Genomic DNA, 114,420 nt, shown 5'->3' with positions numbered 1-114,420 from the left:
CACTACCGCGACGCCCGCGTCCTCGGCATCGGCGGCGGCGCCACCGAGGTCCTGACCGACCTCGCGGCCCGCCTGCTCGGGTACCGGTAGCCGGCTGCGCGTGCGGGCCGCGGCCCGGCCGTTTGGTGAGATGGGGCCATGAGCGAGGGCCGCACCTACGGCGGGGTCGCCGCCGCCGACCGGGTCGCGCAGCGGCGGGCCCGCCTCCTCGACGCCGGTCTGGCGCTGTTCGGCACCGAGGGCTACCGGCGGGTGACCGTCCGCCGGATCTGCACCACCGCGCACGTCGCGCAGCGCAACTTCTACGAGGAGTTCGGCACCACCGAGGACCTGCTCGTCGCCGTGTACACCCGGGCCGTGGACCACCTGGAGTCGGTGGTGTGGAGCGCGGTCCCCGAGTTCGACGGGGACCTGGGCGTCCTCGCCCGCCACGCGCTCGACGCGCTCTTCCGGGTCCTGCAGGAGCAGCCGGCGCTCGCCCGCGTGGTGTGGTTCGAGGTGCTGGGTGTCAGCGAGCGCGTCGAGGCCGTGCACACCGACCGCACCGAGACGTTCGTGACGCTGCTCGGGCGCATCGCCGACACCCTCGGGGTGCCCGGCGACGGGCGCGACCCGCAGCGGCGCCTCGTGCTGCGCGCCCTGGTCGGCGGGGTCAGCGAGGTCGCCCGGCGGTGGATCCGCGACGGCTTCGACACCGCCCGTGCCGACCTGGTCGAGGCGCTGACCGCGCTGATGCTGGCGGGCGCGCGCCTGCCCGGCGCCGACCGCTGACCCGCCGGGGGCGCCGGTCGCCCGGGGCCGGGCGTGGTCAGCGCAGCGGGCGCGCCGCCGACTCCCCCGCGGCGGCGGTCCGCCGCCGTCCCAGCGGCGGGGTCACCACCACGACCGGGCCGTCGGCCCGCCGGGTGCACCCGGTGCTGACCGACCCGAGCGCGAGCCGGCCCAGCACCCGGTGTCCGTGGCTGCCGACCACCAGCATCGCCGCCCCGCGCGACGCCGTGACCAGCGTGTCGACCACGGGGCCCTCCAGCAGCTCGCCCTCCAGCCGCACGCCCTGCGGGACGGTCACCGAGGCGAGGTCGTCCTCCAGCACGGCCTGCTCGTCGCCGCGCACCGTGGCCCGCACCTCGAACACCGGCGCGGGCGGCGCGAACAGCGGCGCCGGGTCCCACACCCGCACCGCGCGGACCCGCCGGCCGCTGTGCGCCGCCTCGTCGAGGGCCCACAGCAGCGCGGCACGCCCGCTGACCGATCCGTCGACCCCGGCGACGATCACCTCCGGGGTACCCGCGACGTCCATGCCCCACCTCCGTGTCCCGGCACCGCTGACGACCCCAGGGTCGCCGCGGGACCGGTCGCGGACCGCGGGCGAACGGCCCGCGGCGGCGGGGACCCTGGTCACCTCAGAACGCGACGGCTCCGGCGTCCGCACGGGGGGCGCGCTCGCCCGCGCGGGCGGCGATGTCGCGCCCGACGCGGTAGCCGGACACCATCGCGGGTCCGATGTTGGCCCCGTAGCCGGGGTATCCCCCGCCGAACACCGACACGGCGGCGGTACCGACGGCGTAGAGCCCGGGGACGGGCCGCGCGTCGTCGTCGAGCACCTCGTGGCCGGGGCCGACCGCCAGACCGGCGTAGGTCCCGAGGTCCCCCATCTCGATGCGGACCGCGTGGAACGGGCCCTTCTCGATCGGGGCGAGGTTGGGGTTCGGGCGGTGCTCCAGGTCGCCCTTGAAGTGGTGGAACCAGTTCGAGCCGCGTCCGAAGCGGGGGTCCTCGCCCCGCGCGGCGCCCGCGTTGAACTCGTCGAGGGTGCGCTGCAGCGCCGCCGCGGGCACACCGATCCTCCCGGCGAGCGCGGCCACCGTCGGGGCGCTGTGCAGGTAGCCCGCCCGGCGGAACAGCGCCTGCGGGAACGGCCAGGGCTTGGCCCAGCCGATCCCGTAGCGGCGCATCGCGGTGTCGTCGGCGACGATCCAGCCGTAGGTGCCGTCGCGGCCCGCGTCGTTGCGGATCATCTCGACCCCGAAGTCGTGGTAGGAGCTCGACTCGTTCGCGAAGCGCACACCGTCGCGGTCGACGGCGATCAGGCCGGGCAGCCCGAACGCCCGCAGGTGCGGGAACCAGCGCCTGTTCCCGCGCAGCCCGCGGAACACGGTGACCGGCCCCCAGGACGCCGGCTGGTGGGGCCGGTCGTCGACGTGCCCGCCGAGCGGGGCGGTCAGCCGGACCGCGTCGCCGTCGTGGCCGACCGTGGGTGTGGTGTGGTCGTCCCCGTCGGGGTCGTGCGGGAAGTACCGGCGGCGCAGGTCGGCGTCGCCGGAGAACCCGCCGGACGCGACCACGACGCCGAGCCGCGCGTGCACCGTCCCGGCGTGCGCGCCGGAGAGCCGGGCCCCGGTCACCGTGCCGTCGGGGCCGTGGAGGATCTCCGTCACCGGGCTCGAGGTCCACATCCGGATGCCCGCCTCCCGGGCGGCGGCCACCATCCGCGTCATCAGGGCGTTGCCGTTGGTCCGCACGAGCGCGCGGCGGTGCAGCAGGGTCTGCACCCAGGTCGTGGCGATCTTCCGGGCGGCGTGCCGGAACGCGGCCGGGTCCCGGTTCGCCCGGAGGAACTGCGCGATGTCGGGCCCGACCTCGGGCATGTACCCGAACACCGTGTAGGACTGCAGGTAGGGCTGCATCCGCAGCCGGTCCTCCCCGAGCATCCGGGCGTCGGTCGCGCCGACCGTCACCGCCCGGCCGGAGACCTTCGCCCCCGGCGCGTCCATCTGGTAGTCGGGTGCCTTCTCCGGGTAGTGGAACGCGATCCCGGCCTCGTCGGTGAAGAAGCGCATCGCCTCCGGGACGGTGTCGAGGAACGCCCCGACGGCGGCGGCGTCGTAGGAGTCGCCGGCCAGGTGCCGGATGTAGGCCTCGGCCTCCTCGCGGGTGTCCCCCTCGCGGACACCCTGCTCGTTGCCGGGCACCCACAGCCAGCCGCCCGAGATGGCGGTCGTGCCGCCCAGGTAGCGGTCCTTCTCCGCGACGATCACGCTGTTGCCGTCGTGCGCGGCGCGCAGGGCGGCCGCGATCCCGGCGGCGCCGGAGCCGATCACCAGTACGTCGCAGGTCCAGGTCTTCATCGGTGTCTCCTTCTCGGGTGGGCGGTCAGACCGCGGTGTAGCCGCCGTCGACGACGAGCTCGGCTCCGGTGGTGAAGCCCGAGTCGTCGGAGGCGAGGTAGAGGACGGCGTGCGCGATCTCCTCGGGCCGTCCCTGGCGGGGCAGCGGGTTTCCCGCGACGAGCTGGCGGTAGTAGGCCTCCGGCCCGACCGCGGAGCGCTCCGCGGCGGCCCGGCTCATGGCCGTGTCCATCGACCCCGGGTGCAGCGAGTTGACCCGCACCCCGTGCGGCCCGTACGTCGCGGCGTCGGCCTTGCTCAGCAGCCGTACCGCGCCCTTGGTGGCGTGGTAGAGCGGCACGTTGCGCCCGCCGGTGAGGCCGTGGATCGAGGAGAAGTTGACGATGCTCCCCCGGCCGGCGGCGACCATGTGCGGCACCACGGCGCGGGTGGTGAGCCAGACGCCCTTGACGTTGACGTCGAAGATCCGGTCGAACTCCTCGACCGTCGACTCGTGCGACGGCGCCGGACGGCCGATGATCCCCGCCGCGTTGACCAGCACGTGCGGTGCGCCGTGCTCGGCGACGATCCCGGCGACGGCGTCGCCGACCTCGGACTCGGAGGTGACGTCGCAGACGACGTCGGTGACGGGCAGGCCGTCCCAGCCGTCGTCGTTGCGGCGGCCGTCCAGGTTCACGACGACGGCGCCGTGCCGGGCGAGCAGCCGCGCGGTCGCCCGGCCCAGGTCCCCGCTCCCGCCGGTGAGGACGACGGTCCTGTCGGTCATGCGGGCATCGCTCACGGCTGGTCCTCCGGGTGGTCGGGGATCTCGAAGTCGACCGAGGCGATCTGCTCGGCGCCGGCGCCGGAGATCGCGATCAGCGGCCGGTGGGCGGGGTGGTCGGTGTAGGCCGCGACGTCGTCGAGCCGGTCGAAGTCGGCGACGACCGCGGCGTCCCACGACCGGTCGGCGCCCAGTACGTCGGGGCCGGCGTCCAGGCTGCGCAGCTGTGGGATCCGCTCCGGGAGCGCCCGGACCCGCTCCAGCCAGTCGCCGGGGTCGAACCCGGCGCGCCAGCGGAACAGCACGACGTGGCGGATCACCGGCGCGTCCCCGGCCGTACCGGTCCCGATCCCGCGGCTCCGGCGACGACGCCGGCCCGGGTTCTCTCCTGCCTCATGAACAGCTCCGTCCCTGCGCTCCTCCGCCGGGACCGGCCCGGTGCGCCGGTCGCCGTGCGGGCCGCGGCGGCCGTCCCCGCCCGGACCGGGCCGGGGCTGCCGCGACGGGGACGAGGTTCACCGCCGGGAGCGGCCCGCGGGAACGACGACTCCGTTGAATGGGAGGACGCGCCCGCGGGCCGGCGCCGGACCGGCGCGGCTCAGTGCGAGGTCAGGTCGGCGTCGAGCCGGGGGTGCGCGCCCAGTGCGCGGGAGATGGCGCGGGCCGCCGCGAGCAGGGCGGAGATCTGGGCGGGCGCGTTGCCCGAGCCCGACGGGACGACGATGCTGAGCGCGGCCACCACGTCGTCGCCGGGGCCCCGGATGGGCACGGCCACGCCGGTGGCGCCGTCGGTGATGAACGCGTCGGCCAGCACGAACCCGTTGCGACGGGTGTCGGCGAGCAGCCGGCGCAGCGCGGTCGCGGTGGTCGGGGTGTGCGCGGTGTAGCGGGCCATCGCGCCGGCGAGGACCTGCTCCTGCTCCGCCACCGGGGCGTGTGCGAGCAGCACGATCCCCGACGAGCAGGCGTGCACGGGCAGCCGCCCGGCCACCCGGACGATGTTGCGGGAGCCCCCGCGGGTGGAGAGCCGCTCCAGGTAGAGCACCTCGGCGCCGTCGCGGACGGCGAGCTGGGTGTGGTGGCCGATGACGGCGTGCACGTCCTCCATCACCGGCATCGCCGCCTCGCGCAGGCCGAGCGCGCGCGAGCCGCGGGAGGCCAGCTCCCACAGCCGCACGCCCAGGCGCACCCGCCGCGTCGCGGTGCGTTCGAGGTAGCCGAGCTCGACGAGCTCGTTCACCAGGCGGTGCGCGGTCGCGACGGGCAGCTCCGCGGTCCGGGCGATCCCGGCGACGGTGCGGACCGGGTTGTCGGGTCCGAAGCTCGCGAGGATGCGGTCGACGCGGGTCAGCAGCGACTCGCCGGAGGGTGACCGGGCCATCGGGACATGCTGGCCCGGGGCCCGCCCCCGCTCAACCCGCCCCTCCCATTCAACGGAGTCGGCGTTCAGTGCGGGACACCCGTGCCCGCACCCTCCTCGCAGCCGTCACCCGGACCAGGCCGGACGGCGGACGATCGAGGGAGATCGCATGTCCACAACGGAATCGGGGCGGGCGCTGCCGCCGGCCGGGGCGGGGACCGCACCCGAGGGGGCCGTGAACGCGGCCGGGTCACGACCGCGGGACGCCCGCCGGGCCTCGGTCGCGGCCTTCCTCGGGTGCCTCCTGGAGTACTACGACTTCTTCATCTACGGCTCGGCGGCCGCGCTGGTGTTCGGCGTGGTGTTCTTCCCGGCCGGGGACCCGGCCACCGCGACCGTGCTGTCGCTGGCGACGTTCGGGGTGGCCTACGTGGCGCGCCCGCTCGGCGCGGTCGTGTTCGGGCACTTCGGGGACCGTGTGGGACGGCGGGGCGTCCTGATCGCGACGCTGCTGCTGATGGGGTTCAGCAGCGTCGCGATCGGGCTGCTCCCGTCCTACGGGACCGCGGGGATGCTCGCACCGGTGCTGCTGGTGGTCTGCCGGCTGTGCCAGGGCCTGTCCGCGGGCGGTGAGGCCGCCGGGGCGAGCACGCTGACCATGGAGTACGCCCCGGAGGGACGCCGGGCGTTCTTCACCAGCTTCACCATGTCCGGGTTCGCGGCCGGGATGGTGCTCGCGACCCTGGTGTTCGTGCCGGTCGCGGCGCTGCCGCGCGAGCAGATGCTGTCCTGGGGCTGGCGGATCCCGTTCCTGCTCAGCGCGGTCGTCGTCGTGGTGACGTACCTGATCCGGCGCCGGCTCGACGAGTCGCCGGTCTTCACCGGGACCGTCGCCGGGGACGGCGCCGTCGCCGACGGCGCCACCGGCGGCGGGCACCCCGAGCAGATGCCGCTGCTCGGGCTGGTCCGCAGCCGGGGCCGGGACCTGCTGCGGGTGGTCGGCTGCTCGCTGTTCGCGGTGTTCCAGACGTTGTTCGCGGTGTTCGGGCTCGCCTACGCCACCTCCGACGCCGTCGGGATGGACCGCGCCGCCGTGCTGTGGGTGACCGTCGCCGCCAACGTGGTCGCGATCGTCGCGATCCCGGCGTGGGCGCTGCTGTCGGACCGGATCGGGCGCAGGCCGGTCTGGGTGTTCGGCGCGCTCGGCTCCGCGCTCGCCACCGCCTTCTACCTGTGGGCGGTCTCGACCGGGGACCTGTCGCTGGTGCTGGTGGCCGGCGTCCTGCAGGGCGGGGTCGTCTACAGCGCGGTCAACGGCCTGTGGCCGGCGTTCTTCACCGAGATGTTCGACGCGCGGGTCCGCTTCACCGGGTTCGCCGTCGGCACGCAGATCGGGTTCCTCATCGCCGGGTTCGCCCCGTCGATCGCGTTCGCGATCATGGGCGAGGGCCCCACCGCGTGGGTCCCGGTCGCGCTGTTCGCGCTCGGGTGCGGGGTCGTCTCGGCGGTCGCGGCGCTCACCGCGCGGGAGACCCACCGCACGCCGGTGCTGGAGCTGGGGCGGCGCTGAACCGGCCGGGGGCCGGGGCCGGGTGCGGGGACCCGGGCCCGGCACCCGTCACACCGGCGTCACCACCCCGGCCCCCGCCGCATGCCGCGCCGCGAGGTAGCCGAAGGTCAGCCCGGCTCCGACCTGGCAGCCCGCACCCGGGTACTCCGACGCCGTCGGCGAGTGCGCGTCCCCGCCGCAGGCGTAGAGGCCCGGGACCGGGGTTCCGCCGGCATCGAGTGCACGGCCGGTCGCATCGGTCCGGACCCCGAGTGTCGTCGCGAGGGGTGTCGGCACCAGCGCGACGGCGTGGAACGGTGCCGTGTCGATCGGGCCGAGGTTCGGGTTGGGGGTGTTGCGGGGATCGCCGTACTGGTGGCCGAACGGGCTCGTCCCCTTGCCGAACTCCTCGTCGACGCCGGTGGCAGCGGACCGGCAGGCCGCCGCCACGGTGTGCTCGAGGCCGCAGGCGTCGACCCCGATCACGTCGGCGAGCGCCGCGACGGTCGGTGCGGTGTGCAGGTATCCCGATGCCTCGTAGCGACGGCGCAGCATCGCCGGCAGGTGGGGGCGGATCATCCCGATGCCGTAGCGGTGCAGGGTGCGGGAGTCCAGCACGAGCCAGGCCGGGACTCTCGGCACGCCGGAGCCCGCGTCGTACATCGCGCGGGTGAAGCGGTGGTAGGAGACCGACTCGTCGACGAAACGGCGGCCGGCGGCGTCGACCGCGACGATGCCCGGCCTCGCCCGGTCCCAGATGTGCGGGAACACCGCGGTGGAGCCGTCCCGGCGGCGTCCGATCGAGCTGGGGAACCACATCGCGTTGTCCTCGGCCGGGTCCCCGACCGCGGCCCCGGCGGCGCGGGCGAGCGCGAGGGTGTCGCCGGTCGCGCCGTCGGCGGCGCGGGTGAACTGCGGAGTCGGCCGGGGCAGGTGCTCGGCCCGCAGCACGGGATCCGCCGGGAACCCACCGGCCGCCAGGACCACGCCCCGCCGGGCGCCGATCCGCACCGGCCGGCCCTCCCGCGTGGCGACGACGCCGGTCACCCGGCCGCCGTCGCCGGTCACCAGCGCGGTGGCCGGGCTGAGGAACCACACCTCGCCCGACCGGCGGCGCAGCTGGTGCCACAGGCTCGCCACCAGGGCGTTGCCCATCGCGAGCCGGGTGCCGCGCGGATACCCGGCGATCCGGTCCCGCGCCCAGCGGGCCCCGAGACGCAGCGCTGTCGGAACCGCCCGCGGGGAGCCGTCGAGCAGGGTGAGCAGCTCGTTCACCTCCGGGCGGCGGACCATCATCGTGCCGCCGAACAGTGCGAACTCGGGAACCGGCCGGCGCACGCGGGCGAAGCCGTCGCGGCCGAGCAGGCGGCCGTCGAAGGTGTGCGGCTCCAGCGCGCGGCCGACGCCGGCCCCGGGAACCTCCGGGTGGTAGTCGACGACGGTCGCGGAGTGGCGGAACCCGATGCCGAGCCGGTCGTAGTGCTCGACAGCGGGCGCCGCGTGGTCGAGGTAGGCGTGGCGCAACGCGGGCTCCGCCCGGTCCCCGACGAGCGTGTCGAGGTAGCCGCGGGCGGCCTCCCGGTCGGCGCACGGGTCGGTCTGCCCGCGGTGCCCCGGGGCCCAGCAGGTCCCGGCCGAGTAGGCGGTGGTCCCGCCGAGCCACCCCGTCTTCTCCAGGACCAGGACCGACAGGCCCTCGGCGGCGGCGACCACGGCGGCGCCGAGCCCGGCGGCTCCGGTACCGACCACGACGAGGTCGGCCTCGTGGTCCCAGGTGGTGGGCTCGGTCATCGGTGTCCCTCCCGGGGGTCCACGAGCGCGGCCAGGTGACGCCGCATCCGGTCCGGGTCCGGTGTGGCCCCGGTCAGCAGTGCCATGGAGTCGGCGGCCTGGGCGACGAGCATCGCCCCGCCGTCGAGGACCCGGCAGCCACGGTCGCGCGCCGCGGCGAGCAGCGCGGTCTCCAGGGGCCGGTACACGACGTCGGCGACCCAGTGCCGGGCGTCGAGCAGCGCCGGGTCGACCGGCACGCCGGGGTGACCGTCCATGCCGATCGGGGTGGCGTTCACGACTCCGTCCGCGACCGCGGCGAGGACGCCGACGGCCGCGGCCGGGCCGCCCTCGACGCGTGCGCCGGGCAGAGCCGCACGCAACCGTTCTGCGAGGTCGGCGGCCCGTCCCGGGGCGGCGTCGACGACGTCGACCCGGGCGCCCACTGTGGCCAGCGCGTAGGCGACGGCGGAGCCCGCGCCCCCGGCGCCCACCACGAGTACCCGGTCCAGGCACGCGCCGGGCAGCCCGTGACGCAGCCCGGCGAGGAAGCCGGAGTGGTCGGTGTTGTGGCCGGTCAGCCGCCCGTCGGTGACGGTGACGGTGTTGACCGCACCGAGGTCGCGAGCCTGTGACGACAGGGCGTCGAGCTGGCCGAGGACGGTCTGCTTGGCCGGGTGGGTGACGTTGAACCCGGTCCACCCGACGCCGTCGCGCAGGGTCCAGCCGGCCGGCAGCCGGTCCAGGTCGAGCAGCTCGTAGCGGTAGTCCAGGCCGAGCGCGGCCGCCTCCTGCTCGTGCAGCAGCGGGGACAGCGACCGGGCGATCGCGGCTCCGACGAGCGCGACCCGGTGCGCGGTGCGGGTGGCGGCGCCGGCGGTCACCGTGCGACCCCGGCGAGCAGCGTCCGGGTCGCCGCGAGCTGGTGACGGGCGATGTCGAGGTCCGTGCAGCGCGCGGCGCGCAGCGCGTCGGGGACCTCGACGCTGAGCGGGGTCCCGGCCGGGGCGGCGGCGACGAGCGCAGCCAGCGGCAGCTCGCCCTCCCCCACCGCGCGGCGTCGTGCCCGGGCCTCGATCTGACGCACCGAACCGTCGGCGGTCATGCCGAGCGGAAGGTCGGCCGGCAGCTCCAGGTGCGCGGGCACCTCCAGCGGCGCGTCGCACAGCTGCAGGACCGGCACCAGCGCCGGGTCCAGGGCACGGACGTCGTCGACGGTGCTGCCACCACGCTGCACGTGCAGGGCGTCGACGAGCAGTGCGATCCCGGCCGCGCCGGCGATCCGCGCGGCCTCGGTGACGGTGGCGACGGGCTGGTAGCTGATGGGCTCCAGCGTCGGCCGGATGCCGAGCGGGTGGGCATCCGCGGCCAGCGCGGCGAGGGTGTCGATCAGCCGGGAGCGGTCGGTGTCGGTGCCGACGACGGACAGGGTGCGGGCGCCGAGGGCGGCACCCGCGTCGAGGGCGGGCTTCCAGTCCGCCGGACCGGTCGTCGCGCCGACGGTGAGGAACTCGATGTCGCGGACCTCGAGTCCGGTGTCGTCGAGCCGTCGCAGCGTCTCCTTCGACATCGGCGACCCGGGCTCCATCGGGTACTGCTGCTCGCCGGTGGTCACGGCCTTCACCCGGACGCCGACGAAGTCGTACCCGGCCTGGGCGGCGACCGCGACCAGCTCGGGCGGACTGAGCCGGAGCAGGGTCAGGTGGGCGAGTCCGATCGGGGTCATGCGGGGATCTCCTCGTGCACGGTCGGGACCGGTTCGGGTCGTCCGGACGCGGCGGAGGCGTGGAGCGCGGTGAGCAGCGCCAGCGACCGCGTCGCCTCGCGTCCCGTGACGGCCGGGTCGCGGTCGTCACGGACGGCGGTGACGAACTCGGCGATCTGGAGGGCGTGGAAGGGTGCGAGGTCTCCGTTGATGCGGGCCAGACCCACGTCGGCGACGAGCCCCTGTCCGTAGGGCGTCCCGGCCCGCGCGGCGCCGGGCACGGCCCAGACGTCGAGCCCGGCCTCGGATCCCTCCGGGTACTCGGAGAGACCGACGGTGGCCCCGGTCGACCCGGTGACCCGGATCCGGCAGCCGAGCCCGGGCGTCAGCGCGGTCGACGCGGACAGGGTGGCGAGCCCACCCCCGGCGAAACGGACGGTGGCGACCGAGGTGTCCTCGGCCTCGGTCGCGTCGCCGTGGGCGAACGTGGCGTGCGTGCAGCTCACCTCCACCGGGACGCCCATGTACCACTGCAGCAGGTCCAGGTAGTGCACGGCCTGCGTCGACAGGACACCACCGCCGCCGCCCGCACGGGTGCTGCGCCAGGGGTCGGCGCGGTAGTAGTCCGTGTCGCGGTGCAGGAGGACGGCGACGTCGGCGAGGAGGGGGCGGCCCAGGGTGCCGTCGTCGAGCGCGGTCCGTATCCGCCGTGCGGCAGGCCAGAACCGGCGCTGGAAGAGCACGCCCAGACGCACCCCGGCGTCGTCGCAGGCCCTGACCATCCGCCGGGCCGCGTCGAGCTCGTTCGCGATCGGCTTCTCGCAGAGCACGTGCACGCCGTGCGCGGCGGCCCGGAGGACCGCGGCCTCGTGCGCAGGGTGCGGGGTGCAGACGCTGACGAGGTCCGGGGCGTGGTCGTAGAGGTCGTCGGCGGCGACGGCGCGGCCGCCGAAGCGGTCGGCGAGCGCCGATGCGCGGGCCGGGTCGAGGTCGGCGCAGGCGACCAGTTCGACGCCGGGCAGCTCGTGGTAGGCCGCGGCGTGGTTGGCGGCGACGGCGCCGCACCCGATCACCGCGGCGCGCAGCGGCCGCGTCACCGGGCGTCCGCGGTGTGCCGGCGGCCGAGCTCGGCGGTCGGGACGCGATGGGTCTCCGGTCCGGTGAGCGCCGCCAGTGCCGCGGCGACCACGAACGCACCGCAGAGCCAGGCGACCGGGGTCCAGTCGGCGGGGTCGGACCGGGTCAGCAGCGACGCGAGTGCCGGGGTGAATCCGGCGGCGAGCAGCCCGACCATGAGCCCGATGGCCATGCCGCTGTAGCGGACCTGTGCGGGGAACTGCTCGGGGAACCACGCCGGGTACACGCCGTTGGGCGCGGCGTAGCAGACGCCGATGAGCACGACCGCGGAGACCGCGATCCAGCCGACCCGGCCCGTGGCGACGGCGTGGAAGAACACGGGCACCATCACGGCCACACCGACCAGTCCGCCGGCGAACACCGGCTTGCGACCGATCCGGTCGGCGAGCAGGCCGTAGAGCGGCTGGCTGCAGACCGCGACGGCGTTGGCGAGAGTGATCACCGCGAGCATCGTCGGCCGTGCGACACCCGCGACCGTCGTCGCGTACGCCAGGGCGAAGACGTTGACGATCGTGTTGACCATCGCGAAGGAGGCGCAGACCGCGATCCGCAGGACGGTGCCCGGGTGCTCGCGGAACAGCTGCACGATCGGAGCCTTGGCGGTCTCGTCGGAATCCTGGATCTCGGCGAACACCTCGGGCTCCTGCAGCGAGCGGCGCAGGACGTAGGCGACGGCGGTGACGACGATGCTCAGCCAGAACGGGACACGCCAGCCCCACGCCAGCAGCTGGTCCTCCGGCAGCATCGCGATCGGGATGAACACCAGGCTGGACAGCACGATCCCGAACATGATCCCGCTCATCACGAAGCTGGAGTAGAACGAACGCCGGTGCTCCGGCGCGTGCTCCATCGTCAGCGAGCTGGCGCCGGGCGACTCCCCGCCCGCCGACAGGCCCTGCAGCAGCCGCAGCACGACCAGCAGGACCGGCGCTGCGACACCGATGCTGTCGTAGCTCGGCAGGCAGCCGATCAGGAAGGTCGCGACGCCCATGAGCAGCAGCGTCGCCATCAGCGCGTTGCGCCGCCCGAACCGGTCGCCGAAGTGTCCGAAGAGGACGGCACCCAGCGGGCGGGCGACGTAGGCGACTCCCAGGGTGCCGATGGACAGCAGCACCCCGGTGGCGCCGGCGTCGGGGAAGAAGACCGTCCCGAACACCAGCGCCGCGGCGGCGCCGTAGATGAAGAAGTCGTAGTACTCGAGGGCACTGCCGAGGAACCCGGACAGCGCGGCCTTGCGCGGTGCGTTCCGGGAGACCTCCCCGGTGCTCCCGACCTGCGGGGCCGATGCCATGGCGGACATGGCGCTCCTTTCGAACCGGCGTCGTCGACGGTGTTCCGCCGCGTGCCGGGACGGCAGGGCGGATCCGATGCCGAGGAGCGTGACAGCGCAGACTCTACACCGTCCAATACTTGGTTCGACTCGGACCAAGTGTCTGCGGAGCTTAATCGACAGGGGTGGGCAGCACCTCCTCCGCGACGTCCAGCACCGCCCGCAGCACCGGCGACGGGTCGTCGGCACGCCAGGCGATCGCGTGCTGCATCCAGGTCGGCTCACCCCGCAGCGGCACGTACACCGCTCCCGGGGGGACGATCGGGCCGATCCCGGAGGCCATCACCGTCACCCCGACCCCGGCCGCGACCAGGGTCAGCACGAGGAACGGGTCGGTACTCTCCTGCACGACCTCCGGCCGGAAACCGGCCCGCGCACAGGCCTCGGCGGTGAGCCGCTGCAGGGCCGACCCGGCCGACGCCGGCATCCCGACGAACGGCTCACCGGCCAGCTCCGCGAGATCGACCACCGGCTCGCCGGCGAGCCGGTGGTCGATGGGCAGCACCACCCCGAGCGGTTCGCGCGCGACCAGTCGGGTCGCCAGCGGCGACGGCTCGATCGGTAGCCCGACGAAGGCGATGTCGAGTGCGCCGCGCTCCACGAGCGCGACGCCGTCCCCGGTCACCACGCGCCCGGTCAGCGCGAGGACGACGCCGGGATGGCGATGACGCACCGCGCGGGTCAGCGGGGAGAGCGTGTGGTGGTTCAACGCCCCGGAGAAACCGATGGCGACCGTGCCGTGGACCAGTCCGTCGACGGCCCGGGTCGCCTCCCGGCCCAGCTCCAACTCGTCGAGCGCCCGCCGGACGTGCGGCAGCAGGGCCCGGCCCGCCGGCGTCAGCGCGACGCTGCGGGTGCTCCGCTCGAACAGCGTCGTGCCGAGTTCACGCTCCAGACGCCGCACGGTCTGGCTCAGCGGCGACTGCGCCATGCCGAGACGCTCGGCCGCACGCCCGAAGTGCAGTTCCTCAGCGACGGCGACGAACGCCTCGAGCCGTCGGATCTCCACGGCACCCTCCGACCGGCACCGGGTCTTGCGCGACCCCGCACCGTCATATAGTCCTTGAACAGCTCAGTAGCAGCGACATTATCACCTCGAATGCACACAGTCTCAGCGCGTGCGGCACACAGTCCCGCCGCGCGCCGCCGTCCAGGGAGGACCGACGACGTGACCGTCCCGAACACCGATACCGACGTGGTGGTGGTGGGCGCCGGAGCCGGGGGCCTCTCGGCCGCCGTCACCGCCGCGCACCGCGGACTGCGGGTCACCGTCCTGGAGCGCGCCGACGTCTGCGGCGGTGCGAGTGCCTGGTCCGGCGGCTGGATGTGGGCACCGGGCAACCCGCTGGCCCGCGCCGACGGCGTGCAGGACGACCCGGCGGAGATCCGGAGGTACCTGGACGCTGTGCTGGGCGAGCACCGGGACACCGAACGGGTCGACGCGTTCCTCGACGCCGCCCCGCGGATGGTGCGGTTCTTCCACGAGAACACCTCGCTCACCTTCACCCCGGGCGTGCACATCTGCGACGTCTACGGCGGGTTGCCCGGCGCCGGAACCGGCCACCGGTCCGTCGCCCCGGACCCGGCCGACCTGCGTCGGCTCGGGCCCGAGGTCGCATCCCTGCTCCGCGACCAGCTCCACGAGACCTCGTTCCTCGGGATGGGGATCATGGCCGGGCCCGACCTGACCCGGTTCCTCGCCGCGTCGCGGGGAGACCTCCGCGGGCTGACGCACGCGACCCGCCGGGTCGCCCGCCACGTCGCCGACCTCGTGCGGCACCGTCGCGGGCAGCAGCTGGTCAACGGCACGGCGCTCGTCGGACGGCTGCTGCGCTCGGCGCTCGACCTGGGGGTCGTGATCCGCACCGGTACCGCCGTGACCGGGCTGGTGCGCGACGGCGATCGGGTCACCGGCGTCACGACGGCGGACGGCCCGGTGACCGCCGCGCGCGGCGTCGTCCTCGCCGCGGGTGGCTTTCCGCACGACCGCACCCGACGCGCCGCCCACTTCCCCACCGGCGCCGCTCACCACTCCCTGGCTCCCGCCACCGCCGACGGCGCCGGCATCACCCTGGGCGAGAGCGCGGGCGGGCAGCTGCGGACCGACCTGGCCTCGCCCGCCGCCTGGTGCCCGGTGTCGCTCGTGCCCTACCGCGACGGACGGACCGGGGTCTTCCCCCACATCATGGACCGCGCGAAGCCGGGCTCGATCGGGGTCCTGCGCAGCGGGCGGCGGTTCGTCAACGAGGCGAACGGCTACCACGACTACGTCACCGCACTGATAGCCGCGACGCCACCGGGTGCCGAGCCCGAGTCCTGGCAGATCGCCGACGCCCGGTTCGTCCGCCGCTACCCGCTGGGCATGGCGAAACCGCGCCCGGTCCCGCTGTGGCCCCACCTGCGCAGCGGCTACCTGAAGCGCGGCCGCACGCTCACCGAGCTGGCCCGGGCCTGCGGCATCGACCCGGCCGGGCTGGAGGCGACCGTAGCCGAGTTCAACGACGGCGCCCGCCGGGGCGTCGACCCCGGGTTCGGCCGCGGCGCGACACCGTTCAACCGGTCCGGCGGCGACCCGTCCACCGGCCACCCGAACCCGTCGCTCGCCCCGCTGGAGCAGGGACCGTTCTACGCCGTGCGGGTCGTCCCCGGCAGTTTCGGTACGTTCGCGGGACTCGCCACCGACCCCCGGGCCCGGGTCCTCGACGCGGACGGCGCCCCCGTTCGGGGTCTCTACGCGGCCGGCAGCGACCAGGCGAGCGTGTTCGGCGGCCACTACCCGGCCGGCGGCATCAACCTCGGCCCGGCGATGACATTCGGCTGGATCGCCGCGCGCGACCTCGCCGGTGTCGATGCGGCGGTCGTGGCATGAGCGGCCCGGGGTCCGACAGCGGCACCCGCGACGTACCCGCGGCGACGGGCCCCCGGGTCGCACTGGTCACCGGCGGGGCGAGCGGCATCGGCGCGGCCACCGCCGCCAGGCTGCGCACCGACGGCCTCGACGTCGTCACCGCGGATCTCGGGCCCGGTGCCGACGCGACGCTCGACGTGACCGATCACGACGCGGTCGCCGGTCTGGTCGCCGACCGCGGACCGTTCGCCGTGCTGGTCCATTCGGCCGGGGTCGTCGGACCGGCCGCGCCGCTGACCGAGCTGGACCTCGAGGACTGGCGTGAGGTGCACCGGATCAACGTCGACGGCACCTTCGTCGTCTGCCGCGCCGTCGTGCCCGGGATGGTCGCCGCCGGCTGGGGCCGGATCGTGACACTGGCCAGCATCGCCGCGAAGGAGGGAAATCCCGGACAGAGCGCGTACTCGTCGTCCAAGGCGGCGGTGATCGGGCTGACCAAGTCCCTCGGCAAGGAGCTGGCCACCACCGGGGTCCTGGTCAACGCGGTCGCCCCGGCCGCCGTCGCCACCCCGATGAACGCCGCGACCGATCCGGCGGTGCTGGCCCGTTCGCGTGCACTGACCCCGATGGGCAGGATGGGCCGACCGGAGGAGATCGCCGAGCTGATCGCGTGGCTGTGCTCGGAGCGGCTCGGGTTCTCTACCGGCGCCGTCTACGACGCGAGCGGCGGCCGGGCCAGCTACTGAGGGGACGCCGGGTGGAGATCAGGTGGATCGAGGCCTTCCTGGCCGTCGCCGAGGAACTGCACTTCGGACGTGCCGCGCAGCGACTGCACATGGCCCAGTCCCCGCTGAGCCAGACGATCAAGAAGCTGGAGAAGGACGTCGGCACACCGCTGTTCGAGCGGACGACACGGGCTGTGACGCTGACCTCCGCCGGGCACGCGTTCCTGCCGCACGCGCGCCGGATCGTCGGCGAGGTCGACCTCGCGATGCGGGCGACGGGAGCCGGGACCGACAAGGTGTACGGACGGGTCCGGCTCGGGTTCTCCGGTGCGCTGAACCACCTCACGCTGCCCCCGCTGACCCGGGCCCTGCGGACCCGGCATCCCCACGTGGCGCTGCACCTGGTGGATCGGGTGACCACCGAGGACGCGGTGGGCCTGATCGAGCGGGGGGCGCTGGACGTGGCGTTCGTGGGTCTGCCCGCGCCCGGCGACCTGCCGACCCGCGTGATCACGGTCGAGGAGCTCGGCGCGGCCGTCCCCGTCGACCACCCGCTCGCGGGGCACGACCACATCGACATGGCCGATCTCGCCGAGGAGGACTGGGTCCTGATGCCCGGCCAGTCCGCGCTGCGCTCGGTGATCCTCACCGCCTGTCACGGCGCGGGGTTCCGGCCGCGGATCGCGCAGGAGGTCAAGGACCCCTACGTCGTGCTCTCGCTCGTCGCGGCCGGTCTCGGGGTGTCGCTCGCCCCGACCTGTGTACGCCCGATCATGCCGGCCGACGCCGTGTGGGTGCCGCTGGCGGCACCGCCGCCCGAGCTGCACAGCGCCTTGCTCTGGGATCCGGCCCGGTCGACCGCGGCGGTACGGGCGCTCCTCGACGTCGCGGGAGCGGTGCTGCCCGACCCCCGATAATGCTGGATTCGCACTCGATCCCTGCCGAACCATGTATTGGACACGCCTGATCCCGTAGCCGCAGCCTGGTCCCGGTGGCGATACCGCCACCGGCCCGCCCGGCGGGCCGTCGACGAGGACGGGATGCGAGATGGCGACCTTCGCCGTGACCTACACCTATGCGGAGAACTCCGGAGCCGATCGGGACAACCACCGGCCGGCCCACAAGGACTTCCTCGCCGGGCTCCACGAGAGCGGCCGGCTGCGGGTGTCCGGCCCGGTGGACGGCGGCTCCGGGGCACTGCTGGTGATCGAGGGCGGCTCCGCGCAGGAGATCGCCGCGGTGCTGGACGCAGACCCGTTCCGCACCGCGGGGCTGATCGGAGCCCGCACGATCCACGAGTGGTCGATCGTCTTCGGGGGGCTGGCGTGAGGGTCGCACGCACGCTGGCGCGTGAGCGCGTCGAGCTCGCCGAGGTCGCGTCGCCGGTACCGGGACCGGGCGAGGCGCTCGTCCGCGTCCACACGGTCACCCTCTGCGGGACGGACCTGCACATCTGGGAGGACGACTACGCGACCGAGCTCCCGATCGTGCAGGGCCACGAGATCGCCGGGGTGGTCGAGACCGCGCCGCCGGGCGCCGACGTCGCTGCGGGCGACCGGGTCGTGGTGTCACCCATGCGCTGGTGCGGGGACTGCCACGCCTGCCGGATCGGCCGGATGAACGCCTGCCGGTCCTCGTCGTGCCTGGGCTGCTACGAGGACGGAGGTCTCGCCGAGCTGATCGCGGTCCCGGCGACCGACCTGCACCGGGTGCCCGACGAGCTGCCCATCGGCCTGGCGCCCCTCGCCGAGCCTGCGAGCATCGCGATGCAGGCCGTTCTGCGGGGACGCCCCGAGCCCGGTGAGCAGGCGCTGGTCCTGGGCTGCGGTCCGATCGGACTGCTGGCGACGCTGCACCTCACCTCCCTCGGGGTCGCGGTGACCTGCGTGGACGTCGATGCCGGCCGTCTCGCGTTCGCGGACCGGTTCGGCGCCGTGCGCACCGTCGTCGCCGGGGAGCCCGTGGGCACCGAGCCGACCCTGGTGATCGAGGCGAGCGGCTCCCCCGCCGCCTTCGGCGCCGCGCTCGACGAGGTCGCCACCGCGGGTCGGGTGGTGCTCGTCGGCATCTCCGACCGGCCGGTCACGCTGTCGATGCGGACGCTGCCGGTGAAGGACGTCGACGTGCTCGGGAGCCGCAACAGCCAGCGGCGCATGGACGAGGCACTGCGGCTGCTCACCGCGCACCCGGCCGAGACCGCCGCACTCGTGACCCATCGGTTGCCGATCGAACGGATCGGCGAGGCGTTCGCCCTGCTGCGCGATGGCGAAGGGCTCGTCGCCAAGGTGGCGGTGGACCTGACCGGGCACGCCCCGGGTGGTCCCGCCGCGCGCTCCGGTCGCGTGGAGGTGCCGGCATGAGCGTGCTCGCCGGGCATCCGCGGGACCACTACGACGTGGTCGTCGCCGGGAGCGGGGCGGCCGGGCTGACGGCGGCGCTCGGCGCCGCCGGGGCAGGCCTGTCCGTGCTGGTCGCGGAGAAGGCCGAGCGCCTCGGCGGCACCTCGGCCGTCGGAGGCGGGGTCATCTGGGCCCCGGGCAACCACCTCATGGCAGCAGCCGGGTTCCCGGACTCCGACGAGGACGCCCGCGCCTACCTCGCCGCCGGCACCGGGGGCCGGATGAGCGACGACGAGATCGCCTCCTACGTGCGCACCGCGCCCGAAGCGGTCCGCGCGCTGTGCGACCACGGCGTCCGGATGCGGTCGCTGGCGCGACCGGACTATCACCCGGAATGGGCGGGCGCGGCACGCGGGCGGGGCCTCGACCAGGAGCCGTTCGACCCGAGGCCGTGGCCGGGACTCGCGGAGCTGCTGCGCCCGCCGACGTACCTCCCGCTCCTCACCATGTCCGAACGCGACCGTCTCGCCGGCGCCGCGCCGGATCCCGGGCTGCTCGCCGACCGCCGGGCGGCGGGTGTACGGACGATGGGCGGTGCGCTGGTCGGGCGGCTCGTCGTGGCCGCCGTCGCACGTGGTGTGGATCTCGTGGTCGGGAGCCCGGTCACCGGCCTGGAGCGCTCTCCCGGAGGCTGGGAGCTCGTGGTCGGATCGGCGCGCGTGACCGCGAGCGCCGTGGTGCTGGCCTCGGGCGGGTTCGAGTGGTCGCAGGAGCTGCGCGAGGAGCACCTCGCGTACCCGGTCACCCCCATCAGCGCACCGTCCAACACGGGAGACGGGCTGCGCCTGGGTCTGGCCGCCGGGGCCGCCGTCGCCGGGATGACGAGCGTGTGGGGGGTACCGGTGATCACCCCGCCGGACGCCGTCTACGACGGGATGCCGTCCGGCCGGATGGGCAACGTCGAGATGACGATGCCCGGCTCGGTCACCGTGAACGCCGGGGGGCACCGGTTCGTCAACGAGGCTACCAACTACCACGACCTCAACCGGGCCTTCGGAGCCGTCGACCCCGGCACCGGCCGGTACACCAACGTGCCCGCGTTCCTGGTCTTCGACCGGTCCTACGCCGAGCGCTACCCGGTCGCCGGGGCGTCGCCGACGGCTCCGGGGTCCTGGATCGAGCGGGCGGACGACCTGGCGGCGCTGGCCCGTCTCACCGGGATCGACGCCGCCGGGCTCGTCGCGACCGTGGCCGCGTTCAACCGGCACGCGCGCGACGGCCGGGACCCCGAGTTCGGGCGGGGCGCGAGCCCGCAGGACCGCCATCTCGGCGACCCCGCGATCGTCCCGAACCCGTGTCTGGCGCCCCTGGAGACGCCGCCGTTCTACGCCGTGCCGGTGCACGCGGGTGTGCTGGGCACGGCCGGAGGCCTGCACACCGACCCGGACGGACGTGTCCTCGCCCGCAAGGACCACGGTGGCGTCCTGCACGGTCTGTTCGCCGCCGGGAACTGCGCGGCCACGTTGTTCGCCGACGCCTACCCGGGCGGCGGCGCGACACTCGGCTCGGCCGTGGTCCGCGCACACCGGGTCGGGCGACGGCTGGCCCGTGACCTGACCGCGGCGACGGGACCCGCCGGGGAGTTGGCAGCGTCGTGACCGGTGGACCGGGCCGCTGCGCCCGGCCCACCGGTGAGCCCGTCCGCGCCGCCCACGCCGTCCACCGCGTCGCGGTGCACGGCCGGGGCCGGTCGGTCATCGTGGACCCGCCACGACGGGCGAGGGACGGGACGACGATGCCGTACACGCTGACCGACGACGGGGTACGGCTGCACTGGGAGGAGACCGGGCAGGGCCCGCCGGTCCTGTTCGTGCACGAGTTCGGCGGCGACCACAGGTCGTGGGCGCCGCAGGTCGCACGGCTGCGCGACCGGTTCCGCTGCCTGGTGTTCGACGCGCGCGGCTACCCGCCGTCGGACGTCCCGCGCGACCCGGGCGCCTACTCCCAGCAGCGCGCGGTCGCCGACGTGCTCGCCGTCCTCGACGCCGCGGGTGAGGACGACGCGCACGTCGTCGGCAACTCCATGGGCGGCTTCGCGACGCTCCACACCGGACTGCGCCGGCCGGACCGGGTGCGGTCGCTGACCGTCGCCGGGTGCGGGTACGGCGCGCACCCCGACGACGCGGCCGCCTTCCGCACCGATGCCCTCGACCTGGCCGACCGGTACGAGCGCGACGGGGCCGCCGCCGTCGCCCGGGACTACGGCGTGCGACCCGCCCGGCTGCAGCTGCGGCACAAGGACCCGGCCGCCTTCGACGAGCACCTGCGCGTCCTGGCCGAGCACGACGCCGCCGGTGCCGCCGCGACGATGCGCGGCGTGCAGGCGGCGCGCCCGTCGCTCTACGACCTGACCGGCGAGCTGGCCGGGCTGAGGGTGCCCACCCTGTTCGTCGTCGGCGACGAGGACGAGCACGCGCTGCGCGCCACCCTGATGCTGCGCCGCACGGTGCCCGGGTCCGGCCTCGCGGTGCTGCCGCGTTCCGGGCACCTGACGAACCTCGAGGAGCCGGAGCTGTTCACCGCGCTGCTGGCGGCGCACCTCACGGAGGCGTCCGGGTAACGGCACCGTCCGCCACCCCGATGCCGCGGGCGCGCCCGTCAGCCGTACGGCGTGGCCTCCGGCGCCCGGCGCGGCAGGGCGTCGACCAGCAGGAACAGCAGCAGCGACACGCCCAGCACCGGGAAGAAGACGCCGAGACCGACCGCCACCACCCCGACGACGGCCAGCGACGCCACCCCCGGTCGCTGCGATCCGCCGAGGGCCGCGGCACCGGGACGCGTCGGCCGCCGCAGCCACCACATCCGGTAGCCCCAGACCACGACGACCACGATCCCGAGCGCCAGCGCGACGAGCAGGAGCTGGTTGCCGACCCCGAACAGGATGCCCATGTGCGCCGAGATGCCGACCTCGGCCGCCTGTGCCATGAACGGCCAGTCCGTCCAGCGGACGGTGTCGAGTACCGCGCCCGACCCGGGGTCGACCGACACCGCGTCCTGCGCGAGCGGCCAGGACCGCTTCACCTGACCGACCTGCCACGCCTGGCCCGCCTCCGACGGCGGGGTGATCGCGACCGGGTCGGAGATGCCGGCGTCGCGGGCCGCGGCGAGCACCCGGTCCGCGGTGGTCCCGACGGCGGCCGGTGCCGTCGGCGGCGCCGCGGCGACGCCGCCCGCGGGCAGCTCGTCCGAGACCGACGGCGTCGTCCAGCTCAGCGCCGAGCGCAGCGCACCGACGTTGTCACCGGCGAAGTTCGACCAGGTCAGCCCCGTCGCGGACAGGACGAGCATGCCGACCGAGGCCCACAGCCCGACCGAGCCGTGCCAGGACCGGATCCGGGCGCGGCCGCGCGCCGAGCCCTCGGGCAGCAGCGTGCGGCGCACCCGGGCCCGCCGACGCCGGCGCACCACCCACAGGGCGAGCCCGGACACCGCGAGCACCCACAGCCAGCTGGCGGCCAGCTCGGAGTACAGCCGGCCGACGTCGCCCAGGTGCAGGTTGCGGTGCAGTGTGTCGATCCACGCCCGCACCGGCAGCCATTCGCCGTAGGTGTCGAGGACCGCGCGGACCTGCCCGGTGTACGGGTCGACGAACGCGGTGCGCGCGTAGTCCTCGGCGACCCCCGGGACGTCGAAGATGACCCGGGTGGTCGAGTCCGGCGCGATCGGCGGCCGGATCTCGGTGACCGTGCCGCCCGGGACGGCGGCCGCGGCGGCCCCCACCTGGTCGCGCAGGTCGAGCTGCGTCGCGCCGACCGGCACGTGCAGCGCGTCGCGGTAGAGGATCTGGTCGAGCTGCGGGGTGATCGTGTAGAGCAGCCCCGTCACCGCCGCGACCAGGATGAACGGCCCGACGAACAGGCCGACGTAGAAGTGCAGCCGCAGCACCAGGGGCCGCAGGTCCGACCACCACCAGCCGCTGCGCGTACCGGGCGACGGCTCCGCCGCGGCCGGGCGCTCGGCGGTGTCGTCGACGGGTGGGTCGAGGGTGTCGGACAACGGATCTCCCTGGTGGCGTGACGAGGAGGCGGAGCGACGCGGCGGTCCGCCGGATGTACCGGGGAGAAGGTCGTCCGCGGACGGCGGACGGTTCCCGTGAACTCCGTCGGAACCGGGCCGCCGGCCCGGCTCACCGGCGCGCGCGGCGCGGACGGATCGCCGCGTCCCGGCCGGCCAGCAGGAACGCGGTGAGCGCGGCGACGTCGGGCAGGTCCGCGGCCGGGCGCAGCGCCCCGAACGGCGCGTTCCAGAACGGCCCGGACCGCGGGGCCCAGGGCCCGACGTAGGCGTAGGGCTCCGGGTGCCCGGCGTCGCCGGGCGAGACGCCGTAGTTCACCTCGTCGCGCACCAGGCCCAGGTCGAAGTGCTCCGGCCAGAGCACCCGGTCGGCGTACGGGGCGAACGCGTCCAGCGCCGCGTCGCCCCGGGCGAACCACCCGGCGAGCGTGGCCGCGGCGGCCGGGTCGATCTCCAGCGGGCGTCCGGCCGGCCAGTCCGCGTGCGTGTCGTAGCCGCCCGGCACCGCGGGGCCTGCGATGCCGGCGGCGGCCGCGACGTCGGCGAGCGTGCCGGTCAGCGGGACGCGGCCGCCCCCGCCCACCAGCTCCGCCCCCTCGACCCGCCACGGCCCGTGGACGGGGGCGAACCCGCCGTCGGAGACCCGCAGGTGGATCGTGCCGTGCGCACGCTCCTGCGGGCCCGCGAGCAGGTGCTCGGCGACGGCGTGCAGGCCGCGGCGGGTGGTGACGAGCGTGTGCGTGTCCATCGGGACCTCCCGTGTAACGGCCGCCGGGCCCGGCGGCACTGCTGCCCCGACCCCGTGTCGCCGCACCCCGGGAGCGTTGCATGGCCGCCCTGCACCCGATCGCCGCGCTGGACACCCTCGACGAGGGTGTGCCCGCCCACGCCGAGGCCGACGGCATCGACCTCGTCCTGGTCCGCAGCGGACCGGCCGTCCACGTCTTCGAGGGCCGCTGCCCGCACCGCGGGGCGCTGCTCGCCGACGGCCGGGTGGAGGGCCCGAACCTGGTGTGCGGCCTGCACGGCTGGGACTACCGGCTCGACACCGGGGTCTCGGCGTACAACCCGGCCGAGCGGCTGTACAAGTTCACCTGCCACGTGTCCGGCGGCCAGGTGCTGCTCGACACCGAGGAGCTCGCGGGCTACCGGGTCCGGCGGCCGGAGCGGCGGGTGGTGTCCACCTACGACCGGTTCTTCGACGACCCGCACCAGGACACCCCGGAGGAGCCGTTCGTCTCCGAGATCCACCGGCTGGCCCGGCACGGGGCGGATGGCCCGCACGGCGCCGTCGCCGCCATGGGCGTCCCCCGCACCGACCTCCCGTCGTGGGATGACCTGCAGCTGCTGACCGCGCAGCTGCACCGGTTCCCTCTGCTCGACGACGAGCCCGTCGACACCGCGGTGACGATCGGCCCGGCCGCGGCCCGCCCGCTGCGCCTGGACATCCCGGTGTTCGTGTCCGACATGAGCTTCGGGGCGCTGTCGGCGGAGGCGAAGGTCGCGCTGGCCCGGGGCGCCGAGGGAGCGGGGACCGCGATCTGCTCCGGCGAGGGCGGGATGCTCCCCGAGGAGCGGGCGGAGTCCTCCCGCTACCTCTACGAGCTGGCGTCGGGCCGCTTCGGCTGGGACGAGGCCCACCTCGACCGGGTGCAGGCGCTGCACCTGAAGCTCGGGCAGGGCGCGAAGACCGGGACCGGCGGGCACCTGCCCGGGCCCAAGGTGACCGGGCGGATCGCCGAGGTGCGGGGCCTGCCCCCGGGCACCCCGGCCGTCTCACCGGCCCGGTTCCCGGACTGGTCGTCGCTGCACGACGCCCGCGCGCTGGTGGACCGGGTCCGGGCGCGGTCCGGTGGCATCCCCGTCGGGGTGAAGATGTCGGCCCAGCACGTCGAGCGGGACCTGGACGCCGCGCTCGACCTGGGCGTCGACTACATCGTGCTGGACGGCCGCGGCGGCGGGACCGGCGCCGCGCCGACGCTGTTCCGCGACACCATCGGCGTGCCGACGACGGCGGCGCTGGCCCGCGCGCGGCGCCACCTCGACCTCGCCGGGGCCCGCGACGTCACGCTCGTCGCGACCGGTGGCCTGCGCCGCGCCCAGGACATGGTGAAGGCGCTCGCGCTGGGGGCCGACGCCGTCGCGGTGTCGAACGTCGCGCTGCAGGCGATCGGCTGCGTCGGGATGCGCGCCTGCCACACCGACAACTGCCCGGTCGGGATCGCGACGCAGCAGCCGCACCTCCGGTCCCGGCTGCCGGTCGACCGGGCCGCCGCCCAGCTCACCCGGTATCTCGGGGCGGTGACCGGGCTGATGGTCGCGCTGGCCCGGGCCTGCGGGCACGACGCGCTGTCCCACTTCACCCCGCACGACCTGGTCAGCTGGCGGCGCGAGACCGCCGACCTGGTCGGGGTCGCCTACGCGGGGGTGACCCGATGACCCGGCACCGGATCGACGACCCGCCCGACGAGGGCCGGGTGCGCACCGCCGTGGTCGACGGGCGGTCGCTCGCGCTCACCCGGTGCGGCGGCCGGGTCGGCGCACTGGACAACCGTTGCCCGCACCAGGGCGGCCCGCTCGGGGAGGGGTCGATCGAGAACGGGCTGCTGCGCTGCCCGTGGCACGGCTACGACTACGACCCGCTGACCGGCCGCCCGCCGGAAGGCTTCTCCGACGCCCCGGCCGCCTACCCGGTGACCGAGCGCGACGACGGCACCTGGGTGGAGCTGCCGGATGTCCCCGCTGTGTCGCGCACCGTGTCCGACGTGCTGGTCGAGACGCTGGTCGGGTGGGGCGTGGACACGGTGTTCGGCATGGTCGGACATTCCAACCTCGGGTTCGCCGACGCCCTGCGACGAGCCGAGGAACGCGGCGAGCTGCGCTACGTGGGGATCCGGCACGAGGGCGCGGCGGCGTTCGCCGCATCGGCGTACGGGAAGCTCACCGGCCGCCCCGCGGTCTGCCTGGCAATCGCCGGGCCGGGCTCGTCGAACCTGCTGACCGGGCTCTACGACGCCAAGCTCGACGGCGCGCCGGTCGTCGCCGTGTCCGGGCAGGTGCCGTCCCCGGCGCTGGGGCGGGGCGCCTTCCAGGACGTCGACCTGTCGGCGGTGTTCCGCGACGTCGCGGTGAGCACGGTGACCGCGCACGCCGGGTCCTCGCACGCCGAGCTGGCCGCGACGGCGGTCAAGCACGCCGTCGACGGGCGCGGCGTCGCCCACCTCGTCCTGCCCGACGAGGTGCAGGACCTGCCCTCCGAGGAGGCCGCAGGCGGGCCGGACGGCCGGCGGGCCGACCCCGCGGTCGCACCGTCGCGGGCCGCGCTGGACCGGGCGCTGCAGCTGCTGCGCGCGGCGCGGCGGCCGGTGCTCGTCGCCGGGCACGGGGCCCGCGGCGCCGCGGCGGAGGTCCGGGAGCTGGCCGAGCGGCTCGGCGCACCGGTCCTGACCACCTTCCGGGCGAAGGGCCTGGTCCCCGACACCCACCCGCTCGGCGCGGGGGTGCTCGGGCGGTCCGGCACCCCGGTCGCGTCGTGGCTGATGAACGAGGCCGACCTGCTGGTCGTGGTCGGTGCGTCCTTCTCCCACCACACCGGGATCGCGCCGTACAAGCCGGTCGTGCAGGTCGACGACCGGCCGTCGGCGATCGGGCGGTTCCAGCCGGTCACCGCCGGGGTGCTGGGCGACGCCCGCACGACGCTGCGCGCGCTGCTCGACGACCCGGGGCCGAACGCCGCGGTCGACCAGCGCCCCGACGTCGCCGCCCGGTGCGCGATCTGGCGCGCCGAGAAGGCCCGCCGCGCCGCCGACGACCGCGGCCACGGGGTCGCGAGCGCGGCGGTCTTCGCCGCGCTGTCCGCGCACTGCCCGCCCGACGCGGTGATCACCGTCGACGTCGGCAACCACGCCTACTCCTTCGGGCGCTACTTCGAGAGCGCGGGCCAGCCGGTCCTCATGTCGGGCTACCTCGGCTCGATCGGGTTCGGTACCCGGCCGCGCTGGGCGCGTGGGCGGCGCGGCCGGACGCGCCGGTCGTCGCGGTCACCGGGGACGGCGGGTTCGGCCAGTACCTCGCCGAGCTGACCACCGCCGTCGCCCACGGCATCCCGGTCCGGCACGTGCTGATCGACAACGGCGCGCTCGGGAAGATCAGCAAGGAGCAGCACGCCGCGGGTCACCCGGTCTGGCACACCGCGCTGGTCAACCCGGACTTCGCGGAGTACGCGCGCCTCTGCGGGGCCACCGGCATCCCGGTGCACCGCAACGCGGAGCTGGACGACGCGACGGCCGCCCTGTTCGCCGCCGACGGCCCCGCCCTGCTGCACGTCCACGCCGACGGCGAGCTGGTGTGAGCCGGGGAGTCCTTCGGCCGTGGTCGCCCGGCCCGAGGGCACCTAGCGTGCCCCGGTGCTCGCCGAGTCCAGCGACCTCCTCGACCGGCTGCGAGCCCGGGACGACGCCGCGTTCGCCGAGATCGTGCGGGACTGGTCCCCGGCGATGCTGCGGGTCGCGCGCGGCCACGTCCACAGCCGCGCGACGGCCGAGGAGGTCGTGCAGGAGACCTGGCTCGGTGTCGTCCGCGCGCTCGACGGGTTCGAGGCCCGGTCGAGCCTGCGCACCTGGGTGTTCCGCATCCTGGTCAACACGGCCCGCCGGCACGGCAGGCGGGAGGCCCGCACCGCCGCCGAGCTGCTCGGCCCGGCGGCCGATCCGGAGTATGTCCGCGGCGCCGACGACCCGCGGCCGGGGCACCGGCGCGACGACGCCGTCCCCGCACCGTGGTCGCCCGAGCCCGCGCTGCTGGCCGCGGAGGTCCGCGACGCGCTGGTGTCGGCGCTCGGCGAGCTGCCCGCCCGGCAGCGCGCGGTGGTCGCACTGCGCGACGTGCTCGGCCTGGACCCGGCGGAGGTGTGCGTGCTGCTGGAGCTGACCCCCACCAACCAGCGGGTGCTCCTGCACCGGGGCCGAGCCCGTCTGCGCGGCGTGCTCGGGGCGCTGCCGACATGACCGGGCCGGCGCGCGCCGTGACCGCCGCCGTGGCCCGGTACCGGCGGCGCACCGTGCCGCGGGCCGCGCGTAACGGCGGCGCGGTCCGCGGGCTCTGCACGGGGTGAGCGGCCGGGCGGCCGGAGCCCGCGCCGCACGGCGGAGGGGGATCCGTGCAGTTCACCGACCTGCTCGTCGTGTGCGCGGTCGCGTTCGCCGCGCCGCTGCTGGCCCGGGCCGGGCGACGGCTGCGCGTGCCGTCGCCGGTGCTGGAGATCGCCGCCGGGGTGGTACTCGGACCGTCGGTGCTGGGGTGGGTCCGGGTCACCCCGCCGGTCGAGGTGCTGGCGCTGATCGGCCTGGCCTTCCTGCTGTTCCTCGCCGGCCTGGAGATCGACGTCCACCGGTTGGGCGGGCCGTCGCTGCGGCTGGCGCTGGCGGGCTTCGCCGCATCGCTCGCGCTCGCGCTCGCGCTCGGGACGGGGCTGGCGCTGGCCGCGCTGGGGCTCACACGCGCCCCGCTGCTCGTGGCGGTCACGCTGTGCGCGACCTCGCTGGGCCTCGTGGTGCCGGTCCTCAAGGACGCCGGCGAGATCGACGGGAGCACCGGCACGCTGGTGGTCGTCGCCTCCTCGGTCGCGGACTTCGGCGCGGTGCTGCTGCTGTCGCTGTTCTTCTCCGAGGCCGCCACCGGGCTCGGCACGAAGCTGGTGCTGCTGTCGGGTCTCGCCGTCGTCGCGGTGCTGGTGGTGCTCGCCCTGGCGCGGATCGCGATGCGTGCGGAACGGGTGTTCGCCGGTCTGGCCGGCACGACCGCGCACATCCGGATCCGCTTCGCGGTCCTGCTGCTCGTGGTGTTCGTCGCGCTCGCCCAGGGACTCGGGTTCGAGGCGATCCTCGGCGCGTTCCTCGCCGGTGCGGTGCTGCGCCTGGTCGACACCGACGCCGCCACCGTGCACCCGCAGACCGGGCTGCAGCTGGACGCGATCGGCTACGGGTTCGTCGTGCCCGTGTTCTTCGTGACCAGCGGCATCCGCTTCGACGCGGGGGCACTGGCCACATCCGGTGCGGCGCAGGCCCAGGTACCGCTGTTCGTGGTCGCGCTGCTCCTGGTGCGTGGGCTGCCCGCGCTGCTCTACCGGCCGCGGCTCGGCACCCGCCGGGCGGTCGCGGCCGGCCTGCTGCAGGCGACGACGCTGCCGTTCGTGGTGGCGGCGGTGGAGATCGGGCTGCGGCTGCGGGTGCTGTCCCCCACCACCGGCGCGGCGCTCGTCGCGGCCGGCATGGTGTCGGTCCTGGTGTTCCCGGCGGTGGCGTCCGGCCTGCTCCGGGCCGCTCCGCCGCCGGCGGCGCCGCGGGCCGCCGGCCGGGCCCGCGACGCGGACGGGGCCGTGTGACGGCGGTCCGCTCCGGCGCGCCGTCGTCTCCGGGGACAGGAAGTCCGTGGATTCGGTCTCGGCGACGTAGATCTTCTCCGCGCCGTGCTCGGTCAGCCCGTCGGCCGGCTTGTCCGCCGTACCCGCCGCACCGACCCCGACCGCCGGCGGCTCACCCGGCGCACGGGCAACGGTCAGCAGATCGACGGTGGTCGTCCTGATGTCACCGTGGACGAGAAGCTCTGCCCCACCCGGCACTCCGACGTGAGCTGGGCGAGGAGCAGTGCAGCCAGGCCAGGGCGCCGCCGGTCGTCCTGCTCGCCGGCCGCACCGGTTCGGCGACCGTGGCCCCGCGCGAGCTCACCTGCTGCCCGCCGTCGCCACGGTGATCGTCGGCGGCACCCGCGAGCATCGCCTGCGTCGCTGCACTTCTGTGCGGCGGGCCGGGTTCGAACCGGCAACCTGACGGGTCCTTGGTCCACTGACGGGCCCTGATCAGCGGCGATCGAGCAAACATGATCGTGCTGGTCAGCAACCGGGTCGATCAACTCGGACAGTCACCGGCATGCACTGGCGATCGAACGTAAGCGTGGGGGAAAGCGTGGGCTCAGATCCTCCAGCCCATCGTAACGAATCGACTCTCCGTGACCTCGGGTCCGATCGCGATCTTGTCGAGATCGACAAGCGTCTCGCCGACGATTGGCCCGGCTGGGCACTCATGTCCGCGCTCCGTGAACTTCCAGCCGTCGGACCAACACTCGCGAGCAAGCTCGTCGCCCGCAAGCGCCCGAAGGGACGTCCCATCTGGGACTCAGTCGTCGTACAGGTCACCAACACACGAGTCGCCCAGTGGGAGCCTGTACGGTAAGCACTCCGCGCCCAGGACAACGCCCTTCACCACCGTCTACCCACTCTGTGCGACAGGGCGTCCCTCGACTCCTCTGTGTCCGCTCTTCGGGTCCTTGACGTCATCACCTGGCGAGAAGGAAAGGACCGCGGGGTCGAACCACTAGTCACCGGTCCCAAAGGTGGCCTATGAGGGGCAGTTTTGAAGGAAGTTCGCGGCTCTCGTCTGCCTCAACGACCTGCAACAATAATCGCTGATCGGTATTCACGAGCTGCTGTGGCAACTCCTTTTGTCGACAGCTCGCGTCACGCGGCGTGTCACACCCCCAGTCCGGAATCGAGATCATGGCCTTCAGTCGGTTAGGTGGGGCCAGGCGGACCTGAAATCTCGAAGCTGCGGCCGGAATTCCTACCCCGCCGCTCGTGAAGTCGTGAGCCGCCCTGGGTGCTGTAGAGACTCTTGACCTTGGAAACGAGGATGGAGTCATGCCGTCAGAACGCACTGCGGGCAAGCCGACGACGCGGCGGTACTCGCAGGAGGAGAAGGCCGCGGCGGTGCGGATGGTCCGCACCCTGCGCACCGAGCTGGGACACGATCACGGTGTGGTGAAGCGGGTGGCCGATCAGCTCGGTTACGGCGCGGAGTCGGTGCGGTTGTGGGTGCGCCAAGCCGACGTCGACGACGGCCACCAGCCCGGTGTCACCACCGACGAGGCAGCCCGGGTACGCGAGCTCGAGCAAGAGGTCCGCGAACTGCGCCGGGCCAATGAGGTGCTCAGGCGGGCTGCGAGTTTCTTCGGGGCGGAGCTCGACCGCCAGTACCGCAGGTAGTGGCATTCTTCGACGCCCACCGCGACGACGTCGTGGAGGGGCGCCGGCTCGGGGTCGAGCTCATCTGCCGTGTGCTGCAGGTGGCCCCGAGCAGCTACTACGCCGCCAAGACGCGACCGCCCTCGGCTCGCTCGTTGCGTGACATCGACCTGACCCCGCGGCTGGTCACGTTGGGGGAGAACAACTACCGCGTCTACGGAGCACGCAAGCTGTGGAAGGCCGCCCGCCGCGACGGCGTGGACGTCGGCCGTGACCAGGTCGCCCGCTTGATGCGCGCGACGGGTATCGAGGGCGCCCGACGGACCAAGCGCCTGCGCACCACTCGGGCGGATCCGGTCGCGGCGCGCCATCCGGACCTGGTGCAGCGCCAGTTCCGGGCCGACGCGCCGAATCAGCTGTGGGTTACCGACCTGACCTGCGTGCCGGCCTGGTCCGGGGTCGCCTACGTGTGTTTCATCGTCGACGCCTTCTCGCGGATGATCGTGGGCTGGCGGGTCGCCGGGCACATGCGCACCAGCATGGTGCTCGATGCGCTGGAGATGGCGCGCTGGTCGCGCGGCGACGGCCCGGTCGTGGCCGCGCTGCTCGGTCCACTCCCGCCCAGCGGGTCGGAGCCTCGCCCGCCCGCCAGGTCACCGCCCTGCGCACCCGCTACTCCACAGCCAGGAACAAGGACGACCGCTTCGACGCCTACCTGCTCGCCGACGTCCTGCGCACCGACCGCCGCCGCCTCACCCCGCTCACCCTCGACACCGACGCCACCATCGGCCTGCGCATGCTCATCCGCACCCGCGCCGACCTGGTCAAGGCCCGCGTCGCCGCGCACAACCAGCTCCGCGCTCACCTGCAACTCGCCCACCCCGGCGCGGTCGGGCTGTTCCACGACCTGGCCGGGACGGTCTCGCTCGCCTTCCTCGACCGGTTCCCCACCCCGCGCCACACCGCCTGGCTCTCGGAGAAACGCCTCGCGACCTGGCTGCGCAGCGCCCGCTACACCCGCTCCGACACCCGCACCCCGGCCCAACTGTTCGACCACCTGCGCCAGGCCCCGGCCGGGCACCCCGACGGGCCCGCCGCCGACGCCGCGCAGGTCATCACCGGCGAATTGGTCGCGCTGCTGCGCAACCTCAAGGAGCGGCTCGCCGAGATCGGCGACTCCCGCGGCCGCTACCCCACCGACGACGCCCTCGCCGCCGCTGCCGGGATCTCCCCCTCGACCCGGGCATCGGGCCGGTCGCACTACGTCGCCTTCCGCCGCGGCTGCAACTGCCGCCTGCGCCAAGCACTCGTCGACTTCGCCGACGGCAGCCGCGCCGCCCACCCCTGGGCCCAGGACACCTACGCCCGAGCCCGAGCACGCGGACACAACCACGCCCACGCCATCCGGATCCTGGCCCGGGCCTGGCTGCGGATCATCTGGCGCTGCTGGACCGAGAACACCCCTACGACCCCGACCGCCACGCCGCCGCCATCACCGCCCGCGACCAGCGCACGACACCCGCCGGCGACAACGCGATGGCGTCCTGACCAGGCCCGGCGTCGCTTTCCCATAGCGGCCGGCACCAGCCGCCCGAAGGCGGTGTCCAGGCTGGCCGAAGGCCACCCGAAGGGCACCGGCCTGGACACCGACGAGGACGGCGGGACACTTCCGGCGATGGGAACGACCCACCCCGAGATTGACATGGGGTTGACAAGGGCCGGCCGCAGGCGACGCGGAGCGCCAGCGCAGCGCCCTTGACCGGGGGACCGGTCGTGCTGAGCCACCGGGCCGACAGGCCACGCCGAAGGCGTTCCACCGAGGTTTCATCCTTCCCCTTCAGCAGGCTTGGATGACCGATCCCCGAAGAGCACACTGCGATGGACTCGCCTTGATCAATGCGTGCTCACCGAGGAATCGCAGGTCCGCTCCGACGGTGCGCGACAGTTGGAACCGAGTAGCCCAGCGCAGATCCACCGACTGGAGGCCTCGTCCTGGCATCGCTCGCAACCCCCGGCGACTGTCACCCCAGCTGGATTCGGCCCACCTTGTTCGCGACGAGCAGTCCGACCCACACCTCGTCGTCCTTCTGCGTGTTCAAGTCGCACGGCGTCGATGCCGGAGACGGGGTGGTGATCTCCTCGAGCTGCCCCGTCCTGATGTCGTAGACACCGATCTTGTTCCCGAAGCTGGGGAACAGCAGGCCACCCTGGGTGAAATAGAGCTTGCCGTCGCCGGCGGTCTTCATGGTCGTCGGTACCGGCAGAGGATTCCCCGGGGTGATCGGCAGCGGTTGGTCCCCGCGCTTCGCGATCAGGTCGACCTCGGTGATCTCGCCGGTCTCGACGTCGAGCCGCCCGAGTCGCTGCCCCAGCGCCTCCGTGAACCACACCGCGCCGTCGATACCGGTGGTGATGCCCTGCGGGCCGGACAGCGGCTGAGGAAGTGGGAACTCGCGCACCGTGAGGGTGTGCAGGTCGAGGACGACGATCTGATTGCGCACGGTCTCAGCCGCGACGATCGTGTCCCCCGGTCCGGGCTGGATGATGGCGATGACCGCACCCGTAGCGATCGGGATCTTCGAGAACTCACCGGTCTTGATGTCCAACCGGCCGATCGCGCTGAGACCGATCAGAGTGAAGTAGGCGGCTCCGTCGGTCCCGAAGGTGAGGTCATCGGACGCGCTCGCGCCGTACCGGCCGCCTCCTCCGTTGCCGAGTGCGCCGGCCCAGGGCAGCGGGAACTCGCGCATCCCGCCCGTCGCCGGGTCCAGGCGGACAATCTGGTTCCCGATGACCTCCGGGAACCAGATGCCGCCGTCCGGGCCGAGTTCCATGCCGCCGGGGATGGCGCCCGGTGTGGGCAGCGGGTACTCGCGGAACTCGCCGCTTTCGACGTCGAACCGGCCCATTGAGTTCGCCGCGATCTGTTCGATCCACAGGTACCCGTCACGATCGAACTCGATCTCACACGGGGTGCCGAGCGGGTTCGGGATCGGACCGAACTCTTCGATACGTCGGTCGCTGTCGGCCATGGCGGCTCCAGCACCGGCGAGCAGCACCGAGGTCACTGCCGCGCATACGAGCAGTGTGCGGCCCCACGCCGGACGACGTCGTCGCCGGGCGGCGGAGGGAGCGACTCTGATGTCCACGATTGCTCTCCTCAGACCGCGTAGGCGGCGTAGGTCTGGGCGATGGCCGCTGATCCGGCCCGGGCCTGGTCCGGTGTGAGCCCGTTCGTGGCCGCGAGTGTCCCGGCGATGCGGAAGGAATCGGTGGCCACGGCGAGCGGCGCTCCACCGTCGGTGAACATCGTCGCGACGGCCGGTGCGTAGGTGTCGCCTCGTCCCTCATCAACCGCGACGACACCCGCCCGGAAGATCACGTCAGCCAACCGGTCCGACTGCTCGCTCATGCCGGCGCCGCGGACGATGCTGGCAGCGCGCGCACCGTCGCCGGCCGCGACGGCCGCGATCGCGTCGTCGACGGCGCAGTCGATCGATTCCGCTCCTGTCGAACAGGGTGTGCCGGGCTGGGGGACGATCGTCACCGCCCACGCTGCGGCCGGAGCCCCCAGCAACGTCCCGGCCACAACCGAACCGGCCACCACCAGCGTCGTTGCTCGGCGTGTGAACCTCGCACCCATGATCGTCGTTCCTCTCTCGATGCCCGAGGCCTGCCGCTCGGACCGCTACAGGCCAGAACGAACGTTCCGGTCTGAAGTCACGCACTTTCGAGACGAAGAAGCCATAAAACCCGTTCGAGTGACTTTCGACGGTCTACCCGACGCCCCGACCGCGCCTCAGCCTTCGAGTCGACGCGTCCCTGGACCCGCGCGTCGGAGCAGGGCTACGTTCGCCACCGCCCACACCACCGCGGAGCCTCCGAACGCGAGGAAGATCGGGGAGCGGAAGAAGGCGTCGAGCAACGCCCACGCCGTGAACAGACCGACCTGCACGGCGACCAACGACCAGGCCATCGTCATCGTCTGTCCGGCCGACGACCTGCGTCGGGTCAGTAGCACGGACTCGAACACCGGCCCCATCCAAGCGGTCACCGCGAAAGAGATGAGGAACAGCGGATCGTGCAGAGCACTCTTCACGACCACCCACGCCACGGCGATACCGCCGATACCCGCGAGAAGGAGTGCGCCGAAGAGCCGCTGAGACGCCCAGGGCATGAGCTCCGAGCGACCGAAGCGAAACACCTGGGCCACCAGGGCAAACTCAATGACGGTGGTGACCGCCAGACCCGCCAACCAGAGGATCGTCCACGGGTGTGAGAGCGGCCCGGACAGCCACGCAGGCCAGTTCAGTACGTAGGTCAGGTCATGCACGCCGAAGAAGCCCACCGCGGTGAAGGCCGCCGGATACAGCCGGGTGCGCGACGCAGCCCGGAACGCCGAGATCAGGTAGGTCAGCGTCGCGACGCCACATACCGCCACCAACAGCACGACGGCGACGACATTGCGCTCGACGGCGCCGAACACCGACAAGGGGTCATAGGTCTGCACGGACGACTTCCTTTCCGGACGGGTACCGATCGCACCCACGCCCCAGGATCGTTTGGGAAGTCGAGCAAGGCAAGCACCGTCGAACGATCGTTTGCATCGTGGATCGACCTGGTCACGTCCGTACCTCTGCCTTGAGCACATGCGCTGTGTCATACTCAAGACCTGACAGGAACGATCGTTCTCAGTCGGCGGAGCTGCCGCCGGGATTGGACACGTCGATGACGCCCCAGCCGTCGGTCACCCCTTCACTCCCCCTCGTGCCCAGCGACGAGGAGGTCCTCCTCCGCAAGTCCGTGGCCTCCATCTCCTCGCGGTACGGCGCTCCGTACTTCCAGCGTGTGGTGGACGAGCGAAAGCCGGCTACCGAGCTGTGGAACGAGCTCGCCGGGGGCGGCTTCTTCGGGGTGCACCTCCCGGAGGAGTACGACGGCGGCGGCGGCGGCCTCTACGACGTCGCCGCCGTACTCGAGGAGACCGCGGCCGCCGGGGTACCGGCGCTGGCCGCGGTGTTCTCCCCCGGGGTGAACGGCACGATCCTCGCCCAGCACGGGACCCCGGAGCAGAAGGACCGCTGGCTGCGCGGCCTGGCAACCGGGCAGATCATGAGCTCGTTCGCGATCACCGAGCCGGACGCAGGGCACAACTCGTTCAACATCTCGACCTCGGCACGTCGCGACGGCGACGACTGGATCCTGAACGGTCAGAAGTACTACATCTCGGGCTTCGACGAGGCGGAGTTCGCGATCGTCGTCGCCCGGACCGGGCAGGACGAGCGGTCCGGGCGCGGACTGCTGACGCTGTTCATCGTCGACACCGACGCGCCGGGGGTCAGCCACCAGCCGCTGCCCACGGCTCTGCAGGTGCCGGAGAAGCAGTCCACGGTCTACTTCGACGACGTGCGCATCACGCCGGACCGGGTGATCGGCGCGGAGCACCACGGTATCCGCGCCGCGTTCGCGGGGATCAACGCCGAACGGCTACTGGTCAGCGCGATCTGCACCGGAGTCGGCCGTTACGCACTCGAGAAGGCGGTGGCCTACGCGAGCGAGCGCACCGTGTGGAAGGCGCCGATCGGATCCCACCAGGCCATCGCCCACCCGTTGGCCGAGTCCAAGATCGCACTCGAGACCTCGCGGCTCATGACGGCGAAGGCGTGCATGCTCTACGACCTCGGCCTCGACGGCGGCGAGGCCGCGAACATGGCGAAGCTGACCGGTGTGGACGCCGGCCTGCACTGCCTGGACGCGGCCATTCAGACCCACGGGGGCAACGGCGTGGCTCTGGAGTACCAGCTCAGCAACTACTGGTTCCTGCTGCGCATGCTGAAGATCGGACCGGTGTCCAAGGAGATGATCCTCAACTTCATCGCCGAGCACACCCTCGGGCTGCCGAGGTCCTACTAGGCGCGGCGTCCGGCCCCGGATCGGACGTTCTCCTAGGATCGGTGCACGTGGGCCGTGAAAAGCAGATCCTCGACGCCGCCGAGCAGCTCTTCTTCGAGCGTGGTTTCGACGGCGTCGGTGTCGATGCGATCGGCGAGCTCGCCGGCATGTCGGGATCGGCGATCTACCGACACTTCGACGGCAAGAACGAGATCCTGGGCGTGCTGTTCGACCAGGCCATCGATGCCCTGCTGCTGAGTATCCAGGCCCCCGGCCCGGATCCGGCAGCCGACCTCGAGGGCCTGGTCGAGGCGCACGTTCGGTTTTCCGCCCAGCACCCGAAGCTCGCGGCCATCTGGCTGCGCGAGGAACGTTCGCTCGCCGACCCGTACCGCAAGTCGTACCGGCGGCGCCAGCAGCGCTACATCGACCGGTGGCGCGTGTGCCTCGAGACCCGGTATCCCGGAGCCCCACCAGAACGCATCACCACAGCGATGCGGGCGGTGCACGCGCTCATGCTGTCCGACGCCACCCGACCCGCCCGTAGCAAACAGTCCGAAGACGCGGTTCCGCTGCTGCGGGACATGGCGCTGCGGGCACTCAGCACCCTCGACGGGTGATCGCCGCACGCCCACCCGACCGCAACGACGGCCGCCCACCGGCGGGGAGCACCGGTGGGCGGCCGTCGTGTCGTGGTGCCGGCGTGGGGTCGCTCAGTGCTGGTGGCGCACCACACCGCGGATGTTGCGACCCGCCAGCATGTCGTCGTAGGCCCCGTTGATGTCCGTGAGCTTGTACTCCTGGGTCACGGTCTCGTCGAGCTTGAGCTTGCCCGCCCGGTACAGCCGGAGCAGCTTGGGGATGTCCGCCCGGGGGTTTGCCTCACCGAAGAGGCTTCCGAGCAGCCGCTTCTGGAACAGGGTGAACATGACCAACGACATCTGCGCGGCAGTGTCGGTGACCGACGCCAGACCGGTGACGACCGTGGCGCCGCCCTTGCGCGTCAGCTCTAGCGCCTCGGCGATCATGCTTCCCTCGACCAGCCCGGGCGTGAGGATGACCGAGTCGGCCATCACGCCCCGGGTCAGGTCGCGCACCAGCTCGACGGCGTCGGCCATGCTCGGTGCGAAGTGGGTGGCCCCGAAACCTTCGGCGTGCTCCTTCTTCGACGCGACCGGGTCGATCGCAACGATCTGCTCGGCGCCGCCCAGCCGGGCGCCCTGCACCGCACCGGCGCCGATGCCCCCGATCCCGACTACGACCACCGTGTCGCCCTGCCGGACGCCGGCGGTGTTCACCGCCGAACCCCACCCGGTCGTCACACCGCACCCGACCAGGCACGCCTTGTCGAGCGGGATGTCCTCGTCGATCGCGACGAGCGACTGCTCCGGGACCGTGCCGTAGGGGGCGAAGGTTCCCAGCATCGACATCGAGCCGACGTCCCTTCCCCGAGCCCGGCGGCGGAACGTCCCGTCCAGGTTGTGCCCGGCCATGATCAGCGCGCCGAAATCGCACAGGTTCTGCTGCCCGGTGGAACACCACCGGCACTTCCCGCACGCTGGAAGGAACGACCCGACGACGTGGTCGCCCTCCTTGAAGCCCGACACACCGTCGCCGACCTCCAGGACGACGCCGGCGCCCTCGTGCCCCCCGACAGCGGGCAGCGACGCCGGAATGTCACCGGCCCTCGGGTGGTGGTCGGAGTGGCACAGCCCGCTGGCCTCCCACCGGACGAGTACCTCGCCGTGCTTGGGACCGTCGAGCTCGACCTCCTCGACACTCCAGTCCGTCCCGGGCTCCCACAGCACCGCGGCGTCCATCTTCATCGGGTTCCTCCACTTCGTCGGGGGGTTCGGGGGTGTGGTCGTGACCGGACTCAGCCGGAGTACCAGGTCACGGTGTCCTCGACCGGACGCCGATGGGTCCGGAAGTTGTTGGCCGCCGCCTCGCGATCCGGGCGGCCGAAGGAGATTCCGCAGACGACGCGGCGGGTCTCGGGCAGCCCGAAGTACGAGCGGATGAACGGGGCGTACGCCGCCAGCGCGGCCTGCGGGATCGCACCGAGGCCGAGGCTCTCGGCCGCGAGCAGGAAGCTCTGCACGTAGAGACCGCAGTCGACGGCGCCGTAGGTGCCCAGGGCCGCCTCGGTGGTCACGAGCGCGACATGAGGGGCACCGAAGAACTCGAAGTTGCGAGCGGTCTGCCGGCCGGATGCGGCCCGGTCACCGCGAGCGATGCCCACCGCTTCGTAGAGCTGCCAGGCGCACTCCTTCCGCCGCAGGTCGTACTCGCCCTCGTAGCGCTCCGGGAACGGGAAGTCCGGGGCCATCCCGGCCGTGGACAGGTGCTCCAGCAGCGCGGTGCGGAATCGGTCGGTGCCGTCCCCGTCGGTGACCACAATGTGCCAGGGCTGCGTGTTGCACCACGACGGCGTGCGGCGTGCGAGATCGAGGACCGTCTCCACCGTGCTGCGCTCCAGCGGCTCGGCCAGGTACTGGCGGCAGCTGCGACGGCCGTCGAGCAGCCGGGCCAGCGCCGCCGTGTCCTCACCCGGTGTCGTGCCGCTGCCGGTCCCGGAAGCGCTGTCGGCGGTAGTCGTCACGGGTGCTGGACCTCCATGGTCGTGCGGCTCGGGGACCGTGCGGAGTCGCCGGCCGGGCGGCCGGGACGAGCCTGGCCCTATTTTGAGGCATCTGATATCAATAATGCCCCCGAGGTTTCGTGGAGTCAACGATCGTTCCGACGATCGGTTGCGGCATCCTTCGGGAGCAGGTGCAGCGCAGCAGCCAGCCGCCGTCCGACCGACGGCGGGGATCGGAGCGGACCGATGTCGTCGGCCATTCGCGAGTCCTCGGACACCACCCGGAACGAGACCGGGGTCGAAGTACGGTCACCGGCCGACGGGCGGGTGGTGGGCAGTGTCCCCGACATGAACGCAGGCCAGGTTGCGCAGGTAGCGGCCCGATTGCGGGCGGCACAGCCCGAATGGGAGGCGATCGGGTTCGCCGGCCGCCGGATGTGGCTCGGCCGGTTCCGGGACTGGCTGCTCGACAACGAGCAGCGACTGCTCCGGATGGTGCAGGAGGAGACCGGCAAGTCGTGGGGCGACCTCGCGCTCGGCGAGATCACCCCAGCGGTCGACACGCTGAACTACTACCTCAAGCACGGAGAACGATTCCTCCGCCCGGAGCGCCAGCGGCCGCACAGTCCGGCCATGATGACCAAGAAGCTCAGCATCACCTACTCACCGCACCAGCTCGTCGGCATCATCACTCCCTGGAACGCCCAGCTCTCCATGCAGATGCTCGACGCGCCTGCGGCCCTGATGGCGGGCTGTGCGGTCCTGAGCAAGGCGTCCGAGGAGACACCGCTGACCTGGGCCGAGGCCGTCCGCGGATGGAACGAGGAGATCGGCGCACCGCCGGTGCTCGGTTGCGTGACCGGCCGCGGGGCGACCGGCGCCGCAGTCGTCGACGAGGTCGACATGGTGCAGTTCACCGGGTCCGTGGAGACCGGGCGCGCGATCGGCATCCGCGCAGCCGAACGTCTCGTGCCGTGCAGTCTCGAGCTCGGCGGCAAGGACGCCCTCATCGTCCTCGCGGACGCCGACCTCGACCGTGCCGTCTCAGCCGCGGTCTGGGGTGCCTTCTACAACGCGGGCCAGATCTGCGTGTCGGTCGAGCGCGTCTACGTCGAGGCGGCCGTCTACGACGAGTTCGTCCGCCGGGTCGTCGAGCTCACTCGGACTCTGCGGGTCGGCTCCGACGAGCCGCAGTCCTATTCCTCCGACGTCGGCGCGATCGCCACCGAGCGCCAGCTCGAGATCATCACCTCGCACGTCGACAACGCGCTCGGCCGTGGCGCACGGGCTCTGACCGGTGGGCGGCGGATCCCTGGACCCGGCCTGTTCTTCGAACCGACGGTCCTGGTCGATGTCGACCACACCATGCGGTGCATGCAAGAGGAGACCTTCGGTCCAACCCTCCCGATCATGAAGGTGGCCGACGAGAACGAGGCCGTCCGGCTGGCCAACGACTCCCGCTACGGCCTCGCGGCCAGTGTCTTCAGCCGCGACCACCGGCACGGCCGCCGGGTCGCCGAACGCATCGACTCGGGCACCGTGAACGTCAACAACGCGATGACCAACGTCTTCCAGCTACCCGTCCCCATGGGCGGGAGGCGACAGTCGGGCATCGGTGCCCGGCTCGGCGGTGCGACGGGCATCCGCAAGTACTGCCGCACCAAGCCGATCATCGAGGAGCGGTTCAACCTCAAGTCCGAACTGTACTGGTACCCCACCATGGCCGAGCGCAGCCAGCTGATGGGCAAGCTCGCGCGGTTCGTCGGCGCGAAGGACCTCCGTCGCCGGCTGGGCCGCTGAACGGCGGTTCCGCGGCGGTCCCCGGCGTGCTGCTGCTCGCCGGGGACCTCGCGGTCGGGACCGTGTTCGACATCGGCTCCCACAGGCTCTCGGAGCGCGAGATAGTCGACTTCGGACGGGCGTGGGACCCGTTGCCGCACCACACCGAACCCGGTTCGGCCCCGGCCCTCCGGTTCGGTGGTGTCATCGCCAGCGGGGTGCATGTGCTCGCGGTCTTCCAGCGGCTGCAAGTGGACGCCTTCCTCCGCCGGGTCGCCGTCGTCGCCGGGATGGGCACCGACGGCATGCACCTCCTGGCTCCCAGCAGGCCCGGTGACGTCCTCTCCGGCCGCGTGGAGATCGTGGCGGTGACCCCGCGCCCCGGCCGCGACGACGCGATCGTCCGGACCCTCGGCAGGCTCTCCACCGGCACCGGCACCGTGGTGTTCGAGGTGGACGCCCGCATCCTCGTCCGCAACGCGTGATGCCCGGCCCCGCCACGGGGCCGGGCATCATGCGCCCGAGGGATCAGGCCTGGTGCGCGACACCTCCGGCGATCAGCTCGTCGACCGCGGTGACGCCCCAGTCCTCCAGCGCCTGCCGGGTATGGGTACCCGCCGCGGCGGGGGGCGCGGGAAGGTCGGGGACCGACCTGCTGAACCGCGGTGCCGGAGCGGGCTGCCGCACCCCGCCGATCTCCACGAACGTGCCCCGAGCGGCGAGGTGCGGGTGGTCCGGGGCCTCGGTCAGCCCCAGCACCGGCGCGACGCAGGCGTCGGTCCCCTCGAACACGGCCGCCCAGTCGTCACGGTCGCGGGTGGAGAACGCCTTCGCGATTCGCTCGCGCAGAGCAGGCCAACGCATCGGGTCGCGCCGGTCGCCCTCGTCGGCCTCGATCCCGAGGATGCGCACGAACTCGGCGAAGAACGCCGGCTCCAGCGCCCCGACCGCGAGGTGGCCGCCGTCGCGCGCCGGGTAGACGTCGTACCAGGGCATACCGGAATCCAGCATGTTCGACGCCGGCCGGTCGCGCCAGAGCCCCGCGGCGAGCATGCCGTGCAGCAGACCGGTCAGCGAGGCGGCACCGTCCACGATGGCTGCATCGACCACTTGACCGCGGCCGGACGACCGGGCCTCCCACAGCGCGGCGAGGACCCCGATGATGAGGAAGGTCGACCCACCGCCGAAGTCACCCACGAGGTTCAGCGGTGGCGTCGGCGGCTGACCTCGTCGGCCGATGGCGTGCAACGCACCGGTGAGAGCGATGTAGCCCAGATCGTGCCCGGCGGTCGAGGCGAGCGGACCGGTCTGCCCCCAGCCGGTCATCCGGCCGAAGACCAGAGCCGGATTGACCGCCCAACAGTGCTCCGGCCCGAGTCCCATCCGTTCGGCGACGCCGGGACGGTAGCCCTCGAGGAGGACGTCCGCCGAGGCCACCGCCTCCAACACCGCACGGACGCCCTCGGGGCGCCGCAGGTCCAGCACGACGCTGCGCCGCCCGCGGCGGAGCACGTCGTGCTCGGCGGGTACCGCACTGCCGCCCCCCGCAGGACGGTCGACGCGCAGCACGTCCGCCCCCAGGTCGGCGAGCAGCATGGCGGCGTACGGGCCCGGTCCGATGCCGGCGAGTTCCACCACCTTGAGTCCCTGCAGCGGCCCCCCGCTCACGCCGAGGCCCGCTGCTGCGTCCGGGCCGGCTCGACGTGGTACTCGTCGAGGTCGACCTCCAGCGTCCGGCCCCAGTAGTCCAGGTAGGTCCACGGACTGCTGATCACGACGCGTCCGGCTTCGTTGCGGTAGTAGGTGCTCATCCCCCGATGCACCCAGATCGAGTGCGCGAGCGCCTCGTCCAGCTCACGGTTGTAGGCCTCGAACACCTCGGGGCGGACCTCGGTCGTGGACAGGTCGCGACGCACCATGGCGTCGAGGACCTGCAGCACGTAGCGGACCTGGAACTCGGTGGCGATGATGGCACTCCCGCCGTGGCCCGCGTTGGTGTTGGGTCCGTTGAGGATGAAGAAGTTCGGGAAGTCGGGGACGGTCACACCGAGGTAGGCGCGCGCGTCCTGCCTGCCCCACATGTCGCGCAGCGTGCGGCCGGACCGCCCGCGGATCTCCATCGGCCACAGGAACTGCAGCGTCCGGAACCCGGTGGCAAGCACCAGCACGTCGGCAGGGTACTCGGCACCCGATTCGGTGACGATCGAGTCGGGCCGGACCTCGGTCACCCCCTCAGCGACGAGGTCGACGTCGTCCCGACAGATCGTGCGGTACCAACCGTTGTCCAGCAGCGGGCGCTTGCCGTAGGGCGGGTAGTCCGGCAGGCAGTCGTCCATCAGCTCCTCGGCCTGGTCCCCGAGCTCCGAGCGGATGTAGTCGGTGAGGAAGACACGGTGCCGGTCGTTGATGGCGTTGATGGACCGCTCGGGGTGCGGCCAGTCCGGGTCGATCTGCAACGACGGGTGCAGCCGGTCGGAGAAGTTCCAGAAGGCACGCAGCCGGTACCACTCGGTGTAGTACGGAACGACCTCCATGAGGTACTTGACGCTGTCGGAGACCTCGCGCAGGTAGTTCGGGTGCGGCAGCGCCCACTGCTTGGACCGCTGGAACACCGTGACCTGTTCGGCCCGGCCCGCGATCGTCGGCACGAGCTGCATCGCGCTCGCCCCGGTGCCGACGACGGCCACCCGCTTCCCGGTCAGATCCACGTCGGGCAGCCACTCGGCGGTGTGCATCCGGGGGCCGGCGAAGGACTCCAGACCAGGCAGCGCCGGAACCGAGGGGCGGTTGACCATGCCGACCGCGGAGACCAGCACGCGTGCGGAGCGTTCGGTCCGGACGCCGTCCGCACCGCGTGCCACGACCGTCCACGACGCCGTGCCCGCGTCGTAGTCCGCTCGCTCGACCTCGACCCCGAACTCGATGTTGCCTCGGACCCCGTAGGTGTCGGTGAGCCGCTCGAGGTATTCCGACACCTGCGGCCGCTTGGCGAAGTAGCGGTCCCAGCGAGAGTTCGGGAAGAAGGAGAACGAGTACAGATGACTCGGCGTGTCGACGCCGCAGCCCGGGTAGGTGTTCTCCAGCCAGGTCCCACCGACCCCGGGGTTCTTCTCCAGGATCGTGTAGGGAACCCCGGCTGCCTCCAGCTTCACGGCCAGGCAGAGACCGGACAGGCCGGATCCGATGATCAGGACATCCAGGTCGCCGATGCGGTCCGGCAGATCGACGTCGCGGCTCCGCAGGCCGAGCTCCTCGCTCAGCAGGGGTCCGTACTCCGCGGGCACCGGCTCGTCCATGGCGACCTCGAGCATCGCCGCCACCCGTTCCGGCTCCGGGGACGACGCCGGGCGGGCCCCGGACGTGACCAGGTCGAGGACCGCCTTCCGGACCTCGTCCTGCCGTTCGGGCGGCAGGCCACCGGAGTCGTTGTCGTCGAGGCCCTTCGGCCGTCGGGGCCGATAGGGGTCCCGGAGCCACTTCTCGTCCCCCGTTGTGTGCGCGAGCACCATCAGCAGGGTGGGGATGTTCCCGTCGGCGAGTGCTGCGCGGAGCCGGCCCGGGTCGATGGCCGGACCCGGGCCGTCCGCCCTGGGACTCTCCTTCCGAACGTGGTTCACCACTGCCCCTTTCGTAGGGACCTGAGGCGGGGCTGCATACCCCGCCTCCAAGGTCACGGGCGCCGCCGCCCGCATGTTATTGAGCCAGAACGTCTCAAATATAGAACTCCGCACCGACTCGGGTCAACCGACGCCCACCGACGCGGCAGCGAGCCCGTTCACCTCTGGTCCGCTCACGTCCGGAAGCCCACAGGACCCTCAGAGGCCGATCTACGTGCACTGAAATCGGTTGCACGACGATGCGCTGGCATGATCACAGAACGATCGTTTACAGTGTTCGAGGTATATGCGGGATCCGTGCGGTCGGCATCGTCACACCTCGATCGGACGGATCGTTCGCCTGACGGACCGGAGGACTGTTCCATGGGGTATCCACTGCCGGAAGAGGCCCGACTGAAGGGGCCGTTCCAGCCGATGCGTTTCGAGGCGACGGTCGAGGAGTGCATCGTCACCCACGGGGAGATCCCGAAGGATCTCGCGGGCGGCTTCTACCGGGTCGGGCCGACCTGGAAGCGACCGACCAGCCAGGGCACCAACGGCCTACTCGGCATGGACGGCATGGTGCAGGGCCTGGTGCTCCGCGACGGACGCGCGGACTTCCGCAACCGGTGGGTGCGTACCCCGAAGTACCTGCTCGAGGAACAGCACGAGCGGGGCATGTTCGAGTGGACCGACGGCGACTGGCACGACTGGCGCACGTACGGCTACGGCGACGTCAAGCGCGACCGGTGGACGACCGGTGTCCCCCAGGGCACCAACAACATCAACGTCTTCCCCTTCGCGGGCGAGATGGTCGCGTCCTCGGAGCAGGGCGGCGCCCCCATTGCGCTGGACCCGATTACGTTGGAGACCAAGGGGATCGTCAACTGGTCCCCCAAGCTCTCCCCCGGGATCCACGAGCCCGCCGCCTACGGTGACGCCACGTTCACCGCACACCCCAAGTGGGATCACGAGACGGGCGTACTCTACGGCTGGGCCTACCGCGACACTGCGCCGTACGTGACGGTCCACGTCGTCCATCCCGACGGCGGGGTCGAGAGCCGCGAGCTGTGGGACGCGCCGTACAACTCGGTCGCCCACGACATCTGGCTCACCCAGGACTGGATGGTGATGCCGTTCCAGCCGTTCCTGATCGACAAGCAGCGGATCACGAAGCAGGAGACCAGCGTGTTCGGCTGGGACCCCGACCTGCCCATCGTCCTGGCACTGATCCCCCGTCACGACATGACCGCCCCGGTGCGCTACATCACCACCGACCTCGAGCCGCAGTACATCATGCACACGCTGTCGGCGAACGTGACCGGGAACCTGCTCACTCTCGACGGGCCCATCTTCAACCGGCCACCGTTCCCGTTGGAGCAGGACTTCGCCGCGGGTGACGACGTGGCGCTGTTCTTCTCCATCGCCCGCAGCCACCTGGGACGGTGGACGGTGGACCTCACCACCGGCAAGGCCACCGCCGAGCAGCTCTCCGACCGTCCGTCGGAGCTGCCCAAGGTCGACGAGCGCTTCTACGGCAGGGGCTACACCTTCGGCTACCAGGTGGGCGGCGAGATCAAGCGCGGCGGCATGCGCATGAACAGCCTGGTCGTCACCGACATGACGACGCTGGCCGACCAGGAGTTCGTCATCCGTACCGACCAGCCCGCTGCGGTCCTGGAGGCAACCTTCGCCCCGCGCCACAAGGACTCGCCGGAGGGCGATGGATACATCATCGTGCCCGTGTCGTGGTGGGCGGAGAAGCGTGGCGAGTATCAGATCTTCGACACCCACGACATCACGAAGGGGCCGATCTGCCGGATTGAGCTGCCCTTCATGATGGGCTGGACCCCGCACGGGCACTGGATGGACTTCCGGTGATCCCCCGGACCGTGTTCGACGAGGACCACGAGAAGTTCCGCCGGATCGTGCGTGAGTTCCTGACCGAGGAGGTCGTCCCCGCCTACCCGGGCTGGGAGGGGACGGGCAGGCCGTCGCGCGAGTTCTGGCTGCGGGCCGGCGAGCTGGGCATACTCGGAATCGGAGTTCCGGAGGAGTACGGCGGGCTACCCGGATCCGACTTCAGGCACAGCGCAGTGGTGACCGAGGAGGCCCAGCGCCTGTTCCTCGCGCTGGGCGGGCTGAGGGTGCACACGGACATCTGCATGCCGTATTTCTTGGAGTACGCGTCGGAGGAGCAGAAGGCGCGCTGGCTGCCCCGCCTCGTGTCGGGGCGGGCCGTCGTAGCGCTCGGCATGTCCGAACCCGCAGCGGGTTCGGACATGAAGGCCATGGCCACCCGTGCGGTTCGCGACGGCGACCACTACGTCGTAGACGGCGCGAAGACCTTCATCTCCAACGGGGCGGCCGCCGACCTGGTCGTGCTCGCGGTCAAGACCGCGCCGGAGGCGGGTCGGGACGGGATCAGCCTCCTGGTCGTCGAGACCGACACCGCCGGGTTCGGCCGCGGACGCAAGCTCGACAAGCTCGGCCTTCGGGCGCAGGACCTCGCCGAGCTGTCGTTCACGGACATGCGGGTCCCGGTGGAGAACCTCCTCGGTGAGGAGAACGCCGGATTCCGGTACCTGACCGCGAACCTCGCCCAGGAACGACTGTCCATCGCGATCAACTCGCAGGCGGCAGCCGAGGCCGTCCTCGACGCCACGGTCGCATTGCTCTCCGGACACCGCACCGAACAGAACACGAAGTTCGAGGTGGCCGCCTGCACCACCGACGTGCGTGCGGGCCGGGCCCTGATCGACGCCTCGCTCGCGGCGCTCGTGGCAGGCGACCTCGACGGTGCCGACGCCGCGGTGGCCAAGCTCTACTGCACAGAGCTGCAGGGCCGGGTCGCCGACCGTTGCCTCCAGCTCGCCGGCACCGACGGCTACCGCTGGGGCTCGCCCCTGGGGCGCGCCTACCTCGACGGCAGGGTCAGCCGGGTCTACGGCGGATCGAGCGAGATCATGAAGGTGATCGTGGCTAAGGCCGCCGGACTGTGACACCGCGGGCCGCCCGGACGGACCGGGCGGCCCGCGAAGCGAGCCCCGTCACCACTCGAGGAAGTCGCCCAACGCCGCGTCGAACGCATCAGCGGCCTCGAACATCGGGTAATGACCGCACCCGGGCAGCTCCACCAGGCGGGAGTCGGCGAGACGGTCGCGCAGCCAGAGCGCCCCGTCGGTCCTGTGGACAGGGTCCGCGCTGCCCATCACCTGCAGGACCGGCACCGTGACCCGGGGGACGTCCTCGACGAGGTCGCTGTGGAACATCGTGCGGGCGCAGGCCAGCGCCGCCCACGACGGCATCCGCAGCGACAGACCGACCAGATGGTCCAGGACGTCCTGGCGCGGTTCGCGGGCGAAGGACGCTGCGATGAACATCCGGCGAGCAGCGATCCGGTCCCGTTGCTCGACCTCGGCCATCGCGCGCTCGGCCCGATCGGGGTCGCGCCCGAACGGGAACTCCGCCGACCGGGACGCGCGGACGGCGTTCGAACCGACCAGGACCAGCCGTCCGACGCGGTCGGGCCGGGTGGCGGCGAACCGGAAGGCCACCTGGCCACCGAAGGACCAGCCGAGGACGTCGGCCTGCTCGACCCCGCAGGAGTCGAGCACGACCTCCAGGTCGAGCGACAGCCGGTCCAGGTCGTAGCCGCCGGCCGGCGCATCGGAGCGTCCGTGCCCACGCTGGTCGACCGCGAGCACCCGGCGGGAGGCTCCTGCCAGGCGTACCTGCCGGTCCCAGACCTCGTGGGTCAGCCCGAAACCGGGCACCAGCAGCAACGGGTCCGCGTCGCGGTCCTCGCCGTGGGTCGAGACGTACACCCGCACGCCCGGCTCGACCTCGACGACCGTCATGACGCGCCATCCGTGGGCAGCGGCCCGGGCAGGTGCCGGGACGACCCGTCGACCGCCATCGTCCCGCGGAACCGCGCCACCGTCCGGCCGTCCCTCCCCGTCACCTCGACCGAGACGAACACCAGCGTGCGGCCGACCCGGTCCACCGAGCAGTCGAACACCAGTGGCGGATGGGCCGCACGCAGGAACTCCCCGGTCAGCGTCGCCGTCGCGGGCAGCTGCCCCTCCTGGACCGCGGTCATCGCCACGATTCCGAAGCACTGGTCGGCCCAGCCGGTGACCAGCCCGCCGTGCACGGCTCCGTTGGGGTTGAGCGGCCAGTCCGAGCGGGTCAGGCGCAGTCGGGCGCGACCGGGCCCGATGTCCAGGCACTCGAAGCCGAGCTGCGGAGAGACTCCGGTCGACTCCGCCCACCGGACCCAGTCCTCAGAGGTGCCTCCGTGGGGGACCGGGACCCACGGCACGGTGTGGTTCACACTATTTTCGAGACTCATCGTCTTACAACTATTCTCCGCGTCCGGGCGTGCGTCAAGCGGGATGCACCACCCGCGGGACGGTTATGATTCACACCGTCTCTAATTCACAGATCATCCGGGGGTGCGCGTGCCGAAGGGTTCCGGGACGGGGCGGACGATCTCGGGTCGCCCCCGAGGCCGGCCGCGTCGCGACATCGATCCGGCCGCCGTCGCCGACGCGGTCGCCGAGCTGTACGCCGAGGGCGGGTTCGACAACGTGTCGATCGGCGGCACCGCGGAGAAGCTGTCGGTCTCGCGGGCGACGCTCTACCGCACCGTCCCGACCAAGGACGACCTGCTCGGCATCCTCTTCGAGCGCAGCACCCGCGACCTGTTCGAGCAGGCATCCGCCGTGACCTCGACCGGGACGGGACCGCGCGAGAATCTCCACGCCCTGATCCGCGTACACGTGGACGCCGCCGTGCGCATGCGCAGGTACATGACCGTCTTCTACGGCGGTGCAGGCCTCCCACCCGACGTCTACCAGCGGTGGCAGGATTTCAGTCGTCGGTACGAAGAGATCTGGGTCGGAGCCGTGTCCGCCGCCATGGACGCCGGCGTGCTGGGTCGCGACGACCCGCAGGTCGTCACGCGTCTCCTGCTCGGCATGTGCATCTGGATCTCCCGCTGGTACCGCACCGATGACGGCCGCACCCCGGACGACATCGCCGACTCGGTCATCCGCCTGGTGAGCGGACCCGGCCCCACCTGACCCGCAGGGCCGGCGCACGCTGCGCCTCAACAACCTCGGAACGATCGTTCTCACGACCGTTGACACGCATCCCGCCCGTTCCTACTATTGAGACGATCCGACTCAATAAGAGGGTCCGGGCCCACCAACCGTGTCCCGCGGACGACGCCGCGCCCAGGGCGCGGCACGCGACCCCCACGATGATGTGAGGAGCATGCGCCGTGAGCGCAGGACGATTCACCGACGAGCAGCGGGCGTTCACCGCCGCGGTGACGGACTTCTGCCGCAGGGAAGCGGGCACCCGCGAACAGCGGTCCGCCCTCACCGGCGGCGGACGTGAGTCCCACAGCCCGGAGCTCTACGCCCGGTTCGCCGCGGCGGGCCTGCTCGGCGTCGGCATCCCGGAGGAGTACGGAGGGTCCGGGGGCGGGCTGATGGACCAGTGCCTGCTCTTCGAGCATCTGTTCCACGGACTCGCCCCGCTGCACGGCGCAGGTCCTTCGCACACCGTGGCCGGGATCTACAAACACTACGGCGACGAGCAGCAGAAGAAGTCGGCGCTCGCCGCCATCGCCGGCGGCACCGTCATGTCGATCAGCATCTCCGAACCGCAGGCCGGTTCCGACGCTGCCGCCGTCACCTGCCGCGCGGACCGCACCGCGGGCGGCTACCGGATCACCGGGCAGAAGACCTGGTGCTCGGACGCCCAGTACGCGGGCTCGATCCTGCTGGTCGCCCGGACCGACCGCGCCGAGAGGCGCCACGACGGCCTCACCATGTTCGAGGTCCCCACCGACAGCCTCGGCCTGCAGATCAGCCCGATCGAGACGATGGGCGGTCGCGAGGTCAACGATCTGTACCTGACCGACGTCGAAGTACCGGAGTCCGCGGTCGTCGGGACGGTCGGCGCCGCCTGGAAGCAGATCATGGCCGGGCTCAACGGCGAGCGGCTCGTCGCCGCCGCCCAGGGCATCGGCATGGCCCAGCGCACCTTCGACGACCTCCTCGGCTACCTGCGCGAGCGCGAGCAGTTCGGCCGGCCGATCGGCACCTTCCAGGTGGTCCGGCACCGCATCGCCGACCTCGCCATCGAGATCGAAGCGGCCCGCGCGCTCACCTACGACACCGTGGAGCGCGTCGAGGCCGGGACCGATCGACCCGAGGAGCTCGTCCGCCGCACCTCGATGGCGAAGGTGAAGGTCACCGAGACGGCCAAGCAGGTCGCACTCGAGGGCGTGCAGCTCATGGGCGGCTACGGCTACGCCACCGAGTACGGCATGGAGGAGCACCTCCGCGCCAGTATCCCCGCCACGATCTACGCGGGCACCAACGAGATCCAGCGCGAGATCATCTCGTCCACCTACGGGCTGCGCTGATCCTCCCCGCGGCCGTCCGCGCCGTCGCTCTCACCCGGCTCACCGGGCCCAGACCCATTCCCACGACGCCCTGAGGGAGTCCACAGTGACCAGTGCCCCCGAGACGACCGCTCCCGGAACCGACCGGACCCGCGATGCGGTCGCCGCCGCCCCCGCGACCACCGTTCCGGAGGCCTTCCACGCCACCGTCGCACGGGTCGGCGACCGCACTGCGCTGCGGACTCTCGGCGGAGAGGAGGAGTACACCTGGTCGGAGTACGCGCAGAAGGTCCGGGAGTACGCGGGTGGCCTGGCCGCCCTCGGTCTCGGGCGGGGGGACACCGTCGCCGTCATGACCGTCAACGGCCCGGCCTTTCACTTCGCCGACACCGCCGCAGTCCACATCGGGGCGGTGCCGATCTCCATCTACGCCACGCTCCCCCCGCACGACATCGCCTGGATCCTGCAGAACGCCGGGGTCACGGTCGTCCTCGCGGAACCGGACTTCCTGCCCGTGTTGGAACGGACCCGTGAGGTCGGCGACCGCCCGCTGCGACTGATCTCGCTCGGGGACTCCGGTGGCGACGGCACCATCGCCGAGGCGATCGCCTCGACCCCCGGTGACTTCGACTTCGGCGCCGCGTGGCGGTCCGTCTCCCCCGAAGACCCCGTCACCGTCAGCTACACGTCCGGCACCACCGGGAATCCCAAGGGTGTGGTGCTCAGCCACCGCGCGGTCCTCGGAAGCCTCGACGCGCTCGACCAGGTCACCGGTACCGTCGACGGCGGACGCGTTGTCTCGTTCCTCCCCATGGCGCACGTCGCGGAACGGATGTTCTCGCACTACCGCGGCATCCGCTACGGCCTGACGCTGACCAGCTGCCCGCACCCGTCGCTCGTCCCGCAGTACCTGCTCGACGTCCGGCCGCACTACGTCTTCTCACCGCCCCGGCTGTTCGAGAAGCTGCGCGCCGCGATCGAGGCCCGCTCGGCCGGAGACGCTCCTGCGGCCGTGGCCGCCCGTGCCGCGATCGCGACCGGGCTGGAGGTCGTCGAGTTGCAGCAACGCGGCGCGCCGGTCCCCGTGGAACTGGCCGACAGGTACCGGACCGCCCAGGCGGAGGTCCTGACCCCGATCCTGGCCGGACTGGGGCTCGACCAGGTCGAGGTGGCTCTCACCGGTTCCGCTCCCGTGGCGCCGGGTCTGGTGCGCTTCTTCCTCGCACTCGGGCTGCCCGCTCTCGAGGCGTGGGGCATGTCGGAGTGCGCCGCCTTCGGCGCCATCAACCGGCTCGATGATGTGCGCACCGGGACGGTCGGCTACCCGCTGCCGGGACTCGAACTGCGTCTGCAGGAGGACGGCGAGATCCTCCTGCGCAGCCCGTTCCTGATGAGCGGCTACCTCAACCAGCCCGAGCTCACCGCACAGACCCTCGATTCCGACGGCTGGCTGCACACCGGCGACATCGGCGCATTCGACGAGGACGGTCGAGTGAAGATCGTCGACCGCAAGAAGGAGCTGATCATCAGCGCCTTCGGCAAGAACATGTCGCCGTCGAACATCGAGGCGAAGCTGAAGGAGGCCAGTCCGCTGATCGGCCAGGCCGCGGTCATCGGCGACGCCCGGCCCTACAACGTCGCCCTGCTCGTGCTCGACGTCGAGGTCGCGAGCTCGCTCGCCGGCGGACCTGCCCCGGCAGCGGAGCTGGTCACCCGGCCCGAGATCGTCACCGCGGTCGAGCGGGCCGTCGACGCCGCCAACGAGCGGCTGGCGCGGGTGGAGCAGATCAAGCGCTACCGGCTGCTGCCCGACGAGTGGCTCCCCGGCGGGGACGAGCTCAGCCCGACCATGAAGCTCAAGCGCCGCCCCATCTCGACGAAGTACGCGGACACGATCGAGGACCTCTACCAGGACTGACCGATCCGCCCAGGGGAGGAACGATGCCTACGCTCGGCTCCACACTGATCCAGAACGCCCGGCGGGTGCCGGACCGCGAGGCGCTCGTGCACGACGGTCGGCGGTGGAGCTGGGCCGGGCTGGCCGACGCCGCCCGTCGGACGGCTGGTGCGCTCGATGCACTCGGGCTGGGCCCCGGAGACCGGTTCGCCGTGCTCTCCGGCAACCGGGCCGAGTACGTCGTCGCGGAGTACGCCGCCCTGCTGCTCGGCGCGATCGTCGTCCCGGTGAACGCCCGGTCCGCCCCTCCTGAGATCGCGACGGTCCTGGCGGACTCGGGCGCCACCGTCGTCGCAGTCGGGCCCGACTGCGACGTCCCGGACGGCGGACGGGCCCGCGTCGTCGCACTCGTCGACCTCGTCGGGACCGACGCCCCACCGATCGAGGGCGATCGTGCCGAGGAAACCACGGACGCCTTCCTGACCTACACCTCGGGGACGACCGGCCGTCCCAAGGGCGTGCTCGTGGACCACCACCGGGCGATCTGGGCCGCGCTGTCCCAGATCACCTCGCTGGGAATGCGCGACGGCGAGCGCTACCTGCACCTGTCGCCGTTCCACCACTCCGGTGGTGTCGTCTTCACCTCCGCCGTGACCCTGCTCGGCGGTACCCACGTGGTCGGTCCGCCTTTCGAGCCGGGCGCGGTCCTGCAGATGCTCGAGGAGGAACGGATCGAGTCCTTCCTCGGCGTGCCCACGATGTACCAACAGCTGCTGCGCCACCCGGATCTGGATCACCGCGACCTGTCGCGCCTGCGTACCGGTGTGTTCGGGGCGGCCGCGATGCCCGAGACCGCGCTACGGGAGCTCCTGACGCGCCTACCCGGCATCGAGCTCCGACAGCTCTGCGGCCAGACGGAGTCCGGCCCGACGGGCCTGTTCTCCACGACCGCCCAGCTGCGCGAGCGGCCGGATGCGACCGGGCACCAACCGCAGCCCTTCCTCGAACACCGGATCCGCACCCGTGAGGGGCGCGATGCCGGCCCCAGCGAGATCGGCGAGCTCCTGTTCCGCGGCCCTGCGGTGATGAAGCGGTACTGGAACGCCCCCGAGGCGACCGCGGAGACCCTCCGAGACGGCTGGCTGCACACCGGGGACCTGTTCCGGGTCGATCCGGACGGCGCACTCGTGCTGGTGGACCGCCTGAAGGACATGATCATCACCGGTGGCCGGAACGTCTACTCGGCCGAGGTCGAGCAGGTGGTCGCGACCCATCCCGCGGTCGCCGACTGTGCCGTGCTCGGACGTCTGCACCCGGAGTACGGCGAGACTGTCGTCGCCGTGGTCACCGTACATCCCGGCTCGGGGATCGCCATCGCCGAGCTGCGCGAACACTGCGCGTCCCGACTCGCACCGTACAAGATCCCGCGCGACCTCCTCGTGGCCCCGGTGCCACGCAATGCCTCCGGGAAGGTGCAGAAGCACCTGCTCCGGGACCTGATCGCCGTTCCCCCCGAAGGAGCTCCCGCATGACAGACGCCCTCCGCACCAGCGACGATGCCAACGGGGTGCGCGAGATCGTCCTCGACCGCCCGCGTCTCCTGAACCGGTTCGACGAGCAGCTCCACCACGAGCTGACCGCGGTACTGCTCGACACCGCCCGGGCGCCGGGGATCCGGGCGGTCACGCTCCTGTCCACCGGGACGGCGTTCTCCGCAGGCGGGGACTTCGACCTGATGGAGGCCGCGCGCCAGGATCCGCAGGTGCGGGCACGGATCGTCGGCGACGCCCGCCGTCTGCTCGACGCCTTCCTGGAACTCCCCCAGCCGGTCGTCGTCGCTGTGCAGGGAGCGGCGATGGGATTGGGCGCGACGGTGGCCCTGGCCTGCGACGTCGTCGTAGCCACGCACGGAGCGACGTTCGCCGACACTCACGTCAACATCGGCCTGGTCGCGGGCGATGGTGGCTGTCTGGTGTGGCCGCAGGCGGTGGGCATGGTCCGGGCCCGTCGGCACCTGCTGACCGGTTCCCCGCTCGACGCGGAGACCGCGTTCGCCCTCGGAGCCGTCAGCGATCTGGCGTCGGACGCGGAGGACGCGCACCGCATCGCGCGTGTCGTCGCCGGGCAGATCGCAGGTCTGGCCCCGCTCGCGGTCCAGGGCACGAAGCGGGCGCTGAACACCGTCACATCCCGGCGCGCGGCCGAGGTCGTCGACCTTTCCCTCGCGTTCGAGGAACGGACCCTGGCCTCTGAGGACCTGGCCGAGGGGATCGCGGCGTTCCGGGAGCGCCGCCCCGCAACGTTCCGCGGTCGCTGATCCGGCAGACGTCCCGGGCACGGAGAGCGACCTCCGGGCCCGGGACGTGTGACGGTGTCCGGCGGTCAGGAACCCGCGAGGTACAGCACGACGACCATTACGCACACCACGACGCACCAGGTCTCGAAGACGAGCCGCAGCGCAAGGGGCGCCCCGCGAAGCTCCATGAACTCCAGCCCGACGTAACGGACCTTGACGAACCCGATGATCAGGGCCAGCACCACCCCGGCGCTCCCCACGACCCCGTGATCGGCGCCGGCACCGAAAGAGATCAGCGTCGCCGCCACCAGGGCAGCCCAGACCACGGTCGGACGGCTCCGTACCAGTGTTCGGACGGTCATCGGGTGTCCTCCTCCGACGCCGGTCATGACGCCAGGTAGAGCAGCGGGAACAGGATGATCCACAGCAGGTCCACCATGTGCCAGACAATCCCGCCGAGCTCGACGACACGGACGTGCCCTTGGCGCGGCCGGCGGGTCCGGGACAAGGCACGGAGCCCGAGCAGGAAGCCGATACCGAGCACGACGTGCACCGCGTGGATGCCGGTGAGGACGAAGAAGTAGAGGAAGAACTCCCCCGACATCGGGGTGATGCCGGCGGAGAACTTCCCGACCCACTCGAGAGCCTTGATGACGAGGAAGACCCCGCCCAGCGCCGCCCCGGCGGCGAACAGCCGCCCGGCGAGCTCCCGGCTCCCGGTCCGGAAGGCGTGCACCCCGTGAACCACCACCAGCGAACTGGTCAGCAGAACCAGGGTGTTGACCATGCCAGTGGCGAGGTCGAGCTCGGTGCGGTCACTCGCGAAACCGGCAGGATCGGCCGCCCGCTGCACGAGGAAAACTGCGAACAGCACGGCGAACACGGACATGTCCGCCAGGACCACGGCCCAGCCGCCGAGCTCGCCGGGCACCGTGCCCCGAGTCCATCGACCCTGCACCGCGCCTGCTGCGGCGGGCGCGGCCCCGTCGCCGTGTGCGGCAGCCACCGTCACCCGCTCACCCCGCCGAGACCGTGCGCGCATCGTCCGCGCCGACCTCGCGGTCAGCCTGCCGATCGGTGTCGTGGTCGTGGTCGTCGTAGGGTCGGCCAGCGTCCTCCGCGGCCTCCGCGTCGAGGCGCTGGCGCTTGATGTTGCGCAGCAACAGTGTCGCGGCACAGATGATCCAGACCCCGAACAGGAGCAGCGGTGACCAGAACACGAAGAGGCCGTTCCAGGCGAATACCCCGCTCTTCGGCAAGAAAGCGATCGCACCCGCCTCGAACATGACCGCGATCCAAGCAGTCAGGTAGCCGAACCACCGCGGGAACGGCGAGTGCGGCACCGGCCGGCCGACGAAGCAGACGATGGCGATCGGGACCCACATGAACAGGAAATACTGGTCGGTCGTGACCAGGGTGAGCAGCGCGAGCTCGTGGAGCATCGCGGTGATCTCCGGGGCCCGCTCCGGGCTGAACGCCGCCGTCCCCCACATCACGGGGGGCAGGACCAGAAAGATCGACATGATCGTCCCGCCGCAGGCGGTCAGGATCGACAGGATCCGCCCGCGCTCGACCCGCCGCATCTGCACCGCGCACACGATCCCGAGCGGCATGATGAACGCACTGGTCCAGCCGGCGATCACTGCACCAACCCGGATAGGGACGGAGTTCTCCTGGTAGAAGGCCGCGACCTGCTCTGCCGTCCACGTCGCCGAGGGCGGCGGGACCATCTTGAGCAGGAAGATCAGACACGCGCCGTAGATCGCGGTGGTGGCGAGGGCGAACCACACCACCGCGCTCTGGATCCGTTGGGACATCTCGTCATCCTTCTCGTGCGTCGTTGCGCCGGTGGACCGCCGGACCGGTCTCACCGTGAGTCGTGGGTCAGGCGGACCGGGGCGGCCGCTGGTCGAAGCGCCGACCGAGGTACTCCGACGCGATGCGGATGCGTTGCATCGCGGGTGTCCCCCCGGCGAGGGCCCAGCCGTGCGCGTCCCGATGCAGCCGCTCGATCTCGTACTCCTCGGAGTAGCCGTAGCCCCCGTGGAGCTGCATCGCGAGATCGGACACACGCTTGGCCATCTCGTTGGCGAAGCACTTCGCGACCGAGGCCGACAACGGGTCGGGGTGGCCCGTCCCGGCCTCCTCGGCGGCCCGGCGGATCAGCAGACGGGCGGCGTCGACCTGGACGACCATCTCGGCCAGACCGGACTGGACCATCTGGAACTCGGAGATCTCGCGGCCGAACTGATGGCGCTCGCGGACGTAACGGGCGGTCCGGTCGAGCGCGGTCTGGCCGACGGCAAGCGACATCGTCGCGTTGCCGAGGCGTTCGATCGAGAACGCAGTGAAGAGCTTCCCGAACCCGCCCTCGGGCACGATGACGTCCTCGATCGGCACGCGGACGTCGGTCAGGAACATGTCGGCGGAGCCGATCCCGCGGAACCCCATCAGGCTCTCCTGCGGTCCGAAGGTCAGACCGGGTGAGTCCTTGTCGACGAGGACTGCCCCCATACCCTTCGCTCCGGGCGTGCGCCCGAAGCGGACGTAGATCAGGTATTTCTCGGAGAAGCCTGCGCCCGAGCACCAGCGCTTGGTGCCGTTGAGGACGACCTCGTCGCCTTCGACCCGGGCCGAGGTCGTCGCATCCGTCGCCGCGGAACCCGCGTCCGGTTCGGAGATCGAGACCGCGATCGTCGTCGCGCCCGACGCGACGGCAGGCAGGATCCGCTTGCGTTGCTCGTCCGAACCGAACAGGTCGATGACCCGGGCGGGACCGGTCGATGCCTCGAACACCGGCCATGCCGCGACCGGACTGGCCTTCGCAAGTTCCTCCAGCACGATCAGCGCATCGATCAGCGGGCGGCCACCACCCCCGTGCTCCTCGGGCAGGGTCAGCGCGAGGAGGCCCAGCTCGCCGAGCCGGCGGCGTTCCTCGTCGGGCAGATGGGTCCGGCCCGCGTCCCACTCCCGGGCGCGCGGTGCGTAGAGCTCGGCACCCAGCCGGGCGGCGAGCTCCTTGAGCTCGCGCTGCTCGGTGGTCAGATCGGACATGGTGTGTCGCCTCCCGGCGTACTCAGCGTCCGCTCCACACGGGAGGGCGCTTCTCGACGAAGGCCCGCGCACCCTCGGCCGCGTCGGCCGAGGTGCGGACCAGGTTGGTGTGCGGGGCCTGGCGTGCGAACGCCTCTTCTGCCGGCCAGTCCGCCGATGCGTCGACCAGGGTCTTCGCCGCGCGCAGCGCCAGAGGCGCGTTCGCGGCGATGTCGCCGGCCAGTTCCCGCGCCGCCCCGAGCGCCTGCCCGGCGGGCACCACGCGGTTCACCAGGCCGAGGTCCCGGCCCTGCTGCGCGGTGATCGGTGTCCCGGTCAGCACCATCTCCATTGCGACGTTGCGCGGGATGCGGCGGGGAAGACGGAGTACTCCGCCCGCGGCGGCGACCAGTCCGCGCCGGACCTCGGGCAGGCCGAACCAGGCGTCCTCGGAGGCAACGACGAGGTCGCAGGCCAGCGCGATCTCGAACCCGCCGCCGAGGGCCTTGCCCTCGACTGCGGCGATGAGCGGGGTGGCCGGCGGACGCTCGACGATGCCGAAGCCGCCCCGCCGGGGGCAGACCGGACGTTCCTTGGTGGCATTGAACGCCTTCAAATCCATTCCCGCGGAGAAGATCCCGCCGGCTCCGGTGAGGACTGCGACGGTGATGTCGGACCGGGCGTCGATCTCGTCGAACGCGGCGGAGATCGCCTCCGCCGTGGGCCGGTCCACGGCGTTGCGCACTTCCGGCCGGTCGAGCACGACCGTGGCGACGGCGCCGTCGACCTCGAGGCGGACGCTCATCGCGGCGTCATCCGGATCGCGCCGTCGAGCCGGATCGTCTCACCGTTCAGCATGCCGTTGTCCACGATGGACAGGGCAAGGCGGGCGTACTCGTCGGGGTCGCCCAACCGGCTGGGGTGGGGCACGCTTGCGGCGAGCGAGCCACGCACGTCCTCGGACAACCGTGCGAGCAGCGGGGTGTCGAACGTCCCGGGCGCGATCGTGTTGACCCGAATCCCCTTGCCCGCGAGGTCACGCGCGGCCACAATCGTCATCCCGACCACGCCCGCCTTCGCGGAGGCGTAGGGGATCTGCCCGATCTGCCCCTCATAGGCTGCGACCGATGCGGTCAGCACACACACCCCGCGATCGCCGTCCGCAAGCGGTTCATTGCGGTTCATTGCGGCAGCCGCGAGCCGGAGCACATTGAACGTCCCGATCAGGTTGATCGTCACGACGTCGGAGTAGGTCTCCAGCGAGCCCGGGTCGCCGTTGCGGTCGACGAGTCGCACGGCACCGCCCCGACCCGCACAGTGCACCAGGACCCGCAGCGGACCGCGGTCCCCGGCCACAGCGACGGCGGCCGAGACCTGCTCGGGGTCCCGCACATCGGCTTCGGCGAATGCGACCCGCTCGCCGAGCTCCTTCGCGACCACCGCGCCGTCCGACGACGGCAGGTCGGCGATGACGACCGACGCAGCGCCCGCACCGAGAAGACGGCGTACGGTCGCGAGTCCGAGACCGGATGCTCCTCCGGTCACGAGTGCGGAGATGCCGTTGACGTCCATGAGTGTGTCCTCTTCCGTGGTGTCGTGGGTGCGGGTCAGAGCCGCTCGACGACGGTCGCGTTGGCCATCCCGCCCGCCTCGCACATCGTCTGCAGGCCGTACCGGCCGCCGGTCTCCTCGAGACCGTTGATCATCGAGGTCATGAGCCGGGCTCCCGAAGCCCCGAGCGGGTGGCCGAGAGCGATCGCGCCGCCGCGTGGGTTGACGCGGGCGGCGTCGGCGCCGAAATGCTTCGTCCAAGCCAGGGGCACCGGCGCAAACGCCTCGTTGACCTCGACGTGGTCGAACGCGCCGATGTCCAACCCGGTGCGCTTCAGTACCTTCTCCGTCGCGGGAATCGGGCCGGTCAGCATGGTGATCGGATCGTCCGAGGCGAGCCCGAAGGAATGGATTCGTACCCGGGGGCGCAGCCCCAGATCGGCTGCGCGCTTCTCACTCATCACGAGCACCGCAGCCGCGCCGTCGGTCAGCTGCGAGGAGTTTCCGGGGGTGATGTGCCAGCCGATCTCGGGAAACCTCTCGCTCATCTCGTCGCTACGGAACGACGGCTGGAGTTCGCCCAGCCCCTCGACCGTGGTGCTCGGGCGGACGGTCTCGTCGGTATCGACGACCGAGCCGTCGGGCAGGGTGATCGGGACGATCTCCCGCGAGAAATCGGCGGCCGCGGCACGCTCGTGCGACCGGGCCGAGTAGTCATCGAGCTCGGTGCGCCCGAGACCGAACCGGGCGGCGATCAGCTCCGCGGACACGCCCTGCGGGACCAGACCGGGCGCGTAGCGCCGAGACGTCGATGGTCCGAAGGGGTCGGCGTCCATCCGGGAGGTGAACATCGGGACCCTGCTCATCGACTCGACTCCACACGCCACGACGACGTCGTGCGCGCCGGCGATCACAGCCTGAGCGGCGAAGTCGACCGCCTGCTGCGAGGACCCGCAGGCCCGGTGCACCGTCACCGACGGCACGTGCTCGGGTAGCCCCGCCCCGAGCCAAGCCCAGCGACCGATCGGTCCGGACTGCTCGGACACCTGGCTCACGCATCCCGTGACGACGTCCTCGACCAGACCCGGATTGATACCGGTTCGGTTCACGAGCGCGGAGAGGACTTGTCCGAGGAGTTCGGCCGGGTGCAGCGAGGACAACGCACCACCGGGACGTCCGTCCCGCGGCGCACGGCCCTTGCCCATCGGGGACCGCACGGCATCGACGATCACGGCGGTTCTGGTCATGTCGGAGTCTCCGTCCGGCGTGCCTGGAACGGCGACGCCTCAGTGGGAAGGGGGACCACCCGTCGGCCGGTCCAACGCGGTGGACGCGCCGCAGGCGGGTGAGGGGGTCGGGCCGGTGGGGCGGGGCGCACCTCACGCCGGTGCGTGGAGCCCGGATGGACCGCGGCGGCGGGCCGGTTCCGGGGCGGTGGCCGCGGGCCGGCCACCGCCGGTCACGGTCTGCTACTGACCAGCGCGACCGTGTCTCGGTAATAGGCCCGGACGGCGGTGACCCGCCCGTCCACGTCGAAGAGCCAGACCTCGCAGGCCCCCGACGCAACCGGTGCACCGCCGCTCGGCGGGTACCAGTCGAACGCCAGCTCGGCGACGACGACCTGCCCGTCGCCGACCAGGGAAACGAGGCGCACGGCGGCCGGGCCGACCGGCTCCGGAGCCGTCGCGGCTCCGACGAACATCCGCCGTAGCCGGTGTGCACCGACGATTTCGCCGCCGTAGGGCAGCGACGGCGGGAGCGACAGCACGACCTCGGAGTGGAACGACCGGTCGATCAACGCCCCGATCTCGTCGCCGTCACCGGCTGCGAGGCCACGATAGAAGGACTCGACGACCTCGGTCGTGCTCATGCGGGGGTCACCGTGACCGGGAGGGTGTAGACGCCACGGGCGAACACGTCGCGCACGTAGGCGATCTCACCCGCCGGCCGGATGTCCTTCGTACGCTGGAGCAGCTCCTCGAGGAGAATCTTCATCTCGAGCGCCGCGACGTGCTTTCCCAGACAGGTGTGCGCGCCGCGTCCGAAGGCCACGTGCATGTTGGGGTTGCGGCTCAGGTCGAACGTGTCCGGGTCCGGGATGACCTCGGGGTCGAAGTTCCCGGCACCGAGCAGCATCGCGACCCTCTCGCCCTCGCGGATGACAGTGCCGTGCATCTCCACATCGCGGGTGGCGGTCCGCACGAAATGCAGGAAGGGGGTAGAGATGCGGCAGATCTCCTGGATCGCAGTGGCAGGCACGTCGTCGGCCCGCTCACGCAGCCAGGCGTTCTGCTCGGGGTTGCGCATCAGCTCGTGCATCCCGTGGGCCAGCGCCGACCGGGTGCTCTCCGCCGCCCCGCTGGCGAGGAGGACGACGTTGCCCATCATCTCCTCCTCGGACAGGGTCTCGTCCCGCCCGGCGGTGACGATCTTGGAGACCACGTCGTCCATCGGACACCTCGACTTCTGCTCGGCGAGGTCGGTGGCGTAGACCATCAGCTGGCCGATCGCCTCCATGACCATGTCGAACGACGGCGTGATCCGGGTGTCGAACGGCGCCGCGAACTTGTCGACCCACGCGAAGAACTGTCCGCGGTCGGCGGGCGGGACGCCGAGTACGTCACCGAGCGCCTCCATCGGCATGGCGTGCGCGACCTCGGTGACGAAGTCGAAGGTGCCCTTCTCCAGTGCCGTGTCGACGATCGTGCGGGCGTAGTCCCGGAACTTCTCCTCCAGCCGCGTCACGACCTTGGGGGTGAATCCGCGGCTGATGACGGTGCGGTGCCTGCGGTGGTCGGCTCCGTCCTTGCTCAGCATGGCCGGGACCCCGCCGAACTGGGGGTCGATCGGGTTGACCTTCCAGATGTTGACGAACCCACGGTCGGCGGCGAAGGTCTCCGCGTCGCGGTCCACCCGGACGATGTCCTCGTTGCGCGTGACGACGTGGACCTCGTCGATCAGCAACGGGTCGTCGAACCGCTGGAGGTAGACCGGTTCCTCCTCGCGGAGGTAGCGGTACTGCTCCAGCGGGAGCCCGTAGGTGGTGGGGTCGCCGTTCGCGTAGGTGTCGCCGTCGAGAACGCTGATGGCGGGGCGGGTGCGGGTCATGGTTCCTCTTCCTCGTCGTCCGTGACGGGGCGGCTGCGACGGTGACGTCGTCAGACGGCGACCGGAGCCGCGGCGAGCGTGCGCTGGTAGCCGATCATGGAGCGGTTGCGGTTGAAGACGACGGCACCGACCAGCTCGCCGTCGCGTCGTGCCTCGACGACCAATGCCGGTCGCTCCGGGTCCTCCTCGATCACGACGAACTCGGTCGCGCCCCGGAGGTCGCCCGCAGTCTTGATCTTCGTGTCGTACTGGTCGGACCAAACCGACGGCACGGATGTCACCGGGACGGCTGGACGGTCGGGCGCAGCGAGCAGGTTGCGGGCGGCGTCACCGGTGTCACGGGCGTTGCTCCAGTGCTCCACGCAGGCCGGTGCACCGTGGGCCCGGGGACGAGCGGCGACGTCGCCGGCGACCACGATGTCGGTCCGCACCGCGCCGTCATCCCCGACGGCGAAGCAGTGTTCGTCGCACAGCACGGCGCCGTCCGCCGCCGACGCCAGCCCGGAACCGGCCAGCCACTCCGAGTTGGGGAGTGAACCGGTGGCCACGAGGACCAGGTCGGCCGGGAGCAGGTCGTCGTCGGACAGGCGTACGCCGGAGACGTGGTCGGCCCCCTCGAACCCGGACACACCGGTACCGAGCCGGAAGTCCACTCCGTTGCGCCGGTGCAGGTCCAGGGCCAGCCGGCTCGCGTCGGGGCCGAGGACGGCCATCGGCCGGTCGGCCACGTCGACGACCGTGACCGCGACGCCGTGGCCCCGCAGGGTGGCGGCCACCTCGCAACCGACGAACCCCGCCCCGACGATCACCGCGCGACGACACGACGAGATCGCCCGAGCGACCGTCGAAGCGTCGTCGAGCGTACGCAGGACATGGACCCCGGCGGGCGTAGATGCCCCCCAGGGGCGTGCACGGCGACCGGTCGCGACGACCAGGCCGTCGTAGGGGAGCTCGCGGCCGTCGCCGAGTGTGACTGTCCGGGCTGCGACGTCCAGACCAACGGCCGGCACACCGAGGAGCCATCGGACATCGAGGTCGTCGGTCGGGAAGAACAGGCGTCCGGACTCCATCGAGCCGGCGAGCACCTGTTTGGACAACGGAGGCCGATCGTAGGGAGGGTGGACCTCGTCCCCGACAACGGTGAGGGTGCCGTCGAACCCGGCCGAGCGAAGCGCGGTCGCCGCCCGGTGACCGGCCAGCCCCGCGCCGACCACGACGATGTCACGCACTCGTCAGTCCTCGATCCGGATCGCCGCGAGCGGGCACATGCGGGCCGCGTGCTCGACGGCCGCCCGGTGCTCCTCCCCCGGGTTCTCGTCCAGGACCCGGACGACGTCGTCCTCCTCCCCCAGGTCGAAGACCTGGGGTGCGGCGACGACACAGTCGCCGTGGGACTCACACAGCGGGAAGTCGACGGTGATCTTCACGGTGGTCTCCTCCAGTGCGGGGGGGTCGTGGCTCAGAGCAGATCGCCGTGGCCGGTGTCGTCGAGGTGGTCGCGGTACATCGCGAACGCGGGCTGCAGGGCGGGGAGGATCCCGAGCAGCTTCGCGATCGGCCCGGTGACGACGACCTTCTTCCGAGCCAGCGCCAGCGGCATGTTCACCTTGCCGAGCCAGAAGCGGTGTCCCTCGTCTGCCGACATGGCGAGCTCGACCTCCACGTCGTGCGCTGCGGCCTCGTCACCCGAGAAGACCGCGACGGTCGCCTGCCGGGCGTCGAGCGCGAAGCAGGCCGCAGGGTCCGAGTAGTTGACCCGGAATGCGGTGTTCGCAGCGACGAACTTGGGGCTGATCGCGGGATCGGCGGCGAGCTTCTCGAAGTACGGCGTGAAGACCTTGTAGAGGTCGTCGGACGTGGCGAAGACAGCCATCGTTGACCATTCCTTCCTGGCGCTCGGTGCGGTCTCAGCAGACCTGCACCCGGCCGCGGCGGCGGCTCCACTGCCGCCGGCCCTCTCCCGGCCCAACGATATTCTAGCCTTGCCGTCTCATAAACATCAAGAGTCGCCGGAACGATCGTTCCCGGACCTCGTCAGAGCGGCGTCAGCTCGGAGATCCGCCAGCCGCCGTCGGACCGTTCGAGCACGACACGGACCCTGCTGCCGGAGAGTCGAGGGTTCGGGTCCGCGACGGTGGTGGTCGTCTGGTTGAGGAACATCAGGACCGTGACCCGGTCCGGCTCGGCCGACACCACTCCCGCCCGGCTCACCGACGTCGACGTCGTGGTCTGCTGCTGCTTCGCAGCCGGGATCACGACATCTCGGGCGAGCTGGGTGTACTGGTCCCGGAACGGGCCGGTCAACCGGTCGGCAGCCGCAGGCAGGGACTGCTCGACGCTGCGGAAGTCGTAGGAGAGCAGCGAGACCACGTCAGCCTGGGCCGCAGCGACCCCCTCCGCCCGAGCCGTGGCCGCGGCGGAGGCACGCCCATCGGCCCACCACATCCCACAGGCTGCGACCGCCAGGATGACCAGGAGCACCCCGGCCGCGACGATCCGCCTCCGGCGGGTCCGCAGCAGGTGCCGGGCCCGGGACCGGACCGCAGCCGCAGCGTGAGCGATCGTTCTCCGGATACGCGTGACACGAAAGGGCCCTGCCTGCTCCCCGGTCGCACGCGGCACACGGCCCCGGCGACGTCGCCGCGTCGTAGCGGCCGGAGTCTGCACCGGAGCGGAGTCCAGGTCGGCAACTGGCTCGTCGTCGCGGTCAACCGCGGGGATCCGGGTGGGGTGCACGGAGGTCTCCTTCTCGATCGGCGTCGGTCGGCCCGGGCCCGTCACGGGACGAACTCCACGCCCGAGGCGAGCCATCGGCCGTCCGGCTGGCGCTGCAGGTCCACCGCCATTCGGTAGTCCCGGTTCTGGGGTTCTGCGGTCGCCGCGTTGGTGACCTGGGAGCGCACCGCGACCAGGACCGATGCAGAGGACTCGTCGACCCGGTCGACCGCGGCCTCGACCACCTCACCGGTCGTGTCGACCTTCGCCTTCGTCACGATGTCGACGAACGACTGCTGGTTCTGGCCGAACTGGGTCCCGAAGTCCCCCGTGGCGTTCGCCATCAGCCGAGCGACGTCCGCCTCGGCTGTCTCGTGGTGGATGGTCGTGAGGTTGACCGCGGCCTGACGTCCTGCCTGGAGCACCTCCTCGTGGAGAGCATCGCGGGACAGCTCGCCCGCCCACCGGACGCCGAACACGACGGCCGCCGCCAGGAGAGCCAGTGCGACCGCACCGACCGCGATCGCGGGCAGCAGTCTGGGCAGTCGTCCGCCAGCTGCCGTCGGGCTGTCCGACCGCTCCGCGGCGGCGTCGACCGCCTGCTCCTCGGTCACTGGGTCGGACGTGTTCACCGCGTCACCGGAGCCCGCATCAGGTCTTCCCATGTCGGTTCCTCTCCATTCGTCGGGGTGCCGGACCCGCCCACGACGAACAGCGGCTCGTCAGCACCGAGGACCTGGCCGGAGACCGGGTCGTAGGGAGCGGTGACGACCGCACCGCCGGGAACTCCCACCGTCGGCGGGGCCGTCCCGGTGGGCACGAAGCCGTCGTCGCCCCGGCACTCGGCCGGGCTCGCTGCCCGGCGTCCGGGAACACCTTCGAGACAGGGCAGGTTGCGGGCGCCGCGGACGACGCTGGGGTCGTCCTGCGGCAGCTTGCAGTAGCTGTCCGTCGCCGTAGGCGCCTCGGAGAGGTCGAACGGCTGCCGCGGCCCGTCAGGGCTACCGTACGGCTGGTAGCCGGTCGTGCACTGCGGTGGGTTGTTGACGTTCAGCTTGAGGTTCAGCCCGATGAGCCCGTCGAGCCGCGGGTCGGTGACCGCCTGCTCCATGGCCGTGACCTTCGGATAGATCACGAGGATCTGTTCCAGGCTCGGGTTGTAGGTCGCCAGCACCTGGTTCACCGTCGTGAGGTTGGCCAGCAGGATCGGCAGGGTCGGCCGGAGGTCGCGGAAGAGGCCGGTCAGTTCCGCCGCGGCCCCGGGCACCCGGTCGACGACGCCGCGTAGCTGCGGGTCGCTCTCTCGGAGGGTGTCGCTGAAGAGGGCGAGATCCCGGGTCCACGCGCGGATCTCGTCGCTGGTCGCGGTCTGGGTCTCCAGCAGCGGGCCCACCTCGTTGAGCAGCCGCTGGGTCGGCTCGTAGTTGGCGTCTGCCTCCTCGACCAGCGAGTTCACCCCGTCCAACAGTCGGCGCAGCTCCGGACCGGTGCCCGCGAACCCCCGGTGGAACTCGTCGACGACGGTGCGCAGGCTCTCCTGCGGGACCGAGTCGAGCAGGCGGTCGGTCGCGTCGAGGACCGGTCCGATCTGCTGGGGGACGCTGGTGCGGTCCAACGTGATCGTCGAACCCGCGGCGAGTACCGGTCCTCTCGCCGTGGCGGGGACGAGGTCGACGTACTGCTCGCCGATGGCCGACACGCTGTGGATCTCGGCGGTCGTGTCGGCGGGGACGGCGGCGTCCTGGTCGATGGACAGCGTCGCGGTGACGCCGCCGTGTTCGCCGAGAGTGAGAGCGGTGACCCGGCCGACCGTCGCACCGCGGTAGGTGACGTTGGCGTTCGGGTAGAGGCCGGCCCCGTCGCGGAACTCGGCCGAGACCGTCATCCGGCCCCAGCCGAGCAGGGTCGGCACCTTGGCGTAGACGAATGCCACCGTGCCGATCGCCAGCAGGGAGATGACGGTGAACACGGCGAGCTGGATCTTGACGAACCGGGGAATCATGAGTTTCCTCCGCCGAGCAGGGAACCGACCAGTCCGGGGTCGGACGGCGCCTCTGGATCGGGGTCGGGTGTGGCGGGGGGCGCGACCGGCGAGGGGGGCGTCGCTCCGGGCCCGGTCTCCGACGGGGGTGCGGCCGGGGCCGGAGCGGGGGTGGGGTCGTCCGGTGCCAGGACGACCCCACCGAGACCGAGGGGGCCGGCGAGCGGATCGGTCACCTGACCACTGACCCCGCGGCCCGCCTTCAGGTTGTTCTCGAGGGCGACGAGGGAACCCTCGGCCGGCGTCCCTGCCAGCCAGGTCCGGTCGAGTGTGCCCAGGGTGAGGTCGATGGTCGCGTAGAGGCTGACGTAGTCGCCGCGGAAGGTGTTGTGCACGGTGTCCAGCGGGAACACCAGAGTCGGCAGCAGACGCAGCGAGTCCGTCAGGGAGGTCCCGGAATCCGCGAGCGCCCTCAGGGACGGCTGCAGGTCGTTCAGGTTCCCGACCAGGTCGTCCTTGCTGCGATTCAGCACGTCGGATGCGACGTCGCCGAAACGGCCCAGGCTCTCCAGGGTCCGTACGAGCTGGGCTCGTTCCTGCTCCAGCGTGGTCAGCGCCGGCGGGAGCGCGTCGAGCGCCCCGGTGAGGGTGTCCCGTTCGCGGGCGACCGTTCCGGAGAACCGGTTGAGCCCCTCGATGGCCGCGATGATGTCGCCCTTCTGGCGGTCGAGGCCCTGGGTGAAGGTCGCCAGGTTCTCCAGCGCGGCGCGGGCCGACTCCTCCCGGCCGCCGAGAGCCCGGTTGACCTCCGCGGTGATCGTCTTGATCTGTTCGAGGCCGCCGCCGTTGAGCAACAGGGCGGTGGACGCCAGCACGTCCTCGGTCGAGGGGAACGCTGCGGTCCGTTCGACCGGGACGACGGCGCCGTCAGCGAGTCTTCCCTCGGGGGGCACGTCGGACGGCGCGGACAGTTCGATGTGCTTGGCACCGAGCAGGCTGGTCTGACCGGCTCGGGCGACTGCGTTCGCCGGGAGGACGACGTCGTCGCGCAGGTTCACCCTCACCACCGCGTCCCAGCCGTCGACAGCGACGCCGGCGACGCTGCCGACCGCCATGTCCCCGACCCGGACCGGGGCGTTCTCAACGATGTTGGTGACGTCGCGCATCCGGATCGTGACCGTATAGGCGCCGTCACCCGCACCGACCGTGCCCGGGAGCCGGATCGAGTTGATACCTCGATAGTCGCATGCCGAGATCGCCAGGAGCCCGACGGCGAGTACCGCGCCGACGAGGGCGCGCCGCCCCGACCGCCCGATCACCGGCCACCGCCAGGGGTGAGCAGCCCGCCGAGGTCGGGGACCGCACCGTTGCCGCCCTGGCCAGGAATCGGCGAGACGTTCTGCTCCGGCGATGGGGCGGGGCTGCCGGTGGTGTCGTCCGGGAGAGTGGAGGGCGCGACGCCACCGCCCCGGCGGGTGAGGGGGTTGATCCCGATCGGGGGCTGCTGGACCGCCAGCATCTGCGCGAGCGGGCCAAGGTAGGTCTGGCATGCGTTCGTCGCCTCCTCCGGGTTGGACGCGGCCGCCGCTGCGATCCCGGAACACACGAACTGTCCGGGGTTGCGGAGGTTGGGAACGTTCAGGTAGCCCGTCACGGCGTTACCGCCCACGGCGTAGGTGTTGTAGAAGTTCTGGATGGCGGGGCCCGCGACCTGCAGGGCGAGTGCGATGTCGTCGCGCTGCTCGGCGAGTGCCCGGGAGACCTGACCTGCCTGGTCGACGGTCTGCCCGATCCGTCCGCGGTTGTCGCCGACGAAGGTCTGCACCTCGCCGGCGAGCGCGTCGAACTCGGACAGTGCGGTGGCGAGCTGGGTGCGGTTGGACGCGAGGATGTCCGACACCGACGCGAGCCTCTGGTTGAACTCGACGATCTGGTCCTGGCTCGTGCTCAACGCCGACACGAACACCTGCAGGTTGCGAACGGTGCCGAACAGGTCGCCCCGCCCCTGCGAGAGGGTGTCGACTGCACGGGAGAGCTCCGAGATCGTCGTGCGGAACCGGTCGCCCTGCCCCTGCGCGTTCTGCGCCGTGACGTCCAGTGCGCGAGAGAGCGAACCGTCCCGGTTTGCACCGTCCGGACCGAGCTCGGTGGAGAGCCGCCCCAGTTGCTTCTTGAGGTCGTCGAACTCCATCGGCGACGCCGTCTTCTCGATCGGGATCGTCGCTCCGTCCGCGAACTCCGGTCCCCCCGTGTACGCAGGCGCCAGTTGGAGGAAGCGGGTGCTGACCAGCGTCGGCGAGATGATCGCGGCCCCGGTGTCGGCCGGGACCTTGTGGTCGGCGTCGTAGGTGAAGTCGACGCGGACGCGGTCGCCCTCGGGGACCACCGCGTCGATCGTGCCCACGCGGACCCCGAGGATGCGGACGGTGTCGCCGGCGTAGAGGTTCTTGACCGATGCGAAGTACGCGCTGCCGGACCGGGTGCCACCGGACAGCAGGACGACGGCGACGGCTGCGACCATCGCTGCCACCAACAACATCGCGAGCAGCGAGACCATCCGCTTCCGGGTGGCGTTCTCAGTGCTGGACATCAGTTTCCTCCCTGTCCCAGTAGGGACGACAGGGGCGATCCCTCGCTCTGCGGCGGCGGTTCGGCAGCCCCGGGGCCGAGCGGCGGGACGTTCTCGGTGAGCGAGCCGAGGTACGACTCCAGCGGAACGACGTTGCCGAGGGTGAGGTTCTCGATGTGCGCGCCGAAGAACGGCCCGGACGCGATGATCTCGCCCAACGACCGGGCGAACGGGCCCAGCCGTTCGATCGCCGACGTCAGGTTCCCTTCGTTCTCCCGCAGCAGCGCCAGCACCCTGTTCGTCCGGTCGAGTACGGGCCCGATCTGCTCTCGGTTGTCCGCGATCAGCCCGCGGACCTGCGTGAACACCGTCTCGGCGTTCGCGAGCAGGCGCCGGATGACCTCGCGGCGGGCCTCCAGCTCGGACAGCAGGGCGTTGCCGTCACGCAGCAGGGTGGTGAGCTCCCCGGAGCGGTCGCGCAGGATGGCCGTGGTGCCCTCGGCGTTGTTGAGCAGGTCGAGCAGCGCCCGGTCGCGGGAGTTGATCGTCTCTGAGATCCGGGTGAGACCGTCCAGGGTGGCGGTGACATCGTCCGGGGTGTCGCGGAAGGTGGTCGCGACGGTGTCGAGTGCCTCGGAGACCTTGGGGGTGTCGATCTGCCCGACCGTGCGGGTGACGTCCTCCAGACCCTGGCTGACGCTGTAGGGCGCCGAGGTGCGGTCGACGGGAATCACGTCCCCGGGAGCCATCGCCTGTCGGCCCGCGGGCTGGATATCGAGGTACCGCTGGCCGAGGAGAGTCTGCGTCTTGATCGCGGCCCGGCTGACGTCGCCCGGTGCGTCGCCCTTGAGCGCGAAGGAGACGACGACCTTCGCCCCGTCGAGCGTGACGTCGCGGACCTCGCCGGTCTCGACCCCGGCGATGCGCACCTTGTCTCCGGAGTCGAGCCCGCCGGCCTCGGTGAACTCGGCCTCGTACACGTCGCCGCCGACCCACGGCAACGCCGTCAGCGACAGCGACCCGAGGACGAGGCCGACGATCACGAGGACCCCGACCACCCCGATGACCACGGGGTTCTTCTCACTGAATCGGAGGTTCATGGGTTGTCCTTGCACCGGTCGATCTGGGAGTTCGGCCCGAAGTAGGGGGTGAAGAAGGGATCGCCGTCCGGACCGGTCAGCTTCACCCGCACGGTGCACAGGTAGAAGTTGAAGTAGCTGCCGTGCGATCCGGCCCGGTGCATCGCGTAGTACGCACCGGGCAGGGTCCTCAGGACCTCGTCGACGGTGTCCCGGCCCTCATCGAGCTGTGTCGCCGTACGTCCGAGCTGCTCGAGGGTCCCCTTCAGCGGAGGCCGAGCGTCGACCAGGAGGCCCGCGACGCTGGTGGTCAGTGCGTCGATGTGCTCGAGTGAGCCGCCGATGCGCTCCCGGTCGGCCGAGAGCCCCGACACGAGCTGCTGCAGCCGCACGACCGTCTCGGAGACCTGGTCGCCCCTGTCGTTGAGGGTGCCGAGGACGGTGTTGAGGTTGGTGACGACCTCGCCGATCACCTGGTCACGGTCCGCGAGCGAGTTCGTGAGAGCCGATGTACTGGTGAACAGCGACTCGATGGTGCCGCCCTGTCCCTGCAGGACGGTCACCACCTCACCGGCGAACTGGTTCACCTGCTCCGGGGACAGTCCCTGAAGCAGCGGGGTGAAGCCCTGCAGCAGGACGTCGATGTCGAGCGCCGGCTGGGTGCGTTCCAGGGGGATCGTGCCGCCCTCGGCGAGTCGGTCCGCCGGGCCGGGTCCGTCGGCGAGCTCGAGGAACCTGTCCCCGGTGAGGTTCGCGTAGCGGACGACAGCCCGGGTGCCGCCGGTCAGCGGCTTGTCCGCGTCGACGTCGAATCCGACCCGCGCGCGGTCGCCCTCCCAGACCTCGACCGACCGGACCTTCCCGACCTCCACCCCCGCGATCCGGACGGACTCGCCGTCCTTGATGCCCGAGGAGCTGGCGAGCACCGCGTAGTAGTCCTTCGTCGGGGTCAGCCGCACCGCGCCGAACTGCATGAACAGCAGGACGAGCACCATCAACGTGGCACCGAAGAAGATGATGATGTTCATCAGTGGCCGGCGGATGCTGAGTGCCTTGGACGTGCTGCTCACCGGTCGCCTCCCTCTGCCGGGGCGAGTCCGCCGAGCGGGCCGAAGAGCTGTGTGATCAGGGTCTGATCACCGGTACGCAGGCGGTTGTCGGTCGCGTCCAGGTCTGCCGTCGGATCGTTCTTGTCGGCGGGGCGCGGGATCTGGTCCGCGCCGATGTAGGGAAGGCCGTGACAGTCGGGGCCGGAGTTCGCGGTGACCAGGTTCGGCTCGTCGACCGTGTAGGGGTCGTCGCCCGGTTGGACGGTCGTGTAGGTCGCTGCCCCACCGACCGATCCGCCGACCGGTCCGCGCAGTCGCTTGTAGGCCTCGTCGACGCCCTGCAACCAGCAGGTCAGCATCGGCGAGTACCGCGCGACCAGCGAGGTCGTGGGCCGGAGGGTGTCCAGCATCGTGACGATGCCGTTGCCGTTCACGGCGAGCGTGTCCCCCGCGGTGTCCCCCAGCGTGGTCAGCTGCACCAGCGTCTGGTTCAGCTGCTGCTGCTTCTCGACGAGCGTGTTCCCGGTGACCGTGACGTTGCGCAGGATCGTCATGAGATCCGGAGCGACGTCGCCGTAGAGGTTCGCCACCTCGCCGGTGAGCTGCAGGTCCCGCTGCAGGGTCGGTAGGTCGGAGTTGATCTTCTCCAGGTAGCCGGCCGACAGGTCGAGCGTCCGGCCGAGCCGGTCGCCCTGACCGCGCAGTGCCTCGGCGACCGCGCCCAAGGTCGCGGCGAGCTTGGCCGGCTGCACGGTCGTGACCACCCGCTGCAGACTCGCGAGGACGGTGTTCGCCTCGACGCTCACATGGTCGGACCGCAGGACCTGGCCTGCGGACAGCGACCCGGTCGGCTGGTCGGGATCGGACATGCTGACGTACTTGTTGCCGAAGGCGGTGAGCTGGAACAGGTCGATCCGCGGGTTCGCAGGGATCCGGTCGACCAGCTCGGGTTCCATCGCGAGCGTGAGGACGGCGGTGGTGCCGTCCGGTGCGAGGTCGACGGACGAGACTCGACCGACGTCGACGTTGCGCATCTTGACGAGGTTCCCGGCCTGCATCTGCAGTCCGCTGCGGTCTGCCTCGAGCGTGACGTCCACGGTGGACCGGAATGCCTGCTGGTACATCGCGATCGTGAGCCAGAACAGCAGCCCGATCACGACCAGGAGCGCGAGACCGCGGATCCGCAGATCCGCTCTGCGCGTGGTCGATTCACTCATTCCTCACCCCGAGATCCGGAAGGTGTCGGCGCCGCCGTAGACCGCCATCGCGACGGCCAGGGCAGCAGTCATGACGGCGATCAGGGACAGCCGGACCGCGCGACCGACCGCCTCCCCGACGCCCACGGGCCCGCCCGTGGCGTTGAAGCCGTAGTACGTGTGGATCAGTACGACCACCACGACCTGGGCCAGGCCCTGCAACATCGCGTAGACGATGTCGATGGGCTGCAGAAACGTGTCGAAGTAGTGGTCGAAGGTGCCCGAGGACAGTCCGAAGGCGACGACCTGCGTGAACTTCCACCCGGCGTAGGCCATGACGAGGCCGACCGCATAGAGCGGCACGACGACGATCAGTCCAGCGATGATCCGGGTCGTGACAAGGTAGGGCATCGACGGGATACCCATGACCTCGATCGCGTCGATCTCCTCGTTGATCCTCATCGCGCCCAGCTGCGCGGTGAACCCGGTCCCGATCGTCGCCGCGAGCGCGGCGCCCATGATGATCGGCACGAGCAGACGCGTTCCGACGTTCGCAGAGGTGAATCCAGCCAGCGCCTCCAGGTCGATGTTGTTCAAGGCCTGGTAGGCCTGGACGCCCGCGGTGGTACCGCCGAAGAAGAGGATGAACCCGCTGATGACCGCGGACCCTCCGATGAGTGCGAGCGCGCCGTTGCCCATGCCCACCTCGGCGATCAGCCGCACCTCCTCCTTCTTGTACCGGCCCAGCGCGCGGTACACCCAGGCAAGGGCCTTGGTGTAGAAGGTGGCCTGCTTGCCGAGTTCCTCAAGAGCGGACAGGGGGCCGCCGTAGACCCGGCGCAGCACTGCCAGGTTCTCCCTGTTCAGGGTGGTCATGTCGCTTCCTAATCCAGGAGTCCGAGTGCGTAGGGCAGCTGGCTGAGCACGACGTTCACCGGGAACAGCAGAACGAACGTGTAGACGACCGTCTCGTTGACCGCGTTCCCTACGCCCTTGGCCCCGCCGGCGACGTTCAGCCCGCGGTAACAGGCGACGAAGCCGCCGAGCATGCCGAAGATCGTCGCCTTGATCTGGCTGTGGATCAGCTCGCCGGACCCGGTGATCAGCGTGAGGCTGTCGATGAATTGCCCAGGGTTGGCGCCCTGGAGGTACACCGAGAACAGGAAGCCACCCGTGATGCCGATGGCAATGAGCAGACCGTTGATGAAGAACGTGACGAACATCGTCGCGAGCACGCGCGGCACCACCAGGCGGTGGATCGGATCGATCCCGAGAACCTGCATCGCGTCGAGCTCCTCCCGGATCTTCCGGGAGCCGATGTCCGCGCAGATCGCAGTGGCGCTCGCTCCCGCCACGACGAACGTCGTCCCGATCGGACCGATCTGAGTCACAGTCGCGTAGGCCGACCCCGCACCGGCGAGGTCGATGGCCCCGACCTCTGTGAGGATGTTGTTGAACTGGAACGTCACCAGCACTGTGAACGGGATGGAGACCAGGATGGTCGGCCCGAACGTCACGCTGGCGATGAACCAGGCCTGCTGGATGAACTCGCGCCACTGGAACGGGGGCTTGAAGGTCGCCACCACAGTGTCGAGCACCATCGCGAAGAAGCTGCCGATGGGCTTCGCGACCGCCCCGATCGGACCGGCGCTCATCGAGGGATCGCCTCACTGCGATCCGAAGTAAGTGACTGCATCTCAACCTCCACCGAGCCCAACGAGGAGGTCCGATCGGAGTTACGCCGGTCACCAATGTTTTTTAGACGAACCGTCCAACAACTCCGCGAACGGGTGGCTTCGAGCGTCGGGCACGACCTGCAGCCGCGCCGGAGCGGCTGTTATCCCTGTCGATGGGTGAAGCCGTGCAACACGATCGTCGAGAGCTCCTCGATGACGACCGCGTTCTCGGGCCGGTGGAGCTGCGCGTCGAACAACCAGTCGTCGAAGACCGCGCAGCCCAGCAGGGCAGCGAGGACGACGGCCGGGGTGTCGACGTCGTCCACCCCCTCCAGGAACGTGCCCTCGGTGTCGCACAGCAGCACGTCGCGGACGACACCGAGCAGGGCGGCGAAGACGTCGACCACTCCGCGGGACAGTTCCTGGGAGTCCGCCTCGTAGGCGTAGACCCCGACCATCGCTACGACGGCCTCGCGGTTCTCCGCGAGGACGTCGAACAGGTCGCGCAGAAAGGCGCGCGCCCGTGGCTCGTCCCGGCCGATCGGGGCCCACCACCGTTCGGCGAACTCGGCACAGGCGGCGGCGAACCCGGCCACGACCGTCTGCGTGAACAGCCCCGCCTTCCCGCCGAAATGCCGGAACAGCAAGGGCTGTGAGACGCCGGCGTCGCCGGCGATCTCGCGGGTGCTGGTCTGGGCGTAGCCGCGGTCGACGAACGCCCGGGCCGCTGCCAGGAGCAGCAGGCTCCGGACCTCTTCGGCACTGCGGCGACGGCGGCGCTCCGGCTCACCCATCGTCGGCCTGCCTGTGCCAGATGCCGTGCAGCATGAGCTGCTCGAACTCGGCCACCATCCGGTCCCGGGCGTCGCTCGCCGCACAGCCCTGCGGACCCTCGTCGTCGCGTCGAAGCCATTCCCAGGTGACGGCGGTTGCCACCAGCATGCCGACAGTCCCACGCACGGACAGCGGTGGGTTCAGCCCGACCAGCCCGCGCTCGGCCGCCTCTTGGAGGAAGACGTACTCGAGTCGGCGGAGCACCTCGGTCAGAGCGTCGTCCTCCGCCTCGAGGACGACCCGGACGACGTCGGTGTGCACCTGTGCGACGCTCAGGGCGACGACGGCGCCGCGCGACAGGACCAGGGAGTCGAACAACGCCGCCACGAAGGCCCGGGCGACCGGAGGTCCGTGTTCGCCCGCTTCCCAAGCACGCACATAGTCCTGCAGGGTCTCGACCAGCGGCTCGTGCACCGCCGTCCGGAACAGGAGCGCCTTCCCTCCGAAGTGCCGGAAGAGCAGGACCTCGGCGACGCCGGCGCGGTGCGCGATCGCCTTCGTGCTCGTCCGCGTGTACCCGTGCCGAGCGAACAGCTCGCGCGCGGAGTCAACCAGCAGCCGCCGGGCTTCCCCCGGCGCGAGACGACCGGTGCGGGACCGGCGTTGCGGGGACCCGTCGACCACCGGCGAAGTGTACTGCGCGCCGGCCCCGTCGCCCCTGACGGCAGACCTCATCCGCGACTCACCAGTCGTGCCTGCCGACGCGCGGGAAGGTCTCCGTGGCGGCGTCTGCAGGACCGCTCGGGACGTGTCCCGCGGGCGCACCGGCGCCGACGAGGCCGTACGACTCCTGGATAGCCCGTCGCGCGGACGGCGCGAACTCAGGGAGCATCGACAAGACCCTCTCCCGGCGCCTCCCGACCGCCTTGCGCTCCGGCATCCCGGGCGATGCCGCGAGCTGGGACTTGAGGGGCGGCAGCCCGTCCAGCTCCCCCGCCTCGGCCATCTCCCGCTGCGCCTGGGCCGTGTCCTTCTCTTCCGACATGCCGATCGGTCCCTGTCGACGACCGTTGAGGAACTGCGCCACGACCGGCTCCTCGCTGGTGAGCAGCTGCTCCCGTGGGCCGAACATCGCCAGGTGCTTGCGGAACAGCAGACCGATGTTGTCCGGCACGGTCTGGGCGGTGTTGATGTCGTGGGTGACGATCAGGAACGTCGAATCGGTCTGAGCGTTGAGGTCGATGATGAGCTGATTGAGGTAGGCGGTCCGGACCGGGTCCAGGCCGGAATCGGGCTCGTCGAACAGGATGATCTCCGGGTCGAGCACGAGGGCGCGGGCCAGGCCAGCGCGCTTGCGCATGCCGCCGGAGATCTCCCCGGGCAGCTTCCCCTCGTCACCGGTGAGCCCGACCATCTCCATCTTCTCCGCGACGATGTCGCGGATCTCCGTCTCCGGCTTCCGGGTGTGCTCCCGCAGCGGGAACGCGATGTTGTCGTAGAGGTTCATCGACCCGAAGAGCGCGCCGTCCTGGAACAGCACGCCGAACAGCTTCCGGATCTCGTAGAGCCGCGACTCCGAGCACTTCAGTAGGTCGGTGTCGTGGATGACGATCGAGCCGCGCTCGGGCTTCAGAAGCCCGATCAACGACTTGAGGAACACCGACTTGCCGGTGCCCGACGGCCCCAGGAGGACCGACACCTCCCCCGGCGGCAGCGTGAGGGTCACGTCCGACCAGATGTTGGCCGGACCGAAGGACTTCGTGAGTCCGCGGACGTCCACGGCGACACCAGACATGGGCACGACCTCCAGGTAGTAAGTGGCTGCTTCATAAGAACGTACAACACAGGGCCGAACGGGTGAGCTACAGCCCACACCAAGCCGAGCAGGGCGGCTCGACAGATTTTTGACTCTGCTAGTCTCAAATTAGCTGGTCGATCCGTAGCACCCCCTGGAGGTTCCATGTCCGGTAGCGAGCAGATGCACGACGTCGTCGTGCATCGCGACGGGAGCGATGACGCCGTCGCCGTGATGACGCTGAACCGGGCCGACCGGATGAACGCGCTCAGCCATGGCCTACTGGTCGAACTCCGCGAACAACTCCGAGCCTGCGACAACGACCCGGGGATCAGGGCGATCGTCCTGACCGGTGCCGGTGACCGGGCATTCTCCGCGGGGGCGGACCTGAACGGCGGCCCCAGCGACGCCGAACAAGTGGTTCGGACTTACTACAACCCGCTGATCAGCGACATGATCGCTGCCCGTACTCCACTGATCGCAGCAGTGAACGGTGTCGCCGCCGGCGCGGGTGTGTCGCTCGCGCTCGCGTGCGACCTGCGTGTCGCCGTCGAGACGGCCTCGTTCGGTCTCGCCTTCGTCCGGGTCGGGCTGGTGCCCGACGCCGGAGCCACCTGGCTCCTGCCGCGCATCATCGGTACTGGACGGGCCCTGGAAATGGCGCTGTCCGGACGTCCGGTCCCCGCACCGCAGGCTCTGACCTGGGGACTCGTCAACGAGGTCGTGCCCGGGGGTGAGGCACTCCCCCGCGCCCTGGACCTGGCCCGGACGATCGCAGCGCTGTCGTCCAGCACCGGCCCGATCCGCGCGCTCGTCCACGGAGCCGCCACGACCGACCTGGCCACCCAACTCGATGCTGAAGCGAACGCACAGGGCCTGGCACAGCACCATCCCGATTACCGAGAGGCCCGGGCCGCCTTCGCCGAACGGCGCCGCCCGGTGTTCGCGCGGTGACCCGCTCCCCGCGGGTGCCCGCCACCGGCACGGGGCCTTATGCCGTGCCCGGATTCGCCATTCGCGCCGAGGTCCGACGGGCCCACCGGCTGCTGCTCTCCGCCTACCCGCCGCACAGCCGGGTTCTGAGCATCCGGTTCGCACGGTCACAGTCAGGGCGCGCCACGGTGGACCGCACCCGAGAACGCCTCTTGCACGAACTCGGACTCACCGTCGTCGTCCACGACCTCCCTGCCTCCGTTGCCCCCGACCGGCTTCGCACCCTCCTCCTCATGGCCGAGACCGACGTCGGGACCGCCCTGGTGCATCTCGACCGTCCTCCGACGCACCGCCTGCGGACCGTGTGCGAGGAGCTGCCGGCAACCAAGAGGTGGAACGACCCCGGCCCCGACACCGCCCACGCCGTCGCCCGCGTGGTGCATCCGTTCCTCACCGACGACGCGACATGCGCTGTCGCAGGAGCATCGACCAGGATGGGACGCCGCATCGTTGTCGCCTTGCGCGAAGCGGGTGCACGCCCCGTCCCACTCGACAAGGGCGACGATCTGCGAAGTCTGCCCGGCATGGACGTCGTGGTCGAGGCGGATCCGCGTCTATGGGCGGATACCGCACGCCATCTGGGCCCCGGTACGAGCCTCCTCGTGCGCACGGGCTCCGAAGCCGTCCGCACAGCCGCCGACTCTCCGCCGTGCACGGCCATCGCCGACGCCGCCTGTCTCGCAGCCGTTGAGGCCGCAGTGTTCGCGGAACGAGCGGTGCAGGCTGTCGTTGCGCCGCATCTCCGGCCCTGGCGCTACCTCGTCGCGGGGCCGTCGGGTCGGCTCACGTCGGCCGGGGCCGACGTGCTCACCGCGCTCAGGGAGGAACGGGGCGCCAGGTTCGAGGATGCGAGATGGGCCTTGTCCACGCCGTGCGCGCCCCCGGCCCGTTCCCACTCCATCGACAGTTGATCGACCGCACGTGTGCTGTCCCGAATCATCTGAGCGGACGACGACCAAGGCGCATGGCCGCAGGGGACAGCAGCTGTGAACCTCACACAGACCTGAGAGCTGCGACAACGACAGCGTTCTGTCGGAGGTACCGCGCACACTGCACCCATGCGGACGATGACAGAGCTGGGATGGGTGGACGACCTGGAGCAGGACGCAGTCGATACAACCGCAGCCATGCTGGCGGAGGGAGGGTGGGTTCCTCCGCCGACGGTGCACCTGTTGTGCGCCGAGCTACCGCGCCTCCCCTATGTCGGCTACTTGCGGTCACGCCCGTTCTACCGCGGAGACGACGCTCACCGAGCCATCGCGGGTCTGGGCTGGATCGCGTCGCTGACGCAGGCGTCGCGTGTGGTCCTCATCTGGGAGCAGGCCGACCTCTCGATCGCGCTGCAGCGACCGCCATCACTGCCGTCCGGGCTGGTCGTGCTCGACGCCGCCCGCGGCAGCGAACATGAGGTCCGCTGGCACCCAATGGACCTCATCGAGACCGGCACAACACCTGACGGTCTCCCGACCGCGGTCCCGGAGTGGGGACCGAGTCGGAGGATCCCGGGCGGGCGGCTGCCCGAGCCGATCCTGGACCTGCTCGCGCTGTGGCGCGAAGAGCGCATCTGGTCCGAGGTGCGCAACGCTCTGAGCTGCACTTCTGTGCGGCGGGCCGGGTTCGAACCGGCAACCTGACGGGTTATGAGTCCGCTGCTCTGACCAGTTGAGCTACCGCCGCAAGGTGACCGGAGGCTACCGGAGCCGCGTCCGGCCGGATCACCCGACGGAGCGCGTGCGCGCGCCGGATAGCGTGCCACCGCATGCGGCTCGGTTACCTCACGCACGTCACCGGTGACGATCCGTCACGGGCGTTCCGCGAGACCCTCCGGCTGGCCGAGCGCGCCGAGGAGCTGGGGTACGACTCGTTCTGGGTCGCCCAGCACCACGACGGCCACCTCGGCGGGCGGCTGCCGTCGCCGCTGGTGCTGCTGGCCGCCGTCGCCGAGCGGACGCGGCTGATCCGGCTGGGGACCGCCGTGGTCGCGCTGCCGCTGGAGGACCCGCGCCGGCTCGCCGAGGACGCCGCGGTGCTCGACGCGCTGTCCGGTGGACGTCTGGAGCTCGGCATCGGTGCCGGTGCCGATCCCGACGCGGCCCGCCGTTTCGGCCGGCACCACGACGACCGGCACCGCGACACCCTCGCCGCGCTCGACGTCCTGCTGGAGCTGCTGCCGCCGGCGCTGGCCACGCAGCGGACCTGGTGGGCGACGGGGACGTCGGCGTCGGTCGACGCCGCGGCCGCCCGCGGGGTGGGCGTCCTGTCGGGCAGGCCGCCCGCGGCGGACCCCTCGGTCGTCGCCGACCTCGCCCGGTACTGGACCTACGCCCGGGGCGGGCCGCGCGTCGCGCTGTCCCGCCCGCTGCCCGCCGGGCACTCGACGGGCCGGATGATCGACGACCTGCTCGCCGACCCGGCGCTGCCCTGGGCGGGCGAGGTGATCGTGCAGGCCCAGCCGGCCACGGCCCCGGCCGACGTCCACGACGAGGTGCTCGAGCGGACCGCGCGGTTCGTGCGGCCCTTCCTCGGGGTGGCCGGACCGGCGCACGGGGCCGAGCACTCCGCGGCGACGGCCGCCGGCGGACCCGACGTCGACGACGCGCCGCGGATGCGGCCGCGGCCGGTCGCCCGGACGTCCCGGTAGCGCCGGAGCGGGCAGGATGGGCACCCCGTCCACCGGCCGCCCCGAGGAGTCGATCACATGGATCCCGCCCTCTCCCCCGCCGACGAGTTCCGCGAGGTCGCGGGCCGGTTCTCCGAGATCGTCACCGGTGCCACCGGCGACGCGTGGGACCGCCCGTCGCCGGTCGGGGGCTGGCGGGCCCGCGACGTCGTCGGGCACCTGGTCGAGTGGTTCCCGGCCTTCCTGGAGTCCGGGGCCGGGATCACCCTGCCCCGCGGCCCGGACGTCGAGGACGACCCCGCCGGCGCCTGGACGACCGTCCGCGACGCCGTGCAGGCGCTCCTCGACGACCCCGCCACGGCCGCGCGCAGGCTGAGCAACCCGCACGTCGGGGACCTGTCCGTGCCCGACGCGGTGAGCCGGCTGTTCACCGCCGACGTCTTCATGCACACCTGGGACCTCGCCCGCGCGACCGGTCAGGACGAGACCCTGGACCCGCAGCGGTGCGCGGTGATGCTCGAGGGCATGCGGACGATCGAGGACCTGATGCGCGGGAGCGGTCAGTACGGGCCGCGGGTCGACGTGCCCGACGACGCCGACGTGCAGACCCGGTTCCTCGCCTTCATCGGTCGCGACCCCCGCTGACCGGCGACGACGGTCACCGGCAGTGGGCGCGCGACACCGCCACGGGTGACGGCCGCCCCGTGCCCGTGACGGGGCACCGGATCACACCGGGACCGGACCGTGCGGGTGGTGCTCGTCGACCCGGACCCGGTGGGAGTGCGTCCAGCCGCGGGCCGTGGCGACGGCGTCGGCGAGATGGCCGTGGTCGGCCTGCGGATCGTGCCGGTGCCGGACGACGTCGCCGCCACGGGCCGGCCAGACCAGCGCCGCGGTGACGGCTCCCCCGGCCGCGAGCAGCGCCAGGACCGTCCACGCCGGACCGAACCCGGCGTCGGCGGCCAGCCATCCGGTGAGCGGGTAGGTCACCAGCCAGCAGGCGTGCGACAGCGAGAACTGGGCACTGAACAGGGCGGGCCGGTGGGCGGGGGCACCGGAGCGGCGCAGCACCCGGCCGGTGACGACGGTGATCCGGCCCGGCCCGAACCCGACCAGCGCCCACGCGACGACGGCCGCGGGCCAGGACGGTGCGACCGCGACGAGCAGCGTCACCGCGGTCGCGGCGACCGAGACCGCGGCCCCGGTGAGCATGACCGTCCGCTCCGGGCGTCGGCTCGCCGCCCGCGGCGCGGTCAGCGCGGCGACCGCGGTCCCGGCACCGGCGACGGCGAGCAGCAGCCCGACGTCGGCGTCGGTCCCGCCGAGCAGGTCGCGCACCACGTTGGTGGTGGTGACCAGCGAGATCGCCCCGGTCGCGGCGACCACGAGGTTGAGCGCGAGCAGCCCGCGCAGCTGCGGCGTCGCGCGGAAGAGCCGCACCCCGACCGAGAGGCGGGTGGCGAACCCGCCCGGGGTCCGCGCGGTCACGTCCGGGACCCGGGTGGCCACGACCAGCGCGGCGGAGGCGGCGAACCCGGCCGAGGTGGCGACGAACAGGGCGTCGTAGGTGAGCACGGCCAGCGCCGCCGCGGCGAGCAGCGGGCTCAGCACGGTCTCCAGGCTGCTCGCGAGCTGCGACGCCGAGAGCGCCCGCGCGTAGTCCCCCTCGTCGGTGACGATGTCGGGCAGCGTCGACTGGAACACCGGGGTGAACGTGGCCGACGCCGCCTGCAGCACGGCGACCAGCACGAACACCTGCCACAGCCGGTCGACCAGCGGCAGCGCGAGCACGACCGCACCGCGGACCAGGTTCGCGCCCAGCATGATCGTCCGGCGCGGGACGCGGTCGGCGACGGCGCCGACCATCGGCGACACCAGCACGTAGGCGACCATCTTGACCGCGAGCACCGAGCCGAGGACGACCGTCGCCCGCTCCCCGGCGAGGTCGTAGGCGAGCAGGCCGAGCGCCACCGTCGTCAGACCGGTGCCGACCAGGGCGACCACCTGAGCGGTGAACAACCGCCGGAACCGGGGATCACCCGTCAACGACCGCACTCCGGACCTCCCGTTGTCTGCGAATGCGGTCACCGTAGACGGAGAATCGCATCGCCCCAACGGATTACCTGCATTCCTGTTGCAGGAAGAATGCGTTGGCATCGGACCACATCGGGGCCGTGAGCTGCGGCGACGCTCTTTCCATCCGTCAGTGCAGAATCGGCGACAACACAGAAGGTGTCCGGGATCATCCCCCGACAGGAATGTGAGGACCGGTCGCCGGCGCGGTTCGGCCCGATGCGCCCCACCGGCCGGCAGCTTGCGGATGAGGTCGGCGACCGACCACCGATGCCACTGCGATGACGATAGCGGTACGCGCGGACGACCCAGCCCTATGGTCAGCCGACTCCCCGCACCCACCCGGAGACGCGTCGCCCGTCGAACGGGTCGTGTGCAGCGTTCGTCCTCAACAGTGTCAACGTCGTGTTCCGCCGGGCCTGGATCTGGGCAGCCGCTCCGAGGAACGGCTCCCTCTCACGCACATTGTCGATGCCCTGTCGCCAGATGGCGAAGGTAGAACGCGAGATCGCCCCCTCCTTGCGCATCTCGTACTGGTCCTCGCACAGGAGCACGTACATCTCGACGGACTTCCGGTCCTTCTCGGAGAGTTGCTCGTAGGGAGTTCCGGAGTCGAGCTCGCCGAGCGGAAGCCCGTCCACGATCTTCCAGTAGCGCTGCACGTACAGGCTCTCGAACTCGCGGACGCGCTGGACCTGCGCGGCCCGTAGCTGCAGCCCTGCGAACACCACGCCGACCGCGGTGACCACCGCAGCGATGCTCTCGATCATGTCCTCGGGTTCCTCTCGTCGGTGATCGGCGCAACGACGCATCTGGTCGCACGGCACGATGGGGTCGCCAAGCGCGACCGGTAATGCGGCAAGGTGTCGTGAATGGGTCACGTCTTCGTCGTCCCCGGCGACCTCATCCGCTTCGCCTGTGACGCCCGGCTCCTCCCCACCGACCGCCTGCTGACGATCACTCCGGCCTGGCGCACCCCAGATGTCGAGGCGCGGGTGGCCGCGCTGGACCCCGGCCTGCGCCGCCGGTTCGGCGCCGAGGAGATCCTGGCGACCCCGTTGCCGGACGGTGACGGTCCGCGTCCCGTCCTGACCGCCGTCCCGTTCACCGGGGTCGGCTGCGGCGACGACGTCCGTCGTCCGCTGACCGAGGGGCTGACCGCGGCGGCGCGGGTGGCCGGGCCGTCACGGCGGGCCGTCCCGCTGATCGCCATGCCGCTGTTCGGCAGCTCCGGGGGCGGTGGCGACCCGCTGCGCGGCGAGCTGATCCGGATCGCGCTGGACGTCGGCCGGGAGGTCGCGAGCGGGCACGGGGTCGACGTCGCGCTCGTGCTGCGTGAGCCGGCCGACCTCGCGCAGGCCCAGGAGTACCGGCGTCGCGACCCCGGGCGCTGGTGGCCCGAGCTGGACGACCGGCTCCGGGCCACGCTGCGCACCGTTGCCGGGTACGCCCGCCGGGGACTGCTCGTCCCGTTCATCGGGGCCGGGGTGTCGATCTCCGCGGGCCTGCCGACCTGGGCAGACCTCCTCGCCACCCTCGCCCGCGACCGGCTGCCCGCCGGTTCCGAGAGGGAGTTCGCGGCGCTGCCGGTGCTCGACCAGGCCGAGATCCTGCAGGGCCTCCACACCGACCGGGCCGCGTTCACCACCGAGATCGCGAAGCGCACCCGGGCCGACCGCTACGGGCTCGCCCCGGCGCTGCTCGCCGGGCTGCCCACCGGCGAGGCCGTCACCCTGAACTACGACGAGCTCTACGAGATGGCGAGCGCCGACGCCGGCCGGCGGACCGCCGTCCTGCCCTTCGACGCCGCGGACTCCGGTGACCGCTGGCTGCTCAAGCTGCATGGCTCGGTGTCCCGTCCGGACTCGATCGTCCTGACCAGGCGGGACTACCTCGGCTACCGCAACGGCCGCGAGGCGCTCTCGGCTCTCGCCAAGGCGCTGCTGCTGACCCGCCACCTGCTGTTCGTCGGCTTCGGACTGTCCGACGACCACTTCCACGAGGTCATGCACGACGTGCGCGCGGTCGCCGGCGGGCACCGCCGCACGCTGGGCACCGCGCTGGTGCTGGAGCCGTCCACCCTGCGCGACACGCTGTGGCGCAGCGACCTCGACTTCGTGCCCGTGGGCGGGGACGACGTCGCCGAGCAGGCCAGGCGCCAGGAGATCGCGCTCGACCACCTGCTCGCCGACACCGATCGCGGGCTCGGCCACGTGCTCGACCCCCGGTTCCGCGACCTGTTGCCCGACGCCGAGCGCCGGCTCGCCGACCGGCTCACCGCGCTCGCGTCCGCGATGGATGCGGACGAGACCGCGACGGCGACCGGTGACGCCGTCCGGGAGCTGCTGACCCGGCTCGGCAAGAGGTGACTGTCGGGGGCCACCGCTACCGTTCGCGTCACCTGGTCACCGACGAGAGGGAGCCGATGCACGAGGCCGAACGCGGGCTGCACGACCTGCTGGTGGAGCGGTTGCTCGCCGACGAGGCGATCGGCGACGACGTCGCCGGCCTGGTCCTCGCCGCCTGGTCGGGCACCCAGGACCTCGCCGACGCCCTCGCCGGGAGGTCGACCCCGGCCGCCGACCCCCGGGCACCGGCCGTGCCGTCCGCCCGACCGGAGGCCTACCTCGCCGCCGTGCACGTCGAGGGGTTCCGCGGGGTCGCCGACGTGCAGACCCTGCCGTTGCGGCCCGGTCCCGGGCTGACCCTGGTCACCGGTCGCAACGGGTCGGGCAAGTCCAGCTTCGCCGAGGGTGCCGAGCTCGCCCTGACCGGGACGAGCAGCCGCTGGCGCAACCGCACGTCGGTGATCTGGAAGGAGGGATGGCGCAACCTGCACGCCACCGGGCCGACGTCGGTGTCGGTCGATCTCGTGACCGCCGGCGCGCCCGGCACCACCAGGATCAGCCGGACCTGGGCGCCCGGTTCGGGACTCGACGACGCGGTGTGGACCGTGCAGGAACCGGGGGCGAGACGCACCGGGTACGACGGAGGCGCCTGGCGTGAGGACATGGACACCTACCGCCCGTTCCTGTCCTACGGCGAGCTGGGTGCGCTGATCGACGGCAAGCCGAGCGAGCTGCACGACGCGCTGTTCCGGCTGCTCGGCCTGGGTCCGCTCACCGAGGCCCAGGACCGGCTCAAGACCGCCCGCAGACCCCTCGACGACGCCGCCCGCGCCGTCAACGCCGCCCGCAAGCCGCTGCGCGAGGCACTCGATCAGGTCGAGGACCACCGGGCCTCCGCCGCGGCCGTCCTGCTGAAGAAGACCGCGCCCGACCTGGAGGACGTCGCGGCGCTGGCCGCCGGGTCCGACGCCGACACCGGGGACGGCGTGGCCCTCCGTGCCCTGCTGGGGACCGACCCACCGGACCCCGAGCGGGTCGCGACGGTCGTGCACCGCCTGCGGCGGACCCGGGCGGCGCACGAGGGAATCGCCACCGACGACGCCCGCACCGCCGACGACACCGCGACCCTGCTGCGGGCGGCGCTGGCCCACCACTCGGGGCACGGGGACGCACCGTGCCCGGTGTGCGGGTCCGGGACGCTCGACGCCGGCTGGCACGACCGCGCCACCGCGCGCGCGACCGAGCTGGAGGCCGCCGCCGACGCGCTGCGGGCGGCCACGCGTGACCTGGACACCGCGATCGCCGAGGCGGCCGCGCTCACCGCCGCCGTCCCGCGGCCGGTCCTGGACGCCCCCGTCGACACCACGTCCCTCGCCGTCGCGCTCGACGCGTGGACCGCCGCGGCCGCCGACCCGGACGCGATCGAGGCCGCGTACGGCCCGCTGGCCGCCGCGCTGGAGGCGGCACGGAAGGCGGCGGAGGCCGAGCTGACCCATCGCGACGAGGTGTGGTCGCCCCTGGCCCGGCGCCTGGCCACCTGGCACGACGACGCGCTCGCCGTCCAGCGCGACCAGCCCGCGCGCACGCGCCTCGCCGCGGCCGACACCTGGCTGGCCGCCACCGCAGGCACGCTGCGCGACGAGCGCCTGGCCCCGTTCGCCGGCGCGTCCCAGCAGGTCTGGAACGCGCTGCGTCAGCAGAGCAACGTGGCGCTCGGCCCGGTCCGCCTCGACGGCAAGGGACCGCGTCGCCGCGTCGCGCTCGACGTCAGCATCGACGATGCCGACGGCGGCACCGCACTGGGTGTGATGAGCCAGGGCGAGCTGCACGCGCTGGGCCTGTCGCTGTTCCTGCCACGCGCGACCGTCGGGGAGAGCCCGTTCCGGTTCGTCATGATCGACGACCCGGTGCAGGCGATGGACCCGGCCAAGGTGGACGGTCTGGCCGCCCTGCTCTCCGAGGTGGCCCGGGACCGCCAGGTGGTGGTGTTCAGTCATGACGACCGCCTCGCCGACTCGGTGCGCCGCCTGCAGCGGCCCGCCACGATCTGGGAGGTCCAGCGCCGCGAACGGTCCGCGGTGGAGATCCACCCGGGCAGTGATCCGGTACGCCGCTACCTCGGAGACGCCCGCGCACTGGCGAAGGCCGACGGCCTGCCCGACGACGTCCGCGGCGAGCTCGTCGCGACCTGCTGCCGCAGCGCGGTCGAGGCGGCCTGCCACATCCGGATCCGCGCCACCCGGCTGTCCCGTGGCGAGCCCCACGCCGACGTCGAGCGGGCCATCGCCGAGGCCCGCACCACCCACCAGATCGCGACGCTGGCGCTGTTCGACGACCTCCATCGCGGCAGTGACCTGCTGAAACGGATCACCTCGGCGCGCGGGTCGCGTGCGACCGACGCGTTCCAGTCCTGCAAGAAGGGCGCGCACGCCGGGCTCGGCGGGCACCTGGGCCCGTTCCTGCGCGAGGTCGAAGGGCTGGCCCTGTGGCTGCAGGGGTGACCCCGGCCGGGGTGGACCGGCGACTCGCCGTCGCGGACCGGCTGCTGCGCGAGCCGGAACTGGTCGAGGCAGCCGTGTGGCCGCGGGCCTGTACCTGGCTGATCCGGATCGCCGTCGAGCACGCGGTCGACGGCTACTGGGCCCGCACGATCCCGGCCGTCGCGACGACGAACCGGCGGGCCCAGTTCGTCGTGCTGCGCCACCGGGAGCCCGATGTCGGACCCGCTGCGGAGGAGCTGTGGTCCCGGCTCAGCCGGGCCGCGCACCACCACGCCTACGAGCTGGCCCCGACCGCGTCGGAGCTGCGCACCTGGCACGGCGAGGCGGAGCGGGTGGCCGCGGTGCTGGGCGCCTGATCGTGTTCCCCGCGGCACGCCGCGGCCGGCCGCCCCCTCACCGCCCGGCCGCGGCGCCGGTCACCGGGCCGCGCCGACCGTCCGCGTCGCGAGCCCGGTGAGGTCCCCCGCCCGCAGCCCCGGCCACCCGTGGACGACGTCGCGGTGGCGGTCCGGGACCGCGGCGGCCCCGAAGCGGGCCCCGAGCAGCGCCCCGGCGATCGCCGCGACGGTGTCGGTGTCCCCACCGCCCTCGACGGCGGCGACCACGCCGTCCTCGAAGGACGTCGCCCGTTCCACCGCCGACCAGGCCCCGAACAGCGCGGCGACCACCCAGCCGTTGTTGCGGCCGAAGGCGCTCGGCGGCTGGTACGGCGACTCGTCGAGCCACCGCGTCCACTGCGGGTCGAGCCGGGACAGGCCGACCCGCAGGTCGGCGACGCCGGTGCGCACCGCGTGGTCGACCGCCAGGCACCAGAGCGCACATGCCTCCCCCGCGACCGGGTCGTGGTGGGTCAGCGCACTGACCGCGTGCGCGGCCTCCACGATGGCGTCCGGGTCGCCGAGGTGGGCCAGCGCGACCGGGGCGGTGCGCATCAGCGCCCCGTTCCCGGCGCTGCGCCCCCGGGAGCGGTGCAGCTCGGCCGCGGTCCCGCGCAGCCGGGCGGCCGAGCCGGGACCCGGCTCCACCCCGGACAGCACGCCGCGGGTCTGGATCCCGACGTCGCCCGGGCCGGAGGCGTACCAGGCGAGGAAGCCGTCGGCGATCGCGTCCAGCGCCTGCGGGGTGCGCAGGTCGGCACCGGTCGCGGCGACCCGGGCGATCACGCAGGTCATCTCGGTGTCGTCGCTCCACTGCCCCGGCGCGTAGTCGCCGAGGCCGCCGCCCAGCATCGCCGGTGCGCCGGTGAGCGGGCGGGAGCCGTACTCGTAGGGCACCCCGAGCGCGTCGCCGACCGCGGTGCCGAGCAGCACCCCGGCGGCCCGGTCCGCGGTCGCGGCGTCGACGGCGCTCACGCCGTCACCAGCGGGTGGGCCGCGTTCACCGCGACCGTGACCACGGACCGGCCGCGCCAGCTCAGCCCGCTCACCCGGTACCGCTCGGTGCTCCCGGCGAACCCGGTCGCGTCCCCGCCGGCGACCGGTCGCAGGGGGACCCCGGGCAGGTGGCGCACGAACCGGCGCGCCCGGTACCCGGGCGTGACCACCGGGTCGGCGCCGACGGCGTCCACCGCGACACCGGCCAGCAGGTCGTCCCACACCGCCGCCAGGGTGCGCGGCGAGTCGAAGACCTCCAGCAGCAGCGGCCGGCCCGCGACCCCGGCCAGCACCCCGCTCTGGAACGCGGCCGGGCGCACGTCGCGGACCAGTCGCCGTGCCTGTTCCCGCCGGGACCGCGCGACGTCGGCGAACCCGCCGCCCCCACCGTCGCCGTAACCGGCGACGCGGCGCCAGACGGCAGCCTGGTCGTCGACCGCGGAGCGCACCGCGACCGGCGCCCGCTCCCCGGTGCGGGCGTGCCCGCCGCCGCCCGCCCAGCGGTTCTGCTCGACGCAGCGCACCGGCACCACCGTCGACCGGCCCGCCCCGACGAGCACCGGGCGCGCGACCACCCGGTCCTGCCGGCCGCCGGTGACCAGCTCTCCCTCCGGCAGCAACGCGGGCCTCGCCCCGCGGTTCGTCACCACGAGCTCGGCGACGACCGGCGTCCCGGCCCGCTCCGCGACCTCCAGGGAGCCGGCCCCCAGGTCGTAGCCGCGCCCGGACACCGCGGCCCCGTTGAACACCGGGAACAGCGTCAGCCCACCCCGCACCACCGGGCTCCCCACGTGCAGCTCCATCACGTCCCCCTCATTAGATCGAACTTGCGCTAACCAATAAGAGCACGAGTGCGCTAACTTGTCCAGCATGATCTGGCGCGACGAGCACGGGAAGTCCCTCGCCGACCACGAGCGGCCGTCGGTGGCGGTCGACGTCGCGCTGCTGACGCTGCCGCCGGGCGGCGACGAGCTCGGCGTCGTCCTGCACGAGCGCACCGGCGGGCACGAGGCGGGCCGCCGGGCACTGCCGGGGACGTTCCTGCACGTCGACCGGCGCGAGACGCTGCGCGACGCGGCCCTGCGGGCGTTGCGCGACAAGGTGGGCGTGACCGGGCGCGAGCCGCGCCAGCTCCGGGTGTTCGACGCCCCGGACCGCGACCCGCGCGGGCGGGTCCTGTCCGTCGCGCACGTCGACGTCGTCCCGTTCGCCCTGCTGGCCGGCAGCGCCGCCGAGGTCGTCGGACTCGGGTCGCTGCCGCCGCTGCCCTACGACCACGACGACGTCGTCGCCGCCGCCGTCGCGCACGTCCGCGACGTCTACCGCGCCGGCCCCGACCCGCTCGGGCTCGCCGGCGAGGAGTTCACGCTGCTGGAGCTGCAGACCGTCCACCAGGCCGTGCTGGGCACGCCCCTGCAGAAGGACACGTTCCGCCGGCACGTCCTGCCCGGCCTGGCCGACACCGGCCGGACGCGCGAGGGCACGGTCGGCAAGCCCGCCCGGACCTTCCGGCGCCGCTGAGCCGTCCGGCCCCGGGTCACCAGGCCCAGGTGCCGGTCACCAGCGCGACCCCGGTGATCGCCAGCAGCCCGACGACGACGTGCTCGCCCGTCCCGCCGGTCCGGAACCGCAGCGCCCGCGGCCAGCGGATCCGCAGCGGCCAGAACGCGAACCGGTTCCCCGAGGTCGTCAGCGCGTCGCCGAGCGCGCCGACCCAGCAGCCCGCCCCGGCCGCGACGCCGGTCCAGACCGCCGTGTCCCCGGGCAGCAGGAACCCGGTCCCCCACCACGCGAGCAGCCCGACGGCGGCGGCGAACACCGGCGAGTGCGACAGCCCGCGGTGCGCGATGCCGGTGAGCAGCCTCGACAGCCACCGGATCACCCGGCACAGCAGCCCGGTGACCGGGCCGAGCGCCCGCGACGCCGTACTGGACGGGTAGTCGAGGTCGGGCGCGAACGCGGCGAGCGCGCACACCGCGACGACGACCGGGACCAGCAGCGGCGGGGGCGGCACGGTCGCGCAGACGGCGAGGCCGAACACCGCCCCGGAGAGCGCGTGGGTCCGGCCCATCACCTGGTCATCACCCCGGCGAGCCTAGAGAACGATCACGCAGGGTGACTGGTGGGACACGCCGGTTGACCTCGATCCGTCCGCGCCGCAGGCTCACCACCGTGAGCGGCTGGCGGAACTGGGCGGGCAACCAGCGCACCGATCCGGTGCGGACGGTCCGGGCCCGCGACGCCGGCGAGGTCGCCGACGCCGTCCGCGCCGCCGCGCTGACGGGCCTGCGGGTCACGGCGACCGGCAGCGGGCACTCCTTCAGCGGGATCGGCGTGCCGGACGGGGTGGCCGTGGCGGCGCCGTCGGACCCGGCCGGGGTACGGCTCGACGGCGACCTCGCGCACGTCCCGGCCGGGGTCACCCTCCGCGCCCTCAACCGTCTGCTGTGGACCCACGGCCGGGCGCTGCCCAACCTCGGCGACATCGAGGAGCAGACCCTCGCGGGCGCGATCTCCACCGGCACGCACGGCACCGGCGCCGGGTACCGGGGCATCGCCGCGGGCGTGCGCGGGGTGGAGATCGTGGTCGGCGACGGCAGCATCCGGCGCCTGGACGGCGGAGTCGAGCTCGACGCCGCCCGGGTGGGGCTGGGCGCGCTCGGCGTGCTCACCGGGATCACCGTGGAGACCGTGCCCGCGTTCGCGCTGCGCGCCGTGGAGACCGCCCGGCCGCTGCGCGAGGTGCTCGACGGCCTCGACGACCTGACGGCCGCGCACGACCACGTCGAGTTCTACTGGTTCCCGCACACCGAGCTGGCCGCGCTCAAGGTGAACGACCGGACCACCGACGACGGCCCGCGCCGCGGCCGGGTCGGCGCGTGGGTCGGCGACGAGCTGCTCGGCAACGCCGCGTTCGGGCTGGTCTGCCGGGCCGGTGAGCTGCTCCCGCCGCTGGTCGGCCGGCTGAACGCGCTGATGGCCGGGCAGATGGCGGCCGCCGAGTACGTCGGGCGCTCCTACGAGGTGTTCTGCAGCCCGCGCCGGGTCCGCTTCCTCGAGATGGAGTACGCCGTACCCCGCGCCGCGCTCCCGGAGGCGTTCGCCGGGCTGCGCGCGGCCGCCGCGCGGCACGCCCGCGACGTCACCTTCCCGGTCGAGGTCCGGGTGCTGGGCGGCGACGACGTGCCGCTGTCCACCGCGTACGGACGGGACACCGCCTACCTCGCCGTGCACGTCCACCGTGGACGCCCGCACGAGGCGTACTTCGGCGCCGTCGAGGCCGTGCTGTCCGACCTGGACGGGCGCCCGCACTGGGGCAAGCTGCACACCCGCACCGAGGCGCAGCTACGCCCCCGCTACCCGCGCTTCGACGACGTCGTCGCCGTACGCGACCGGTTCGACCCGGAGGGCCGGTTCCGCAATCCCTACCTCGACCGGGTGCTGGGAGTGCCGTGCGCGTCACCGACCTGACCACCCCCGCGCTGCTCGTCGACGCGGCCGCGCTGGAGGCCAACCTCGCCGACATGGCGGCGCTGCTGCCCGGACCGCGGCTGCGCCCGCACGTCAAGGCGCACAAGACGACCGCGCTCGCCGCCCGGCAGGCCGCGCACGGCCACCGCGGCTTCACCTGCGCGACCGTCCGCGAGGTGGAGGGCATGGCCGCGGCCGGCCTCGGCGAGGACCTGCTGCTCGCCAACGAGGTGCTCGACGCCCGCCGGCTCGGCGCCGTCGTCGCGACCGGGGCGCGGGTGACGGTCGCGATCGACTCGCAGCAGACGCTGCGGGCCGCCGTCGACGGCGGCGTGCGCGAGGTGCTCGTCGACGTCAACATCGGGATGCCGCGCTGCGGGGTCGCCCCCGAGCGGGCCGGGGCGCTCGCCGACGACGCCCGCGCCGCCGGTCTCGTCGTCCGCGGGGTGATGGGCTACGAGGGCCACCTGCAGCTGCTCACCGACCCGGGCGAACGCGCCCGGCTCACCACCGGGTGCACCGACCTGCTGCGTGCCGCGCACGCCGACGTCGGCGGCGAGGTCGTCTCCGGCGGCGGCACCGGGACCCACCGGATGAACACCGCGTGCACCGAGATCCAGGCCGGGTCCTACGCGCTGATGGACACCGCCTACAGCGCCGCCGGCCTGCCCTTCCGCCAGGCGCTCACCGTGCTGTCCACCGTGGTCTCCACGACCGCGCCGGCCGGGGGGACGCCCGGCTGGGCGGTCGCCGACGCCGGGCTCAAGGCGTTCGGGATGGACCACGGCAACCCCGCCGTGCCGGGCGGGAACGTGTGGTTCTGCGCCGACGAGCACCTGGTCTTCGACGCCGCCGACGCGCCGCGGACCGGGGACCGGGTGCGGGTCGTGCCCGCGCACGTCGACCCGACCGTCGCGCTGCACGAGCGGATGCACGTCGTCGACGGCGACGAGGTGCTCGACACCTGGGCGGTCGACCTGCGGGGCTGGTGACGGCGGCGGCGCGGCCGCCGGACGCCGCCGCGGCCGGGCGGGAGCTCCTGCGGCGCAGCCCGCTGCCCGGCGACGTCCGCACCCGGCGCGGCGGGTCCCCGGCGAGCGGTCAGCCGGCGTCGATCCCGCCCCCGTCGTAGAGCGACTCGACGGTGTCGGCGAACTTCTCCGTGATCGGCCGCCGCTTGAGCTTCATCGTCGGGGTCAGCTCGTCGCCGCCGGGGACCCACGGGTCGGGCACGATCGCGTAGCGGCGCACGGTCTCCACCCGGGACAGGCGGGCGTTGCCCTCGCGGACCGCGCGCGCGACCTCGTCGAGCACCGTCGGGTCGTCGGCGGCCCGCCCGGCGGCGACCTCCGGGTCGAGCGCCACGAGCGCGACGTTGTACGGCCGGGCGTCGCCGATCACGCAGAGCTGCCCGATCAGCGGGGACCGTGCCGTGATCGCCGACTCCACCGCGGACGGGGCGATGTTCTTGCCCGCCGCGTTGATGATCAGCTCCTTCTTGCGGTCCACGATCCGCAGGTAGCCGTCGGTGATCACGCCGATGTCGCCGGTGCGCAGGAACCCGTCGGCGGTGAGCACGGCGGCGGTCTCCTCGGGCCGGTTGCGGTAGCCGCGCATGACCGCCTCGGAACGCATGAGGACCTCGCCGTCGTCGGCGAGGCGCAGCTCGGTGCCGGGCAGCGGTGGCCCGGCCGTGCCGACCCGGATCGCGTCGGACGGGTTGCAGGTGCACGCCGCGCAGTTCTCCGACATGCCGTAGATCTCGCCGAGCGGCACGCCCAGGGCCAGGAAGAACAGCGTCAGCTCGGGAGGGCTGGGGGCGGCACCGATGTTGGCCGAGCGGACCGCGTCGAGCCCGAGCGCCGCGCGCAGCGAGGCGAGCACCGGCTGCGCGGACTCGACCCGCCCGGCGAGGTCGCCGGGGACCGGCTCGCCGGCCTGGGCCAGCCGGGCCGCCTCGGTGGCGTCGGCGATCGCCGTCTGCACGGCGACGCGCTCGGCCGGCTCGCGCCCGGCGACGGCGGCCTCCGCCCCCGCCTTGAGCTTCTCCCAGATCCGGGGCACCGCGAAGAACGACTGCGGGCGCACCTCGCGCAGCGCCGCACCGATCTGGCGCGGGTCGGCGCAGGTGGTCACCTCGAGCCCGAACAGGACCGCCATGTAGTACGAGGCGTCCCGTTCGGCGATGTGGGCCAGCGGCAGCCAGCACACGACCCGGTCCCCCGCGCGCAGCCCGAACGTCGTGCCGATGGTCCGGTTGGCGCTCATCAGGTTGCGGTGGGTCAGCTCGACGCCCTTGGGCGGGCCGGTGGTGCCCGAGGTGTAGATGATCGTCAGCAGATCGTCCGGGGTGACGGTGGCGGGCGCGGCCACCGGCTCGGCGGCCAGCAGCTCCGCCCAGCCGAGGGCGCCGTCCGGGCCGGGGCCGTCGAGCACGACCGTACGGCAGCCGTGGCGCGACGCGGCGAGCTCGGCCCCGGCGGCCAGGCTCTGCTGGGTCACCAGCACACTCGCGCCCGAGTCGCCCAGGATGTGGTCGACCTGCTCCGGCGAGGACGTGTTGTAGATCGAGACGGTCGCCGCGCCCAGCAGCACCGCGCCGAGGTCGGCGACGTGGAACTCGGGCCGGTTCTCCAGCAGCAGCGCGACGGTGTCGCCGTGCCCGACGCCGAGCGCGGCGAGCCCGCCTGCGGCCCGGCGGGCCAGTGCGTCGTACTCCGACCAGGTCCAGCGGATCGCGTCGTCGCGGGTGCGGAGGGCGACCGCGTCGCCGTGGGCCGCGACGGTGTCGCGCAGCGCGTCGACCAGGGTCCCGGTCATCGCGCGGCCCCCGCTCCGGTCGCGGTCCGCCCGGCCGTCGTCGCGTCCGGCCCGGGGGTGAGCCCGCGCGCGGCGGACTCGGCCCGGCGCCGCGCGAAGGCGCGCTGCTCGCGGACCCGGGCGATCTCGCGCCCGACGTCGCGGCGCAGCGTCCGCCACACCTCGCCCGTGCCGACCGAGGGGTCGCGCAGGCCGTCCCGCACCCAGCCCGCGAGCCGGGCCGGGGTGAACACGCTGCTCGGGGCGCGGTGGCGGGAGAACACGTCGAACAGCTCGGTGGCGCGGTCCTCGCTCGCGGCGAACCAGCGGTAGGACGCGGCCTCCAGCGGGGAGACGTCGTCGTCGCGGCCGAGACCGTTGGCCCACTGGTACATGGGCAGGCACTGCTCGTCGCGGTCGGCCTCCCAGCGCGCCAGCGCGGCGTCGAGGTCGGCCGGGTCGTCCAGGTAGGGGGCGGCGGCCTCGCCGAGCAGGCGGCCGAAGCGCAGCGCGTCGCGGATGCCCTGCGCGGTGACCGGGTCCTTGAAGTGCCCGGCGTCCCCGGCCAGCGCCCAGCCGGGGCCGTGGCTGTGCCGGAAGTACGACGGGTGGCTGCGGGAGGTGCGGACGGACCCGACCCGGGTGCAGCCCGCCAGCCGCTCGACCATCGGCGGCACGCCCGCGACGATCGCGTCGAAGGTGCCGGCGGCGTCGCGGCGGAAGTCCCCGGCCCGCGAGACGGGCGGCATGAGCAGCACGATCGACTGCCCGCCGTCGCACGGGAAGACCGTGACCAGGTCCTCGCCGGCCCGCCACTGCGCCGCCGTCGCGCGCAGCTCCTCGCGCGGGTCGTCGTAGTAGGCGAAGGCCATCATCCGCTGGTTGTCCCAGCGGTGGTGCTCACGGGTGCCGACCAGGCGGGCGACGGTCGAGCGGCGGCCGTCCGCGCCGATCACCAGCTTCGCGCGGATCTCGCCCTCGTTCTGCTCGCGGTCGGCCCACCGGACGCCGACGACGCGGCCCGCGTCGTCGCGCAGCAGGGCGGTCACCCGGGTCCGCTCCCGCACCTCGGCACCGGCCTGGCGGGCGGTCTCGACGAGCGCGAGGTCCAGCCCCGGGCGGCGCACGCACGACCCGTGCGCGATCCCCTCGTAGGCCCGGTAGCGTCCGGCGATCTCCACCTCCGGCGTGCCCAGCGACGCGCGCGCGTGCAGCGGCGGGTCCAGCGCGAGCACCCGGTCCCGCGCCCCGAGCCGCTCCAGCTCGGCCCAGTGGTGCGGGAAGAACAGGTGCGTCGACAGCGTGTCCGAGGGGAACGTCGCGCCGTCGAGCGCGACGACCGGGCGGCCGCGTCGGGCGAGGGCGATGGCCGCGGCGGAGCCGGCGCAGCGGCTTCCGACGACGACCACGTCGGTGTGAGCGTCCATGATGCGGATCGTGGCACGTCAGCGACCATTTTTCAAGACCGTTCAGTTATGAACGCACTTCTAAACAACGGGCGTTATGCTGGTCCGGTGGCGGTGAGGGACCAGACGACGACGGCGGCCGACCGCGGCGCGCGACGGCGGGCCCGGACCCGGGCGGCGATCCTCGACGCGGGCGAGGAGGTCTTCCGGCGGGAGGGGCACGACGCCGCCCGCATCGAGGACATCGCCGAGCTGGCCGACGTGTCGGTCGGCTCGATCTACGTGCACTTCGACGGCAAGCTCGGGCTCTACCTCGCGCTCGTCGAGCGCTCGCTGGACCTGTTCGCCGGGTACATGGCCCGCATCGACGAGCCGCCGTACTCGCCGCTGGAACGGGTCCTCGCCGGCGGCGACGCCTACCTGCGCTTCCACCTGGAGCACCCGGGCGCGTTCCAGTTCCTCGCCCACCCGCGTCCGGCCCGGTCCGGCCGGGCCGGCGAGACCGAGGCGCGCATCCGCGAGCGGGTCGGCGAGCTGCTCGCCGGGTTCGCCGCCCGGATCGACGAGGCCGTCGCGGCCGGCGAGGCGCGGCCGGTGGACTCCGCCCGGCTCACGCGCTACCTGTGGGGCGCCTGGAACGGCGTGATCGGGCTGAGCACGCAGCCCGACGGGCTGAGGCTCTCCCCGCAGGAGACCGCCGAGACCCTGGAGCTGGGCCGCTGGCTGCTGCGCGAGGGGCTGGCCGCCGCCTCGCTGCGCGGCCCCGACGGCTCGGTCGGGGACCGGGTGGCCCTCCCCCGGATCTGACGCGCGGCCCCGTCGGCTCCGCTCAGGCCCAGCGCGCCGCCAGCGCGGCCAGCCCGGCCGCGAACACGCCGTTCGCGAACAGCCCGGCGAGCTCGCCCTCGTCGGCGCCGTCGGCGTCGAACTCGGTCCACCACTCGCCGAAGGTGTGCCCGACCGCCGTCACCGGGGCCAGGCGGACGGTGGAGACGTAGCGGCGCACCGGGAACGGGGACTCGAGGATCTCGTAGGTCAGCGCGTGGCCGCGCTCGTCCAGGGCGACGAGCTCCTCGACGACCGTGCCGCCGCCGTCGGCGAGGGCGAGGCGGCGCTGCGCACCGATCTCGGTCCCGGACGCGCCACGGATCAGCTCGCAGGACGCGATCGCGGGGTGCCAGCGGTGCAGGCCGCCGAAGTCGCGGACGTGCGGCCAGACCTCGGCCAGCGGGGCCGGGACGACGGCGCTGGAGTAGGGACGGGGCATCGGGACTCCTCCTCGGAGCGGTCAGGTCTGCCGGCGCAGGTGGGGGGCCTGCGCCGCGAGCAGGTCGAGCTGGCTGCGGACGTCGTCGAAGCCGCTGTCCACCCGCAGGTCGAGCGCGATCGACGCGGCGAGTTCGGCGGTGTCGTGGAACGCGGTGCGGGCGACCTCGAGCCGGGCGCCGACGGTGCGGGCGACCTCGCTGCCCGGCCCGGCGCCGTCCAGGCTCTCGCCCATCCGCGCCGTGCGCAGGGCCTCGGCGAGCTCCGCGTCGAGGTTGCCGCCGATGTCGCGCAGCCAGTCCCGGGCGGGGCCGTCGGGCACTGTGCGGACGACGCCGTGGAACGCGGTCACCGAGCCGACGCAGCCGGCGTAGGCGCGCGACCAGCGGGAACCGGGGACCAGACCGTCGGGCTCGGCGGCCGGGGCGTTCTCCGCCGCCCGGCGCATCGCCTCCCGCTCGGCGGGACTCGCCGAGCGCAGGTAGGCGCGGGCGAGCGCCTGCGACGGCAGACCGAGGAGCAGCACCGACGGCACGACGCAGAACACCGCCGAGGCGATCGCGTAGCCGATCGACCGGCCGAACAGCTCGTCCGCCGGGTACTGGCCCACCTGCGAGAACCCGATGGCGATCCCGATGAGGACGCCCAGTCCGGCGCCCGCCAGCAGGAACACCAGCCACCCGTGCGAGGCGAGGGTGTGCGAGACCCGCCCGCCGCGCACCGCCATCCGGCGCCGCCAGTCCCCGCCGGGCGGCGGCACGGCCCTCCCGCGCGCCATCACGACCCCAGCAGGTTCTTGAACGCGCGCGTCTGCTCGGTCAGCGCGATCTCGGTCGGGAGGCGCTCCATCGAGGACGCGCCGTAGAAGCCGTGGCAGACCCGGGCCCGGCGCAGCACGTGGGCGGCGTCCTCGGGCATGGCCACCGGCCCGCCGTGGACCAGGACCAGCACGTCGTCGCGGACCTCCAGCGCCGCCGCGGCCCACTCGTCGACGAGCGCGACGCAGTCGTCCAGGGTCCGCGCGGTGCCCGCACCGATCGCGCCGCCGGTGGTCAGGCCCATGTGGCACACCACGATGTCGGCGCCGGCGCGGGCCATGGCGCGGGCGTCCTCGGCGGAGAAGACGTACGGCGTGGTCAGCATGTCCTTGGCGCGGGCCGCGGCGACGAGGTCGACCTCCAGCGCGTAGCCCATCCCGGTCTCCTCCAGGTTGACCCGGAAGGTGCCGTCGATCAGACCGACCGTCGGGAAGTTCTGGATGCCCGCGAAGCCGAGCGAGGTCAGCTCGTCGAGGAACCGGTCGGTGAGCAGGAACGGGTCGGTCCCGTTGACCCCGGCCAGCACCGGGGTGCGGCGCACGACCGGCAGCACCTCGGCGGCCATCTCGACGACGATGTCGTTGGCGTTGCCGTAGGCGAGCAGCCCGGCCAGCGACCCCCGCCCGGCCATCCGGTAGCGCCCGGAGTTGTAGATGACGACGAGGTCGATCCCGCCGGCCTCCTCGCACTTCGCCGACAGCCCCGTCCCGGCGCCGCCGCCGACGATCGGCTCGCCGCGGGCGGCCATCGCGGTGAAGCGCTCCATCAGCTCCGCGCGGGCGAAGCGCCTCATCGCCGCACCTCCTGCCAGGCCGTGAGCACGGCGTCGGCGAACTCGGGGTCGTTCACGTGGTGGGGAACCTTCCGGATGTCGGCCGGCGAGTCCACCCCGGACTCGATCGCGGCGAACAGCGCGGCGTCCGCCTCGGGATCGTGGAACGGCGCGCCCGGCGTGTCCAGTGCGGACACCCCGCCGAGCGGCAGCAGGAAGCGCCACGGCCCGGTCAGCGCGTTCAGCTTGGCCGCCAGCCAGGCGCCGATCTCGCGGTTCTCCGCCACGGTGGTGCGCATCAGCGTCACGTTCGCGTTGTGCTCGTAGAACGTCCGGCCGGCGAAGCGGTCCGGGACGGTCGCGCGGGCGCCGAAGTTGACCATGTCGAGCGCGCCGCAGGACCCGACCCACGGCACCCCGGTGCGGGCGATCGCGTCGAGCCGGTCCGGCCCGCAGGCCATCACCCCGCCGACGAGCAGGTCGGCGACCTCGGTCGTGGTCAGGTCCAGCACCGAGTCGACCAGGTGCGAGTCGACGAGCTTCTCCATCGACGGGCCGCCGGATCCGGTGGCGTGGAAGACGAGCGCGTCGACGCCGTCGCCGAGCCGCTCGCGCACCGCGGTGACCAGCGGCGTGGTCACCCCGAACATCGTCACCCCGACCGCGGGCAGGTCCGCGCCGCCCGGCGGCGCGCCGACGGTCACGGCCGCGGCGAGCATGTGCGCGGCGTTGCCCAGCACCCGCCGGGAGATGCGGTGCAGCCCGGCGACGTCGGTGACCGGGTAGAGCATCGCCACGTCGCTCGCGCCCACGTAGGGCGCGACGTCGCCGGAGGCGACCGTGGACACCATCAGCTTCGGCACGCCCACCGGCAGGTCGCGCATCGCCGGGGTGACCAGCGCGGTCCCGCCCGAGCCGCCCAGGCCGAGGACGCCGCCGACGTCGTCGCGGGCGGCGAGCCACACCCGCAGCGCCCGCGCCATCGCGCCGACCGCGCTGCCCCGGTCCCCGGTGAACACCGCGTCCGCGCCGCCCGGGTGGCACGCCGCGACCTCGGCCGCGCTGACGTCCGGGCCGGGTGCCGGGTCCCCGGACGTGGAGACGTCCACCCGGCGCACCACGGCGCCGTCGGCCGCCATCAGGTCGGCCACGAAGGCCAGCTCGGCGCCCTTGGTGTCGAACGTGCCGATCACGTACGCGGTCCCCACACCGGAGTTCTACCGGTACCCGGGTACCCGGGGCGAGAGCCGGAGCCGCGACGGCGCAGGGCACCATGGGTACGCCCCCCTTCCGCCGGGCTCGTGACCTCGGGGCCCGTGACGTCGTTGGAGAGACATGCTCGGTCACCCGGACGACCCCCGCGGCATCGTGCTCCCGCTCGACGGGCGGCCCGGCGCGACGGAGAGCGGTGCCCCGGAACGCAACGGTGGCCCGCGTCCCGTCCGCAACGGGACCCCGCCCGGCCCGGCGTTGCTGCTGAGCTGGTCCCCCACCCCGCCCGTCGACGACGACCGCACCTGGGCGACGCTCTCCGCGTCGAGCGAGCTGGCCCGCCGGCTCGCGCCCGACGCCGGCCGCGCCCCCGCGACCGGCCTGACCTTCCGGCTCGCGCTGCCCGAGGCCTTCGGGGCCGAGCCGCTGCTGCGCCTCGCGGGCGGCGAGACCGCCCCGGTGGTGCCGTCGGCCTCGGCGCTGCTGCCGGTGACCCCGGGCCACGGCGACCACGGGGGCGCCGCGCTCGGCCTGCTGACCCTGACCACCGCCGCGGAGATCGCCGCGACCCGCACCCAGACCCGGGTGCTCGGGGAGCTGACCGCGGCGATGGAGCAGCTGGCGCCGTCGTGCGTCATGCGCCTGGACTCGCGGCTGCGCGCGGCGGAGGAGTCGCTGCGCGAGGCCCAGACCGAGCTGCTGGAGCGCGGCACGCTGGCCGGCGCGGGGTCCGGCGGGGCCGACGGGCCCGCCCGCGGCCTGGAGACGGCGGTGGCGAACCTGTCGGTGCTGCGCCACCAGACTCACGCCTGGATCGCCGGGTGGGAGCGCGTCGTCGCCGGGGCCGACCGGTCCGGCACGCCGGGGCTCCCGCTGCGCGACGAGCTCGGCGAGGTCGGCAAGCTCGGCTGGACCGGGTTCCCGGCCGCCGTGCACGGCGCCTACCAGGCACTCGTGCTGGACGCGCGGCGCATCCTGCTGACCGCCGCGGACCACCTGCTGCGCTCGCCGAACCGGCCGCTGCCGGCGTTGCGCCCGCTGATCGAGAGCGACCTGGCCGGGCGGGCCGCCGACGTCGCCCGGCTGCACCGGCTGCTCACGGCGCTGTCGACGCTGCCGCAGACGGTCCGCAAGCGGTCGGGCGGGATGATGCCCAACCTGATCGCCGACCAGGCCGCGGCGAACGCACGCAGCCAGGCCCTGTTCACCCGGATGGCGAACGCGCTGCGCGCCCCGGTGTGGGACGGCCAGGTCGTGGTCGAGGTGCGGTCGCTGGAGTCCGGCGAGCTGCAGGTCCTGCGCCCGGCCTGACCCGGGCACCGGGTCCGTCGCACACGCCACCGCCCCGCCCCCGGGCGATCCGGGGACGGGGCGGCGGTGTGCGGGGTGCGCTCAGCGCGCGACGGCCTTGGCCCGCTTGCGCGCGTCCTTCGCCGACGCCTTGGCCTGCTTGGCGGCCTCGGCCCCGGCGACCGACGCGCGGTCGGCGAGGTCGGAGCCGAGCTTGGCCGCCTGCGACTGGGCCTGGGTGACCAGGGTGGAGAACCGGTCGGCGTACTCGGGGGCACGCTTCTCGGCGCGGGCGACGGCCTTGCGGGCCTGCTTCTCCCAGCGGGCGCGGCGCTTCTCGGCCTCGCGCACCCACTTGTCGCCGGAGCGCCCGGCGGCCTTGCGGTACTGCGCACCGCGCCGGTCGACGGCCTTCTCCAGCTGGGTGCCCTTCTTCTCGGCCGCCTTCGCCAGCTTCGCGCCGCGCTTCTCGGCCGCGCGGGCCTGCTTCTCGGCGGCCTTCGCGGTGCGCTCGGCCGCCGCGGCGAGCTGCTCGGACCAGGTCGACGCCTTGTCCGAGGCGACCTCGGACAGGTGCGCGGCCTGCTCGGAGGCCTTGCCGCCCCACTCACCGGCGCGCTCGCGCACGACCGGGCCGTACTCCTCGACGGCGCCCTGCAGCTTCTCCCGGCTCCCCGCGGCCGCGGCGGCGAGCGACGTGCCCGCGCCGGCCAGTCCGGCCGCGATCTGGGCGCCGGTGTCGGAACCGGAGCCGTAGGACAGCGACGCCTGCGCGCGCTCGGCGGCCTTGCGCGCCCGCCACGCGGCCGACGGCTTGCCGTGGGTGTCGGCGGCGGCGATGAGCAGGCCGCCCAGCAGACCGACGTTCTTGAGGAAGTGGATCGTCTCCTCGGAACGCTTCTGCTGGTCGGTCTCCTCCCAGAAGCGGTGCCCGGCCAGCGTGGTCGGGACGATGGAGGCGGCCAGCGCGGTGGCCGAGAGGCGGGGGAGCTTGCCCAGCGCGAGCAGCGAGCCCGCGACGATCTTCACCCCGGCGTCGACCTTGATCAGCGTCTCGTTGTCGGGACGACGGTCCAGGGGGGCGTTCTCGACGACCTTGTCGATGGCCGGCGCGGCCTGGTCGAGGAGGGGCTGCGCGGCGGGGGTCAACGCGTCGGCGTTGCGCAGCTCGTTGATACCGCCGTAGATGAAGACGGCCGCGAGGGCGGGTCGTGCTACACGTCGCAAGACTGGCATGGGGCACCTTTCCCCGGCACCCGCGTCCGCAAACCCGGGGGCGGGTGTGGCGTCACGGCGGGCGGGTCGCAATCATGCCCGGGTGACGAACGGACGGCGGGCCATCGGGCTCGACATCGGAGGAACGAAGGTCGCCGGAGCGATCGTGGGCGAGGATGGCACGGTCCACGCCGAACTCCGGCGCAACACCCCGGACACGTCCGATGCCGACACGATGACCGAGCTGTTGCGGGACATGGTCGCCGAGCTGCGCTCCGGCGAGGCCGGGTCGGACGTCGCCGCGATCGGGGTCGGCGCGGCGGGCACCGTGGAGTGGCCGGTCGGACGCATCCGCTGGGCGCCGAACAACAACTACGAGAACTGGGACGTGCGCGGCCTGCTGGAGTCCGCGACCGGGCTGCCGGTCGTGGTGGACAACGACGGCAACGTCGCGGGCCTGGCCGAGGCCCGCCTCGGCGAGACCCGCAACGACGACATGGTGCTGCTGACCGTCGGCACCGGCGTCGGCGCGGGCATCGTGCTGGGCGGGAAGATCTACCGCGGCCCGCACGGGCTCGGCGCCGAGGTCGGGCACATGAACGTCAACCCGGACGGCCCGCTGTGCGGCTGCGGCAACCACGGCTGCCTCGAGGCCGTCGCCTCGGGCACCGCGCTGACCCGGATGGGCCGCAGCGCCGCGCTGCACGACCCGGACGGCATGATCGCCGGCCTCGGCCGGGACGCGGGCGGGGAGGTCACCGGTCAGCACGTGACGATGGCCGCCATGGCCGGCGACGGCACCGCCCGGTCGCTGTTCCAGCGTCTCGGGCGCTCGCTGGGCATCGGGATCGCCAGCATCAACGCGATCTTCGAGTTCGAGGTCGTGCTCATCGGCGGCGGTCTGGTCGACGCGGGCGAGCTGCTGCTGGAGCCGGCCCGCCGGGCGGCGCGCGAGTTCCACTACGGCCCGCCGTCGGTGCGCCCGATCCCCCCGGTCCTCCCGGCCACCTACAAGGGTGACGCGGGCAAGATCGGCGCCGGGCTGCTCGCGCTCGAGGAGACCTGAGCCGGGCCCCGGGCACGGCCCGGCGACCGGGCCCGCGCAGGACTACGCTCGACCGGGTGACGCTCCTGCTCGGACCACTGCTGCGGCACGTCGACGAGACCACCGCCCTGGTCTGGGTGCAGACCGACCGGCCCTGCCGGGTCGAGGTGCTCGGGTGCGGCGCCCCGACCTTCGAGGTCGCCGGCCACCACTACGCGCTGGTCACGGTGACCGGGCTGGAACCGGGGACCCGCACCCCCTACGAGGTGCACCTCGACGGGGAGCGGGTCTGGCCGCTGCCGCACTCGCCGTTCCCGCCGAGCCTGATCGCCACCCGCGGGGGCGGCACCGAGGCCCATCAGCGGATCGTGTTCGGCTCCTGCCGGTACGTGAAGCTGGCCGACCCCCGCGAGGCCCGGCGGTACGGCCTCGACGCCCTCGACGCCTACGCCGGCCGGATGGCCGGGCTGGACCCCGAGCTGTGGCCGACCACGCTGCTGCTGCTCGGCGACCAGGTCTACGCCGACGAGCTGACCCCGCAGACCCGCCGCCGGATCGCCGGGCGCCGCGACCGGCACCCGGAGTGGCCCGACGACGAGATCGTCGGGTTCGACGAGTACTCGGGCCTCTACCGCGATACCTGGTCCGACCCGGAGGTGCGGTGGATGCTGTCCACCGTCCCCACCGCGATGATCTTCGACGACCACGACGTCCGCGACGACTGGAACACCTCCGGCGCGTGGCGCGAGCAGATCGCGCGCACGCCGTGGTGGCGGGAGCGGATCCGGTCGGGACTGGCGTCGTACTGGGTGCACCAGCACCTGGGCAACCTCTCCCCGGCCGAGCTCGAGGCCGACCCGACCTGGCAGGACGTGCGGGCCGCCGACGGCGACGTGTGGCCGCTGCTGTCGCAGCGCGCCGACGGCTGGGACCTCGAGACCGGCGACGGCGACGCCCGCCACAAGGCCGGGCGGTTCTCCTTCTGCTGGGAGCTCGGGCGCACCCGGCTGATCGTGATCGACTCCCGCAACGGGCGGATCGTCGAGTCGACCCCGCGCCGGATGGTCTCCGACGCCGAGTTCGACTGGGTGCGGGACCGGGCGCTCGCCCCGGGCGCGATGGACCATCTCGTGCTCGGCACCTCGGTGCCGTGGCTCATGCCGCAGGTCATCAGCGACCTGGAGGCCGCCACGGAGAAGGGCGCCGACGGCTCGGGCCGGGTGGCCCGGCTCGCCGAGTACGCCCGTCAGGAGGCCGACCTGGAGCACTGGCCGGCGTTCGGGCACTCCTTCGCCCGCCTCGCCCAGCTGATCCGCGACGCCTGCCTCCCGCGCGCCGGAGACGCCCCGCCGGCGACGGTGTCGGTGCTGTCCGGGGACGTCCACCACTCCTACGCCGCCGTCGCCGACGTGCACACCCACGCGCCCGGCGACCGGCCCGGCCGCGGGGCCGACGGCACCCGGGTCCACCAGCTGACCTGCTCGCCGGTGCACAACGTGGTGCCCGCGTTCATGCGCGTCATGTTCCGCGTGACGTGGTCGCGGGCGCTCGCGCGGATGACGACCCGCTGGACCCGCCGGACCGGTCCGGGCGGGGCCGGGGTCGCGTGGGAGCGCACGGCGGGGCCGCTGTTCGGCAACCTCGTCGCGACCCTGGAGACCGACGGCCGCCGGGCGTCCTGCCGGTTCGAGCGGCCGCGGTCGGCGTCGGTGCTCGACAGCGCCGCCGAGGTCGTGCTGACCCCGCAGGCACCGCCCGCGGCCGCGCTGCAGCGCGCCGGGACCGCCCCGGCGGACTGAGCGGCTGCGGGCGGGCCGTCAGTACCCGGTGCGGCCCAGCCAGGTCGTCCAGACATCGGCGTCGCCGAGGACCTGCAGGCGCTCGTCGTCGGCGGGGATGCGGCGGGTGATCCCCTGCAGCAGGTCGGCCGCGGCACCGCGCACGGCGGCGTCGCCCTTGGCGTGCCCGTGCTCCCAGGCGACCCGCCCGTCCTGCTCGCGCACCGTCCACTCCCCCGCGGCGCCGAGGCCGTCGTCGGTGGCGTGCAGGTGCAGCGTGGTGCCGGGGCGCAGCGGCGGCGCGTCGGCGGCCGGCCGGGCGGCGAGCAGGCCCAGCCACTCCGACACGCCGTCGGCGGCCGTCGAGGGGTCGATCGGGAACGGCGTCCCGGTCGCGACGGCGACGTCGGCGCGGTGCACGGTCGCCTCGTGCAGCCGGCGGCGCACCCACCAGGCCGACGGCTGCGGGCCGGTGAAGGTCCACACCGGCGTCCGCGCACCGGCGGCGGCGACGGCGTCGAGCAGCTCGGTCGCGCCGTCGCGCAGCCACTGCGCCGCGACCTCCGGCCCGCCCTCGGGCGGCTTCCCCCCGGCGACGGCGCGCGGGTCGAGGGCCTCCGTGGCACCGGCGGCGACCATCTGGGCCGCCCACCGGTGGCCCCGCCCGACGTGGCGCAGCAGCTGCAGCAGGGTCCAGCCGGGGCAGGTCGGGACCGGGAGCTCCGGGTCGGCGGTCCTCAGCGCGGCCGCGAGCAGGTCGTTCTCGGCGAGCAGGGTCGCCGCGTACGGGTCGGTCGCGCTGCGGTCCGGTGTCGTGGCCATGAATTCGTGCCCCCACTGGCGAAACATGTGCTGCGGATGCGGCGAGTCGCGCATGACGATCTTGCCGCTCGGGTATCCATGGATCATGCCGCCTCATCGCGACTGGACGCGACGGGGAGCGGGGCGGGCGCTGCTGTACTGGCCGTTGACGGCCTTCCTTCTGGTGGCGGCCTTTCCCGCGTACTCCGTCGCGCTGGTGATCGCCTCCGGACTGCTGCTGCTGGCCCTCGGACTGGTCGGCGGTTTCGCCGGGAAGCGGTGGCGCGCACGCCGGCTCGCGCGGGCACGACGGCTCGTCGCGCAGGTGGCCGAGCCCGTGCTGCCGACCCGGCGCTCCCCCGGGGACGACGGGCACGACGCCGAGCCGGCCGAGCAGGCCGAGCAGGGCGGGGCGGCGCACGGCACCGCGTGGCCCACCGGCCGTCACGCCCGTCGGGAGCGCGCGGCGGACCCGGCACCCGGGAGCACCCCGGCTCCCGAGGAGCCCGCGGCACGCGACGCGGCCTGAGCCCTGTGACGGCGACCCCGGTTCCTTGTACGTCCGATACTAGGATGTCAAACTAAAACGGCCGGGACACCGCCGTCCGCCCGGCAGGAGGATCGTCGTCGATGAGCACGCCGGAGAACACCGAGCTGCACGTCCCCACGCACCCGGTCCGGTTCGTGACCGCCGCCAGCCTGTTCGACGGGCACGACGCCGCCATCAACATCATGCGGCGCATCCTGCAGAAGCAGGGCGCCGAGGTGATCCACCTGGGGCACAACCGCTCCGTGGACGAGGTCGTGACCGCCGCGATCCAGGAGGACGTGCAGGGCGTCGCCATCTCCTCCTACCAGGGCGGGCACGTCGAGTACTTCTCCTACCTGGTCGAGCTGCTGCGCGAGCGCGGCGCGGGCCACATCAGGGTCTACGGCGGGGGCGGCGGCGTGATCGTCCCCGAGGAGATCGAGCTGCTGCACTCGCGCGGCGTCGCGCGCATCTTCTCCCCCGAGGACGGCCAGCGGCTCGGCCTGCCCGGGATGATCAACATCATGATCCGCGAGTGCGACACCGACCTCGCGGCGCAGCCCCCGTCGTCCTACGACGGGGTGTTCTCCGGCGAGAGCGCGACCCTGGCCCGTGCGCTGACCCTGGCGGAGGCCGGGCGGCTCCCCGACGAGGTCCGCGAGCGGATCGCCGGGTCCGAGCGTCCGGTGCCGGTCCTCGGCATCACCGGCACCGGCGGCTCCGGCAAGTCCTCGCTGACCGACGAGCTGGTCCGCCGCTTCCGGCTCGACCAGGAGGACAAGCTCCGCATCGCGGTGCTCGCCGTCGACCCGACCCGGCGCAAGGGCGGCGGCGCGCTGCTCGGCGACCGGATCCGGATGAACGCCCTGAGCGGGGACCGGGTGTTCTTCCGCAGCCTCGCCACCCGCGGCAACGACGGCGGCTCGCTGCCCGAGCGGCTCGGCGACACCATCGCGGTGCTCAAGGCCGCCGGGTTCGACCTGGTGGTCGTCGAGACCCCGGGCATCGGCCAGGGCGACGCCGGCATCGTCCCGTTCGTCGACCACTCGCTGTACGTGATGACGCCGGAGTTCGGCGCCGCGTCGCAGCTCGAGAAGATCGACATGCTGGACTTCGCCGAGGTCGTGGCGATCAACAAGTTCGAGCGCCGCGGCGCCGAGGACGCGCGTCGCGACGTCGGCCGCCAGCTCGTGCGCAACCGCGAGGACTTCGGCGCGAGCTGGGAGGACATGCCGGTCTACGGCACCTCGGCCGCCACGTTCAACGACGACGGCGTCACCGCGCTCTACCAGCACCTGCGCGACCTGCTCGCCGGGGACGGGCTGACCGTCGGGGAGGGCCGGCTCCCCCGCGTCGACACCAAGACCTCCAGCGACTACGCGGCCGTCATCCCGCCGGAGCGGGTCCGCTACCTCGCCGAGATCGCCGACGCGGTGCGCGGCTACCACGCCGACACCGAGTCCCACGCGCAGGCGGCGCGCACCGCGCAGCACCTGCGCACCGCGGCCGAGCTGGTCGGCGGCGACGACCTGGCCGAGGCGCTCGCGAAGGCCGAGAAGCAGGTCCCGGCGTCCTCGGCCGAGCTGCTGGAGCAGTGGCCGTCGCGGGTCGAGGACTACTCCGGCGACGAGTACGTCTACACCGTGCGGGACAAGGAGTTCCGCACGAAGCTGACCCGCGAGACGCTGTCGGGCAACAAGGTCCGCCGGGTCGCGCTGCCCTCCCACGACGACCACGCGCAGCTGCTGCGCTTCCTGCGCCGGGAGAACCTGCCCGGGTACTTCCCGTTCACCGCGGGCGTGTTCCCGTTCAAGCGCGAGGGCGAGGACCCGGCCCGGATGTTCGCCGGTGAGGGCGACCCGTTCCGCACCAACCGCCGCTTCAAATACCTCTCGGAGAGCTCGGAGGCCAAGCGGCTCTCGACCGCGTTCGACTCGGTCACCCTCTACGGCCACGACCCGGACACCCGTCCGGACATCTACGGCAAGGTCGGCACCTCGGGCGTCTCGATCGCCACGCTCGACGACCTGAAGGCCCTCTACGACGGCTTCGACCTCTGCTCGCCGACGACCTCGGTCTCGATGACGATCAACGGCCCGGCGCCGACGATCCTCGCGTACTTCCTCAACACCGCGATCGACCAGCAGCTCGGGCGCTTCCGCGACGAGCACGACCGCGAGCCCGACGACGCCGAGCGCGAGGAGGTCGTCGCCTACGCGCTGGCGAACGTGCGCGGCACGGTGCAGGCCGACATCCTCAAGGAGGACCAGGGCCAGAACACCTGCATCTTCTCCACCGAGTTCTCGCTGCGGATGATGGCCGACATCCAGGAGTGGTTCATCGCGCACCAGGTGCGCAACTTCTACTCCGTCTCGATCTCCGGCTACCACATCGCCGAGGCCGGGGCGAACCCGATCAGCCAGCTCGCGTTCACCCTCGCCAACGGGTTCACCTTCGTCGAGAGCTACCTGGCGCGCGGGATGGACGTCGACGACTTCGCCCCGAACCTGTCGTTCTTCTTCTCCAACGGCATGGACGCCGAGTACACGGTGATCGGCCGGGTGGCCCGCCGGATCTGGGCGGTCGCGATGCGGGAGCGCTACGGCGCCAACGAGCGCTCGCAGAAGCTGAAGTACCACGTCCAGACCTCGGGGCGGTCCCTGCACGCGCAGGAGATGAACTTCAACGACATCCGCACCACCCTGCAGGCGCTGTGCGCGCTCTACGACAACGCGAACTCGCTGCACACCAACGCCTACGACGAGGCCGTCACCACCCCGACGCAGGAGTCGGTGCGCCGCGCGATGGCCATCCAGATGATCATCAACAAGGAGTGGGGCCTCTCGCTCAACGAGAACCCGCTGCAGGGCTCGTTCGTCGTCGACGAGCTCACCGACCTCGTCGAGGAGGCCGTGCTGCGCGAGTTCGAGTCGATCGCCGAGCGCGGCGGCGTGCTGGGCGCGATGGAGACCGGCTACCAGCGCGGCAAGATCCAGGACGAGTCGATGCTCTACGAGCACCGCAAGCACACCGGTGAGCTGCCGATCGTCGGCGTCAACACCTTCACCAAGCCCGACGACGACGGCGACGGGCACCAGGAGATCGAGCTGGCCCGCGCCACCGAGGCCGAGAAGCAGTCGCAGCTCGACCGCCTGGCGGACTTCCAGTCCCGCCACCGCACCGAGGCCGAGCAGGCGCTGCGCCGGCTGCAGGACGTCGCGACCGGCGACGGCAACGTGTTCGACGAGCTGATGAGGGCCGCGCGGGTGTGCTCGCTCGGCCAGCTCACGACCGCCTTCTTCGAGGTCGGCGGCCAGTACCGGCGCAACATGTGATACCGGGGACCTGAGCGGTACGGCGGGCCGGGCGCGCGGGCGCCCGGCCCGCCCGTGTCACCAGCGGCCGCGCCGGTTCGGGATCCGCGCGGCCAGCACCCCGACCGCGGCGAGCAGCGCGGCCAGCACGCCGTACGCGACGCCCGCCGCCAGTCCCGGGTCGTCGGCCGCGGTGACCGCGGCCGTCAGCACCGAGACCGCGGCGATCCCGCCCATCTGGCGGAACATGATCCGCAGCCCGGAGACCGCGGCGACGTCGTCGGGCACCAGGTGCATGCCCGCGTTGTTGGCGGCGGGCCCGCACAGCCCGGTGCCGAGCCCGAGCAGGGTGGACCCGGCGAGCAGCCACACCGTGGGCTCGGCCACCGGCGGGGCGACGGCGGTGATCACGAGCCCGCCGACGACGGCGACCAGCCCGCCGAGCAGCAGCGGGCGGAACCCGAGGCGGCGCAGCAGCGCGACGGCGACCGGCGAGGTGACGATGGTGCCGACCGCGCGCCCGGTGAGCAGCGCCCCCGCGGCGAACGCGGACAGGTCGTAGCGGACCTGCGCGTAGAGCGGCAGCGTCGCGGAGAAGCCGATCACCACCGCGCCGAACACGACGTTGGTCGTGTTCATGATCCCCAGACCGCGCCCGGCGAGCAGGCGCACCGGGACCACCGCGTCCGGCCGGCGGCGGGCGTGCCGCACGAACGCCGCGCCCGCACCCAGCGCGAGGGCACCGGCGAGCACGGTCCACACCGGCCCGTCCGCGGGCGAGCCGAGACGGGTCACCGTCACCATGGTCGCGAGCAGGGTGAGCACGAGCAGCGCGATCCCGGCGCCGTCGACCCGCCCGGTACGCCGGTGCGGCGGGTCGTCGACCAGCGCCAGCCCCGCGACCACCAGCACGATCCCGAGCGGGACGTTGAGCAGGAAGATCCCGTGCCAGCTCCACGTGGTCAGCACCAGGCCGCCGACGAGCGGGCCCAGGATGGCCCCGATCGGGAAGACGCTGGTGAACAGCGCGAGCGCACGGTCGCGGTCGCGGCCGAACTGGTGGGCGACCACACCGTTCGCGGCGGGCAGCATCACCCCGCCGGCCAGTCCCTGCACGAACCGGCAGGCGATCAGCACCCCGATCGACGGGCTCACCGCGCTCAGCCCGGACATCACGGTGAACGCGGCGACCCCGGCGAGGAACATGCGTCGCCCGCCGAAGCGGTCCGAGAGCCACCCGCCCAGCGGCAGGGCGAGGATCTGGCCGACGGCGGCGATCGTCACCACCCAGCCGGCCCAGGCGAGGTCGGCGCCCAGGTCGCCGCCGATCGTGGTCAGCGCCGTCGCGACCGAGGTCTGGTCCAGCGAGAACATCAGCAGCGCCAGGCCGACGACGGCGAAGACCGCCACCCGCCGGGGCAGCGGGTCCTCGCCCACCGGGCCCGCCGGGGGACGGTCGGTGTCGCGCGCGGCGTCGGTCACGTGGGCACTCCTGGCGTCCCGGAGGAAACGGTCGGAAGATGCTTACCACGAGCTAATGATCCGGGCGGGCCACGGCCGCCCGGTCGCCGGCGCCGGGTCAGCGCCGGGTGCGGCTCCGGCGGCGGCCGCGGTTCCAGCCGCCGATGATGCCGATGGCCTCGACGAACGACTCGGCGGCCTTGGAGATCCTGCGTCCGGCCTTCCGCATCGGTGTCCTCCCGGGGTGTGTCGGCTGCTGGGGATGACTCCACCGTGGCAGACCGCGGTGTGCGCCGGTCGCCGGGGCCACTGGGCCGTGAGGGTGACGAACCGGACACCCGGGCCCGTCACCGCACCCGCATCTCCACCCGGACGGCCCAGTCGCTCCCGGCGCGCCGGGTTGACGGTGGCCCGGGCGGACCAGCGGTCGTCGGGGTCGCGCGTGGCACGCCTCCATTGGGAGGGAACCGATCGCCGGTCACGGCGCGTCGCCGCCCCGCGGGGCATGCTGCAACGAAGGGGTCGACGAAGAGGTACGGACGAACCGAGGGGGGTTCCTGTGTCACCGGACGTCCTGATGTGGGTCGTGGTCGCGGTCGTCGTGCTGATCGTCCTGGGCGCCGTGCTGCTGGTCGCGTCGCGGGTGCGGGGGCGCCGCCGGACGGCCGCGCTGAAGCGGCACTTCGGGCCCGAGTACGACCACGTGCTCGGGGTCGCGGGCGGCAGGGCCCAGGGCGAGGACGAGCTGCGTCAGCGCCTGCGGCGGCGGCGCGAGCTCGACGTGCGCGAGCTGGACGCCGACGAGCGCGAACAGCTCGTCGTGCAGTTCCAGCAGGCCCAGAACTCCTTCGTGCGGACCCCGCGTACCGGGCTGCGCGACACCGACCTGCTGATCCAGCAGGTGCTGCGCCGGCGCGGGTTCCCGGTGGAGCACTTCTCCGAGCGCGAGGCGATGGTGTCGGTGGACCATCCCGACCTGGTCGGCCACTACCGGGCGGCGCACGCCGTCGCCGTCGCCGAGTCCGACGCCGACACCGAGCAGCTGCGGCAGGCGATGGTCGACTACGGGTACCTGTTCGACGAGCTGATCGGCGCGGGCCACCCGGAGAGCACCCGGCGCGACCTGCCGGCGTCATGAGCGGCACGGCGGCCCTGCCCGACCCGGACCGCACCGACGAGATCCCGTCGGAGGGCTCCGTGCTCGGCGGGCGCTACGAGCTGCGCAGCCTGCTCGGCGAGGGTGGCATGTCCCAGGTCCACCTGGCGCACGACCGGGAGCTGGGCCGGCCGGTGGCGGTCAAGCTGATGCGGGGCTCCGGCGAGCCGGACGACGTCGCACGGCTGCGCGACGAGGCCCGGGCCGCGGCCGCGATCGACCACCCCGGTGTCGTCACCGTGCACGACGCCGGGGAGAGCGGCGGCGCCGCCTACGTCGTGATGTCCTACGTCGAGGGCGACACGCTCGCGCAGCGGGTGGACCGGTCCGGCCCGCTCGACGTCGCCGAGGCCGTCCGGGTCGCCGTCGCGGTCTGCGACGCGCTCGGCGCGGCCCACGCGGCCGGGGTCGTGCACCGCGACGTCACCCCGGGCAACATCATCCTG

Annotated in this window: 107 protein-coding genes, 1 tRNA gene, 2 pseudogenes and 1 other annotated feature (2 of these 111 running past the window's edge); of the genes and pseudogenes, 48 read left to right on the top strand and 62 right to left on the bottom strand. The window is 72.8% G+C overall.

The window, feature by feature from the left end; translation table 11 throughout:
• Together WJX68_RS11195 and WJX68_RS11190 are read left to right on the top strand one after the other, a co-directional pair.
• Positions 1-90 carry the end of an acyl-CoA dehydrogenase family protein gene (locus WJX68_RS11195; RefSeq protein ID WP_340289215.1) on the top strand. It extends 1,065 nt beyond the left edge of the window, so 90 of the gene's 1,155 nt are visible here — the last part of the coding sequence; its start codon lies beyond the left edge, outside the window; its stop codon occupies positions 88-90.
• A 48-nt stretch (positions 91-138) separates the two neighbouring features.
• The gene (locus WJX68_RS11190) at positions 139-771 is read left to right on the top strand and encodes a TetR/AcrR family transcriptional regulator (protein WP_340289212.1); all 633 of its coding nucleotides are present in this window, start codon (positions 139-141) and stop codon (positions 769-771) included.
• Positions 772-808: 37 nt separating this feature from the next.
• Here the strand turns inward: WJX68_RS11190 and WJX68_RS11185 are convergent, their stop codons facing one another.
• The 5 genes from WJX68_RS11185 to WJX68_RS11165 form a co-directional block, all read right to left on the bottom strand.
• Positions 809-1,300 (bottom strand): universal stress protein, encoded by a 492-nt coding sequence (locus WJX68_RS11185; protein WP_340289209.1) that lies wholly within the window; start codon positions 1,298-1,300, stop codon positions 809-811.
• A 103-nt stretch (positions 1,301-1,403) separates the two neighbouring features.
• Positions 1,404-3,128, bottom strand: a complete 1,725-nt coding sequence (gene chcC2, locus WJX68_RS11180; protein WP_340289206.1) for a 4-oxocyclohex-2-ene-1-carboxylate 5-dehydrogenase — start codon at positions 3,126-3,128, stop codon at positions 1,404-1,406.
• 25 nt (positions 3,129-3,153) lie between these two features.
• On the bottom strand, positions 3,154-3,894 hold the full coding sequence (locus WJX68_RS11175; protein WP_340289204.1) for an SDR family NAD(P)-dependent oxidoreductase: 741 nt from the start codon (positions 3,892-3,894) through the stop codon (positions 3,154-3,156).
• 11 nt (positions 3,895-3,905) lie between these two features.
• Positions 3,906-4,211, bottom strand: a complete 306-nt coding sequence (locus WJX68_RS11170) for a Dabb family protein (RefSeq protein WP_340289201.1) — start codon at positions 4,209-4,211, stop codon at positions 3,906-3,908.
• A 278-nt stretch (positions 4,212-4,489) separates the two neighbouring features.
• A complete protein-coding gene (locus WJX68_RS11165) occupies positions 4,490-5,272 on the bottom strand; it encodes an IclR family transcriptional regulator (RefSeq protein WP_340289198.1) in 783 nt (260 codons plus the stop codon).
• Positions 5,273-5,420: 148 nt separating this feature from the next.
• Here WJX68_RS11165 and WJX68_RS11160 point away from each other — a divergent pair, with 148 nt between their 5' ends.
• Positions 5,421-6,821, top strand: coding sequence for an MFS transporter (locus WJX68_RS11160; RefSeq protein WP_340289196.1), 1,401 nt, complete (start codon positions 5,421-5,423; stop codon positions 6,819-6,821).
• Positions 6,822-6,869: 48 nt separating this feature from the next.
• Here WJX68_RS11160 and WJX68_RS11155 read toward each other — a convergent pair whose 3' ends face one another.
• The 6 genes from WJX68_RS11155 to WJX68_RS11130 form a co-directional block, all read right to left on the bottom strand.
• Positions 6,870-8,591 (bottom strand): FAD-dependent oxidoreductase, encoded by a 1,722-nt coding sequence (locus WJX68_RS11155; RefSeq protein ID WP_340289193.1) that lies wholly within the window; start codon positions 8,589-8,591, stop codon positions 6,870-6,872.
• Positions 8,588-9,454 carry a shikimate dehydrogenase gene (locus tag WJX68_RS11150; RefSeq protein ID WP_340289191.1) on the bottom strand — a complete coding sequence of 289 codons (867 nt, stop codon included), beginning with the start codon at positions 9,452-9,454 and terminating at the stop codon, positions 8,588-8,590. Before WJX68_RS11150 ends, WJX68_RS11155 begins: the two co-directional genes overlap by 4 nt.
• A complete protein-coding gene (locus WJX68_RS11145; protein WP_340289189.1) occupies positions 9,451-10,296 on the bottom strand; it encodes a TIM barrel protein in 846 nt (281 codons plus the stop codon). The genes WJX68_RS11150 and WJX68_RS11145 overlap by 4 nt, the downstream gene beginning before the upstream one ends.
• Entirely contained in the window at positions 10,293-11,372 is a 1,080-nt protein-coding gene (locus tag WJX68_RS11140) for a Gfo/Idh/MocA family protein (protein ID WP_340289186.1), read from the bottom strand. The genes WJX68_RS11145 and WJX68_RS11140 overlap by 4 nt, the downstream gene beginning before the upstream one ends.
• On the bottom strand, positions 11,369-12,712 hold the full coding sequence (locus tag WJX68_RS11135) for an MFS transporter (RefSeq protein WP_340289183.1): 1,344 nt from the start codon (positions 12,710-12,712) through the stop codon (positions 11,369-11,371). The genes WJX68_RS11140 and WJX68_RS11135 overlap by 4 nt, the downstream gene beginning before the upstream one ends.
• 142 nt (positions 12,713-12,854) lie before the next feature.
• Positions 12,855-13,751 carry a LysR substrate-binding domain-containing protein gene (locus tag WJX68_RS11130; protein WP_340289180.1) on the bottom strand — a complete coding sequence of 299 codons (897 nt, stop codon included), beginning with the start codon at positions 13,749-13,751 and terminating at the stop codon, positions 12,855-12,857.
• A gap of 159 nt (positions 13,752-13,910) precedes the next feature.
• Between WJX68_RS11130 and WJX68_RS11125 the strand changes: the two genes are divergently transcribed.
• The 7 genes from WJX68_RS11125 to WJX68_RS11095 all read left to right on the top strand — a co-directional run bounded on the left by WJX68_RS11125 (position 13,911) and on the right by WJX68_RS11095 (position 21,274).
• Positions 13,911-15,611 carry an FAD-dependent oxidoreductase gene (locus WJX68_RS11125; protein WP_340289177.1) on the top strand — a complete coding sequence of 567 codons (1,701 nt, stop codon included), beginning with the start codon at positions 13,911-13,913 and terminating at the stop codon, positions 15,609-15,611.
• The gene (locus WJX68_RS11120; RefSeq protein WP_340289174.1) at positions 15,608-16,336 is read left to right on the top strand and encodes an SDR family oxidoreductase; all 729 of its coding nucleotides are present in this window, start codon (positions 15,608-15,610) and stop codon (positions 16,334-16,336) included. The genes WJX68_RS11125 and WJX68_RS11120 overlap by 4 nt, the downstream gene beginning before the upstream one ends.
• 11 nt (positions 16,337-16,347) lie before the next feature.
• Positions 16,348-17,232, top strand: a complete 885-nt coding sequence (locus WJX68_RS11115) for a LysR family transcriptional regulator (RefSeq protein WP_340289171.1) — start codon at positions 16,348-16,350, stop codon at positions 17,230-17,232.
• A gap of 130 nt (positions 17,233-17,362) precedes the next feature.
• The gene (locus tag WJX68_RS11110; RefSeq protein ID WP_340289168.1) at positions 17,363-17,644 is read left to right on the top strand and encodes a YciI family protein; all 282 of its coding nucleotides are present in this window, start codon (positions 17,363-17,365) and stop codon (positions 17,642-17,644) included.
• The gene (locus WJX68_RS11105) at positions 17,641-18,675 is read left to right on the top strand and encodes an alcohol dehydrogenase catalytic domain-containing protein (protein WP_340289165.1); all 1,035 of its coding nucleotides are present in this window, start codon (positions 17,641-17,643) and stop codon (positions 18,673-18,675) included. The genes WJX68_RS11110 and WJX68_RS11105 overlap by 4 nt, the downstream gene beginning before the upstream one ends.
• The gene (locus tag WJX68_RS11100; protein ID WP_340289162.1) at positions 18,672-20,312 is read left to right on the top strand and encodes an FAD-dependent oxidoreductase; all 1,641 of its coding nucleotides are present in this window, start codon (positions 18,672-18,674) and stop codon (positions 20,310-20,312) included. Before WJX68_RS11105 ends, WJX68_RS11100 begins: the two co-directional genes overlap by 4 nt.
• A gap of 137 nt (positions 20,313-20,449) precedes the next feature.
• Positions 20,450-21,274, top strand: a complete 825-nt coding sequence (locus tag WJX68_RS11095) for an alpha/beta fold hydrolase (protein WP_340289159.1) — start codon at positions 20,450-20,452, stop codon at positions 21,272-21,274.
• A 38-nt stretch (positions 21,275-21,312) separates the two neighbouring features.
• On the opposite strand, the gene WJX68_RS11090 is transcribed toward WJX68_RS11095, so the two are convergent.
• Together WJX68_RS11090 and WJX68_RS11085 are read right to left on the bottom strand one after the other, a co-directional pair.
• The gene (locus WJX68_RS11090) at positions 21,313-22,710 is read right to left on the bottom strand and encodes a PepSY-associated TM helix domain-containing protein (RefSeq protein ID WP_340289156.1); all 1,398 of its coding nucleotides are present in this window, start codon (positions 22,708-22,710) and stop codon (positions 21,313-21,315) included.
• A gap of 130 nt (positions 22,711-22,840) precedes the next feature.
• Entirely contained in the window at positions 22,841-23,476 is a 636-nt protein-coding gene (locus WJX68_RS11085) for a hypothetical protein (protein WP_340289153.1), read from the bottom strand.
• A gap of 80 nt (positions 23,477-23,556) precedes the next feature.
• Here WJX68_RS11085 and WJX68_RS11080 point away from each other — a divergent pair, with 80 nt between their 5' ends.
• The 8 genes and pseudogenes from WJX68_RS11080 (at position 23,557) to WJX68_RS11050 (ending at position 32,504) form a co-directional block, all read left to right on the top strand.
• Positions 23,557-25,167: a glutamate synthase-related protein gene (locus WJX68_RS11080; protein WP_340289150.1), complete on the top strand. Its 1,611-nt coding sequence runs from the start codon at positions 23,557-23,559 to the stop codon at positions 25,165-25,167.
• Complete coding sequence (locus WJX68_RS11075) at positions 25,164-26,810, top strand: thiamine pyrophosphate-binding protein (protein WP_340289147.1); 1,647 nt, start codon at positions 25,164-25,166, stop codon at positions 26,808-26,810. Before WJX68_RS11080 ends, WJX68_RS11075 begins: the two co-directional genes overlap by 4 nt.
• The gene (locus tag WJX68_RS11070) at positions 26,726-27,079 is read left to right on the top strand and encodes a thiamine pyrophosphate-dependent enzyme (protein ID WP_340289296.1); all 354 of its coding nucleotides are present in this window, start codon (positions 26,726-26,728) and stop codon (positions 27,077-27,079) included. The genes WJX68_RS11075 and WJX68_RS11070 overlap by 85 nt, the downstream gene beginning before the upstream one ends.
• 55 nt (positions 27,080-27,134) lie before the next feature.
• A complete protein-coding gene (locus tag WJX68_RS11065) occupies positions 27,135-27,734 on the top strand; it encodes an RNA polymerase sigma factor (protein WP_340289144.1) in 600 nt (199 codons plus the stop codon).
• 152 nt (positions 27,735-27,886) lie between these two features.
• Positions 27,887-29,110, top strand: coding sequence for a cation:proton antiporter (locus WJX68_RS11060; RefSeq protein ID WP_340289141.1), 1,224 nt, complete (start codon positions 27,887-27,889; stop codon positions 29,108-29,110).
• Between the two features lie 544 nt (positions 29,111-29,654).
• Positions 29,655-30,128: pseudogene (locus WJX68_RS25225) on the top strand (DUF6308 family protein).
• A gap of 293 nt (positions 30,129-30,421) precedes the next feature.
• Positions 30,422-31,326, top strand: a pseudogene (locus tag WJX68_RS11055) (IS3 family transposase); the annotation flags it as partial.
• Positions 30,721-30,855 (top strand) — a sequence feature (AL1L pseudoknot). It overlaps the preceding pseudogene by 135 nt.
• Positions 31,215-32,504 (top strand): IS110 family transposase, encoded by a 1,290-nt coding sequence (locus WJX68_RS11050; protein ID WP_340289138.1) that lies wholly within the window; start codon positions 31,215-31,217, stop codon positions 32,502-32,504. The pseudogene WJX68_RS11055 and the gene WJX68_RS11050, both read left to right, overlap by 112 nt.
• A gap of 262 nt (positions 32,505-32,766) precedes the next feature.
• Here the strand turns inward: WJX68_RS11050 and WJX68_RS11045 are convergent, their stop codons facing one another.
• The 3 genes from WJX68_RS11045 to WJX68_RS11035 all read right to left on the bottom strand — a co-directional run bounded on the left by WJX68_RS11045 (position 32,767) and on the right by WJX68_RS11035 (position 35,255).
• Positions 32,767-33,813 carry a Vgb family protein gene (locus tag WJX68_RS11045; protein WP_340289135.1) on the bottom strand — a complete coding sequence of 349 codons (1,047 nt, stop codon included), beginning with the start codon at positions 33,811-33,813 and terminating at the stop codon, positions 32,767-32,769.
• Positions 33,814-33,905: 92 nt separating this feature from the next.
• A complete protein-coding gene (locus WJX68_RS11040; RefSeq protein WP_340289132.1) occupies positions 33,906-34,292 on the bottom strand; it encodes a hypothetical protein in 387 nt (128 codons plus the stop codon).
• Between the two features lie 252 nt (positions 34,293-34,544).
• Positions 34,545-35,255 (bottom strand): hypothetical protein, encoded by a 711-nt coding sequence (locus WJX68_RS11035; RefSeq protein ID WP_340289129.1) that lies wholly within the window; start codon positions 35,253-35,255, stop codon positions 34,545-34,547.
• Positions 35,256-35,512: 257 nt separating this feature from the next.
• Between WJX68_RS11035 and WJX68_RS11030 the strand changes: the two genes are divergently transcribed.
• Both WJX68_RS11030 and WJX68_RS11025 read left to right on the top strand, forming a co-directional pair.
• Positions 35,513-36,658, top strand: a complete 1,146-nt coding sequence (locus tag WJX68_RS11030) for an acyl-CoA dehydrogenase family protein (RefSeq protein ID WP_340289126.1) — start codon at positions 35,513-35,515, stop codon at positions 36,656-36,658.
• A gap of 47 nt (positions 36,659-36,705) precedes the next feature.
• A complete protein-coding gene (locus WJX68_RS11025) occupies positions 36,706-37,257 on the top strand; it encodes a TetR/AcrR family transcriptional regulator (RefSeq protein ID WP_340289123.1) in 552 nt (183 codons plus the stop codon).
• A 93-nt stretch (positions 37,258-37,350) separates the two neighbouring features.
• Here WJX68_RS11025 and WJX68_RS11020 read toward each other — a convergent pair whose 3' ends face one another.
• Together WJX68_RS11020 and WJX68_RS11015 are read right to left on the bottom strand one after the other, a co-directional pair.
• On the bottom strand, positions 37,351-38,457 hold the full coding sequence (locus tag WJX68_RS11020; protein ID WP_340289120.1) for an NDMA-dependent alcohol dehydrogenase: 1,107 nt from the start codon (positions 38,455-38,457) through the stop codon (positions 37,351-37,353).
• Between the two features lie 56 nt (positions 38,458-38,513).
• Entirely contained in the window at positions 38,514-39,239 is a 726-nt protein-coding gene (locus WJX68_RS11015; RefSeq protein ID WP_340289118.1) for a nitroreductase, read from the bottom strand.
• A gap of 15 nt (positions 39,240-39,254) precedes the next feature.
• On the opposite strand from WJX68_RS11015, the gene WJX68_RS11010 reads away from it, so the two are divergent.
• On the top strand, positions 39,255-41,018 hold the full coding sequence (locus tag WJX68_RS11010) for an aldehyde dehydrogenase family protein (protein WP_340289115.1): 1,764 nt from the start codon (positions 39,255-39,257) through the stop codon (positions 41,016-41,018).
• A gap of 26 nt (positions 41,019-41,044) precedes the next feature.
• Entirely contained in the window at positions 41,045-41,482 is a 438-nt protein-coding gene (locus WJX68_RS11005; protein WP_340289113.1) for a MaoC/PaaZ C-terminal domain-containing protein, read from the top strand.
• Between the two features lie 43 nt (positions 41,483-41,525).
• Here WJX68_RS11005 and WJX68_RS11000 read toward each other — a convergent pair whose 3' ends face one another.
• Both WJX68_RS11000 and WJX68_RS10995 read right to left on the bottom strand, forming a co-directional pair.
• Entirely contained in the window at positions 41,526-42,665 is a 1,140-nt protein-coding gene (locus tag WJX68_RS11000; protein ID WP_340289110.1) for a CaiB/BaiF CoA transferase family protein, read from the bottom strand.
• Positions 42,662-44,614 (bottom strand): flavin-containing monooxygenase, encoded by a 1,953-nt coding sequence (locus tag WJX68_RS10995; protein WP_340289107.1) that lies wholly within the window; start codon positions 44,612-44,614, stop codon positions 42,662-42,664. Before WJX68_RS10995 ends, WJX68_RS11000 begins: the two co-directional genes overlap by 4 nt.
• A gap of 363 nt (positions 44,615-44,977) precedes the next feature.
• Between WJX68_RS10995 and WJX68_RS10990 the strand changes: the two genes are divergently transcribed.
• Both WJX68_RS10990 and WJX68_RS10985 read left to right on the top strand, forming a co-directional pair.
• Positions 44,978-46,474, top strand: coding sequence for a carotenoid oxygenase family protein (locus WJX68_RS10990; RefSeq protein ID WP_340289104.1), 1,497 nt, complete (start codon positions 44,978-44,980; stop codon positions 46,472-46,474).
• Positions 46,475-46,485: 11 nt separating this feature from the next.
• Positions 46,486-47,595, top strand: a complete 1,110-nt coding sequence (locus WJX68_RS10985; protein WP_340289101.1) for an acyl-CoA dehydrogenase family protein — start codon at positions 46,486-46,488, stop codon at positions 47,593-47,595.
• A gap of 48 nt (positions 47,596-47,643) precedes the next feature.
• On the opposite strand, the gene WJX68_RS10980 is transcribed toward WJX68_RS10985, so the two are convergent.
• Positions 47,644-48,453 (bottom strand): alpha/beta fold hydrolase, encoded by an 810-nt coding sequence (locus WJX68_RS10980; protein ID WP_340289098.1) that lies wholly within the window; start codon positions 48,451-48,453, stop codon positions 47,644-47,646.
• Positions 48,450-48,929, bottom strand: a complete 480-nt coding sequence (locus tag WJX68_RS10975) for a PaaI family thioesterase (RefSeq protein WP_340289095.1) — start codon at positions 48,927-48,929, stop codon at positions 48,450-48,452. The genes WJX68_RS10980 and WJX68_RS10975 overlap by 4 nt, the downstream gene beginning before the upstream one ends.
• 121 nt (positions 48,930-49,050) lie before the next feature.
• On the opposite strand from WJX68_RS10975, the gene WJX68_RS10970 reads away from it, so the two are divergent.
• The 5 genes from WJX68_RS10970 to WJX68_RS10950 all read left to right on the top strand — a co-directional run bounded on the left by WJX68_RS10970 (position 49,051) and on the right by WJX68_RS10950 (position 55,228).
• Positions 49,051-49,680: a TetR/AcrR family transcriptional regulator gene (locus WJX68_RS10970; RefSeq protein WP_340289092.1), complete on the top strand. Its 630-nt coding sequence runs from the start codon at positions 49,051-49,053 to the stop codon at positions 49,678-49,680.
• 200 nt (positions 49,681-49,880) lie between these two features.
• Positions 49,881-51,035: an acyl-CoA dehydrogenase family protein gene (locus tag WJX68_RS10965; RefSeq protein WP_340289089.1), complete on the top strand. Its 1,155-nt coding sequence runs from the start codon at positions 49,881-49,883 to the stop codon at positions 51,033-51,035.
• Between the two features lie 85 nt (positions 51,036-51,120).
• Positions 51,121-52,932 carry an AMP-dependent synthetase/ligase gene (locus WJX68_RS10960; RefSeq protein ID WP_340289086.1) on the top strand — a complete coding sequence of 604 codons (1,812 nt, stop codon included), beginning with the start codon at positions 51,121-51,123 and terminating at the stop codon, positions 52,930-52,932.
• A 23-nt stretch (positions 52,933-52,955) separates the two neighbouring features.
• Positions 52,956-54,443: a class I adenylate-forming enzyme family protein gene (locus tag WJX68_RS10955; protein ID WP_340289083.1), complete on the top strand. Its 1,488-nt coding sequence runs from the start codon at positions 52,956-52,958 to the stop codon at positions 54,441-54,443.
• Positions 54,440-55,228: an enoyl-CoA hydratase/isomerase family protein gene (locus WJX68_RS10950; protein ID WP_340289081.1), complete on the top strand. Its 789-nt coding sequence runs from the start codon at positions 54,440-54,442 to the stop codon at positions 55,226-55,228. Before WJX68_RS10955 ends, WJX68_RS10950 begins: the two co-directional genes overlap by 4 nt.
• 65 nt (positions 55,229-55,293) lie before the next feature.
• Here WJX68_RS10950 and WJX68_RS10945 read toward each other — a convergent pair whose 3' ends face one another.
• The 25 genes from WJX68_RS10945 to WJX68_RS10825 form a co-directional block, all read right to left on the bottom strand.
• Entirely contained in the window at positions 55,294-55,533 is a 240-nt protein-coding gene (locus tag WJX68_RS10945; RefSeq protein ID WP_340289079.1) for a cytochrome C oxidase subunit IV family protein, read from the bottom strand.
• A 59-nt stretch (positions 55,534-55,592) separates the two neighbouring features.
• Positions 55,593-56,138: a cytochrome c oxidase subunit 3 gene (locus WJX68_RS10940; RefSeq protein ID WP_340289076.1), complete on the bottom strand. Its 546-nt coding sequence runs from the start codon at positions 56,136-56,138 to the stop codon at positions 55,593-55,595.
• An 85-nt stretch (positions 56,139-56,223) separates the two neighbouring features.
• Positions 56,224-57,024 (bottom strand): hypothetical protein, encoded by an 801-nt coding sequence (locus WJX68_RS10935; protein ID WP_340289073.1) that lies wholly within the window; start codon positions 57,022-57,024, stop codon positions 56,224-56,226.
• 67 nt (positions 57,025-57,091) lie between these two features.
• Positions 57,092-58,261 carry an acyl-CoA dehydrogenase family protein gene (locus tag WJX68_RS10930; RefSeq protein WP_340289070.1) on the bottom strand — a complete coding sequence of 390 codons (1,170 nt, stop codon included), beginning with the start codon at positions 58,259-58,261 and terminating at the stop codon, positions 57,092-57,094.
• A 22-nt stretch (positions 58,262-58,283) separates the two neighbouring features.
• Positions 58,284-59,045: a crotonase/enoyl-CoA hydratase family protein gene (locus tag WJX68_RS10925; protein WP_340289067.1), complete on the bottom strand. Its 762-nt coding sequence runs from the start codon at positions 59,043-59,045 to the stop codon at positions 58,284-58,286.
• Positions 59,042-59,812 carry an SDR family NAD(P)-dependent oxidoreductase gene (locus WJX68_RS10920; RefSeq protein ID WP_340289064.1) on the bottom strand — a complete coding sequence of 257 codons (771 nt, stop codon included), beginning with the start codon at positions 59,810-59,812 and terminating at the stop codon, positions 59,042-59,044. The genes WJX68_RS10925 and WJX68_RS10920 overlap by 4 nt, the downstream gene beginning before the upstream one ends.
• 35 nt (positions 59,813-59,847) lie before the next feature.
• Positions 59,848-61,038, bottom strand: coding sequence for a thiolase family protein (locus WJX68_RS10915; protein WP_340289061.1), 1,191 nt, complete (start codon positions 61,036-61,038; stop codon positions 59,848-59,850).
• A gap of 212 nt (positions 61,039-61,250) precedes the next feature.
• Positions 61,251-61,661: a nuclear transport factor 2 family protein gene (locus WJX68_RS10910; RefSeq protein ID WP_340289058.1), complete on the bottom strand. Its 411-nt coding sequence runs from the start codon at positions 61,659-61,661 to the stop codon at positions 61,251-61,253.
• The gene (locus WJX68_RS10905; RefSeq protein ID WP_340289055.1) at positions 61,658-62,899 is read right to left on the bottom strand and encodes a cytochrome P450; all 1,242 of its coding nucleotides are present in this window, start codon (positions 62,897-62,899) and stop codon (positions 61,658-61,660) included. The genes WJX68_RS10910 and WJX68_RS10905 overlap by 4 nt, the downstream gene beginning before the upstream one ends.
• 50 nt (positions 62,900-62,949) lie before the next feature.
• Positions 62,950-64,113 (bottom strand): NAD(P)/FAD-dependent oxidoreductase, encoded by a 1,164-nt coding sequence (locus WJX68_RS10900; protein WP_340289052.1) that lies wholly within the window; start codon positions 64,111-64,113, stop codon positions 62,950-62,952.
• 18 nt (positions 64,114-64,131) lie between these two features.
• On the bottom strand, positions 64,132-64,326 hold the full coding sequence (locus WJX68_RS10895; RefSeq protein WP_340289050.1) for a ferredoxin: 195 nt from the start codon (positions 64,324-64,326) through the stop codon (positions 64,132-64,134).
• 32 nt (positions 64,327-64,358) lie between these two features.
• Positions 64,359-64,772, bottom strand: coding sequence for a hypothetical protein (locus tag WJX68_RS10890; RefSeq protein ID WP_340289047.1), 414 nt, complete (start codon positions 64,770-64,772; stop codon positions 64,359-64,361).
• 161 nt (positions 64,773-64,933) lie between these two features.
• The gene (locus WJX68_RS10885; protein WP_340289044.1) at positions 64,934-65,380 is read right to left on the bottom strand and encodes a hypothetical protein; all 447 of its coding nucleotides are present in this window, start codon (positions 65,378-65,380) and stop codon (positions 64,934-64,936) included.
• A gap of 296 nt (positions 65,381-65,676) precedes the next feature.
• A complete protein-coding gene (locus WJX68_RS10880; RefSeq protein ID WP_340289041.1) occupies positions 65,677-66,228 on the bottom strand; it encodes a hypothetical protein in 552 nt (183 codons plus the stop codon).
• A 14-nt stretch (positions 66,229-66,242) separates the two neighbouring features.
• Positions 66,243-67,616 (bottom strand): MCE family protein, encoded by a 1,374-nt coding sequence (locus tag WJX68_RS10875; protein ID WP_340289038.1) that lies wholly within the window; start codon positions 67,614-67,616, stop codon positions 66,243-66,245.
• Positions 67,613-68,914 (bottom strand): MCE family protein, encoded by a 1,302-nt coding sequence (locus tag WJX68_RS10870; protein ID WP_340289035.1) that lies wholly within the window; start codon positions 68,912-68,914, stop codon positions 67,613-67,615. Before WJX68_RS10870 ends, WJX68_RS10875 begins: the two co-directional genes overlap by 4 nt.
• Positions 68,911-70,185 (bottom strand): MCE family protein, encoded by a 1,275-nt coding sequence (locus WJX68_RS10865; RefSeq protein ID WP_340289033.1) that lies wholly within the window; start codon positions 70,183-70,185, stop codon positions 68,911-68,913. Before WJX68_RS10865 ends, WJX68_RS10870 begins: the two co-directional genes overlap by 4 nt.
• On the bottom strand, positions 70,185-71,264 hold the full coding sequence (locus WJX68_RS10860) for an MCE family protein (protein WP_340289030.1): 1,080 nt from the start codon (positions 71,262-71,264) through the stop codon (positions 70,185-70,187). Before WJX68_RS10860 ends, WJX68_RS10865 begins: the two co-directional genes overlap by 1 nt.
• Entirely contained in the window at positions 71,261-72,313 is a 1,053-nt protein-coding gene (locus WJX68_RS10855; protein WP_340289027.1) for an MCE family protein, read from the bottom strand. The genes WJX68_RS10860 and WJX68_RS10855 overlap by 4 nt, the downstream gene beginning before the upstream one ends.
• Positions 72,310-73,509, bottom strand: a complete 1,200-nt coding sequence (locus WJX68_RS10850) for an MCE family protein (RefSeq protein WP_340289025.1) — start codon at positions 73,507-73,509, stop codon at positions 72,310-72,312. Before WJX68_RS10850 ends, WJX68_RS10855 begins: the two co-directional genes overlap by 4 nt.
• A gap of 3 nt (positions 73,510-73,512) precedes the next feature.
• Complete coding sequence (locus WJX68_RS10845) at positions 73,513-74,364, bottom strand: ABC transporter permease (protein ID WP_340289023.1); 852 nt, start codon at positions 74,362-74,364, stop codon at positions 73,513-73,515.
• An 8-nt stretch (positions 74,365-74,372) separates the two neighbouring features.
• Complete coding sequence (locus WJX68_RS10840) at positions 74,373-75,143, bottom strand: MlaE family ABC transporter permease (protein WP_340289020.1); 771 nt, start codon at positions 75,141-75,143, stop codon at positions 74,373-74,375.
• Between the two features lie 182 nt (positions 75,144-75,325).
• On the bottom strand, positions 75,326-75,958 hold the full coding sequence (locus tag WJX68_RS10835) for a TetR/AcrR family transcriptional regulator (RefSeq protein WP_340289017.1): 633 nt from the start codon (positions 75,956-75,958) through the stop codon (positions 75,326-75,328).
• Complete coding sequence (locus WJX68_RS10830) at positions 75,951-76,622, bottom strand: TetR/AcrR family transcriptional regulator (RefSeq protein WP_340289015.1); 672 nt, start codon at positions 76,620-76,622, stop codon at positions 75,951-75,953. Before WJX68_RS10830 ends, WJX68_RS10835 begins: the two co-directional genes overlap by 8 nt.
• A gap of 58 nt (positions 76,623-76,680) precedes the next feature.
• On the bottom strand, positions 76,681-77,733 hold the full coding sequence (locus tag WJX68_RS10825; RefSeq protein ID WP_340289012.1) for an ABC transporter ATP-binding protein: 1,053 nt from the start codon (positions 77,731-77,733) through the stop codon (positions 76,681-76,683).
• Positions 77,734-77,898: 165 nt separating this feature from the next.
• Here WJX68_RS10825 and WJX68_RS10820 point away from each other — a divergent pair, with 165 nt between their 5' ends.
• The 3 genes from WJX68_RS10820 to WJX68_RS10810 all read left to right on the top strand — a co-directional run bounded on the left by WJX68_RS10820 (position 77,899) and on the right by WJX68_RS10810 (position 80,360).
• Positions 77,899-78,687, top strand: coding sequence for an enoyl-CoA hydratase/isomerase family protein (locus WJX68_RS10820; protein ID WP_340289009.1), 789 nt, complete (start codon positions 77,899-77,901; stop codon positions 78,685-78,687).
• A 272-nt stretch (positions 78,688-78,959) separates the two neighbouring features.
• Complete coding sequence (locus WJX68_RS10815; protein WP_340289007.1) at positions 78,960-79,637, top strand: hypothetical protein; 678 nt, start codon at positions 78,960-78,962, stop codon at positions 79,635-79,637.
• 174 nt (positions 79,638-79,811) lie between these two features.
• The gene (locus WJX68_RS10810; RefSeq protein WP_340289005.1) at positions 79,812-80,360 is read left to right on the top strand and encodes a hypothetical protein; all 549 of its coding nucleotides are present in this window, start codon (positions 79,812-79,814) and stop codon (positions 80,358-80,360) included.
• Here WJX68_RS10810 and WJX68_RS10805 read toward each other — a convergent pair.
• A tRNA-Ile gene (locus WJX68_RS10805) sits at positions 80,329-80,403 on the bottom strand. The two genes, WJX68_RS10810 and WJX68_RS10805, sit on opposite strands and share 32 nt — an antisense overlap.
• An 82-nt stretch (positions 80,404-80,485) precedes the next feature.
• On the opposite strand from WJX68_RS10805, the gene WJX68_RS10800 reads away from it, so the two are divergent.
• Together WJX68_RS10800 and WJX68_RS10795 are read left to right on the top strand one after the other, a co-directional pair.
• A complete protein-coding gene (locus WJX68_RS10800) occupies positions 80,486-81,367 on the top strand; it encodes an LLM class flavin-dependent oxidoreductase (RefSeq protein WP_340289002.1) in 882 nt (293 codons plus the stop codon).
• Positions 81,368-81,424: 57 nt separating this feature from the next.
• A complete protein-coding gene (locus WJX68_RS10795; RefSeq protein WP_340288999.1) occupies positions 81,425-81,991 on the top strand; it encodes a TIGR03086 family metal-binding protein in 567 nt (188 codons plus the stop codon).
• 81 nt (positions 81,992-82,072) lie between these two features.
• Here the strand turns inward: WJX68_RS10795 and WJX68_RS10790 are convergent, their stop codons facing one another.
• Both WJX68_RS10790 and WJX68_RS10785 read right to left on the bottom strand, forming a co-directional pair.
• Complete coding sequence (locus tag WJX68_RS10790; protein ID WP_340288996.1) at positions 82,073-83,401, bottom strand: MFS transporter; 1,329 nt, start codon at positions 83,399-83,401, stop codon at positions 82,073-82,075.
• A gap of 338 nt (positions 83,402-83,739) precedes the next feature.
• Entirely contained in the window at positions 83,740-84,189 is a 450-nt protein-coding gene (locus tag WJX68_RS10785) for a hypothetical protein (RefSeq protein ID WP_340288993.1), read from the bottom strand.
• Between the two features lie 102 nt (positions 84,190-84,291).
• Here WJX68_RS10785 and WJX68_RS10780 point away from each other — a divergent pair, with 102 nt between their 5' ends.
• Genes WJX68_RS10780 through WJX68_RS10770 form a run of 3 tightly spaced genes read left to right on the top strand, consistent with a single transcriptional unit; the run spans position 84,292 to position 88,624 of the window.
• Positions 84,292-85,788 (top strand): SIR2 family protein, encoded by a 1,497-nt coding sequence (locus tag WJX68_RS10780; protein WP_340288990.1) that lies wholly within the window; start codon positions 84,292-84,294, stop codon positions 85,786-85,788.
• A 56-nt stretch (positions 85,789-85,844) separates the two neighbouring features.
• Entirely contained in the window at positions 85,845-88,268 is a 2,424-nt protein-coding gene (locus WJX68_RS10775) for an AAA family ATPase (protein WP_340288987.1), read from the top strand.
• Entirely contained in the window at positions 88,253-88,624 is a 372-nt protein-coding gene (locus WJX68_RS10770; protein WP_340288984.1) for a hypothetical protein, read from the top strand. Before WJX68_RS10775 ends, WJX68_RS10770 begins: the two co-directional genes overlap by 16 nt.
• Before the next feature lie 60 nt (positions 88,625-88,684).
• Here the strand turns inward: WJX68_RS10770 and WJX68_RS10765 are convergent, their stop codons facing one another.
• Together WJX68_RS10765 and WJX68_RS10760 are read right to left on the bottom strand one after the other, a co-directional pair.
• Positions 88,685-89,620: an ADP-ribosylglycohydrolase family protein gene (locus WJX68_RS10765; RefSeq protein ID WP_340288981.1), complete on the bottom strand. Its 936-nt coding sequence runs from the start codon at positions 89,618-89,620 to the stop codon at positions 88,685-88,687.
• Positions 89,617-90,444: an ARPP-1 family domain-containing protein gene (locus WJX68_RS10760; protein WP_340288978.1), complete on the bottom strand. Its 828-nt coding sequence runs from the start codon at positions 90,442-90,444 to the stop codon at positions 89,617-89,619. The genes WJX68_RS10765 and WJX68_RS10760 overlap by 4 nt, the downstream gene beginning before the upstream one ends.
• Positions 90,445-90,511: 67 nt before the next feature.
• Between WJX68_RS10760 and WJX68_RS10755 the strand changes: the two genes are divergently transcribed.
• Entirely contained in the window at positions 90,512-91,162 is a 651-nt protein-coding gene (locus WJX68_RS10755) for an NrtR DNA-binding winged helix domain-containing protein (RefSeq protein ID WP_340288976.1), read from the top strand.
• Between the two features lie 16 nt (positions 91,163-91,178).
• On the opposite strand, the gene WJX68_RS10750 is transcribed toward WJX68_RS10755, so the two are convergent.
• Positions 91,179-91,712 carry a metal-dependent hydrolase gene (locus tag WJX68_RS10750; RefSeq protein WP_340288973.1) on the bottom strand — a complete coding sequence of 178 codons (534 nt, stop codon included), beginning with the start codon at positions 91,710-91,712 and terminating at the stop codon, positions 91,179-91,181.
• A 101-nt stretch (positions 91,713-91,813) separates the two neighbouring features.
• Here WJX68_RS10750 and WJX68_RS10745 point away from each other — a divergent pair, with 101 nt between their 5' ends.
• Both WJX68_RS10745 and WJX68_RS10740 read left to right on the top strand, forming a co-directional pair.
• A complete protein-coding gene (locus WJX68_RS10745; RefSeq protein ID WP_340288970.1) occupies positions 91,814-93,112 on the top strand; it encodes a D-arabinono-1,4-lactone oxidase in 1,299 nt (432 codons plus the stop codon).
• A complete protein-coding gene (locus WJX68_RS10740; protein WP_340288967.1) occupies positions 93,094-94,104 on the top strand; it encodes an alanine racemase in 1,011 nt (336 codons plus the stop codon). The genes WJX68_RS10745 and WJX68_RS10740 overlap by 19 nt, the downstream gene beginning before the upstream one ends.
• Before the next feature lie 109 nt (positions 94,105-94,213).
• Here WJX68_RS10740 and WJX68_RS10735 read toward each other — a convergent pair whose 3' ends face one another.
• Together WJX68_RS10735 and WJX68_RS10730 are read right to left on the bottom strand one after the other, a co-directional pair.
• Complete coding sequence (locus tag WJX68_RS10735; RefSeq protein WP_340288964.1) at positions 94,214-95,932, bottom strand: AMP-dependent synthetase/ligase; 1,719 nt, start codon at positions 95,930-95,932, stop codon at positions 94,214-94,216.
• A complete protein-coding gene (locus WJX68_RS10730; RefSeq protein ID WP_340288962.1) occupies positions 95,929-97,338 on the bottom strand; it encodes an NAD(P)/FAD-dependent oxidoreductase in 1,410 nt (469 codons plus the stop codon). Before WJX68_RS10730 ends, WJX68_RS10735 begins: the two co-directional genes overlap by 4 nt.
• Positions 97,339-97,425: 87 nt before the next feature.
• On the opposite strand from WJX68_RS10730, the gene WJX68_RS10725 reads away from it, so the two are divergent.
• Entirely contained in the window at positions 97,426-98,124 is a 699-nt protein-coding gene (locus WJX68_RS10725) for a TetR/AcrR family transcriptional regulator (RefSeq protein ID WP_340288959.1), read from the top strand.
• A 22-nt stretch (positions 98,125-98,146) separates the two neighbouring features.
• Here WJX68_RS10725 and WJX68_RS10720 read toward each other — a convergent pair whose 3' ends face one another.
• Genes WJX68_RS10720 through WJX68_RS10705 form a run of 4 tightly spaced genes read right to left on the bottom strand, consistent with a single transcriptional unit; the run spans position 98,147 to position 101,381 of the window.
• Entirely contained in the window at positions 98,147-98,584 is a 438-nt protein-coding gene (locus WJX68_RS10720) for an SRPBCC family protein (protein ID WP_340288956.1), read from the bottom strand.
• Between the two features lie 21 nt (positions 98,585-98,605).
• Complete coding sequence (locus tag WJX68_RS10715) at positions 98,606-99,361, bottom strand: hypothetical protein (RefSeq protein WP_340288953.1); 756 nt, start codon at positions 99,359-99,361, stop codon at positions 98,606-98,608.
• Entirely contained in the window at positions 99,361-100,194 is an 834-nt protein-coding gene (locus WJX68_RS10710; protein WP_340288950.1) for a phosphoenolpyruvate hydrolase family protein, read from the bottom strand. The genes WJX68_RS10715 and WJX68_RS10710 overlap by 1 nt, the downstream gene beginning before the upstream one ends.
• Positions 100,191-101,381, bottom strand: coding sequence for a Tm-1-like ATP-binding domain-containing protein (locus WJX68_RS10705; protein ID WP_340288947.1), 1,191 nt, complete (start codon positions 101,379-101,381; stop codon positions 100,191-100,193). The genes WJX68_RS10710 and WJX68_RS10705 overlap by 4 nt, the downstream gene beginning before the upstream one ends.
• A 127-nt stretch (positions 101,382-101,508) precedes the next feature.
• Here WJX68_RS10705 and WJX68_RS10700 point away from each other — a divergent pair, with 127 nt between their 5' ends.
• Positions 101,509-102,696, top strand: a complete 1,188-nt coding sequence (locus tag WJX68_RS10700; RefSeq protein ID WP_340288944.1) for a hypothetical protein — start codon at positions 101,509-101,511, stop codon at positions 102,694-102,696.
• An 81-nt stretch (positions 102,697-102,777) separates the two neighbouring features.
• Here the strand turns inward: WJX68_RS10700 and WJX68_RS10695 are convergent, their stop codons facing one another.
• Entirely contained in the window at positions 102,778-103,911 is a 1,134-nt protein-coding gene (locus tag WJX68_RS10695; RefSeq protein WP_340288941.1) for a DoxX family protein, read from the bottom strand.
• 46 nt (positions 103,912-103,957) lie between these two features.
• On the opposite strand from WJX68_RS10695, the gene WJX68_RS10690 reads away from it, so the two are divergent.
• Together WJX68_RS10690 and WJX68_RS10685 are read left to right on the top strand one after the other, a co-directional pair.
• Positions 103,958-104,956, top strand: coding sequence for an ROK family protein (locus tag WJX68_RS10690; protein ID WP_340288938.1), 999 nt, complete (start codon positions 103,958-103,960; stop codon positions 104,954-104,956).
• A gap of 56 nt (positions 104,957-105,012) precedes the next feature.
• Positions 105,013-106,734, top strand: coding sequence for an alkaline phosphatase D family protein (locus WJX68_RS10685; protein ID WP_340288935.1), 1,722 nt, complete (start codon positions 105,013-105,015; stop codon positions 106,732-106,734).
• A gap of 18 nt (positions 106,735-106,752) precedes the next feature.
• Here WJX68_RS10685 and WJX68_RS10680 read toward each other — a convergent pair whose 3' ends face one another.
• Positions 106,753-107,535, bottom strand: a complete 783-nt coding sequence (locus tag WJX68_RS10680; protein WP_340288932.1) for a maleylpyruvate isomerase family mycothiol-dependent enzyme — start codon at positions 107,533-107,535, stop codon at positions 106,753-106,755.
• A gap of 52 nt (positions 107,536-107,587) precedes the next feature.
• Between WJX68_RS10680 and WJX68_RS10675 the strand changes: the two genes are divergently transcribed.
• Both WJX68_RS10675 and icmF read left to right on the top strand, forming a co-directional pair.
• Positions 107,588-108,043 carry a hypothetical protein gene (locus WJX68_RS10675; protein WP_340288929.1) on the top strand — a complete coding sequence of 152 codons (456 nt, stop codon included), beginning with the start codon at positions 107,588-107,590 and terminating at the stop codon, positions 108,041-108,043.
• A 101-nt stretch (positions 108,044-108,144) separates the two neighbouring features.
• The gene (gene icmF, locus WJX68_RS10670; RefSeq protein ID WP_340288926.1) at positions 108,145-111,378 is read left to right on the top strand and encodes a fused isobutyryl-CoA mutase/GTPase IcmF; all 3,234 of its coding nucleotides are present in this window, start codon (positions 108,145-108,147) and stop codon (positions 111,376-111,378) included.
• Between the two features lie 57 nt (positions 111,379-111,435).
• On the opposite strand, the gene WJX68_RS10665 is transcribed toward icmF, so the two are convergent.
• Entirely contained in the window at positions 111,436-112,839 is a 1,404-nt protein-coding gene (locus WJX68_RS10665) for an MFS transporter (RefSeq protein WP_340288923.1), read from the bottom strand.
• 538 nt (positions 112,840-113,377) lie between these two features.
• Here WJX68_RS10665 and WJX68_RS10660 point away from each other — a divergent pair.
• Together WJX68_RS10660 and WJX68_RS10655 are read left to right on the top strand one after the other, a co-directional pair.
• Entirely contained in the window at positions 113,378-113,956 is a 579-nt protein-coding gene (locus WJX68_RS10660; RefSeq protein WP_340288920.1) for a hypothetical protein, read from the top strand.
• Positions 113,953-114,420, top strand: the beginning of a protein-coding gene (locus WJX68_RS10655) for a serine/threonine-protein kinase (RefSeq protein ID WP_340288917.1). The gene runs 627 nt beyond the window's last position; 468 of the gene's 1,095 nt are visible here — the first part of the coding sequence; its start codon is at positions 113,953-113,955; its stop codon lies beyond the right edge, outside the window. Before WJX68_RS10660 ends, WJX68_RS10655 begins: the two co-directional genes overlap by 4 nt.

Source organism: Pseudonocardia spirodelae (assembly GCF_037727765.1).
GTDB lineage: Bacteria > Actinomycetota > Actinomycetes > Mycobacteriales > Pseudonocardiaceae > Pseudonocardia > Pseudonocardia spirodelae.
The sequence above is the reverse complement of the archived record's forward strand: the minus strand, read 5'-3'. Positions and strand labels throughout refer to the sequence as shown.

Bases quoted from the DNA above. Each gene is read 5' to 3' on its own strand.
- WJX68_RS11190 (WP_340289212.1), top strand. From the start codon at position 139: ATGAGCGAGGGCCGCACCTACGGCGGGGTCGCCGCCGCCGACCGGGTC.
- WJX68_RS11185 (WP_340289209.1), bottom strand. From the start codon at position 1,300: ATGGACGTCGCGGGTACCCCGGAGGTGATCGTCGCCGGGGTCGACGGA.
- chcC2 (WP_340289206.1), bottom strand. From the start codon at position 3,128: ATGAAGACCTGGACCTGCGACGTACTGGTGATCGGCTCCGGCGCCGCC.
- WJX68_RS11175 (WP_340289204.1), bottom strand. From the start codon at position 3,894: ATGACCGACAGGACCGTCGTCCTCACCGGCGGGAGCGGGGACCTGGGC.
- WJX68_RS11165 (WP_340289198.1), bottom strand. From the start codon at position 5,272: ATGGCCCGGTCACCCTCCGGCGAGTCGCTGCTGACCCGCGTCGACCGC.
- WJX68_RS11160 (WP_340289196.1), top strand. From the start codon at position 5,421: ATGTCCACAACGGAATCGGGGCGGGCGCTGCCGCCGGCCGGGGCGGGG.
- WJX68_RS11155 (WP_340289193.1), bottom strand. From the start codon at position 8,591: ATGACCGAGCCCACCACCTGGGACCACGAGGCCGACCTCGTCGTGGTC.
- WJX68_RS11145 (WP_340289189.1), bottom strand. From the start codon at position 10,296: ATGACCCCGATCGGACTCGCCCACCTGACCCTGCTCCGGCTCAGTCCG.
- WJX68_RS11135 (WP_340289183.1), bottom strand. From the start codon at position 12,712: ATGTCCGCCATGGCATCGGCCCCGCAGGTCGGGAGCACCGGGGAGGTC.
- WJX68_RS11120 (WP_340289174.1), top strand. From the start codon at position 15,608: ATGAGCGGCCCGGGGTCCGACAGCGGCACCCGCGACGTACCCGCGGCG.
- WJX68_RS11110 (WP_340289168.1), top strand. From the start codon at position 17,363: ATGGCGACCTTCGCCGTGACCTACACCTATGCGGAGAACTCCGGAGCC.
- WJX68_RS11100 (WP_340289162.1), top strand. From the start codon at position 18,672: ATGAGCGTGCTCGCCGGGCATCCGCGGGACCACTACGACGTGGTCGTC.
- WJX68_RS11095 (WP_340289159.1), top strand. From the start codon at position 20,450: ATGCCGTACACGCTGACCGACGACGGGGTACGGCTGCACTGGGAGGAG.
- WJX68_RS11085 (WP_340289153.1), bottom strand. From the start codon at position 23,476: ATGGACACGCACACGCTCGTCACCACCCGCCGCGGCCTGCACGCCGTC.
- WJX68_RS11080 (WP_340289150.1), top strand. From the start codon at position 23,557: ATGGCCGCCCTGCACCCGATCGCCGCGCTGGACACCCTCGACGAGGGT.
- WJX68_RS11075 (WP_340289147.1), top strand. From the start codon at position 25,164: ATGACCCGGCACCGGATCGACGACCCGCCCGACGAGGGCCGGGTGCGC.
- WJX68_RS11020 (WP_340289120.1), bottom strand. From the start codon at position 38,457: ATGGACGCCGCGGTGCTGTGGGAGCCCGGGACGGACTGGAGTGTCGAG.
- WJX68_RS11010 (WP_340289115.1), top strand. From the start codon at position 39,255: ATGGTCGTGCGGCTCGGGGACCGTGCGGAGTCGCCGGCCGGGCGGCCG.
- WJX68_RS10990 (WP_340289104.1), top strand. From the start codon at position 44,978: ATGGGGTATCCACTGCCGGAAGAGGCCCGACTGAAGGGGCCGTTCCAG.
- WJX68_RS10980 (WP_340289098.1), bottom strand. From the start codon at position 48,453: ATGACGGTCGTCGAGGTCGAGCCGGGCGTGCGGGTGTACGTCTCGACC.
- WJX68_RS10955 (WP_340289083.1), top strand. From the start codon at position 52,956: ATGCCTACGCTCGGCTCCACACTGATCCAGAACGCCCGGCGGGTGCCG.
- WJX68_RS10950 (WP_340289081.1), top strand. From the start codon at position 54,440: ATGACAGACGCCCTCCGCACCAGCGACGATGCCAACGGGGTGCGCGAG.
- WJX68_RS10935 (WP_340289073.1), bottom strand. From the start codon at position 57,024: ATGTCCCAACGGATCCAGAGCGCGGTGGTGTGGTTCGCCCTCGCCACC.
- WJX68_RS10930 (WP_340289070.1), bottom strand. From the start codon at position 58,261: ATGTCCGATCTGACCACCGAGCAGCGCGAGCTCAAGGAGCTCGCCGCC.
- WJX68_RS10925 (WP_340289067.1), bottom strand. From the start codon at position 59,045: ATGAGCGTCCGCCTCGAGGTCGACGGCGCCGTCGCCACGGTCGTGCTC.
- WJX68_RS10920 (WP_340289064.1), bottom strand. From the start codon at position 59,812: ATGGACGTCAACGGCATCTCCGCACTCGTGACCGGAGGAGCATCCGGT.
- WJX68_RS10915 (WP_340289061.1), bottom strand. From the start codon at position 61,038: ATGACCAGAACCGCCGTGATCGTCGATGCCGTGCGGTCCCCGATGGGC.
- WJX68_RS10910 (WP_340289058.1), bottom strand. From the start codon at position 61,661: ATGAGCACGACCGAGGTCGTCGAGTCCTTCTATCGTGGCCTCGCAGCC.
- WJX68_RS10905 (WP_340289055.1), bottom strand. From the start codon at position 62,899: ATGACCCGCACCCGCCCCGCCATCAGCGTTCTCGACGGCGACACCTAC.
- WJX68_RS10890 (WP_340289047.1), bottom strand. From the start codon at position 64,772: ATGGCTGTCTTCGCCACGTCCGACGACCTCTACAAGGTCTTCACGCCG.
- WJX68_RS10875 (WP_340289038.1), bottom strand. From the start codon at position 67,616: ATGATTCCCCGGTTCGTCAAGATCCAGCTCGCCGTGTTCACCGTCATC.
- WJX68_RS10865 (WP_340289033.1), bottom strand. From the start codon at position 70,185: ATGTCCAGCACTGAGAACGCCACCCGGAAGCGGATGGTCTCGCTGCTC.
- WJX68_RS10860 (WP_340289030.1), bottom strand. From the start codon at position 71,264: ATGAACCTCCGATTCAGTGAGAAGAACCCCGTGGTCATCGGGGTGGTC.
- WJX68_RS10850 (WP_340289025.1), bottom strand. From the start codon at position 73,509: ATGAGTGAATCGACCACGCGCAGAGCGGATCTGCGGATCCGCGGTCTC.
- WJX68_RS10845 (WP_340289023.1), bottom strand. From the start codon at position 74,364: ATGACCACCCTGAACAGGGAGAACCTGGCAGTGCTGCGCCGGGTCTAC.
- WJX68_RS10840 (WP_340289020.1), bottom strand. From the start codon at position 75,143: ATGAGCGCCGGTCCGATCGGGGCGGTCGCGAAGCCCATCGGCAGCTTC.
- WJX68_RS10835 (WP_340289017.1), bottom strand. From the start codon at position 75,958: ATGGGTGAGCCGGAGCGCCGCCGTCGCCGCAGTGCCGAAGAGGTCCGG.
- WJX68_RS10825 (WP_340289012.1), bottom strand. From the start codon at position 77,733: ATGTCTGGTGTCGCCGTGGACGTCCGCGGACTCACGAAGTCCTTCGGT.
- WJX68_RS10820 (WP_340289009.1), top strand. From the start codon at position 77,899: ATGTCCGGTAGCGAGCAGATGCACGACGTCGTCGTGCATCGCGACGGG.
- WJX68_RS10815 (WP_340289007.1), top strand. From the start codon at position 78,960: ATGGCCGAGACCGACGTCGGGACCGCCCTGGTGCATCTCGACCGTCCT.
- WJX68_RS10800 (WP_340289002.1), top strand. From the start codon at position 80,486: ATGCGGCTCGGTTACCTCACGCACGTCACCGGTGACGATCCGTCACGG.
- WJX68_RS10795 (WP_340288999.1), top strand. From the start codon at position 81,425: ATGGATCCCGCCCTCTCCCCCGCCGACGAGTTCCGCGAGGTCGCGGGC.
- WJX68_RS10785 (WP_340288993.1), bottom strand. From the start codon at position 84,189: ATGATCGAGAGCATCGCTGCGGTGGTCACCGCGGTCGGCGTGGTGTTC.
- WJX68_RS10780 (WP_340288990.1), top strand. From the start codon at position 84,292: ATGGGTCACGTCTTCGTCGTCCCCGGCGACCTCATCCGCTTCGCCTGT.
- WJX68_RS10775 (WP_340288987.1), top strand. From the start codon at position 85,845: ATGCACGAGGCCGAACGCGGGCTGCACGACCTGCTGGTGGAGCGGTTG.
- WJX68_RS10760 (WP_340288978.1), bottom strand. From the start codon at position 90,444: ATGGAGCTGCACGTGGGGAGCCCGGTGGTGCGGGGTGGGCTGACGCTG.
- WJX68_RS10755 (WP_340288976.1), top strand. From the start codon at position 90,512: ATGATCTGGCGCGACGAGCACGGGAAGTCCCTCGCCGACCACGAGCGG.
- WJX68_RS10750 (WP_340288973.1), bottom strand. From the start codon at position 91,712: ATGGGCCGGACCCACGCGCTCTCCGGGGCGGTGTTCGGCCTCGCCGTC.
- WJX68_RS10735 (WP_340288964.1), bottom strand. From the start codon at position 95,932: ATGACCGGGACCCTGGTCGACGCGCTGCGCGACACCGTCGCGGCCCAC.
- WJX68_RS10730 (WP_340288962.1), bottom strand. From the start codon at position 97,338: ATGGACGCTCACACCGACGTGGTCGTCGTCGGAAGCCGCTGCGCCGGC.
- WJX68_RS10720 (WP_340288956.1), bottom strand. From the start codon at position 98,584: ATGCCCCGTCCCTACTCCAGCGCCGTCGTCCCGGCCCCGCTGGCCGAG.
- WJX68_RS10715 (WP_340288953.1), bottom strand. From the start codon at position 99,361: ATGGCGCGCGGGAGGGCCGTGCCGCCGCCCGGCGGGGACTGGCGGCGC.
- WJX68_RS10710 (WP_340288950.1), bottom strand. From the start codon at position 100,194: ATGAGGCGCTTCGCCCGCGCGGAGCTGATGGAGCGCTTCACCGCGATG.
- WJX68_RS10700 (WP_340288944.1), top strand. From the start codon at position 101,509: ATGCTCGGTCACCCGGACGACCCCCGCGGCATCGTGCTCCCGCTCGAC.
- WJX68_RS10695 (WP_340288941.1), bottom strand. From the start codon at position 103,911: ATGCCAGTCTTGCGACGTGTAGCACGACCCGCCCTCGCGGCCGTCTTC.
- WJX68_RS10680 (WP_340288932.1), bottom strand. From the start codon at position 107,535: ATGGCCACGACACCGGACCGCAGCGCGACCGACCCGTACGCGGCGACC.
- WJX68_RS10675 (WP_340288929.1), top strand. From the start codon at position 107,588: ATGACGATCTTGCCGCTCGGGTATCCATGGATCATGCCGCCTCATCGC.
- icmF (WP_340288926.1), top strand. From the start codon at position 108,145: ATGAGCACGCCGGAGAACACCGAGCTGCACGTCCCCACGCACCCGGTC.